This window comes from Streptomyces sp. NPDC006174, assembly GCF_040614075.1.
Taxonomy (GTDB): domain Bacteria; phylum Actinomycetota; class Actinomycetes; order Streptomycetales; family Streptomycetaceae; genus Streptomyces.
This window is the reverse complement of sequence record NZ_JBEXTJ010000003.1, coordinates 461,374-545,068: the sequence shown is the minus strand read 5'-3', so window position 1 is coordinate 545,068 and position 83,695 is coordinate 461,374. Positions and strand designations below refer to the sequence as shown.

General features: G+C 72.1%; 72 protein-coding genes and 4 pseudogenes (1 of these 76 cut by a window edge). 34 read left to right on the top strand and 42 right to left on the bottom strand.

Annotated elements, in window-relative coordinates:
* A partial coding sequence (locus ABZ267_RS09975; protein WP_356899713.1) for an electron transfer flavoprotein subunit alpha/FixB family protein occupies positions 1 to 519 on the top strand: 519 nt, incomplete at its 5' end.
* Between the two features lie 164 nt (positions 520 to 683).
* Positions 684 to 1,982, top strand: coding sequence for an aldolase/citrate lyase family protein (locus ABZ267_RS09970; protein ID WP_356756246.1), 1,299 nt, complete (start codon positions 684 to 686; stop codon positions 1,980 to 1,982).
* Here ABZ267_RS09970 and ABZ267_RS09965 read toward each other — a convergent pair.
* Both ABZ267_RS09965 and ABZ267_RS09960 read right to left on the bottom strand, forming a co-directional pair.
* Positions 1,969 to 2,256, bottom strand: a complete 288-nt coding sequence (locus tag ABZ267_RS09965) for a hypothetical protein (protein WP_356756244.1) — start codon at positions 2,254 to 2,256, stop codon at positions 1,969 to 1,971. The genes ABZ267_RS09970 and ABZ267_RS09965 overlap by 14 nt on opposite strands.
* A gap of 366 nt (positions 2,257 to 2,622) precedes the next feature.
* Positions 2,623 to 3,162, bottom strand: coding sequence for a CGNR zinc finger domain-containing protein (locus ABZ267_RS09960; RefSeq protein ID WP_356756242.1), 540 nt, complete (start codon positions 3,160 to 3,162; stop codon positions 2,623 to 2,625).
* A gap of 93 nt (positions 3,163 to 3,255) precedes the next feature.
* Here ABZ267_RS09960 and ABZ267_RS09955 point away from each other — a divergent pair, with 93 nt between their 5' ends.
* Entirely contained in the window at positions 3,256 to 4,080 is an 825-nt protein-coding gene (locus ABZ267_RS09955) for an alpha/beta hydrolase (RefSeq protein ID WP_356756240.1), read from the top strand.
* A gap of 6 nt (positions 4,081 to 4,086) precedes the next feature.
* On the opposite strand, the gene ABZ267_RS09950 is transcribed toward ABZ267_RS09955, so the two are convergent.
* On the bottom strand, positions 4,087 to 5,115 hold the full coding sequence (locus ABZ267_RS09950) for a LacI family DNA-binding transcriptional regulator (protein ID WP_356756238.1): 1,029 nt from the start codon (positions 5,113 to 5,115) through the stop codon (positions 4,087 to 4,089).
* A 263-nt stretch (positions 5,116 to 5,378) separates the two neighbouring features.
* Between ABZ267_RS09950 and ABZ267_RS09945 the strand changes: the two genes are divergently transcribed.
* The gene (locus tag ABZ267_RS09945) at positions 5,379 to 6,308 is read left to right on the top strand and encodes an ROK family protein (RefSeq protein ID WP_356756236.1); all 930 of its coding nucleotides are present in this window, start codon (positions 5,379 to 5,381) and stop codon (positions 6,306 to 6,308) included.
* A gap of 75 nt (positions 6,309 to 6,383) precedes the next feature.
* On the opposite strand, the gene ABZ267_RS09940 is transcribed toward ABZ267_RS09945, so the two are convergent.
* Positions 6,384 to 6,587: a hypothetical protein gene (locus tag ABZ267_RS09940; protein ID WP_356756256.1), complete on the bottom strand. Its 204-nt coding sequence runs from the start codon at positions 6,585 to 6,587 to the stop codon at positions 6,384 to 6,386.
* 666 nt (positions 6,588 to 7,253) lie between these two features.
* Here ABZ267_RS09940 and ABZ267_RS09935 point away from each other — a divergent pair.
* Positions 7,254 to 7,415, top strand: a pseudogene (locus ABZ267_RS09935) (IS5/IS1182 family transposase); the annotation flags it as partial.
* A gap of 100 nt (positions 7,416 to 7,515) precedes the next feature.
* Here the strand turns inward: ABZ267_RS09935 and ABZ267_RS09930 are convergent.
* The 10 genes from ABZ267_RS09930 to epsC form a co-directional block, all read right to left on the bottom strand.
* Positions 7,516 to 8,136, bottom strand: coding sequence for a flavin reductase family protein (locus tag ABZ267_RS09930; protein ID WP_356756234.1), 621 nt, complete (start codon positions 8,134 to 8,136; stop codon positions 7,516 to 7,518).
* Positions 8,133 to 9,587, bottom strand: coding sequence for a dihydroorotase family protein (locus ABZ267_RS09925; protein ID WP_356756232.1), 1,455 nt, complete (start codon positions 9,585 to 9,587; stop codon positions 8,133 to 8,135). Before ABZ267_RS09925 ends, ABZ267_RS09930 begins: the two co-directional genes overlap by 4 nt.
* Complete coding sequence (locus tag ABZ267_RS09920; protein ID WP_356756252.1) at positions 9,584 to 10,672, bottom strand: acyl-CoA dehydrogenase family protein; 1,089 nt, start codon at positions 10,670 to 10,672, stop codon at positions 9,584 to 9,586. The genes ABZ267_RS09925 and ABZ267_RS09920 overlap by 4 nt, the downstream gene beginning before the upstream one ends.
* Positions 10,673 to 10,806: 134 nt before the next feature.
* On the bottom strand, positions 10,807 to 11,877 hold the full coding sequence (locus tag ABZ267_RS09915; protein ID WP_356756230.1) for a PrpF domain-containing protein: 1,071 nt from the start codon (positions 11,875 to 11,877) through the stop codon (positions 10,807 to 10,809).
* Positions 11,874 to 13,733 carry an asparagine synthase (glutamine-hydrolyzing) gene (gene asnB, locus ABZ267_RS09910; RefSeq protein WP_356756228.1) on the bottom strand — a complete coding sequence of 620 codons (1,860 nt, stop codon included), beginning with the start codon at positions 13,731 to 13,733 and terminating at the stop codon, positions 11,874 to 11,876. The genes ABZ267_RS09915 and asnB overlap by 4 nt, the downstream gene beginning before the upstream one ends.
* Positions 13,734 to 13,741: 8 nt before the next feature.
* The gene (locus ABZ267_RS09905) at positions 13,742 to 14,569 is read right to left on the bottom strand and encodes a cupin domain-containing protein (RefSeq protein ID WP_356756226.1); all 828 of its coding nucleotides are present in this window, start codon (positions 14,567 to 14,569) and stop codon (positions 13,742 to 13,744) included.
* A gap of 358 nt (positions 14,570 to 14,927) precedes the next feature.
* Positions 14,928 to 15,878, bottom strand: coding sequence for a DMT family transporter (locus ABZ267_RS09900; RefSeq protein ID WP_356756224.1), 951 nt, complete (start codon positions 15,876 to 15,878; stop codon positions 14,928 to 14,930).
* 64 nt (positions 15,879 to 15,942) lie between these two features.
* Positions 15,943 to 16,509: a cupin domain-containing protein gene (locus ABZ267_RS09895; RefSeq protein ID WP_356756222.1), complete on the bottom strand. Its 567-nt coding sequence runs from the start codon at positions 16,507 to 16,509 to the stop codon at positions 15,943 to 15,945.
* Positions 16,506 to 17,486, bottom strand: a complete 981-nt coding sequence (locus tag ABZ267_RS09890) for a cysteine synthase family protein (protein ID WP_356756220.1) — start codon at positions 17,484 to 17,486, stop codon at positions 16,506 to 16,508. The genes ABZ267_RS09895 and ABZ267_RS09890 overlap by 4 nt, the downstream gene beginning before the upstream one ends.
* A gap of 73 nt (positions 17,487 to 17,559) precedes the next feature.
* Positions 17,560 to 18,276 (bottom strand): serine O-acetyltransferase EpsC, encoded by a 717-nt coding sequence (gene epsC, locus ABZ267_RS09885; protein WP_356756218.1) that lies wholly within the window; start codon positions 18,274 to 18,276, stop codon positions 17,560 to 17,562.
* A 273-nt stretch (positions 18,277 to 18,549) separates the two neighbouring features.
* Between epsC and ABZ267_RS09880 the strand changes: the two genes are divergently transcribed.
* The 3 genes from ABZ267_RS09880 to ABZ267_RS09870 all read left to right on the top strand — a co-directional run bounded on the left by ABZ267_RS09880 (position 18,550) and on the right by ABZ267_RS09870 (position 20,487).
* Positions 18,550 to 18,789: a 4-oxalocrotonate tautomerase family protein gene (locus ABZ267_RS09880; RefSeq protein WP_356756216.1), complete on the top strand. Its 240-nt coding sequence runs from the start codon at positions 18,550 to 18,552 to the stop codon at positions 18,787 to 18,789.
* Positions 18,786 to 19,835 carry a hypothetical protein gene (locus ABZ267_RS09875; RefSeq protein WP_356756214.1) on the top strand — a complete coding sequence of 350 codons (1,050 nt, stop codon included), beginning with the start codon at positions 18,786 to 18,788 and terminating at the stop codon, positions 19,833 to 19,835. Before ABZ267_RS09880 ends, ABZ267_RS09875 begins: the two co-directional genes overlap by 4 nt.
* 241 nt (positions 19,836 to 20,076) lie before the next feature.
* Positions 20,077 to 20,487 (top strand): hypothetical protein, encoded by a 411-nt coding sequence (locus tag ABZ267_RS09870; RefSeq protein ID WP_356756212.1) that lies wholly within the window; start codon positions 20,077 to 20,079, stop codon positions 20,485 to 20,487.
* A gap of 66 nt (positions 20,488 to 20,553) precedes the next feature.
* Here ABZ267_RS09870 and ABZ267_RS09865 read toward each other — a convergent pair whose 3' ends face one another.
* Positions 20,554 to 23,616 (bottom strand): BTAD domain-containing putative transcriptional regulator, encoded by a 3,063-nt coding sequence (locus ABZ267_RS09865; RefSeq protein ID WP_356756210.1) that lies wholly within the window; start codon positions 23,614 to 23,616, stop codon positions 20,554 to 20,556.
* A 303-nt stretch (positions 23,617 to 23,919) separates the two neighbouring features.
* Between ABZ267_RS09865 and ABZ267_RS09860 the strand changes: the two are divergent.
* Positions 23,920 to 24,024, top strand: a pseudogene (locus ABZ267_RS09860) (IS5/IS1182 family transposase); the annotation flags it as partial.
* An 806-nt stretch (positions 24,025 to 24,830) separates the two neighbouring features.
* Positions 24,831 to 25,871, top strand: a complete 1,041-nt coding sequence (locus ABZ267_RS09855) for an NUDIX hydrolase (RefSeq protein ID WP_356756208.1) — start codon at positions 24,831 to 24,833, stop codon at positions 25,869 to 25,871.
* Positions 25,872 to 25,881: 10 nt separating this feature from the next.
* Here the strand turns inward: ABZ267_RS09855 and ABZ267_RS09850 are convergent, their stop codons facing one another.
* Together ABZ267_RS09850 and ABZ267_RS09845 are read right to left on the bottom strand one after the other, a co-directional pair.
* Positions 25,882 to 26,574: an MBL fold metallo-hydrolase gene (locus tag ABZ267_RS09850; protein ID WP_356756206.1), complete on the bottom strand. Its 693-nt coding sequence runs from the start codon at positions 26,572 to 26,574 to the stop codon at positions 25,882 to 25,884.
* A 125-nt stretch (positions 26,575 to 26,699) separates the two neighbouring features.
* Positions 26,700 to 28,064, bottom strand: coding sequence for a dipeptidase (locus ABZ267_RS09845; protein ID WP_356756204.1), 1,365 nt, complete (start codon positions 28,062 to 28,064; stop codon positions 26,700 to 26,702).
* Between the two features lie 197 nt (positions 28,065 to 28,261).
* Here ABZ267_RS09845 and ABZ267_RS09840 point away from each other — a divergent pair, with 197 nt between their 5' ends.
* Entirely contained in the window at positions 28,262 to 29,479 is a 1,218-nt protein-coding gene (locus ABZ267_RS09840; RefSeq protein ID WP_356756202.1) for a geranylgeranyl reductase family protein, read from the top strand.
* 17 nt (positions 29,480 to 29,496) lie between these two features.
* Complete coding sequence (locus tag ABZ267_RS09835) at positions 29,497 to 30,111, top strand: alpha/beta hydrolase (RefSeq protein ID WP_356756200.1); 615 nt, start codon at positions 29,497 to 29,499, stop codon at positions 30,109 to 30,111.
* A gap of 16 nt (positions 30,112 to 30,127) precedes the next feature.
* On the opposite strand, the gene ABZ267_RS09830 is transcribed toward ABZ267_RS09835, so the two are convergent.
* The 3 genes from ABZ267_RS09830 to ABZ267_RS09820 all read right to left on the bottom strand — a co-directional run bounded on the left by ABZ267_RS09830 (position 30,128) and on the right by ABZ267_RS09820 (position 32,494).
* Positions 30,128 to 30,448, bottom strand: coding sequence for a DUF6332 family protein (locus tag ABZ267_RS09830; protein ID WP_356756198.1), 321 nt, complete (start codon positions 30,446 to 30,448; stop codon positions 30,128 to 30,130).
* A 90-nt stretch (positions 30,449 to 30,538) separates the two neighbouring features.
* A complete protein-coding gene (locus tag ABZ267_RS09825) occupies positions 30,539 to 31,300 on the bottom strand; it encodes a maleylpyruvate isomerase family mycothiol-dependent enzyme (RefSeq protein WP_356756196.1) in 762 nt (253 codons plus the stop codon).
* A gap of 69 nt (positions 31,301 to 31,369) precedes the next feature.
* Positions 31,370 to 32,494 carry an MFS transporter gene (locus tag ABZ267_RS09820; RefSeq protein WP_356756194.1) on the bottom strand — a complete coding sequence of 375 codons (1,125 nt, stop codon included), beginning with the start codon at positions 32,492 to 32,494 and terminating at the stop codon, positions 31,370 to 31,372.
* 239 nt (positions 32,495 to 32,733) lie between these two features.
* Between ABZ267_RS09820 and ABZ267_RS09815 the strand changes: the two genes are divergently transcribed.
* Positions 32,734 to 33,948, top strand: a complete 1,215-nt coding sequence (locus tag ABZ267_RS09815; protein WP_356756192.1) for an ROK family protein — start codon at positions 32,734 to 32,736, stop codon at positions 33,946 to 33,948.
* Between the two features lie 49 nt (positions 33,949 to 33,997).
* Here ABZ267_RS09815 and ABZ267_RS09810 read toward each other — a convergent pair whose 3' ends face one another.
* Positions 33,998 to 34,516 carry an ATP-binding protein gene (locus ABZ267_RS09810; protein WP_356364199.1) on the bottom strand — a complete coding sequence of 173 codons (519 nt, stop codon included), beginning with the start codon at positions 34,514 to 34,516 and terminating at the stop codon, positions 33,998 to 34,000.
* A 240-nt stretch (positions 34,517 to 34,756) separates the two neighbouring features.
* Entirely contained in the window at positions 34,757 to 35,074 is a 318-nt protein-coding gene (locus tag ABZ267_RS09805; protein ID WP_356756190.1) for a hypothetical protein, read from the bottom strand.
* A gap of 252 nt (positions 35,075 to 35,326) precedes the next feature.
* Here ABZ267_RS09805 and ABZ267_RS09800 point away from each other — a divergent pair, with 252 nt between their 5' ends.
* A complete protein-coding gene (locus tag ABZ267_RS09800) occupies positions 35,327 to 36,472 on the top strand; it encodes a PLP-dependent cysteine synthase family protein (RefSeq protein WP_356756188.1) in 1,146 nt (381 codons plus the stop codon).
* A 16-nt stretch (positions 36,473 to 36,488) separates the two neighbouring features.
* On the opposite strand, the gene ABZ267_RS09795 is transcribed toward ABZ267_RS09800, so the two are convergent.
* The 5 genes from ABZ267_RS09795 to ABZ267_RS09775 form a co-directional block, all read right to left on the bottom strand.
* Entirely contained in the window at positions 36,489 to 36,968 is a 480-nt protein-coding gene (locus tag ABZ267_RS09795) for an SRPBCC family protein (RefSeq protein WP_356756186.1), read from the bottom strand.
* A 58-nt stretch (positions 36,969 to 37,026) separates the two neighbouring features.
* Positions 37,027 to 38,631, bottom strand: coding sequence for an SDR family oxidoreductase (locus ABZ267_RS09790; protein WP_356756184.1), 1,605 nt, complete (start codon positions 38,629 to 38,631; stop codon positions 37,027 to 37,029).
* A 77-nt stretch (positions 38,632 to 38,708) separates the two neighbouring features.
* A complete protein-coding gene (locus ABZ267_RS09785) occupies positions 38,709 to 40,703 on the bottom strand; it encodes a hypothetical protein (protein ID WP_356756182.1) in 1,995 nt (664 codons plus the stop codon).
* A gap of 122 nt (positions 40,704 to 40,825) precedes the next feature.
* A complete protein-coding gene (locus tag ABZ267_RS09780) occupies positions 40,826 to 41,257 on the bottom strand; it encodes an SRPBCC family protein (protein ID WP_356756179.1) in 432 nt (143 codons plus the stop codon).
* Positions 41,258 to 41,325: 68 nt separating this feature from the next.
* Positions 41,326 to 42,180: a DeoR/GlpR family DNA-binding transcription regulator gene (locus tag ABZ267_RS09775; RefSeq protein WP_356756177.1), complete on the bottom strand. Its 855-nt coding sequence runs from the start codon at positions 42,178 to 42,180 to the stop codon at positions 41,326 to 41,328.
* A 245-nt stretch (positions 42,181 to 42,425) separates the two neighbouring features.
* Here ABZ267_RS09775 and ABZ267_RS09770 point away from each other — a divergent pair, with 245 nt between their 5' ends.
* Positions 42,426 to 44,849, top strand: coding sequence for a hypothetical protein (locus ABZ267_RS09770; protein ID WP_356756176.1), 2,424 nt, complete (start codon positions 42,426 to 42,428; stop codon positions 44,847 to 44,849).
* Here ABZ267_RS09770 and ABZ267_RS09765 read toward each other — a convergent pair.
* The 4 genes from ABZ267_RS09765 to ABZ267_RS09750 form a co-directional block, all read right to left on the bottom strand.
* The gene (locus tag ABZ267_RS09765) at positions 44,819 to 47,245 is read right to left on the bottom strand and encodes a right-handed parallel beta-helix repeat-containing protein (protein ID WP_356756174.1); all 2,427 of its coding nucleotides are present in this window, start codon (positions 47,243 to 47,245) and stop codon (positions 44,819 to 44,821) included. The genes ABZ267_RS09770 and ABZ267_RS09765 overlap by 31 nt on opposite strands.
* A 182-nt stretch (positions 47,246 to 47,427) precedes the next feature.
* A complete protein-coding gene (locus ABZ267_RS09760) occupies positions 47,428 to 48,027 on the bottom strand; it encodes a hypothetical protein (protein ID WP_356756172.1) in 600 nt (199 codons plus the stop codon).
* Between the two features lie 61 nt (positions 48,028 to 48,088).
* Complete coding sequence (locus ABZ267_RS09755; RefSeq protein WP_356756170.1) at positions 48,089 to 48,913, bottom strand: MOSC N-terminal beta barrel domain-containing protein; 825 nt, start codon at positions 48,911 to 48,913, stop codon at positions 48,089 to 48,091.
* A gap of 71 nt (positions 48,914 to 48,984) precedes the next feature.
* Positions 48,985 to 49,470, bottom strand: a complete 486-nt coding sequence (locus ABZ267_RS09750) for a DUF6643 family protein (protein WP_356756168.1) — start codon at positions 49,468 to 49,470, stop codon at positions 48,985 to 48,987.
* A 280-nt stretch (positions 49,471 to 49,750) separates the two neighbouring features.
* Here ABZ267_RS09750 and ABZ267_RS09745 point away from each other — a divergent pair, with 280 nt between their 5' ends.
* The 3 genes from ABZ267_RS09745 to ABZ267_RS09735 all read left to right on the top strand — a co-directional run bounded on the left by ABZ267_RS09745 (position 49,751) and on the right by ABZ267_RS09735 (position 52,604).
* Positions 49,751 to 50,371: a hypothetical protein gene (locus tag ABZ267_RS09745; RefSeq protein ID WP_356756250.1), complete on the top strand. Its 621-nt coding sequence runs from the start codon at positions 49,751 to 49,753 to the stop codon at positions 50,369 to 50,371.
* 165 nt (positions 50,372 to 50,536) lie between these two features.
* A complete protein-coding gene (locus ABZ267_RS09740; RefSeq protein ID WP_356756166.1) occupies positions 50,537 to 51,217 on the top strand; it encodes a 2-phosphosulfolactate phosphatase in 681 nt (226 codons plus the stop codon).
* Between the two features lie 76 nt (positions 51,218 to 51,293).
* Positions 51,294 to 52,604 carry a TerD family protein gene (locus ABZ267_RS09735; protein ID WP_356756164.1) on the top strand — a complete coding sequence of 437 codons (1,311 nt, stop codon included), beginning with the start codon at positions 51,294 to 51,296 and terminating at the stop codon, positions 52,602 to 52,604.
* 25 nt (positions 52,605 to 52,629) lie between these two features.
* On the opposite strand, the gene ABZ267_RS09730 is transcribed toward ABZ267_RS09735, so the two are convergent.
* Positions 52,630 to 53,829 carry a glycosyltransferase gene (locus tag ABZ267_RS09730; protein ID WP_356756163.1) on the bottom strand — a complete coding sequence of 400 codons (1,200 nt, stop codon included), beginning with the start codon at positions 53,827 to 53,829 and terminating at the stop codon, positions 52,630 to 52,632.
* Positions 53,830 to 53,887: 58 nt separating this feature from the next.
* Here ABZ267_RS09730 and ABZ267_RS09725 point away from each other — a divergent pair, with 58 nt between their 5' ends.
* The 4 genes from ABZ267_RS09725 to ABZ267_RS09710 all read left to right on the top strand — a co-directional run bounded on the left by ABZ267_RS09725 (position 53,888) and on the right by ABZ267_RS09710 (position 57,649).
* Positions 53,888 to 54,673, top strand: a complete 786-nt coding sequence (locus tag ABZ267_RS09725) for an aspartate/glutamate racemase family protein (protein ID WP_356756161.1) — start codon at positions 53,888 to 53,890, stop codon at positions 54,671 to 54,673.
* An 82-nt stretch (positions 54,674 to 54,755) separates the two neighbouring features.
* Positions 54,756 to 55,319, top strand: coding sequence for a hypothetical protein (locus ABZ267_RS09720; protein ID WP_356756159.1), 564 nt, complete (start codon positions 54,756 to 54,758; stop codon positions 55,317 to 55,319).
* 231 nt (positions 55,320 to 55,550) lie between these two features.
* Entirely contained in the window at positions 55,551 to 57,137 is a 1,587-nt protein-coding gene (gene lnt, locus ABZ267_RS09715) for an apolipoprotein N-acyltransferase (RefSeq protein ID WP_356756248.1), read from the top strand.
* 29 nt (positions 57,138 to 57,166) lie between these two features.
* Complete coding sequence (locus ABZ267_RS09710) at positions 57,167 to 57,649, top strand: NUDIX domain-containing protein (protein WP_356756157.1); 483 nt, start codon at positions 57,167 to 57,169, stop codon at positions 57,647 to 57,649.
* A gap of 3 nt (positions 57,650 to 57,652) precedes the next feature.
* Here ABZ267_RS09710 and ABZ267_RS09705 read toward each other — a convergent pair.
* Positions 57,653 to 58,758: pseudogene (locus ABZ267_RS09705) on the bottom strand (MFS transporter).
* A 181-nt stretch (positions 58,759 to 58,939) separates the two neighbouring features.
* Between ABZ267_RS09705 and ABZ267_RS09700 the strand changes: the two are divergent.
* The 3 genes from ABZ267_RS09700 (at position 58,940) to ABZ267_RS09690 (ending at position 61,490) form a co-directional block, all read left to right on the top strand.
* Positions 58,940 to 59,869 (top strand): oxidoreductase, encoded by a 930-nt coding sequence (locus ABZ267_RS09700; RefSeq protein ID WP_356756155.1) that lies wholly within the window; start codon positions 58,940 to 58,942, stop codon positions 59,867 to 59,869.
* 111 nt (positions 59,870 to 59,980) lie between these two features.
* The gene (locus ABZ267_RS09695; protein WP_356756153.1) at positions 59,981 to 60,766 is read left to right on the top strand and encodes an SAM-dependent methyltransferase; all 786 of its coding nucleotides are present in this window, start codon (positions 59,981 to 59,983) and stop codon (positions 60,764 to 60,766) included.
* Positions 60,767 to 61,055: 289 nt separating this feature from the next.
* Positions 61,056 to 61,490 (top strand): DUF2267 domain-containing protein, encoded by a 435-nt coding sequence (locus ABZ267_RS09690; protein ID WP_356756151.1) that lies wholly within the window; start codon positions 61,056 to 61,058, stop codon positions 61,488 to 61,490.
* A 62-nt stretch (positions 61,491 to 61,552) separates the two neighbouring features.
* Here the strand turns inward: ABZ267_RS09690 and ABZ267_RS09685 are convergent, their stop codons facing one another.
* The 3 genes from ABZ267_RS09685 to ABZ267_RS09675 all read right to left on the bottom strand — a co-directional run bounded on the left by ABZ267_RS09685 (position 61,553) and on the right by ABZ267_RS09675 (position 64,965).
* The gene (locus tag ABZ267_RS09685) at positions 61,553 to 62,041 is read right to left on the bottom strand and encodes a carbonic anhydrase (protein ID WP_356756149.1); all 489 of its coding nucleotides are present in this window, start codon (positions 62,039 to 62,041) and stop codon (positions 61,553 to 61,555) included.
* A 257-nt stretch (positions 62,042 to 62,298) separates the two neighbouring features.
* A complete protein-coding gene (locus ABZ267_RS09680; protein WP_356756147.1) occupies positions 62,299 to 63,768 on the bottom strand; it encodes a SulP family inorganic anion transporter in 1,470 nt (489 codons plus the stop codon).
* Positions 63,769 to 64,326: 558 nt separating this feature from the next.
* Positions 64,327 to 64,965 (bottom strand): class I SAM-dependent methyltransferase, encoded by a 639-nt coding sequence (locus ABZ267_RS09675; RefSeq protein ID WP_356752109.1) that lies wholly within the window; start codon positions 64,963 to 64,965, stop codon positions 64,327 to 64,329.
* Positions 64,966 to 65,172: 207 nt separating this feature from the next.
* Between ABZ267_RS09675 and ABZ267_RS09670 the strand changes: the two genes are divergently transcribed.
* Positions 65,173 to 65,433 (top strand): hypothetical protein, encoded by a 261-nt coding sequence (locus ABZ267_RS09670; protein ID WP_356752090.1) that lies wholly within the window; start codon positions 65,173 to 65,175, stop codon positions 65,431 to 65,433.
* Positions 65,434 to 65,450: 17 nt separating this feature from the next.
* On the opposite strand, the gene ABZ267_RS09665 is transcribed toward ABZ267_RS09670, so the two are convergent.
* Complete coding sequence (locus ABZ267_RS09665) at positions 65,451 to 67,340, bottom strand: ABC transporter ATP-binding protein (RefSeq protein WP_356752088.1); 1,890 nt, start codon at positions 67,338 to 67,340, stop codon at positions 65,451 to 65,453.
* A 214-nt stretch (positions 67,341 to 67,554) separates the two neighbouring features.
* Between ABZ267_RS09665 and ABZ267_RS09660 the strand changes: the two genes are divergently transcribed.
* The gene (locus tag ABZ267_RS09660; protein ID WP_356752086.1) at positions 67,555 to 68,349 is read left to right on the top strand and encodes an SDR family oxidoreductase; all 795 of its coding nucleotides are present in this window, start codon (positions 67,555 to 67,557) and stop codon (positions 68,347 to 68,349) included.
* A 74-nt stretch (positions 68,350 to 68,423) separates the two neighbouring features.
* Complete coding sequence (locus ABZ267_RS09655) at positions 68,424 to 69,131, top strand: ribonuclease H (protein WP_356752083.1); 708 nt, start codon at positions 68,424 to 68,426, stop codon at positions 69,129 to 69,131.
* 107 nt (positions 69,132 to 69,238) lie between these two features.
* On the opposite strand, the gene ABZ267_RS09650 is transcribed toward ABZ267_RS09655, so the two are convergent.
* Positions 69,239 to 69,649 (bottom strand): ATP-binding protein, encoded by a 411-nt coding sequence (locus ABZ267_RS09650; RefSeq protein WP_356752081.1) that lies wholly within the window; start codon positions 69,647 to 69,649, stop codon positions 69,239 to 69,241.
* 168 nt (positions 69,650 to 69,817) lie between these two features.
* Between ABZ267_RS09650 and ABZ267_RS09645 the strand changes: the two genes are divergently transcribed.
* The 4 genes from ABZ267_RS09645 (at position 69,818) to ABZ267_RS09630 (ending at position 72,564) form a co-directional block, all read left to right on the top strand.
* On the top strand, positions 69,818 to 70,651 hold the full coding sequence (locus ABZ267_RS09645; protein WP_356752079.1) for a Scr1 family TA system antitoxin-like transcriptional regulator: 834 nt from the start codon (positions 69,818 to 69,820) through the stop codon (positions 70,649 to 70,651).
* A 44-nt stretch (positions 70,652 to 70,695) separates the two neighbouring features.
* Positions 70,696 to 71,820, top strand: coding sequence for a PP2C family protein-serine/threonine phosphatase (locus tag ABZ267_RS09640; protein ID WP_356752077.1), 1,125 nt, complete (start codon positions 70,696 to 70,698; stop codon positions 71,818 to 71,820).
* 81 nt (positions 71,821 to 71,901) lie between these two features.
* Positions 71,902 to 72,159, top strand: a complete 258-nt coding sequence (locus ABZ267_RS09635) for a WhiB family transcriptional regulator (RefSeq protein WP_356752075.1) — start codon at positions 71,902 to 71,904, stop codon at positions 72,157 to 72,159.
* Between the two features lie 48 nt (positions 72,160 to 72,207).
* Entirely contained in the window at positions 72,208 to 72,564 is a 357-nt protein-coding gene (locus ABZ267_RS09630; RefSeq protein WP_356752073.1) for a YkvA family protein, read from the top strand.
* A gap of 276 nt (positions 72,565 to 72,840) precedes the next feature.
* Here ABZ267_RS09630 and ABZ267_RS09625 read toward each other — a convergent pair.
* Both ABZ267_RS09625 and ABZ267_RS09620 read right to left on the bottom strand, forming a co-directional pair.
* Positions 72,841 to 73,362 (bottom strand): annotated as a pseudogene (locus ABZ267_RS09625) (FHA domain-containing protein); the annotation flags it as partial.
* 160 nt (positions 73,363 to 73,522) lie between these two features.
* Positions 73,523 to 73,939 (bottom strand): ATP-binding protein, encoded by a 417-nt coding sequence (locus ABZ267_RS09620; RefSeq protein WP_356752071.1) that lies wholly within the window; start codon positions 73,937 to 73,939, stop codon positions 73,523 to 73,525.
* 494 nt (positions 73,940 to 74,433) lie between these two features.
* On the opposite strand from ABZ267_RS09620, the gene ABZ267_RS09615 reads away from it, so the two are divergent.
* Positions 74,434 to 77,787 carry a LamG-like jellyroll fold domain-containing protein gene (locus ABZ267_RS09615; RefSeq protein ID WP_356752069.1) on the top strand — a complete coding sequence of 1,118 codons (3,354 nt, stop codon included), beginning with the start codon at positions 74,434 to 74,436 and terminating at the stop codon, positions 77,785 to 77,787.
* A gap of 77 nt (positions 77,788 to 77,864) precedes the next feature.
* Here ABZ267_RS09615 and ABZ267_RS09610 read toward each other — a convergent pair whose 3' ends face one another.
* A complete protein-coding gene (locus ABZ267_RS09610; RefSeq protein WP_356752067.1) occupies positions 77,865 to 80,204 on the bottom strand; it encodes an AbfB domain-containing protein in 2,340 nt (779 codons plus the stop codon).
* Positions 80,205 to 80,253: 49 nt separating this feature from the next.
* Positions 80,254 to 82,698 (bottom strand): RICIN domain-containing protein, encoded by a 2,445-nt coding sequence (locus ABZ267_RS09605; protein ID WP_356752065.1) that lies wholly within the window; start codon positions 82,696 to 82,698, stop codon positions 80,254 to 80,256.
* Positions 82,699 to 83,291: 593 nt separating this feature from the next.
* On the opposite strand from ABZ267_RS09605, the gene ABZ267_RS09600 reads away from it, so the two are divergent.
* Positions 83,292 to 83,695: the 5' end (the start) of an ABC transporter substrate-binding protein gene (locus ABZ267_RS09600; protein WP_356752063.1), read on the top strand. 682 nt of this gene lie beyond the right edge of the window; 404 of the gene's 1,086 nt are visible here — the first part of the coding sequence; its start codon is at positions 83,292 to 83,294; the stop codon falls past the right edge of the window.

Here is an 83,695-nt window from a genome sequence, read left to right as displayed (position 1 = left end):
ATCACCGTCAAGCCCAACTCCGCCCCCGTCGAGCCCGCCGCCGCGGCCGGCACGGTCCAGGCGCTGAGCGTGTCGTTCAGCGAGGGTGCCAGGGGCACGAAGGTGACCGGCCGCACGCCGCGTGAGTCGACCGGGCGCCCGGAGCTGACCGAGGCCGCGATCGTGGTCTCCGGTGGCCGTGGGGTCAACGGTGCGGAGAACTTCCCGCTCATCGAGGCCCTCGCCGACAGTCTGGGTGCCGCAGTGGGTGCCTCGCGCGCGGCGGTGGACGCGGGCTGGTACCCGCACACCTCCCAGGTCGGCCAGACGGGTAAGTCGGTGTCGCCGCAGCTGTACATCGCCTCGGGTATCTCCGGCGCGATCCAGCACCGGGCCGGTATGCAGACCTCCAAGACGATCGTCGCGATCAACAAGGACGCCGAGGCACCGATCTTCGACCTCGTCGACTACGGCGTCGTCGGCGACCTCTTCACCGTCGTGCCCCAGCTCACCGACGAGATCATCACCCGCAAGGGCTGACACCCCGACGCAACACCCCCACTCCGGGCCGCACGGTGAACCCACCGCGCGGCCCGGTGCCGTTTCGGGCCACCATTGACGCAGGTCGAGCGCGCCTTATAACTTCACTATACGGATTGTTGATTCCGGGAAGCGGAAACGGCGAGAGCGTGGAGGGTACGGTCATGGGTCAGCAGGAGAAGGTGGCGACGAGCCTCGCGGGCACGGTCAGCGAGGAGATCAGCGCCTCCCTCACGGCGGTCGACGCGGAGCTCGCCCGCCGCTACCCCGGGGACCCCGGCACCCGCCAGCCCGTACACACCGTCTACGTACCCGGCGATGCCTTCGAGCCCGGCACCCTTCGCTCCTGGGGCGACCAGGCGCTCGCCGCGCTCGACGAGCACGCGCCCGACGCCGCCTCCTTCGCCGCCGTCCTCGGTATCCCCGAGGAGCTGGCCGGCCCGGTCCACGACCGCGTACGCGCCAAGCTGGAGCGCGAGCCGGTCGAGGACCTCCGCATCGACTTCGAGGACGGCTACGGCCCCCGCCCGGACGCCGAGGAGGACAAGGCCGCCGCCCGCGCCGCGCGCCTGGTCTCCGAGGCGTACGCGAACGGCACGGCGGCCCCGTACATGGGCATCCGGATGAAGTGCATGGAGGCCGGCGTACGAGACCGGGGGATCCGCACCACCGACGTCTTCCTCACCGGCCTGATGGAGGCGGGCGGGCTGCCCGACGGGCTCGTGCTGACGCTGCCGAAGGTGACGTACCCCGAGCAGGTCGCCGCCTTCGTCCGGCTCCTCGAAGCCTTCGAGAAGGCCCACGGTCTGGACGCCGGACGCATCGGCTTCGAGGTCCAGATCGAGACCAGTCAGTCCATCCTCGCCGCCGACGGCACCGCCGCCGTAGCCCGCATGATCGACGCCGCCGAGGGCCGGGCGACCGGGCTGCACTACGGCACCTTCGACTACAGCGCCTGCGTCGGCGTCAGCGCCGCCTACCAGGCCAGTGACCACCCGGCCGCCGACCATGCCAAGGCCGTCATGCAGGTCGCCGCGGCGGGCACCGGCGTACGCGTCTCCGACGGCTCCACCAACGTCCTGCCCGTCGGTCCGACCGCTCAGGTCCACGAGGCCTGGCGGCTCCACTACGGCCTCACGCGCCGCGCTCTGGCCCGCGCGTACTACCAGGGCTGGGACATGCACCCCGGCCACCTCCCGACGCGTTACGCGGCCGTCTACACCTTCTACCGCGAGGGCCTCGAGCCCGCCGCCGCCCGGCTCGCCGCGTACGTCGCCAAGGCCGGCGGTGACGTCATGGACGAGCCCGCCACCGCCAAGGCCCTCAGCGGCTACCTGCTGCGCGGCATCGACTGCGGCGCGCTCGACACCGCCGAGGTCGCCCGGCTGACCGGCCTGACCCGCGCCGACCTGGACGCGTTCGCCTCGCCGCGCCGTGGCGACCTGACGGTCACGGCTCCGTGAGGCGTCGGTAGCCGGTGCGCGTCGGCGGCGGTACGGCCACTCCGGCCGGGGTGTGCAGGCCCGCGACGGGCAGGGTCCGCTGTCCGCCGCGCATCGGCAGCTTCACCACCCGGTCGTTGTCGAAGTCCGCGATGTGGAGCGTCCCGGCCGCGTCCGGAGCGAGACCGATCGGACGGGACAGGTCGGTGGTGGGGACGACGGGGAGACGTACAGAGGCGCCGCGCCGCGCACCGGCGGATGTGCGTCTGTCGCTGAGGCGATCGGCGCCGCGCACAGCAGCATCACCGCCGCCATCGCCGCGGACCGCCGCAGCAGACGTCTCCGGCCCGGCTCGACGGGACCACGGGGCCGGGTCGCGGCTGTTGCCGTGCGCATCATGGGTACGCACCCGTTCTGGACGTCCTGCCCGCTGCCGTACCGGCTCGGGGAGGTGAGGGGACGGCGTGACCGCGGTCCGGGCGGAGCGAGGGCGCCACGGTGGTGGCGGGCCCTGGCGTCCGGACGGCATGTTCGGCGCGTGAGCCGGAGCGTGCCGTACGGGCCCGGGGCCGTCAGCGGCCGACGGTAGGGACCGTCTCCGCCCATCCGGCGGCACCACGCCCCGAGCGGTCCGGCGGCCAACCCGACGGCCCCGGGGCCCTCAGGGCCTGGATCCACTCGTACGGGCACGGTAGGCGCGCATCTTGTGCCGCGCGCCGCAGACGTCCATGTCGCACCACAGGCCGTTCGCGGACGGCGCCCGGTCGTAGAAGACCCAGCGGCACTCCGGCGCCGCGCAGGTCTTGAGCCGCGTCGCATGACGCCCGGTCAGCCCGTCCCGCAGCAGGGCTTCGAGCACCGTTCGTACGATCTCCGCCACCGGTTCGTCGGAGGCCGGGCGCAGGGCGAGAGTGCCGTCGGGGCGGACCACCGGGGCGCCGGCCACGGAGTGGATCAGGCGGTTGAGGGCGTCGAGCGCCTCCGGCGAGGACCGCTCGACGAGGTAGGCCCGCACGGTCTCCCGGGCCTCCGTGAGCGCCGCCAGCTCGGCCGGTGCGACCGCTTCCGGACAGCCGTGCGTACGCAGCCACGCGCTTGCCGTCTCCGGCCGCGCGAACTCGTCCTCGTCGTGGAGCAAGGTCGCCGTGTTGCAGAACGCCTCGACCGGTTCGAGCTCCACGGGTGCCGGGTTCCGTCGCATGGCCCTCACTCTATCAACGTTACCGGCAAGAGGCTCTCTCTGGTAACGTCGAAAGTCCGGCAGGGTTCTGCATCCGACATCAGGAGGCATGTCATGAACATCTATCCGGCCAAGACGTTCGAGACCGCGGACGGCACGGTCCGGTGGGACGTGATGGGTGAAGGCGACCCGGTGGTCCTGCTCCATGGCACGCCGTTCTCGTCGTTCATCTGGCGCGACATCGCGCCTGCGCTCGCCCAGGACCACCAGGTCTTCTTCTTCGACCTGCTCGGCTACGGGCGGTCGGAACAGCGCGAAGGGCAGGATCTCCGTCTGGAGGCCCAGACGAGGGTGTTCACCGGGCTCCTGGACCACTGGGGGCTGGAGAGCCCGCGGGTGATCGCCCACGACATCGGCGGTGCCGTGGCACTGCGCGCGCTGCTGCTGGAGGGCGCGCGGTACGCCGATCTCACGCTGGTCGACGCGGTGGCCTGCGGTGACTGGGGGACGGGCCTCTTCCGGCTCGTACGGGAGAACGCGCGCGTCTTCGAACAGCTCCCCGTCTACGCCCACGAGGCCCTGGTCGAGAGCCACTTGCGCTTCGCGAGCCACTCCGGCTACCGGCCCGACGTCCTGGCCGCCCACCTCGATCCGTGGCGCGGCGAGCAGGGCAGGGCGGCGTACTACCGGCAGTACGGGCAGCTGGAGCAGTCCGCCACCGACGAGTTCCAGCACCTGCTGGGGTCCGTGCCGGTGCCGGTCCGGATCATCTGGGGGAGTGAGGACGGCTTCCTGCCGCCGCCCTTCGCCGAGCAGCTCCATGAGCTGATCCCGCACTCGGAGCTGCACTGGGTGGAGGGAGCGGGACACGCCGTCCAGGAGGACGCGCCGGCGCGGGTGCTGGCTCTGCTGGCAAGGGAGTTCGGGGCGGAGGGCTGAGGAGGCTCAGGCCGGCGGCAGTTCGCCCGAGCCGCGTGGGATGAGCGTCGTCGGCAGCTCCACCCGGGCCGGAGCGTGGTCGGCGCCGTCGAGCCGGCGGAACAGGTGCTCGGCGGCGGTCCGGCCCACGGCCGCCGCGTCCTGCGAGATGACGGTGATGCCGAGCAGGTCCGCCAGCTCGATGTCGTCGAACCCGACCAGGGCCACCGGCCGTTTCCGCTCCGCGATGACCCGGACCGCCGTCACCGTCACCCGGTTGTTCCCGGCGAAGAGCGCGGTGACCGGCTCCGGCCCGCCGAGCATCGCCTCGGCGGCGGCCCGGACCCGGCCGGGACCGGTGGTGCCGAGCGAGACCCAGGAGTCCTCGACGGTGATCCCGGCATCCGTCATCGCCGCGTGGTAGCCGCGCAGGCGCTCGGTGGCGGTGTGGATCCGCGGCTGGTCGCCGATGAACCCGATCCGACGGTGGCCGTGCGCGATCAGGTGGGCCACGCCCTCCCGGGAGCCGCCGAAGCTGTCGGAGAGCACCATGTCCGCCTCGACCCGGCCCGCCGGCCGGTCCACGAAGACCGTGGCGATGCCCGCCTTGATCTCCGGCTCCAGATAGCGGTGGTCGTCGCCCGCCGGGATCACGATCAGACCGTCCACCCGGCGCGCGCACAGCGCGAGCACAAGCTCCTGCTCGCGCTCGGGGTCCTCGGCGCTGGAGCCGTTGATGAGCAGCGCCCCGTGCGCGCGGGCCACCTCCTCCACGGCGCGGCTGAGCGGGCCGTAGAAGGGGTCCGCCAGATCCTCCAGGACCAGGCCGATCGAGGCCGTACGTCCCTTGCGCAGGACGCGGGCGCTGTCGTTGCGGCGGAAGCCCAGCGCGTCGATCGCCTCCTGCACGCGGCGCTCGGTGTCGGGCGTGACGCCGGGCTCGCTGTTCACCACCCGGGAGACCGTCTTGAGGCCCACTCCGGCGCGGGCCGCCACGTCCTTCATGGTCGGCCGGTTGCCGTAACGGGTCTCGGAATGACGGGTGGTCCGGTCCACGGTGCGCTGTCCTGTCGTCGGATACGGGCGGAGGTGAGGGCGGTGCGGCGGGTGGTGCGGCGAGGTGCTGGTCGGCGGTTCGGGCGGTGTTCGGGCGTCATGCGGGCGCCTTCGGACGGCCCGCGGGGCCTGCTGCGGAGCCGAACGGAGGCCGTGGCGTCGAGCATAGGCCCTGGACAACGTTGTCAACGCAGTGAAGACTGTGCAGACTATTGACTGAACCCGCAGGTCCCGCCCTTCACTCATCCGGAGAAGCCACACCGATGCATACCGACCTCGTCGCCGCGCTCGACATCGGCGGCACCAAGATCGCCGGCGCGCTGGTCGACGGCGACGGACACCTCCTCGTCCGGGCGCAGCGGCCGACGCCCGCCCGGGAGGGTGCCGAGGCGGTGATGGGTGCCGTGGACGAGGTGCTCGGCGAGCTGACGGCCTCTCCGTCTTGGGAGCGCGCGGGCTCGGCCGGGATCGGCAGCGCGGGTCCGGTGGACGCGGCGGCAGGCACGGTCAGCCCGGTCAACGTCCCCGGCTGGCGCGACTTCCCGTTGGTGGAGCGGGTGCAGAAGACCATCGGAGGGCTGCCGGTAGCGCTGGTCGGCGACGGGGTCGCGATGACGGCGGCCGAGCACTGGCTCGGCGCGGCGCGCGGCTACGACAACGCGCTCTGCCTCGTCGTGTCGACCGGCGTCGGCGGCGGCCTCGTCCTCGGCGGCTCCCTCCACCCGGGTCCCTCCGGCAACGCCGGCCACATCGGCCACATCAGCGTCGACCTGGACGGCGACCTCTGTCCCTGCGGCGCGCGCGGCTGCGTCGAGCGCATCGCCAGCGGCCCGAACATCGCCCGCCGCGCCCTGGAAGGCGGCTGGCTTCCTGGCCCGGACGGCGACACCACGGCCGCCGCGGTGGCCGCCGCCGCGCGCGCCGGTGACCGGGTCGCCATCGCCTCGTACGAGCGGGCGGCCCAGGCGCTCGCGGCCGGGATCGCCGCCACCGCCACCCTGGTCGAGATCGACATCGCGGTGATCGGCGGGGGAGTGGCGGGCGCGGGCGACGTGCTCTTCGCGCCGCTGCGCCGCAGCCTCGGCGACTACGCCACGCTCTCGTTCGTCCGAGGGCTCACGGTCGCTCCGGCCGTGATGGGCACCGACGCGGGTCTGGTCGGCGCGGCGGCCGCGGCGATCGCACTCGGCTAGCGCGGGCCGTCCAACGGCCCTCGGAGGGCGCCCGGTTCGTCAGGCCGGGCGCCCTCCGAGGGCCGTGACGACCCCTCAGCGCACCGCGTCCGCCGTCTGCTGCGGGACGATCACGAGGAAGACGTCCTGCTCCAAGCTCATCACGACCTCCGCCGCCAGGCCCTCGCCGCGGCGCGCGGCAGCGAACTCCTCGGCCGCCCAACTGCCGCGAGGATCTCCTGCCGGAAACTGTTCGAGAATTGTCCGCCGCACGGCGCACCCCCAGTTGTCCTGTGCCACCGGCCCATGCCGTAGGCCTGGCTATTACCTGCTCAACGAGCGTCGCCCGTCATGGATACGGTTGCCCCGAACCCGGCTTCTTACCGCCGGCTCTCCCGAAACGTCCCGGATCTCCGCACCCCGGCAACGCCGTCACCACGGCGGGGTTTCCCCGGCAGGGTGTTGCGGGCAAGCCACAGGAGGCCAGATCGGCGCCCTGCTTGTGGCTATTCGCTCCGAAACCTGGCCTTACTTAGCTTCAGCCAGCCGTGGCTGGCCTTTATTGGGAAGACCCCCTCTCCCATCCTTCTCCCATGGGAGAAGGATGGGAGAGGGGTCCTGGACCCGAGACCGTTCGGTCAACCAAGGTGAACTCCCATGCGTGGCCGGGACCGGGCCCGGGCCGGTTGGGTGTTGTGCGCCGGGGGAACTGGTCTGTGCTCACCCGGGCCGCCGCCCTGTGTGTTCGATGACGGGCTTCCCCAAGGCAATGCGTCGCAGGGCCTCCGCTCGCCCCGAGTCGTACGTTGACGATCTGAAGACGGTCGAGGAGACGATCATCCCGCATGCCGGGTCTCGGTCGAAGCTGTACGGGCTCAGCGTCGGCAGGGCCTGGCGGGTGGGATTGGAAGCGGCACCCCTTTACGTGGACCGCACTTCCGTAGGCGCTGTCGCCTCGGGCGGTGGCAGCGCAAGCACAACAGCACCCACGCCAAGATCCGCTGCCTCGGTGAGCGGGTCATGGCCATCCTCGAGGGCCGGCCGCTCCTGCGGAAGCTCCGCTGCGGCACCAACCGCATCACCGGCCTGGTGAAGGCCGTCCTCGCCCTTCACCACGCATCAGCGTGAGGTCGGAAAAGGCTCGGTACTCTCACCGGGCAATACGTCGAAGGCCCCCGCAGCTCGCTGCGGGGGCCTTCGCGGTTGACGCGTACGGAAGTTGCCACGATCAGGCGGTGGCCTCCGCCGGCTTCGCGTGGGCGAAGCCTCGGTGGTGCCAGACCAGGCCTCCGGCCGGGCGGCCCAGGCAGTCGGACGCGGTGACCCGGCCCACCAGGATCGAGTGGTCGCCCGCCTCGGTGACCTCGTATCGGGTGCAGGTCAACCGCAGTGCGCAGTCGGCCAGTTGCGGCGCCTGGTGTGATGTCGGGCCGGAGGCGAGGGGAACATCCTCGAAGCGCTGGTCGGTCGGGCCCGCGAACCGCTTCGCCAGCGCCTCGTTCTCCGGGCCGAGCAGATGGAGGGCGAAGGCGTCCGCCGAGACGAGCACGTCGTGGGTGCGGGAGTTCCGGTCCAGGCAGACCAGCAGCAGCGGTGGGTCCAGGGAGAGTGAGGACACCGCGCTGGCCGTGAGGCCCCGGGGGGTGCCCGTCGCGTCGTAGCAGGTCACCACCGTGACAGGGGCCGCGAGGGAGGCCATGGCGGAACGGAACTCGTCGGCCGCTATGTCGCCGGACGCCATCGGGCCCGGGACCGCGGGCGCCTCCGCCGGCGAACCGCTCCGTGTCGTGGGGCCGAGCCGGGCGGACCGGGGCCTGGCGGACGCGGTCAGCAGGGAGGTGGCGTTCATCGGGTCGCTCCTTCCAGTTCCCGGACCGGGTCGGGGGCCGGGGCCTCCTCCGCGGGGAGGCCGGGCGCGGACGGGCCGGTCAGCCAGCGGCCCGAGGGCTCGCCCAGCGTGCCCCGCTCCAGGTCCCAGGCGACGTGCCCGCCGCGTACCACGGTGGTGAACCGGCCGGTGAACATCCAGCCCTCGTACGCCGACCAGCCGCACAGCGACTCGACGTGGGACGCCGAGAGCTGCCAGCGGGCGGCCGGGTCCAGGAGGGCCAGGTCCGCGTCGGAGCCGACCGTCAGCCGGCCCTTCCCGGCCAGGCCGAACAGGTCCGCGGGACCCGTTCCCATCAGCCGGGCCAGGTGGACGGCGGCGGCGTCGGGGGCGATGCCTCGCGCGAGCATGCCCGTCCAGACCGACACGGCCAGTTCCTGGACGCCGGGGAGGCCGGGAGGCGCCTCGGCCGGAGGCCGGTTCTTCTCCTCGACGGTGTGCGGGGCGTGATCACTGCCGATCGTGGAGGCCTCGCCGCCGAGCACGGCCTGCCAGAGCCGGTCCCGGTCCCGGGGAGCGCGGATCGCCGGAGAGAGCCGGGTTCGGGGACCGCGCAGGGCGGTGTCGTGGTCGGTGAACGCGAGGTGGTGTCCGGTGACCTCGAAGCTGATCGGCAGCCCCTCGGCCGCGGCGGCGACGAGCAGGTCGGTCTCCTCGGCGGACGACACGTGCAGGATGTGCGTCTTCGTGCCGTACGTGCGGACCAGTTGGACGACCTTGGCGACCGCGACGATCGCTCCGGAGCGCGGCCGGTGGGGCTCATAGGCGTCATACGACTCGGGATCACCGGCGCGGGAGTCGAGCAGGTCGAAGACGTGCTGGTCCTCGGCGTGCAGCACGAGGCGCACCCCGCCCCGTGCGGCGGCGGCGAAGGCCGCCTCCAGCTGGTGCGCCTCACGGAACACCACGGGTGCGGTGTGGTGGCCCGCCATGAACGCCTTGGCGGAGGTCGCCACCTCCGGGGCGAGGTCGGCGAGCACCTCCGGATGGTCGGGGTCGGCTCCCATGTGGAAGCGGTGGTCCACGTAGGAGCGGCCCGCGATCTGCGCCGCCTTCGCCCGCAGGGTCGCCGCGTCGAGCGACGGCGGGCGCGTGTTGGGCATGTCCATCACCGTCGTCACGCCGCCGGCGAGCGCGGCCCGGCTGCCGTTCTCCCAGGTCTCCTTGTGCTCCAGACCAGGCGTGCGGAAGTGCACATGGGAGTCGATGAGGCCCGGCAGGACGTACTTGCCCGCAGCGCTCAGACGGGGACCGGCCGGCAGCGGAGCGCCCGGTGCGACGATCGCCGCGACCCGGCCGTCGCGGACGACGACGCTGCCTTCGATCACTCCCTCGGGAGTGACCAGGCGGCCTCCCTCCACCACCAGGTCGGCGGGGGAGGAGTCGGGAGATATGAGGGAGGGGGAGTTCATCGGTTCCACGGCAGGCTCACCAGTTCCTTGCAGAGGTCGTTGGTCGGTCCCATCAGGGCGACGGCCCGGGCGTCGCGCCCGAACCGGTTGATCGGATGCGTCTCCACGTAGCCGGCCGATCCCAGGAAGCGGGCCACGTCCGCCACCACCCGCTCCGCCGCTTCGGAAGCGGCCAGCTTGGAGTGGAGCGTGGTCATGCCGGGGTCGGCGGAGCTGCGCCGGCCGGCCCGCTCCACCACCGCGCGGGCGGCCTCGACCTCGGTGGCCAGGTCCACCAATCGGTGGCGTACCGCCTGGTGGGCGTAGAGTCCCCGGCGGCCGGCGTGCGCGTGGGCGGCGTCGAGCGCGGCCTGGGCGATGCCCACGGCGACGGCCCCGAGGGAGGCGCCGCTGTCGCGGACCCGGGCGATGATCGACGCCGCGACGCCCGTCGCGCCGAGGCGTGCGGAGTCCGGCACGACGCACTCCCGTACCGAGACGAACCCGGTGGCGGAGCCACGCATCCCGGTCAGCCGCATCGAGGTGTCGGGCACAAGCCCCGGGTGTTCGCCGGAGACCAGGAAGAACGTCTGCCCGGCCGACCCGTACCCGGTGTCCCGGGAGGAGGCCGCTGCCGGGGCCTCGTCCGGCGTCTGGGCCAGAACGAGGTAGACGTCCGCCAGGCCCGCGCTGGTGGTGAAGGACTTGGCGCCGTCCAGGAGCCAGTCCCCCTCGGGGGTGCGGTGTGCCCGGGTCGCGAGGTTCTTCTTGTCGGCGCCGGCCCCGCTCTCCGACCAGGCGGATGCGGCCAGCCACCGGCCGTCGGCCAGCCTGGGCAGCACCTCCCGGTGCTGGGCGGGCGAGCCGTTCTCGACGATGCGGCTGGTCACGGCGCAGTGCTGGAACAACATGATCGCCGCTGACGCGTTCACCGACGCGACCTGCTCCACACAGGTGTTGAGCGCCACCGCGTCGGCGCCCGCACCGCCGTAGCACTTCGGTACGACCAGGGCCAGCAGCCCGCTCTCGCGGAGCACCGCGACGGCTTCGCGGTCCGGCTCCCCGGTGAGGTCGGCCGCCTCGGCGCAGGCCGCCAGTCGTTCCAGGGTCGGCGGCGTGGGAAGTACGGGGGCGGGGCGCGCGGTGACGTCGCGGGCGGATCGGCGGTGGTCGCCGTGGAACACATCGATGGCGAAGGGGTCGGGCGACGCCCCGCGGCCGATGTCGTCGCGTACGGCGGTCAGGCTGTCAGCGGAACCCACGGGTTCTCCTCGGATAGCGGGGCGGCGGGGGGATGCGGGGCGTTCGTGGACCGGGGACGCGGCAGCAGTCCCCGGTACTCGACCTGCTTCTCGGCGACCGACACCCAGGCGAGCTCGCGCCGTCCGTCGGGGCCGGACGTCGAGTGGGCGGCCACCCGGACGCAGCCGCCCGGGGTGCGGATCTGCAGCAGGGCGTCGGGGTCGCGGGCCGCGCTTCCGGTCAGCGACCACGGCACGGTGCCGGTGATGCCGGCGGCGGCGCCCAGGCAGATGGCGCCGGTCAGCGCGACCGTGGGATGCCAGGAGGGGACCGAGACGGCGCGGACGTACAGGCCGCCGCCTTCCTGCGGGAGCACGGCCGCGATCTTGGGGAAGGCCCCGAAGGTGTCCCAGCCCTGCGAGGTGCAGACCGCGATCCGCAGCCGGGTCATGGTGTCGAACAGGCCGGGCGTGTCGCCGAAGAGGGCGTCCGGCCCGTCGACACCGAGGTGCGAGGCGTCGACGAAGGCGTACGGATTGCCCATCGACACCAGGGAGACGGGCACGGACCGGCCCTCGAAGGGGACGTACGTCACCGGCTCCCCCGTCATCAGGAGCTCGGGCAGCTCCAGCGGCGGTGAGCAGAGGAAGTGCGCCGTGAACCGGGTGCCGCCGCCGGAGGTCTCCTCGGCCTCGCACACCACGTTGTCGCCGTTGTTGAGGACGTTGACCCGGACCCGGCACCCCGGCACCAGCGGCTGGATCATGCCGGTGCGGGCTGCCGCCTCGACGGCGGCCAGGATCGAGTGGCCGCAGGAGCCGCGGAGGTCGAAGCTGTCGTGGCTCTGCGGCAGGGACTGGACGAACCGGTAGTCCAGGTCGAAGAGCGGGTGCCGGGAGGGGCGCACGATGGCGTTCTTGAGCACGTCGGCCGAGCCCTGCCGGGTCAGGTCGGCCCGCAGGTCGGCCAGTGCGCTCAGCAGTTGGGGATCGGACTCCGGGAGGTCGCGGCCGTCCAGCACCACGGTGGGGCAGGGTGCTCCGGCCGCCTTGACCAGGGAGGCAATCATCCGGCCACCACCGCCAGTTCACGGGCCGGCCGGAGCGGACCGGCGGACGTGCCGAAGAACTCGCTGCGCCACATCTGATGCGACATCAGGGCCCACAGGGCCAGCGAAGTACCGTCCGACGGCCGGGCCTCCTGCTCGGCGAACAAGGCGTCGACCACCTCGTACCGCAGCCGCCCGTCAGCGCGCAGGGCCTGCGGGGACAGGACGTCGCGGGCCATCGCCCACAGTCGCTGCCCCGGGGCCAGCATCGCCGTGATCGGCAGGGTGAAGGGCTGCTTGGGCCGGTTCAGGACGCTGTCCGGCAGGAGTCCCTCGGCCGCCCGGTACAGCGCGCGCTTGACGCCGACGCCGGGAACGGTGCGGTGCTGGTCGGGCAGGGACGCCGCGAAGCGCACCACGCTGGGCTGGCAGAACGGGAGCCGGGCCTCCACCGAGCTGGCCATCGAGAGGTGGTCGACGCGACGGAGGTGGTAGGCCGGCAGCCGGTACCGCTGTTCGATGCTGGTGATGCGCTGGAGCCGGCTGCCCTCGCCGTGGGCGAGGACGTCGGTGAGACCGGGCGGCAGCGGGGACGCGCCGGGGGCGTGGACCCGGGCGGCGTACTCGGAGGTGTACAGCTGCCGGCGCAGGGAGTCCGGCACCGCGGCCAGGTGGTCGAGGTAGGGGCCCGCCCAGTCGGCTCCCTCGGGTGCGGCGAGCGCCTGGGTCATGCGGCTGTAGCCGCCGAAGAGTTCGTCGGCCGCGTCCCCGGTGAGGGCCACCTTGAACCCGGCGTCCCGGACCGCCCGGAACAGCGAGAAGGTGGAGAGCGTGATCGGGTCGGCGTTGGGCTGGCCGAGGTGGCGTACGACGTCACCCATCAGGTCGGGGAAGGTGGCCGGATCGATCTCCACCTGGTGGTGCACCGTGCCGGTGTGCCGGGACACCTCCGAGGCGAAGGCCCTCTCGTCGCCCGGCCAGTTGCCCGTGTAGGCGATGTTGAACGTGTGCAGTGCCTCGCTGGAGCCCCGGTCGAACAGGATGCGGGCCGCGAGCGCGGTGACCAGACTGGAGTCGAGGCCGCCGGAGGTGATGGCCGCGACCGGCGCGTCGGCGATGAGCAGCCGGGAGACCTCGCGGGACAGCAGCTCCCGCAGCGACTCGCCCGCCCGGGACAGGCTTCGCTCCTCGTCGACCGGTGGAGCCGACTCGTACCCCATGCGCCGGGAGGTGAGGCGCAGACCGTCCTCGCGGCTGACGACCGCGGTGGTGGCGGGCGGCAGGACGTCGATGCCCTCGAACATGGTCCGCTGGCCGAAGGGGGTCTTGGCCGACAGGTAGGTGTGCAGGCCCAGTTCGTCCTCGTAGGGACGCACGGCGTCGAAGCCGAGGAGGGCGGGCAGCTCCGAGGCGAAGTGGAACCGGCCGCTGCGCTCCTCCCAGTGGTAGTAGAGCGGCTTCATGCCGGAGGCGTCGGTGGCGATCACCAGACGCGGTTCCCGGCGCAGGTCCATCACGGCGACGGAGAACATGCCGTCGAGGTGCTCGGCGAAGCGGTCGCCGTACGTGAGGTAGAGCGCGGGGAGAATCGATCCGTCGCAGCGGTCCTCGAAGTGGAAGCCCTGGCGGGTGAGTTCGGTGCGCAGCCGGTCGTGGTTGTAGATCTCGCCGTTGAAGACGACGGTGATGTCGCCCAGGCGGTAGGGCTGGTCCCCGCCTTCGGGGTCGATGATCGAGAGTCGGTTGTTGCCGAGGGCCCAGCCGGACTGCCGGGCGAAGGACTGGGCGTCGGGGCCGCCGTGGTGCTGGAGGGTGGCGACCCGGCGCATCTCGTCGTCGGTGGTGCGGGCGTGGAAGGATCCGTGGATGCGGCACATGGCTCAGATCACCTGACGTCGGAGGAGAGGCCGGCGGCCGAGTAGAGCGCCGGGTCGAACGGGCTGGGGCCCCCGCAGGTGACGAAGCGCCGGGCGTCGGGCCCGGTGTGCGGGTTTCGAGCGCCGTGCAGAACACCCGGCGCGGCGTACAGGACGTCTCCGGCGGCGACGTCGATCCAGCGGTCGCGCAGGTACATCTGGCCGATGCCCTCGAAGGCGATGAACGCCTCGTCGCTGTCGGGGTGCAGGTGGACGTTGAAGGTCTGGCCCGGCTGCTGGATGCCGCAGTGCAGGCAGAGCTGGCTGCTGCCGTTGCCGGGCCAGAAGACGAAGTTCATGGTGGCGCGGTCGGTGTCGGGGGCTATCTGGCCGGTGCCGCCGAACCCGCGCAGCTGGGTGGTCTCGTCCCACAGCGTGGAGAACGGCTCGGGGTCGGTGCCGGGCCGACGCCCTGCCGTGAGGGGGGTGCGCCAGATGTAGACCGTGAGTCCGTCCTGGTCGGCCGTGAGACTCAGGGCCTGGCCCGTGGGGGCGTACGCGGCGTGGGACCGTTCGACGCGGCGGTCGCGGGAGCCGACCGTGGCCGTCCCCCGGCCGTCGAAGACGACCGCGGTGTTCTCCTCCTCGATGCTCGACTCGGGGCTGAAGGACTCGCCCGGGGCGATCCGGACGACGTGCAGCGTGACGTGGGTGGAGCCGACAGCGGGGCTCACCGGGGTGGCGACTTCGGTGAGCCGGCCGGCCAGCGGGGCGAAGACGAAGTCTCCGGTGGAGATGATCCGTGCGTCCCCGAGGGAGGGAGCGGTGGGAGACGGCGAGGCGGTGGTGCGCGTCATACGAGGTGCTCCTTGAGGAGGGAGGGAGACGCCTGGGGCGGGTGAGGTGGCAGGGCCTGATGGCGCCCGGTGATGAAAGGCTCGCGTCCACCGGTCCCGTCGCCCTCCCGCCTCGCTACCGGGCCCCGGGAGGTGGCCGGGAACCGATCCGTAATCCGGCCACCTCCCGGAACGGCCAGCAGGCTCCACGGCGGCTCGTCGCGTCATGACGCAACGAGCCGGGGCCGGCGCGGCCCCTGGAAAGGGTGTCCGCGCCGGCCCCGGCTCGTTGAGACCTGGCTGCGCTGTGGCGGTGCTGTTCTGTGGCTGTGGCTGTGCTGTTCCGGCCCTGGCGGTGCCGTTCCGTTGTACGGCGGTACTACGGGCGGCTCTTCTCCGGGACACGGTCGGGTGCGACCGGTGACGTCGGCTTGGGCTTCCCGGACCGGGACAGGGCCGAGATCCGGCCTTCCGCCAAGGCGAGCGCGGCGATGACGAAGACCCCGCCCACCGGTACGTTCCAGGTCAGCGGTTCGCCCAGGGCGAGCACTCCGACGACCACGGAGAACACAGGTACGAGGTAGTTCACGCCGGAAGCGGTGGTCGGACCGGCGTCCGCGATCAGGCGGTTGAGCAGCGCGAAGGCGATACCGGTGGAGGCCGCACCGAGGACCAGGAGGGAGAGCAGCGGCTTGGCGGTGAGATCCCCGTGCAGGCTCCAGCCGGTCACGAACGTGGTGAGCACCACCGTGATGACGGAGGCCGCGCCCAGCTGAGCCGCGGTCACGGAGAGCGCGGGCAGCTTGTGGGGACCGATGAAGCGGCGGATGTACACGAAGCTGACGGCGTAACTCGCGGCGGCCCCGACGCAGGCGAGCTGGCCGCCGATCGAGCCGAAGCCGTCGGTGTTCCACGGCCCCACCACGATGATCAGCCCGACGAACCCGCCGACCAGGCCGGCCACCTTACGGCGCGTCGGCTTCTCCTCGGAGAGCGCGAGCGCGGCGACGCCCATGGTGATGAGCGGGGTGGCTCCCTGGATCACGCCGGCGATGGTCGCGGTGGTGTGCTGCTCGCCGATGGCGAAGAGCGTGAAGGGGATGACGTTGCCGAAGACGGAGGCCACGGCGATGTGTCCCCAGAGCGGGCGCCCCGGCAGGCGAAGGCGCTTCAGGGCGAGGATGGCGAGGACGACGAGTGCGCCGACGACCAGGCGGCCGGAGGCGAGCTGGAGGGGTGCGAACGCCTCCAGTGACATCTTGATGAAGGCGAAGCTGCAGCCCCACAGGGCGGCCAGCAGACCGAAGCGGCCCCAGTTGGCGACGTTCATGCGGTTGATCTCCTCGAAAGAGATGGAGCGGTGGAGGGTCGGGCAGGCAGGTGCGCCCCGCCGTTCAGTGGTGGTGGTGCGGGGCGGAGTGTGCGCCGTCGGGACGGTGGTGGTGATGGTGGTCGGGGCCGTCGCCCTGGGTATGCCGGTGCGGCTGGTCGTGATCGGTGTCGGGGGCGTCGACCTCGAACTGGTCGTACTTCTCCATCAGCGCGACCATCTCCTCGCGGGAGGGGCGGTTGCCGTCGGCGAGCAGGGCGGCCAGGCCCTCGAAGTAGCCCTCGCGGTGTTCGGCCGGCGTGAAGATGATCAGCATCTCCGCGAGCGAGTCGCTCTCGTTGCGGAAGCCGTGCACCGCGTTCTCCGGCACGTGCAGGAAGTCGCCGGCCCGTGCGGTACGCCAGCCGGTGCCGTCGTGCAGCCGGACTTCACCCGTGAGGACGTAGAAGGACTCGGAGATCTTGGAGTGGTAGTGCGGGTCCGCCCCGCCGGCCCCCGGCAGCATCGAGTGGTGGAAGAGCCCGAAGCGCCCGTTGGTGCTTTCCGCGAGGGCTATGAAGCGGGTGGTCGTGGCGGTCCCGATCTCGGCCTTCACCGCGTCGGCGTAGGCCCGGAACATCGCGTGGCTCATGCCTGGTCCTCCCACATGCTCAGGTAGCGCTCGCCGGTGTCCGGCAGGAGGGTCACCACGATGCCGTCGGAGAGCTCCGGCCTGCGTGCGACGCGCTCACTGGCGTACGCGGCGGCGCCGGACGAGACGCCGGTGAAGAGGCCCTGACCGGTCGCCAGCCGGCGCGCGGTGAGAAGTGCGTCCTCGTCGGAGACCGTCACGACCTCGTCGATGAGGGAGACGTCGGTCGTCTCGGCGACGAAGCCGCCGTTGAGCCCGGGGATGCGGTGCTGGCCCGCGTACCCCTGGGAGAGGATGGGCGATTTCTCCGGCTCGACGGCTATCACGCGTACGTCGGGGTCGTGCTCCTTGAGAACGCGGGCGACGCCGGTGAGGGTGCCGCCGGTGCCCACCCCGCACACGAACGCCGCGATGCGGCGGCCGAGGGAGGACACGGCTGCCTGGATCTCCGGCCCGGTGGTCTCGTAGTGGGCCCGTACGTTGTCGAGGTTCTCGTGCTGGCAGGGGAACCAGGAGCCCGGAGTGGCCGCGTGCAACCGCTCGGCCTCGGCGATCGCGCCCGGGTAGCCGAGCGAGCTCGGCGTCTGGACGATCTCGGCCCCGAACGCGCGCAGCAGCCTGACCCGCTCGGCCGTGGCGTTGTCCGGCAGCACGATCACGCAGCGGTAGCCGCGGGAGGCGGCGAACGCGGCCAGGGAGATTCCGGTGTTCCCGGAGGTCGCCTCGATGACGGTGCCGCCGGGCCGGAGCGCACCGCGTCCCTCAGCGGCACGCAGCATGTACAGGGCGGCGCGGTCCTTGCTGGAGGACATCGGGTTGGCGGACTCCAGCTTCGCCAGGACCCGGGCGCCCGGCGCCAGGTCGCGCAGCCGCAGTTCCAGCAGCGGCGTGGAACCGACGAGGTCCTCGATGCGTGAGGCGACGGCGGGGCGGGCGGGGGCGATCGAGGTGAGCGGGACGTGAGCGGTGGTGGTCATGGCTGCATCTCTCGCAATCGGGGGAGTCGGGGGCGGGCGGTCCTGGGTGTCGCCGGGGACCGGCGGAGGGGTGTCACCAGGAACCGGCGGAGGCGATGACGGTGAAGACGTCCTCCATGAGCTCCGGCCGCCGGCCGGGTTCCTTGATGACGGCGGTGGGTGCGAGCACCCGGGCACCGCCCGGGACGTTCTTGTTGACCAGGGCCTGGGCGCCGATGACCGCCCGGTCACCCACCGTCACCGGCCCGAGGACGGTGGCGTTGGCGCCGAGGATGACGCCGCTGCCGACGACGGGGTGGCGGCGGTCGCCCTCGGGGCGCTTGTTGTCGCTCCACCAGCCGACCGCGCCCAGGGTGACCTGGTGATACATGGTCACGTCGTCACCGACGACGGCGGTCTCCCCGATCACGACCCCGGCGCCGTGGTCGATGAAGACCCTGCGGCCGAGCACGGCCCCGGGGTGGATCTCGACGGCTGTCACCCGGCGGGCCCACCGGGCCAGCAGCCTGGCCGGGATGCGCCTGCCGCGACCGTGCATACGGTGAGCGATGCGGTGCGCCCACAGTGCGGTGAGCGCGGGGTGGAGGATCGCTTCCTTCCTGCCCCGTACGGAGGGGTCGCGGGTCACGACGACGGCGAGGTCCTCGCGCAGCACCGCGAACAGGCGGGGAGTGGGGGATGCCGGGGTGGCCGCCGGCTCCTCGGACTCACCGGTGCGCGCGGAGGCGGCGCCGGGTGCGGGGCCGAGGGCCGGATTCGATTCCGGTTTCGTCGGACTGAGCAGGCTCATCGTGGCTCCAGGGGCGGGGTGGGCCTCATGACTGGAGCAGAGCGTGCCCGGTGGGCTTCCCGCCGGAGTCCCGCCGCGTTCCCACCCGGCGGGAGCGTCTCGGGCTGTCGCGGAACGAGAGGGGAACGGCGCGGGAAACATTCAGGAACGTCCCGGCGCACACTCGCCGGAGTGCCGCGCGACCGTCCGTCGGACAGCCGGCCCGTTTCCGCGCCGACGGACGCCGCGGTCCCGCGTCGCTCCCCACACCGCCCCGAACAGAAGGAGTTTCCCGTGCCTGTGATTTCCGTTGACTGGTGGAAAGGGAACGATCGTGCACAGCGCCAGGAGCTGGTCGAGGAACTGACCGCATGCGTGTCCCGGATAGCCGGATGCCCGGAGGAGGCCGTCACCGTCATCGTGCGGGATGTGGAGACCGACCACTGGGGAAAGGGCGGCGTGCTCGCCGACGCTCTCCTCGTGGGCTCGTCCTCCCGGCCCGGCCCGCAGGACACCGGAGGACAGCAGCCATGACGGCATCAGCCGGATCCGGCACCGCCGATCCCCGGTGTCTTCTCCTCGTCGCTCCGTCGCCCCGGCTGGCGGCTGCGGCGACAGAGGCCGGCTTCCGTGTCGTCACGGTCGCCGACACGGCCGGATTCACGGACGAGGATCTCCGCGCCCACCTCAGGAACACCGTGCTCACCCACCAGGTGGACAGGCTGGTCGCCTGCGGGGACGCGAGCACCCATCCCGCCGTTCTGGAGACGGCCGAGGAACTGGGGGTGTCGCCGAATCCCGCCTCCGCCTCCCGGCTGCTCGCGGATGCCGCCGAGGTCAGAAACCTGCTGAACCGCAGTGGCCCCCCGTGGCAGGCACTGGCGCTGCCGGACGAGACGGAGAAGAGGCCGCCGCTGCGCGATGTCGGGTACGGGGTGGAGACCCTCACGGTCGAGGGGATGCACCGGGTCACCGGCATCGTGGAATTCCGCTTCGGAGACGGAAGCTCCGCAGACCGGAACTTCAGCGACGGTGACTTCAGCGACGGGAACTCCAGCGATCGGAGGGAGCCCGACGCCGGAAGCGGGCCCGGCTCGGACCGGGCAGCCGGAGGCGGTGCGACGACGCGGGGCGCCGGCCCGGCCGTCCACACCTTCCCCGCCCCGATCACCACCGCGGAGGAAGCGGAGATCAGAGCCTTGGCCACAGGCCTCCTCGACCTGGTCGGTTACGAGTTCGGGTACGCGTTCATCCGCGTCGCCCGCACCGAACAAGGACCACGCCTCGTGGACGCGGTGCCGCGGCAGGCGAGTTGGCCCGTCTCCCGGCTGATCGAACTGACCACGGGACTGGTCGCGGAGCGGGAACTGATCCGTGCCCTGTCGGGCAAACCCCTGAAGGCAGCGATGCCGGTGGGATGTGCGGCCGCTCTACCCCTGCCCGATCCGCCCGGAGCACCCGGGCGGATCACGGCACCCACGGATGTGCGGGAGGCGCGGGACGGGTACGTCCTCCTGACCGCGCTCACCCCCGCCGAACTCGCCGCCCGCACGGCGGCCGTGCGCGGCTGTCCCGCCTGACCCGTACCCCGCTCGATGGAAGGGCCCACCGCTGTCATCGGTGGGCCCTTTCGCGTACGTGTCTCCCGCCGCGACGCCCCGGCACTCGCCTCCTTCGCCCGCGTGCAGGGATTCCCGTCACGTTCCCGGCCGGTGTGTGACGGTTGGTAGCGGAAGTGGAACGCTCTGGGAGCGGTGCCCGCGAAAGTCATTCCCATCAGCAGGAACGCCCCGGCAAGACCACTCCAGAAGGCGGTAGATCATGCGGAACTCGGTGTCGACGATGGTGGGAATTCTTACGGCCGCCGTTCTCATGACCGGAGGCGCCGCCGCTTCGGCGGTGGCGGCGGACGACGGCCTTTCCGCCCTGTCGGCCACCACACGCTCCGCGGTGCACAGTGGATCGGACATCGGCGAAGGCCCGAACACCGCACCCCTGCAGCCTGGCACCGGTGAAGGCCCGAACACCGCACCCCCGCAGCCCGGCACCGGTGAAGGCCCCAACCTCACCCCCGCCTCGGACGGCACCGGCGAAGGTCCGAACACCGCACCCCCGCAGCCCGGCACCGGTGAAGGCCCCAACCTCACCCCCGCCTCGGACGGCACCGGCGAAGGCCCGAACGCGACATCCGCTGTCCCGCTCCGTGACGCTTTCCCGCTCATCACGGTCTGATCCACCTGCCCAACGCTCCCGTCGCCCATCGCGCGGGAGCGTTCTGCTGCCGGCGGGACGGCCTCGTCACGCGGCCTGGGACGTCGGGACTCCCATGGCGTCGAAGGCCTTGCGGGCCGACTCCCGGTGGGCCGAGGCCGCTCCCTGCTCCCCCAGGTGCTCCAGAGCGTCGGCCATACCGGCCAGCGCGCGGGCCTCCTCGGCGCGGTAGCCGATGCGCGAGGCGGCGTCATGGGCCCGCGCGTGGAGTTCCCGGGCCGCTGAATACCGGCCGTTACGCGTGTGGAACCGGCCGATGATGTTGCCGACAGCGGCCTCGCGCATGGGGACACCACTGACATCACCGAGGCTCAGGGCCGCCTCCACCCACGCTGCGGCCTGGGCACTCTCGCCGAGTCGATCGGCGACTTCGGCGGACAGGGCGAGGACCAGCGACAGGTCGGCGGGCGATATGACATCCCCGGCCAGTTTGCGGGCCCGGGCCAGGAGCTCCGCGGCTTCGGCGATCTCGCCCAGACCGATCCTCGCCACGGCCAGGTCGGTCAGCCCTTCGACCTCCTTGTCGACCGAACCGATGGAGCGGGAAAGGGCGACGGAACGGGTGGCTGCCTCCACCGCCTCCGGATACCGCCCCCATTCGGCGTACAGGCTGCTGAGGTTGGTCAGGGATTCGGCCTCGGCGCGTTCCGCACCCAGCTGCCGCTTGATCTCGATGGACTGCCGTAGTCGCGGCAGCGCCTCGTCATACCGTCCCAAGGTGCTGAGCAGGAGCCCGAGGACGCCGGTGTCCTTCGCTTCGCCGCGCCGGTCGTCGAGACGGATGGCCAGGGCCAACGCCTCCTCCGACATCTCGATGCCCTCGGTGAGGCGCCCGAGCTTCCAGCAGGCCACCGCGAGATTGGAAAGGCTGAGCCGCAGCAGAGCGTCGTCGCCCAGCCGACGGGAGGCGGCGACCGCGACACGGGCCAACTCCCTGAACTCCTCCAGGCGACCGCGCAGATCGAGAGGGAAGACGACGTTGGCAGCCAACAGCCCTACGTGCCGGTCCATCCCCCAGCGGTCGGCCAGGGATACGGCGGCCAGCAGCGAGTCCTGTTCGCGCTCCAGCCAGTCGCGGGCCTGCTCGACGGTGCCCAGCGCCGGGAGTTCGGCGGCTGACGTCGGGTGTTCGGAACGGTCTATCCCCGCCCGCCCGGGGAACAGCAGGTCGCAGGCCAGGTCGGTCGCGGCAAGCGCGAAGTCGAGCAGTCGGCCCACGGCGCGCCTGATCTGGTCGTCTCCGTCAGCCGCGGGGCGCTGCTCCCCATCGGCCTGCGGTGGCCGAAGGGCGCCGCCGCGCGAGAGGTTCTGCGCGAAGCTACGGACGAGGTCGTGAAAGGCGTAGCGACCGCTCTCGTGCTGCTGGAGCAAGTGCATGTCGAGGAGGTACTCCAGGACCTCTTCCGCCTCCCGGGCGCTGATCCCCAGCAGGGCTCCGGCGGCGTAGGTGTTGATCTCGTCTCCCGGGTACTGGCCCAGGAACCGGAACGCCTCACGGGTCTCGGAGGCCAGGCCCTCGTAGGAGAGCCGTAGCGTCACTTCGACGCTGCGCTCCCCCGAGTTGAGTTCGGCCAGCCGGTGGGCGTCGTCCCGGAGCCGGTCGACCAGGTAACGGACGGTCCAGCGGGGCCGCTTGCGCAACCGGGCGGCCGCGATACGCAGGGCGAGCGGAAGGTGACCGCAGAGTTCCGCGAGCTGGGCAACGGCCTCCGGCTCGTTCTCCGCGCGCGTCCGGCCGAGTACGCCCTCGACGAGGGCGACGCTGTCGCTCGGCGGCATGACCCCCAGGGAGACGGTATGGGCTGCGTCGAGGTCCACGAGCAACGCGCGGCTCGTGACGAGGACGAGGGTTTCGGTGGGGGAGATGAGAAGCGGTCTGACCTGCGAATCGTCAACGACGTTGTCGAGCAGCAAAAGCATCCGATGCGTGCTCATCGTGCGCCGCCAGAGGGCGATGCGGCCGTCCGCGTCGTCGGGGATCCGGTCTCCGGGCACACCGAGCATGCGCAGAAGAGCCTCAGCCGCCGCACCGGCGGTCAGCGGCCGGCCGTCAGGAGTGAAGCCGCGGAGATCGATGTAGAGCTGGGCGTCGGGGTAGCTCTCCGCCAGCTGATGTGCCGCGCGCACGGCCAGGGAGGTCTTGCCGCTTCCGCCCATGCCGTCGATCGCGACGATCAACGGCCCCGAGCCCGGGGCCTCCTCCACAAATCCGAGCAGATCGCTGACTTCCTCCTCCCGTCCCGTGAAGTCGCGCAGATCGTAAGGAAGGGTGGACGGCTTGCCCTCCGGAGTGAAAGGAACAGCCACGGACTGTTGCGGAGCGGCGAGTTCCGGACTGTTGCGGAGTACGGCGTTGTGCAGCTCCGACAGTGCGTCGCCGGGACCGATGCCGAGTTCGTCGATCAGGAAGTCCCGGACCTTGGCGTACTCCTCCAGCGCGTCCGCCTGTCGTCCGGAACGGAAGAGGGCGAGCATGAGCTGGCCGCGCAGAGTTTCACGCAACGGATGCGCATCGATGAATTCCCGCAATTCACCGATGAGTTCGCTGTCTTCGCCGGTGGCGAGCCGTAGGTCGAAAAGCTGTTCCACGGCTGTCAGACGACGTTCCTCCAAGGCGGCGGAGGCCGCGGACAGAACCGATCCACCGGTGCCGGCGAGCAATGGACCCCGCCACAGAGCCAGGGCCTCGCGAAGGGTCGTCATGGCATAGGCGCTCTGTCCGGCGACAGTGGCTGTTCTGGCCTGCTTCAATCCTTCGGTGAATCTGCCGAGGTCCACCTGTGCGGGCGTGGTGAGGGCTCGGTAGCCCGGCCCCTCCGTGACGATCAGATCCCGTCCGCCCGGGATGCGTTGTCGTAGCTCCGCGACGGCCTTGCGCACCTGATGAGCGGCAGTGGCGGGCGCGTTCTCGTCCCAGGCGGCTTCCACCAGCCGGAAGACGGGGAGTACACGCTGAGGCTCCAGTAGAAGCGTGACAAGAACCTTTTCGTGCACAGGTCCGCCGACCCGGATTCGGTCGGTCCCGTCCCAGCATTCGAACGAGCCCAGAATTCGGAACTGCACTCTGTGTGTCTCCGCGACCTCGTCCATGCTGCTTCCTCCTCCAGCGGCCATGGAGCGGCTTCCGCCACCACCCACGCATAGCCGATGCTCCGCGTTCCTGCCGTCCAGATGAGTCTCTGACAACCATCTCATCAGGGCTTCGCGTCAGGCGGCAAGACGGCCCTGGAACGTATCGCCCCGTGGACTCGGCCGTGCGGCACGGTTCATTGAACCTTTTCCGACCTGCTGGCGGGTCTGGCGAGTTGGGGCGCCCTGGGTGAGGTGGATGACGAAGCTCCTGGCCGACACGGGTTCACGACCAAGATCACCCGTGTCGGCCAGGAGTTTCGTGTGCTTGTTTACCCATCGGTGATCGATCTGTCCAGCGCGTACCTTCGTCACCGTGCCCGGTGTCTGGCCGCTCACCGCCGCGAGATCGGCACCCGATGGTGTCGCACCTACAGGCCCGCCCCCGTTTCCAGGCCGATTACGAGAGGTGGACCGACGAGCTGGAACGAGCGCGCACCGAGTTCGTACCGGCCGCCCGTACCGCCGCAAGGGCTGAGACGGGAAGTGGAAGAACGATGACGTCGCGGCCTGCCGGGAGTACGTCGGCCACAAGGTCTCCTGCACCTACCCCTACTGCGGGCGGCCGGCATTGGTCACCCCGGAGGTCCCGGCGAAAAAGCGGGGGCGCTGCTGGAAGTGCCGGCAGGAGTGGTGGCAGGCCAACGAGAAGCGGCTGAAGAAACAGCTCTACCACTGCCGCGTGGAGTGCGCCCAGCCATCCCCAAGCCTTCTGGCGACCAGAGCGTCGCCGATTTCGTGCTGCCCTGCCATGTGCAACGCCGGCACAACGCGTAGTTGAGTCCCACCTGCGCGCTGCTGTCGCCGATGAAGCGGCACCGACGCTGATCGTGGTGCACGGGGAATCCTGCACCGGCAAGACCCGCACTGCCTTCGAAGGGCCGCGATCAGCTCTCGATGCGTGAAGCGCCGCCGCACCGACCGCAAGACCTGCGAGGCCACCGTCGTCACCGTCCATGCGGTCACCAGCCGGCATGAGCTGCCCGGTGTGGAGGTACGAACAGCGAGGTGACGATCGCAATGGAGGAGCGGATCGTTGGGTATCTCCAGGAGGTGTGGGAGAAGGAAGTGGTGGGAGCCGGGCTGTGGACACTGTCTATTCCCATCCGTCTCCCGGACGAACCGACGCAACCTGCTCCGCCGCTGTCCAGCGGCCTTCCCACCTTGGAGTACTAGTGACTGTTGTTTGGATCAACGGTGCGTTCGGCGCGGGCAAGACCAGCGTCGCGGGCGAACTGATCGATCTGATCCCGAACAGCACCTTGTACGACCCGGAGCTCACCGGAGCGGGGCTGCGCGGACTGCTGCCCCAGAAGAAGCTGGCCGAGGTGGGCGACTTCCAGGACCTGAGGATCTGGCGGCGGCTCGTGGTGGACACGGCGGCCGCGCTGCTCGCCGAGGTGCCCGGGGTGCTGGTGGTGCCGATGACCCTGCTGAGACAGGAGTACCGGGACGAGATGTTCGGTGGCCTCGCCTCCCGGCGCATCCCGGTCCGCCATGTACTGCTCTCACCTGAGGAAACGATCCTCCGCAACCAGATGGCGGACCGGGCGGAGTACCCCGGCGACCCTGAGCAGAGCGAGCGGGTCAACCGGTGGGCGTACGACCACATCGGCCCCTACCGGGACGCGCTCGACTGGATCACCGCCGACGCCCATGTGATCGACAACAGCGCCCTCACGCCGCGCGAGACCGCCGAACGGATCGCGGCGGCCGTCCGCAGCGGTGCCGCCGGAGCGTGCGAGATCGTGCAGAGCCCCGAGCCGACCGCCGCGACCGTGGCGGCCGGGGTTCTGCTCTTCGACGAGGAGGACCGCGTGCTCCTCGTCGATCCGACGTACAAGCCCGGCTGGGAGTTCCCCGGCGGGGTCGTGGAGGAGGGCGAGGCCCCGGCGCAGGCCGGCGTACGGGAAGTGGCCGAGGAGATAGGCCTCCGCCTCGACCGGCTCCCCACGCTGCTCCTCGTCGACTGGGAACCGCCTTCCCCGCCCGGCTACGGCGGACTGCGCTTCCTCTTCGACGGCGGGCTGCTCCGGTCGAAGGAAGCCGGCCGGCTCCTGCTCCCGGGCTCCGAGCTGCGCGGCTGGCGCTTCGCCACGGAGCAGGAGGCCGCCGGGATGCTGCCGCCGACCCGCTACGAGCGGCTGCGCTGGGCGCTGCGGGCCCGCGAGCGGTCCACGGTGCTCAACCTGGAGGCGGGCGTTCCGGTGGGCTGAACGTGTCCTTTCAGGCGGCCGCTACCGCCGCCGCCCGCATGACCTCCGCCGCGTTCTCCGCGAGCGGGTCGCCGTGGCCGAAGCAGACCGTACGGGCATCCAGCGCGGCCAGCCGCCGGAATGTGTCCAGCGCCCGCGCCCGGTCCACGTTGAACACGCCGAGCATCACCTCCTCGACCGCCGCCACGCAGTCCCCGGTGAACAGCACTCCATGGCGCGGCAGATGGACGGCGATGGAACCCGGCGTATGGCCAGGGGCGTGGACCACCCGGGCGCCGCCGCCGAACGGGAGCACCTCGCCGTCGGCCACCTCGCGGTCGACCCGGGTGGGCGGAGCCTCCGGGACCGTCAACCCGTGCTCGTACAGCGGACGTTCCCAGTCGAGCAGGTCCGGTTCCGGTACGGGGGCCTCGCCGCGGATCACCGGCGCGTCCAGCGGGTGGGCGAGGATCTCGGCGCCGTGGCGGTCCGCCAGCTCCTGGGCGGCGCCGTAGTGGTCGCGGTGGCCGTGGGTGAGGACGATGCGGCCGATGCGGGCGGGGTCGCGGCCCAGCCCTCGTACCGCGTCCTCGATCGGTCGCGCCGCCGCGATGTCGCCCGCGTCGATCAGGGTCAACTCGGCTCCGTCGCACCAGAGATAGGCCTGGCCGATCCGGAAGCGGAACATATGCAGACGCCCGGGGAGTACCTCGATGAGATCCATGCCGCGAACGTACGCAGCCGACGGCACCCGGCGTACGGAACTACGCTTCCGGCGACTTCGCCAAGGGCGTAGCGGTGCCCCTGTCCACGGCCGGAAGAGGCCGTGGACAGGGGCACCGGCGAAGGTCAGGCCTTCTTCGACTCCGCGTAGTTGCGCAGGAACAGCGCCTCGGCGACCGACAGCCGCTCCAGCTCCTCCGGCGACACGCTCTCGTTCACCGCGTGGATCTGTGCCTCCGGCTCGCTCAGGCCGATCAGCAGGATCTCCGCCTGCGGGTAGAGCGAGGCGAGGGTGTTGCAGAGCGGGATCGAGCCGCCCATGCCGGCGGTCTGCATCTCCTGGCCCGGGTAGGCGTCCCGCATCGCGTCCGCCATCGCCGCGTAGGCCGGGCTGGTCGTGTCGGCCTGGAACGGCTGGCCCTGGCCCACCTGCTCCACCGTGACCCGCGCGCCCCACGGCGTGTGCGCCTCCAGGTGGGCGGTGAGCAGCTTCGTCGCCTCGGCCGCGTCGCGGCCGGGCGGCACCCGCAGGCTGATCTGAGCCCGGGCGCTCGCCTGCACGGACGGGGTCGCGCCGACCACCGGCGGGCAGTCGATCCCGATGACGGTGACGGCGGGCCGCGCCCAGATCCGGTCCGCGACCGTGCCCGCACCGATCAGGCCGACGCCGTCCAGGACCCTGGCGTCCTGCCGGAAGTCCTCCTCCGGGTACTGCAGCCCGTCCCAGTCGGCGTCACCGGTCAGCCCGTCGACCGTCGTCGTCCCGTTCTCGTCGCGCAGCGAGGCGAGCAGCTGGATCATCGCGGCCAGCGCGTCGGGCGCGGCACCGCCGAACTGCCCCGAGTGCAGGTTCCCTTCGAGCGTGTCGAGCTTCACCCGCAGCATCGTCATCCCGCGCAGCGTCGCCGTGACCGTCGGCAGCCCGAGCCGGAAGTTCCCGGCGTCGCCGATGACGACCGTGTCGGCCACCAGCAGCTCCGGGTGCGCCTCCGCGTACTGCTCCAGACCGCCGGTGCCCTGCTCCTCGGACCCTTCGGCGATCACCTTCACCGAGACCGGTATGCCGCCGTTCGCCTTGAGCGCGCGCAGCGCGAGCAGGTGCATGATGAACCCGCCCTTGCAGTCCGCCGCGCCGCGCCCGTACCAGCGGCCGTCGCGCTCGGTCAGCTCGAACGGCGGGGAGAGCCACGCCGACTCGTCCAGCGGCGGCTGCACGTCGTAGTGCGCGTAGAGCAGTACGGTCGGGGCTCCGGCCGGGCCGGGCAGGAAACCGTAGACCGACTGGGTGCCATCGGGGGTGTCGAGCAGGGCGATGTCGGTGAAGTCCTCGGCGCGCAGGGCGTCCGCGACCCAGTTCGCCGCGGCCTCGCACTCGCTCTTCGGGAACACCGCCGGGTCGGCGACCGACTGGAACGCGACCAGCTCGGCGAGCTCCTCCCGCGCACGGGGCATCAGCGAGGCGACGGTGTCGGAAATCGGGCGGGCGGTCATGGGCACGCTCCTCATGGCTGCGACGTTATCGGGTAGGGCACGGTGTGTACGCGCCCCGCCACGGCACCGTGGGTGTGGTGCCGTGCGGCAGGACAGAATCATGGCCGATCCTCCCACAGAGGGGCTCGGCCGGGACGCGCCGTAGGATGCCGTGAGCAGCTTGGGGCCACTGGTCGGATCGGGAGCAGAAGCACATCGTGAGCAGCGAGAACGCAGACGCCGGGCGGGAAATCGAAGAGTCGTCGTCGGTCTGGGACGTCGTCGTCGTCGGCGCCGGACCGGCCGGCGCATCGGCGGCGTACGCGGCAGCCGTGGCGGGCCGGCGGGTCCTGCTGCTGGAGAAGGCGGAACTGCCGCGCTACAAGACCTGCGGCGGCGGCATCATCGGGTTCTCCCGGGACGCCCTGCCACCGGGGTTCGAACTGCCCCTCAAGGACCGCATCCACGCGGTCACCTTCTCTCTCAACGGGAAGCTCGCCCGCACCCGCCGTTCCCGGCGCATGCTCTTCGGCCTCATCAACCGGCCGGAGTTCGACGCCGGGCTGGTCGAGGAGGCGCAGAAGGCCGGTGCCGAACTGCGCACCGGTGCCTCGGTGGTGCGGGTCGAGCAGCACGGACCCGCCGTGCCCGACCGGCGTACGGTCGCGGTGGTGCTGGCCGGCGGTGAGACGGTGCTGGCGCGGGCGGTCGTCGGCGCGGACGGCAGCGCGGGCCGGATAGGAGCACATGTCGGGGTCAAGCTCGACCAGGTGGACCTCGGCCTGGAGGTGGAGATCCCGGTTCCGGCGACGGTGGCGGAGGACTGGGCGGGCCGGGTCCTCATCGACTGGGGCCCGATGCCCGGGAGTTACGGCTGGGTCTTCCCCAAGGGCGACACGCTGACCGTCGGAGTGATCTCGGCCCGCGGCGACGGCGCCGGCACCAAGCGGTATCTGGAGGACTTCATCGCCCGCCTCGGCCTCGCCGGGTTCGAGCCGTCCATCTCCTCGGGCCATCTGACCCGCTGCCGCAGCGACGACTCGCCGCTCTCGCGCGGCCGGGTCGTGGTCTGCGGCGACGCGGCGGGCCTGCTGGAGCCGTGGACCCGCGAGGGCATCTCCTTCGCGCTGCGCTCCGGCCGGCTCGCGGGCGAATGGGCCGTCAGGATCGCCGAGGCGCACGACGCGGTGGACGCCCGCCGCCAGGCCCTCAACTACGCCTTCGCCATCAAGGCCGGTCTCGGCGTGGAGATGGGCGTGGGCCGCCGCATGCTCAAGCTGTTCGAGCGCCGCCCGGGCGTGCTGCACGCGGTGCTGACCGGCTTCCGCCCGGCCTGGAAGGCGTTCGCCGGGATCACCCGGGGCACGACGTCGCTGGCCGAGTTGGTCCGTACGCATCCGCTGGCCCAGCGGGCGTTGAGCGCGATGGACCGCTGAGCGCCGCGCCGAGGGCCGTGGGCGGAGAGCCGGTGGCGGTGTTCGTCCACGGCCTCTACCACCGTCCTGAGCACTTCGGCCCGGTCGCGGACGGCCTGCGGGCCGAGGGCGTCGACGTGGTCGTGCCCGAGCTGCACCGGGGCTCCTTGGCCGCCGATACGGCAGCGGTCCAGGCGGTTGTCGACGCGTCGGAGGAGCCGCCGCTGCTGCTCGGCCACTCCTACGGCGGGTCCGTGATCACCGGGGTGCGCGGTGCGCGCCACCTCGTCTACCTGGCGGCCTTCGTGCCGGACGTGGGCGAGAGCGCGGCCGGCCTCGGCGGGGCGTCACCGCAGCTGCGTGACGCAGTCGTGCCGGGGGAGGGGCGCGGTGGTACGACACGCCTGGACCCCGACCGGGCTGCGGACGTCCTCTACGACGACTGCCCCGGACCTCTCGCCGCCCGGGCGGTCGGCCTGCTCCGGGCGCAGGCCCCTGGCTGCGGGCGAGGAGTTCCCGAGCACCACAGCTGGAAGCGGACCCCTTCGACGTACGTCGTCTGCGCCGGGGACCGGGCGATCGATCCGGCTCTGCAACGGACGATGGCCGCCCGCTGCACCGCCGTACGCGGCGGGAGGCCGGCCGGCCGCTGACGGGGCGCGTGCTCTTCTACGTAGAAGAATCGGAGCGGCCGGAGCGGCCGGGCCGGGGCAGGCCGGCCGGGTCCGGGGCGCCGTCCAGTCGATGGGCCTCGTGCTTCGGCGGGAAGTGCCGCAGGACATGGACGACCCGGGTGACGAAGGCCAGTACGGCGGTGGTGGTGGCGACGGTGAGCACCACCGTCCGCGCGGTGCGGCCGAGGTCGAGGAGGAGCAGCGCGGGTGCGGCGAGCGCGGCGAAGGTGAGTCCGGCCAGCACGGCGGCGCTGACCAGGGCGTAGCCGATCTCGATCGTGATGGCGTCCCGCTCCGCCTGTGTCCGCCGCCCCATGGCCGCAGTCTCACAGGCGCGGCGCGCTCCCGGCAAGCGCGCCCCGCCGCGTACGGCCGGGCCGTCCGACCGTCCCCGTACCGCTCAGCCTCACCAGGTGATCGCGGAGTTGTCCGTCCAGAGCCGGGCCACCGTGCGGTCGCCGCGCAGGGTGACGGCGGCGAGCGGCAGGCGGTTCCAGAGGGTGAGGTAGAGGCCCTCCGCCGTTCCGCTCAGCTCGCAGTCCGCGTGGCCCGTCGCGTCGTCCGGCCCGGTGGCGGGCGAACGTACGGTCTGCGGCGGCTCCTCCGAGATCCGTACGGTCCACACCGCGTCCATGTCCACGGCCCGCACCCGCAGCGTGCGCGGGACGGCGGAGCGCACCCGGCTCTTCGGGCGGGCGTGGAAGCCGGTGAGGAGTTCGTCGATGCCGTCGGCCGCCCGGTCGGCACCCACCGTGGTCAGCGGCCCGCCGAGCGCCGACTCCGCGTCGACCCGGTGCACGGTCGTCTCGTTCAGCTGGCGGCGGGACCAGAACGCCAGCGGAGAAGGGGCCGGCATGAAGGTCCAGCAGTTCAGGTCGGCGGGAGCGGCCTCCAGTGAGCGGACCAGGTGGCGGTGGCCCTCCCGGAACCAGGCGAGGAGTTCCTCGCCGTCGAGATCCGGCTCTCCGCCGTCGGGATACGGCGCGGTGTGGCCCTCGGTGATGAACCCGGCCGCCCAGCGGTGCACCATGCCGGTGTGGCGCAGCAGATGGCGTATCTGCCAGCCGGGACAGGTCGGGACCGAGGCCCCGGGACCCGCCTGTTCGGCCGCCGCCGCGAGGAGCCGGCCTTCCTCGGACAACGATGCGATGTGCTCGGTGATCTCCATGGCCGGATTCTGCCAGGGGCTGGAGGCTGCCTCCGGACAGGGGACGGGACTGGTGGATCCGGCCTCCACTCAGGCGTGCGTCGCGTTGCGGGCCCCGTACCCGAGCGCGGCGGCCGCCGCGGCCAGCAGGGCCACGGTCGTCAGCGCCACCGGCAGCGAGAACCAGTCGGCCAGGAAGCCGATCGCCGGCGGGCCCAGCAGCATGCCGCCGTAGCCCAGCGTCGAGGCGGCGGCCACTCCGCTCGGTCCGGCCAGTTCACCGGCCCGGCCGACGGCGACCGGGAAGATGTTGGCCAGCCCCAGGCCGGTGACCGCGAATCCGGCCAGCGCGAGCCAGACGGTCGGCGCCAGCGAGCCCAGCAGCATGCCGGTCGCGGCGACGGCGCCGCCGAGGACGAGCGTGCGGGTCTGGCCGAGGCGTTCCAGGAGCATCGTGCCGGTGAGCCTGCCGATGGTCATGGTCAGCGCGAACAGCGCGTATCCGGCAGCGGCGAGGCCCGGGTGGGCGTCCAGGTCCTGCTCCAGGTGGAGCGCGCCCCAGTCGGCCAGTGCGCCTTCTCCGTACGCCGTGCACAGCGCGATCACGCCGAAGAGCAGCACGATCCGGCGAGCGCGCGGATCGAGTTTCCGCTGGGGCCGCTGCTGGGGTTCGTGCGGCTCGGGAGCGTTGCGGGCCGGCCGGTGGCGCAGCAGCGCGGGTCCCGCGAACGCGGTGACGAGGAGGCCGATTCCGGCCAGCAGGAACAGGTGCGTCGAGGCGGAGAGGCCGCCCGCCACCAGCCCGCCGAGTCCGGCACCGACCATGCCGCCGAGGCTGAACGCCGCGTGGAAGCTCGGCATCACCGGCCGGCGCAGCTCGGCCACCAGGTCGACGGCCGCGCTGTTCATCGCCACGTTCATCCCGCCGTACGCCGCTCCGAAGACCAGCAGGACGAGGCCGAGTGAGAGCGCCGAATGGGTCTGCGCGGGCAGAGCGATGCTCAGCGGGAGCAGGATCCCGCAGGCCACGGTCACGGCATGGCTGCCGTGGCGGCGGCAGAGCCGGCCGGTGAGCATCATCGTGATGACGGCACCGGCCGAGACGCCGAGCAGGGCGAGGCCGAGGGTGGAGGCGGAGGCGCCGGTCTGCTGCTTGATGGCCGGGATACGGACCACCCAGCCGGCGAAGAGGAAACCATCGAGGGCGAAGAACACGGTCAGCGCGGTACGGAGGCGGGCCGACGAGGGTGGGGCGGTGTCTCCGCCAGGTCCCCCGGGTAGGGCCGTCCGCAGTTTGTTTAGTTGCGGCACAAACTCAGCATAGGGGCGTGCGGAGCGCGGGCGCAACATGGTTGACGGAGACGCGCGCCACCCGCCCGCGACCTGCGGGGCACCCTTCCCGGCGGGCTCCCTCCGCGTCCGGAGGGTCTCCGGATCATGGGAGACTCGCCCTCATGAACGGCAAGGCGACCACCACCCGGACGAAGCTGGAGAGGGGCCGCAGTGCGCTCGGGCCCGCACTGGAACTGGTCCACACCGGACGCGCCCCCACGCGCGCCGTCCTCACCTCCGAGCTCGGCGTCACCCGGGCCACCGCCGGGGCGGTCGCCGCGGAGCTGGAGGCGCTCGGGCTGATCCGGGTCGACTCCAGCCCCGGTTCCGCCGCCGGTTCGCAGGGCCGCCCGTCGCACCGGCTCTCCGTCCGGGAAGCCGGTCCCGTCGTCCTCGCCGCCCAGGTCCACGCCGACGGCTTCCGGGCCGCACTGGTCGGGCTCGGTGGCCGGATCGTCGCCACATCGCCGGGCTGTGTCACGGTGATGGCCGACCCCGCGCAGGTGCTCGGCGAGGTGGTGGCCGCCGGAGCGGAGCTGCTGCGCGCGAGCGGACTGCGCTGCGTCGGCGCCGGGCTCGCCGTGCCGTCGGCGGTCGCCGAGCCCGAAGGCACCGCGCTCAACCCGCTCCACCTCGCCTGGCCCGCGGGCTCGCCGGTCCGCGACATCTTCGCCGCCTGCGTCCGGGACGCGGGCATCACCGGCCCGGCCTTCACCGGCAACGACGTCAACCTCACCGCGCTGGCCGAGCACCGCCACGGCGCCGGACGCGGCGCGCACCACCTGCTCTGTGTCGCCACCGGCCACCGGGGCGTCGGCGGGGCCCTGGTGCTCGACGGCCGCCTGCACAGCGGGAGTTCGGGGCTCGCGCTGGAGGTGGGCCACCTCACCGTGAACCCCGAGGGCCGGCCCTGCCACTGCGGCGGCCGCGGCTGCCTCGACGTGGAGACCGACCCGCTCGCCTTCCTCACCACCGCGCGCCGCGACCCGGGCCCGGAGGAGTCACTCCTCAAGCAGGCCGGTGACCTGCTGCGTACGGAGTACGACGACGCGGACGTACGGAACGCCGCCGAGGCGCTGATCGACCGTCTGGGCCTCGGCCTCGCCGGGCTCGTCAACATTCTCAACCCGGACCGGATCATCCTCGGCGGGCTCCACCGCGACCTGCTGGAGGCGGACCCGGAGCGGCTGCGGGCCGTGGTCGCCGACCGCAGCCTCTGGGGCCGCAGCGGCAGCGTGCCGATCCTGCCCTGCACGCTGGCCCACAACAGCCTCGTCGGCGCGGCCGAGCTGGCCTGGCAGCCCGTGCTCGACGACCCGCTCGCCGTCCTGACCTGAGTTTAGGCCCGGTGGGCCGGACGGCGGGTGGGTCCGCCGGCTTGTCCCGTCAGCCGACGACGGCCGAGCGGGTGGGGGCCGCCGCGACGGCCTCCGGGCTGATCGGGACGGACCCGAACGGTCCGTCGGTCGTCGACCCGTAGACCGCGAGCGGTGGCAGGGTCGAGGTGGCGCAGACCGCCGGCAAGGTGAACCAGACGGCCTTTCCGGCCGCGCCGCTCGGCCGTACGCCCCAGCTCTCGCTGACGGCGGCGATCAGGGCCAGACCCCGGCCCGAGGTGGCGAAGGAATCCGCCTCGTTCACCGTGGGGACACGGGGGTCGTGGTCGTGGACGGAGACCGTCAACCGGTCGAGCAGCAGCTCGATGTCGACGGTGCATGACTTGTCCGGCTGTGCGTGCCGGTGAACGTTGGTCAGGAGTTCGGTGACGCCGAGAGCTGCCTGGTCGATCAGAGGATCGAGATGCCAGTAGCGCAGTTGCGCCGAGATGATTCTGCGGACCTGACCGATCCGCGACGGCAGGGCTTGGAGCTCCACCGTGCAGTGCCTGCTTGGCTCGCTGATCACGGCTGCGACTCCCCGAAATAGGTCCGGAAGAAGAAGACGGACGAACGGAGCCGGCGGACGACTGACTGCCGAATCCGCTCTGCTCTTGTCGTGTCTGCTCGTGTCGCACGATCCGATTCCGCGGTCTCCCGTGGGAGCGAATCGCTCTGTCACCGATGGTGCACCTTCAGTGACGTGGATCCAGCGTGGCCCAGCCCCGCCGCCTCCGCAACTCGCGGAGCCGCGTGAGGCCCTCACCCCTCAACCCCGACGCCCGCCCGCGTTCCGCAGCGCCTCCAGGAAGCGGCGCAGCGGAGCGGCCCCGTCACGTCTGCGGTTGCGCTGCCCCATCGTCAACCGGTAGCGCACGCCGTTCACCCGGGCGATGGCCGAATCCGCCGCGAAGAACCACCGCTTGCCCGCGCTCACCGTCCCCACCGGAGCGCTGTCGATCTCACGCCCGTTGCTCATCAGCAAGGACAGCCGGCCGTCCTTGACGACCACCTGCCCGGCCCTGGTCAGCGACCGGGTGAACCGCTCGATCCTGACCCCCGACGCACTGAACTCGACGTCCGCCATCGCGGCTTCGCCCCCCCCTTCGTCACCACTGCTCCTGTTGCAGTGTGCCCGGCCGCGCCCCGGACCGCCAGAGGGCACGGAAGCCCGCTCCGCGCTGCTCGTACCGCCTGTCCCAACTGCCTCCGCAGGCAGGGTCAAAGGCAGGGCTATGGACCATCAAAGTCAACGTTTGTGCAGGTCGGGGGCATATCGTGGAGGCAGGAGCACCGGGCGGACGAACAGCGAAGAACAGCGGCGAACAGGAGCACGGCGATGGACACCCATGAGCTGGGACAGGACCGCGGGGCCACGGGGACGGTCATGGAGACGGTGGACGTCGACCGCAGCGACGCGGAGTACCGGGCCTGGCTGAAGGAGGCCGTCCGCAAGGTCCAGGCCGACGCCAACCGCTCGGCCGACACCCATCTGCTGCGCTTCCCGCTGCCCGAGGAGTGGGGCATCGACCTCTATCTCAAGGACGAGTCGACGCACCCGACCGGCAGCCTCAAGCACCGGCTCGCCCGCTCGCTCTTCCTCTACGGGCTCTGCAACGGCTGGATCCGGCCCGGCAAGCCGGTCATCGAGGCGTCCAGCGGCTCGACCGCCGTCTCGGAGGCGTACTTCGCCAAGCTGATCGGCGTGCCGTTCATCGCCGTGATGCCGCGCACCACCAGCCCCGAGAAGTGCCGGCTCATCGAATTCCACGGCGGCCAGTGCCACTTCGTCGACGACTCCCGCAAGATGTACGAGGAGTCCGCGTCCCTCGCCGCCGAGACCGGCGGCCACTACATGGACCAGTTCACCTACGCCGAGCGCGCCACCGACTGGCGCGGCAACAACAACATCGCCGAGTCGATCTACCAGCAGCTCCGGCTGGAGCGCTATCCGGAGCCCGCCTGGATCGTCGCCACCGCCGGGACCGGCGGCACCTCGGCCACCATCGCCCGCTACGTCCACTACCTCCAGCACGACACCCGGGTCTGTGTGCCCGATCCGGAGAACTCCTGCTTCTTCGACGGCTGGACCCGCAACGACCCGCATGCGAGCAGCGACTGCGGCTCCCGGATCGAAGGCATCGGCCGCCCGCGGATGGAGCCCAGCTTCGTGCCCGGTGCCATCGACCGGATGATGAAGGTGCCCGACGCGGCGAGCGTCGCCGCCGTACGCGCGCTGGAGCGGGCCATCGGCCGGAAGGCGGGCGGCTCGACGGGCACCGGGCTGTGGAGCGCCTTCAAGCTGATCGCCGAGATGGTGGAGCAAGGCGAGCGGGGGAGCGTCGTCACGCTGCTGTGCGACCCGGGCGACCGCTACCTGGACAAGTACTACTCCGACTCCTGGCTGGAGGAGCAGGGCCTGGACATCGCGCCGTACAGCGCGGCGATCGGCACCTTCCTCGCCACCGGCACTCTGACCGGCTGACCGTCCGGAGCAGCGCTCAGGCCGCCGACGCCGTCAGCCGTCCGTCCAGCCGCCGCACCGCGTCCCGGAAGGACCGGCCCATCCCCAGCCGCCCGACCCCCAGCACCGAGCGGAACGGGCCCGTCCCGTCGGCGGCGAAGGTCCACTGCACCCGGGTCCCGGCGCCGTCCGCGGTGAGCCGCCACTCCTCCACCAAGGCCCGCAGGCCCGGCGCGTTCGTCTCGTCGACCCGGTAGGCGTACCGCTCGCCCGGCTCGGCGGCCACGATCGTCTCGCGGAACCGGACCCCGCCGCGCAGCCGCACCTCCCGGCCCGCGCCTCCGTCGGTGGGCGTGGCCCGGGTGACGGCGGTGAACCAGGAGGGCCAGGAGGCGACGTCCTCCGCGAGCGCCCGGTAGACCGCGTCCGGCGGTGCGGACACCTCGGCGGCGAACACCAGGCGTATCGGCGCGGAGTCGATGAACTCCAGTCCTACGGTACGGAGTCGGCGTGCCATCGCCTGCACCTCCCGGCGGTCTGCGCGTATGGGGAGGCACACCCTAGCGGCCGGGACGTCAGTTGTCTGTACCACTGCCGGCCACCGGCCGCCGGTCCTCACCACCGCCGGCCAACGGCTCCTGGCCTTCCTTCCGGGCCCGGGCCGCGGTCCTCGCCGCCTCCGCGATGTTGCGGGCCATCCCGCCGAACACCACCGCGTGGAACGGCGACACACCCCACCAGTACGCATGGCCGAGCAGCCCCTGCGGGTGGTACAGCGCGCGCTGGCGGTAGAGCGTGCGCCCCTGGCCGTCGGAGGCCACCGACAGCTCCAGCCAGGCCAGGCCCGGCAGCCGCATCTCCGCGCGCAGCCGCAGCAGTTCGCCCGGCTTGATCTCCTCCACCCGCCAGAAGTCCAGCGAGTCCCCGACCCGCAGCCGGTGCGCGTCCCGCCGGCCGCGCCGCAGCCCGACCCCGCCGACGATCCGGTCGATCCAGCCGCGTACCGCCCAGGCGAGCGGGAAGGAGTACCAGCCGTTCTCGCCGCCGATGCCCTCGATCACCCGCCACAGGTCCGCCCGGTCCACCGGCACGACCAGCTCCCGCTCGTCCCGGTAGAGGCTGCCGCCCGCCCAGTCCGGGTCGGTCGGCAGCGGGTCGCTCGGCGCTCCCGGCAGCGAGGCGGAGGACCAGCGGGTGTCCACCCGGGCCTCCTTGATCCGCTGGAGTGCCAGCCCCAGCGCCCGGTCGAAGCCGATCGGCCCCTCCGGCGGATCGGGGACGTAACCGACGATGTCGTGCTCCCGGCAGACCACCTCGTGGCGCAGCGACTCCGCGAGCGGCCGGGCGATCGAGCGCGGGACCGGCGTGACCAGTCCGATCCAGTGGCTGGAGAGCGTCGGCGTGAGGACCGGGACCGGCACGATCACCCGCCGCGGCAGCCCCGCCGCCCGCGCGTAGCCCTGCATCATGTCCCGGTACGTCATGATGTCCGGGCCGCCGATGTCGAAGGACCGGTTCACCTCGGACGGCAGAGTGGCGCTTCCGACCAGGTACCGGATCACATCCCGTACGGCGATGGGCTGGATCCGGGTGGAGACCCAGCTCGGCGTCACCATCACCGGCAGCCGCTCGGTCAGATAGCGCAGCATCTCGAACGAGGCCGACCCCGAACCGATCACGATCGCCGCCCGCAGCACCGCCGTCGGCACCTGGGAGTCCAGCAGGATCCGGCCCACCTCGGCGCGCGAGCGCAGATGCGGCGACAGCTCCTTCTCCGGCACGCCTTCCGGCGTCAGCCCGCCCAGATAGACGATCCGCCGCACTCCGGCCGCGCGCGCCTGCTCGCCGAAGTTCCGGGCGGCCCGGCGGTCGGTCTCCTCGAAGTCGGAGCCGGAGCCGAGCGCGTGCACCAGGTAGTACGCCACGTCGACGTCCCGCATCGCCTCGGTCAGCGAGTCGGCGTCGGTGACATCGCCGCGCACCACCTCGACGCGGTCCGCCCACGGATAGTCGCGCAGCTTCCTCGGCGTCCGGGCCAGCGCGCGGACCTGGTGGCCGGCGTCGAGCAGCGCGGGCACCAGTCTGCCGCCGATGTAACCGGTGGCGCCGGTGACCAGGCAGCGCAGCCGGGCCTCGTCGGGGACATCACGTACGTCGGGTTCTTCCGGAAGATCCGTCACCTGTCCGAGTCTCGCACCTGATCCCGTACGAGGTCGGATGCGAGCCTCCGTACGGCGGAGCGCGCGTCGGCGGCGGCTCAGCGCACGGCGGCCAGTGTCCCGCCCTCGCGCAGCCTGGCCGTCAGCTGTACGGAGGCGTCGCGCGGCGCCCGTACCGCAAGCGTCGGCCCGCCCGCCGCGCCCCGCACCTGGCCGGTGGCCTCGATCCGGTCCACCGCGCGGCTGCCCGCCGCCAGGACGTACCACCGGCCGGAGGCGGCCTTCCAGTGCGTGCCCGCCAGGATGTGCTGGCCGAACCGGCTGCACAGCGCGGTGTCGTTCCGGTCGGCGACCACCGCGGCCGGGTCGGTGGGGGAGGCGGCGGGCTGGAGGAATTGGACCAGGACCCGGCCCGGTCCGCGCCAGGTGTCGGCGCGGGTGCAGAGCCAGTCGGCCGACGCCCCGCCCTCGGGCAGCCGCTGCTCGGCGAACGCCCAGTTGTTCACCGCCCGCACCCCCGAGCCCGACAGCGACCGCAGCGAACACGCCGTACGCGCCCAGGCGAGCAGCGCCTCCGGTCCTGTCGCCTCGCGCGGCTGACGGGCGGGTGCGCCACCGCCGGGCTTCGGCGTGTACGTCAGGTGTGCCGGCGCCAGATCGCCCAGGTCGGTCACCAGGAAGGCGTGGTTCTCCACGATGCTGCGTTCGGAGGAGCGCAGCTGGAGCACCGGCCACGCGTCGCAGCCGCCGCCCGCCGCCGGGCGCTCCACCGCCGCGGTGACCCCGTCCGGCCCCACCTCCAGCGGCCGGCCGGGTGTGTCCGGCGTGAGCAGATCCCGGGTGGCGGTCTCGGAGATCCAGGGCGCGAGCAGGAACCGTGCCTTCTCGCCCGTACGGCTCACCACCACGGCCGCACCCGTCGTCACGTCCGCGTCATCGGTGCGGGCGAAGTCGAGCGCCGCCGGGCCGCCGCCCGACAGCGGCTCCGCGTACCGCACCACCCGTACGCCACCGTCGTGGAACAGCACCACGGCCGCGCCGTCCACCTCGCCCGCGAACAGCAGCCGAGGCGGCTGCGCGGGCGGCACGTCGACCGTGCCCGGAGTGGCCGACACCTGTAGGTCCTCCGACGGCTCGGACCAGGCCCGCAGCGCCCGCCCGAGCAGCTCGTCGTCGCCGCGCCGGTCGCCGCGTACCGGCCAGGCGGTGAAGTCGATGCGCGAGGTGTCCGCCCACTTCTCCGCCGCCGTACGCAGCAGGGCCGCCGGGTCGAGCGCCGGGACCGTCACACCGGCTCCCGGGCTCTCGTCCCGTACGCCCTTCTCGGCGGCCACCGCGAGCGTGCCGGCCACCACGCAGAGCGCCGCCGCGAGGCACACCGCCCGCGTCCGGTGCCTGCGCCGCAGCAGATCGCTCGGCCGGGTCTGCACGGTGCACGGGTCGAACTCACCGGACCGCAGCAGCACTTGGGCCCCTGCCCGGTCCGGCTTCCCGATCCGTGCCGCGCCGCGCACCGCTCCCGCCGGATCGGCCACCCCCGCCTCGGCGAGCAGCGCCCGTACGCCGGACTCCGCCAGCCCGTCCAGCAACTGGAGTGCGAACGCGGCCCGTACGGCACCCGGCACCGCCGACAGCGCCCGGTCCAGAGCCAGTTCGTCGACACCGCCCGCCCGGGGGAAGAGCCGCAGCCCCCACACCACCGGCAGCGTCGGCCGCAGCGCGGCGGGCGCCGGGAGCCGCCCGGGCCACCAGCGGGGCCTGCGCTCGTACGCCAGAGCCGTCCGCAGCACCCGCAGCCGCATCCAGGCGTACGGGGCGTTCGCCGGAGCCTGCGCCGCTTCCGGTGAGTGCCGGGACTGAGCGGGCACCCGGGCCGTGCGGGCCGGGACGGTCCTGGCCCCGGGCAGCGCCCGCTGCACGGCACCGTGCGCGGCCAGGACGCGGCGGTGCCGGCCCAGCGCGGGCGGCAGCACGACATAGGCGAGCCGGACCAGGCGCGGGTAGTGCTCCACGAGGGCGGCCTCGGCCTGTTCCACGCCCAGGGGCTCGCTCGGTGCGGCGGCGGAGCGTTGCTGCGGTTGATGGATCGGCATGAGTTCGGTGCCTTCCGGGGCCGTGGCGGGAGGTGTCATACCGACAAACGAGTCAATCGTGTGACGGTCACATCACCCGCACCGGTCACCGGCGCCGGACGGGTCCTCGCGCCGGAGACGCCCTAGGCCAGCAGCTCGTCCAGCACCCCGCCGAACAGCCGCCGCCCGGCCGAGGCCAGCAGCGGATCACCCCATCCAGGCACCAGCCGCACCCGCAGCTCCTCCACCCACACCACATGGGAACCGGAATGCGTCGGCAGCACGTCGATCGAGGCCCGGCCCAGCACCACCGACCCGCGCTTCTCCAACAGGCAGATCCCGGCCCGGCCACCGGCCGGCGGCGTCCAGCGGACCACTTCCATCGGATCGTCGAAGGCCAGCGGACCGACCCCTGTACGGGCCGTGAACACCGTGCCGACCCTGGTCGGCGGCCCGCCGGCCACCGTGATGGCGGTCAACGGGACACGCTCGGCGTGCCGTTCCCAGTCGGTCACCCGCCGCCAGGCCTCGGCTGCGGGGAGAGGGGAGAAGCGCTCGATCCGGAAGACGGCCATTCCTCGATCCTAGGACGTCACGGCCGGACGGCGACCCGAGCGGAATCCGGCGGACCGTGCCTCAGGGATCAGCCGGGAGAGACGGTCTCCTCGGGCGACTCGTGCGACCCGCCCGCCACCACCAGGCCCGGCAGATGCTCGCCGATCTCCTCGCGCAGCCCCGGCGCCAGCCCGGCGTCCGTCACGAAGGTGTCCACCTCGTCCAGCGTGGCGAAGGAACTCAGCCCCACCGTCCCCCACTTGGTGTGGTCGGCCACCACCACGACCCGGCGCGCCGACCGGACGAAACGGCGATTGGTCTCCGCCTCGGCCAGGTTCGGCGTGGACAGACCGGCCTCGGCGGAGATGCCGTGCACGCCGAGGAAGAGCAGGTCGAAGTGGAGCGAGTCGATGGCCCGGTCCGCGACCGGCCCCACCAGCGAGTCCGAAGGCGTCCGCACTCCGCCCGTCAGCACCACCGTCGCCGTACCCGGCCGCGCGGCCCGGCCGGAAACGGGCCGCTGCGCGTCGTGGAACACATCGGCCACCCGCACCGAGTTGGTCACCACCGTCAGATCCGGTACGTCCAGCAGATGACGGGCCAGCGCATACGTCGTCGTACCGCCGGAGAGAGCGATCGCGCTGCCGGGCTGGGCCATCGCCGCCGCCGTCCGCGCGATGTCCTCCTTGGCGCTCAGCTCCAGCGCCGACTTCGCCTCGAAGCCGGGCTCGTGGGTGCTCGCCTCGACCACCGGGACGGCGCCGCCGTGGACCTTCTCGACGACCCCCTGCCGGGCCAGCGCGTCCAGATCCCGACGGATCGTCATATCGGAAACGTTCAGCCTGCGGGTCAGCTCGTTGACCCTGACCCCGCCGCGCCTGCGCACCTCGTCGAGGATCAGGGCACGTCGCTGCTCCGCGAGCAGGTTCTGATTCTCGCTCAACGCGGTCGCCCGGTCCTTCCCTCTGCCGTACGGTCCGCAGCGGTCTGCGAGACACGCTCATCCTGCCACGCAGGCATGTCCGGCGTACCACCTGGGGAGATTCCGTGAGACCGCTCACGCACCCGCCCCGCCTCCGGAATTCTGGGGCCGGGCCGGAGCCCTCGGCTCCCCGCACCCCTTCCGCCCGACCCCTGTCATGTCTTCGCCGGCCCGTGCGGCCGGCGCGCCCGAGAGAGAGTTCCGCCTTGGCTCCTGCCGTCCCGCCCCCGCCGCGACCCCCGCAGAACACCGGAGCCGCACTGGAACTGCTGGTCCACGGCGTCGGAGGCGCCACCCCGCAGGAGATGCTCGGCGATCCCCGTACCGTCCGGGTCACCGGCGACGCGACCGCCGCCGTCTACCGGCGCACCGAGGACGCCAACGGCGAGCAGCACCCGGAGCGCTACCGGGACGAGCCCGTCGCCGAGGCCTACTGCTGGTCCGGCCTCACCTCCGGCAACGGCTCCCGCGCCCTGTGGCTGCTGCTCCTGCCGTTCATGGTCGTCAACCTCGCCCACTGGATGCGGCCCACCGCCACCGGCCGCCGCCGCGCGGTCCGGCTGTACGGCGTGGTGGTGCGGCTCGTCGCGCTCAGCCTCACCGTGCTGCTCACCGCGGCCGCCTGCGAGGTGGCGCTGGACCTGGTGGCCTGGCAGTGCGCGGGCACCCCCTCCTGCTCCGAACGCCGTTCCTGGCTCGGTTTCCTGTCGAGCCATCAAGGCGGCTGGTGGTCCCAGCCCGGACGGCGCCTCGCGCTGGCGGCCGTCGTGCCCGCCGCTCTGGTCGGGCTCCTGTGGTACCTCTCCAACCGGACCTGGAGCGCCTACGAGTCCCAGAGCCCGCTGGACGCCACGGGCGCCGACGCGTGCGACCCGGACGGGACGGAGGAGGCCCACGGGCCCGGCGGGCCGGACATCGCCGACGACCCGGAGTCCGCTCGGCCGGTTCCGCCGGCGCTCAGCAGGCCCGGTTTCTGGTACGGCCGCCGGCTCGTGTCCCGGCTCCGCGCCGCGCACACCGCCGTCGGCTTCCTCACCGTCGCCGCCTTCGTCATGGGGGCCGCGGCCCGCCACGACCGGACCGTCGGCAGCTCGGTGCCGCCGGTGTTCGGCCTGGTCATCGAAGCGGCGCTCGTCCTGTGCGCCGTGGTCGCCGTATGGGTCGTCTGCCGCCGGGGCCGCAGCGAGAGCGTCCGGGACAACCGTGTCGACGGCGCCCTCATCACGTACCTGCCAGGCTCCGCGCTCGCTCTGCTCGGCCTCGCCGTCGTGCACGCCGGCTGGTCACGTCCGGAGTGGGTCTCCTCCGGCAGCCTGTCCGGCGAGACCGCCTTCCGGCTCCTCGCGCTCGGCCAGGGCCTCCTCGTGGTGATCATGGCCCTGGTAGCCCGCAGCCTCTACCGCCGCGCCCCCGAACCCCGCACCACGCTGTACGGGCTCGGCGGCCCGTCCGTCGCCATGCTCGCCTGCGCGCTCGGCGGCGTGATGACCGGCGGCGTGGCCCAGCGCGTCGCCGACTGGCTGGACGGCCCCGGCACCCCGGGCACGGGACGCGGCTCCATCATCGAGGGCCCGCCCGTCCTGCTCAGCTGGCAGGCCTCCGTCATCCCGGTGCTGTTGCTCCTGCTGCTCGTCCCGGTCGTCCTCCTCGTCGTCCGCACCGCGCGCCGGGCCCGCCGCATGGGCCCGGACATCGAAGCGGAGTACGCTCCCGAGCCGCCCGACCCCGCCCGCACCCGGCGCATCTCCCGCATCCGCGCCACCGCCGCCCTCACCGACTCGGCCCCCTGGATCGTCGGTGTGGTCTCCGCCGCCACGCTGCTCCTCGGCGCGGCGGCCGTCGTGGGCTCCTGGACCAGCGGCGAGGTGCCGGGCCTGGCGACGGACGGGGCCTCGGCGCCCGTCGAATCGCTCGCCGAGGCCGCCCAGTCGACCGGCTCCTGGCTGATCGGCTTCGGCTTCATCCTGTTCGTCGCGGGCGGCCGCCGCGCCTACCGGGACGCCTCCGCCCGGCGCACCATCGGCATCCTCTGGGACGTCGGCACCTTCTGGCCGCGCGCCGCCCATCCCTTCGCGCCTCCGTGCTACGCCGAACGCGCCGTTCCCGACCTGGCGTCGCGGATGTGCGCCTGGACGGCGACCACCAAGGGCCGGCTCATCATCTCGGGCCACTCGCAGGGCAGCGTCCTCGCAGCGGCTGCGGTCTGGCAGCTCCCGGACGCCGCCCGCCGCCGGGTCGGGCTGCTCACCTACGGCTCGCCGATCGAGCGGCTGTACGGTCGCTGGTTCCCGTCCTACTTCGGGCCCGTGCCTCTGCTCGGCCTGAACCGCTCGGTGCACTGCTGGCGCAACCTCTGGCGGGCCACCGACCCGATCGGCGGGCCCGTCCGCCTGGGCGCCGACCCCGACCCGGGCGTCGACCGGGGTCCGCTGAAGGACCCGCTGGCGTACGGACGTACGACCGCGCTCCCGTTGCCCGAACCGATCCTCGGCCACTCCGACTACCAGGCCGACCCGGTCTTCGCCAAGGAACGCGGCGCGCTCCTCGAAGAGCTCGGCCCGCGACTGCCACGGCAGAGCGGGGACACGCTGGAGAAGGGTCAGAAGAGCTCGGGGAGGTCCTCCGGGTAGAGCAGGGTCAGGTCGTCCGTGCTCGTCTCGGCCAGCTGGGCGACCCGGCCCGCGTGCCGCTCCACCATCGACTCGAAGGTCTGCCGGGCCGTGCGGCCGTTGCCGAAGGCGGGACCCTTGGGGAGCGCGGTGAAGTACTTCAGCAGCGCCTCGCCGGTCCCGTCCGCCAGGCTGTACTCGTGCTCCTCGGCCTGCTGCTCGACGATCCGCAGCAGTTCCTCGGGCAGGTAGTCGTGGAAGGTGATGGTCCGCGAGAAGCGGGAGGCCACACCGGGGTTGACGGTGAGGAACCGCTCCATCTCGTGGGTGTAGCCGGCGACGATCACCACCACCGCGTCCCGGTGGTCCTCCATCAGCTTCACCAGCGTGTCGATGGCCTCCCGGCCGAAGTCGCGCCCGGAGTCCTCGGGAGAGAGCGCGTACGCCTCGTCCACGAAGAGCACTCCGCCGCGCGCCCGGTCGAACGCCTCCTGGGTGCGGATCGCCGTCGAGCCGATGTGCTCACCGACCAGGTCGACCCGGGACACCTCCACCAGGTGGCCCCGCTCCAGCACACCGAGCGAGGCCAGGATCTCGCCGTACAGCCGGGCCACCGTGGTCTTGCCGGTGCCGGGAGAGCCGGTGAAGACGAGGTGGCGGCGGACGGAGGCGGCCTTGAGCCCGGCCTCCGCGCGGCGGCGGCCCACCTCGATCATGTCGGTCAGCGCCCGCACCTCGCGCTTGACACTCTCCAGGCCCACCAGCGCGTCCAGTTCACCGAGGACCGCCGCCGAGTCGCGGGCGGGTTCGGTGGCCGGGACCACCGGATCGGGCTCCACGGTCCGCTGGCCGGGCATCGTGTTCAGCAGGCCGGGCGTCGACCGGGTGGCCGTCAGCACGGCGGAGGCCGGAGCCGGTGCCGTACGCAGACCGCTCTCGTCGCTCGTGCAGTCGGTGACCACCGGGCCCGACGTACCGGATCCGTCGCCGCCTTCGGGGAACTCGTAACCGCCTCGCGCGCACCGCTCGGTGCGGCAGCGGGTCAGTGTGGTGCGGCAGCCGTCCATGACATGGAAGCCGTACCCCTCGCTGCCCGTCACCCGGCAGCTGTCGAAGGTGCCCCGGCCCTCGGCGGAGACGTAGAACCCGGCCTCGGCGGGGTTGGTGACGGTGCACCGCTCGATGACCGGGTCGGCGCCCTTGGTGACGATGACCCCGGTCTGGGCCGCGTCGATGGTGCAGTTGTTCAGCGTGCCGCCGCTGCCGTGGTCGCGGAACCAGGCGCCGGTGGAGGTCTCCCGGATCCGGCAGTCGTCCAGCTGGGCGGTGGCGCCGTCGCTCACCGAGACGGCGGTGTTGCGGATCTGCGAGAGGTCGCTGTCCACCACGTCGGCGCGCGAGCCCCGGTCGAGGACGAAGAGGGCGTCCGGCACGTCGTGGACCCGGCAGGCGTCCAGTATCACCGTGGCGCCGTCGCTGACCCAGACCGCCGGGTAGTCGCCCGTACTGTCGTGGATCTCGCACTGATTGGCGTCCACGCGCGTGCCCGGGTCCCAGACCGAGAGGCCGTTGCGGCCGAAGCGGCGGACCGTGGAACGCGTCAGCGTGAGCACCGAACGCGACCGCAGATCGATCGCGTTCTCCGGAATGTCGTGGATGTCGCAGTCGGCGAGCGTCAGCACCGCGTCGGTGTCCAGCGTGACGCCGTCGCCCGAGGTGCGGTGGACCGTGCAGTCGGTGAGGTGCGCGGTGGCGCGGGCGGTCACCTGGACGCCGCTGCCCTTGACCTCGTACACCTCGCAGCCGATCGCCTCCAGACCGCTGCCCTCACCGGTCACGCCGATGCCCGCACCGGAGGAGTGGTGGATACGGCAGCGGTCCAGGCGCGGATGGCCGCCGTCGCGGACCGAGACGCCGGACTGCCCGGCCGAGACGACCTCGCACTCCTCGAAGACCCCGCCGGCGCCGTCCAGGACGGCGATGCCGACCCCGGCCGGATTGTCGACGGTGCAGCGCCGCACGGTGGGCCGGGCCGCTCCGCGCACCTCGATGCCGGCGGCGGACCGGGTCACGATCCGCAGATCCGTGAACTCGGCGGTGCCGTCCTCCACCAGGAGGGCCGGAGCGGCGGAGTCCTGACCCTCGATGTGCAGATCCTGGATGATCGCGGAGGCACGGACCGTCAGCGGTACGCCGTCGACCGGCGCGATCCGCACCGAGCCGACCGACCCTTCGGGACCGCGCAGGGTCACCGCGCGGTGGACGACGAGGTTCTCCCGGTACGTTCCGGGCGCGACGGTGAGGACGTCGCCGTCGGCCGCCGCTTCCAGGGCCGCGGAGAGGGAGGCGTACTCGCCCGTGCGGCGGCGCCATCGCGATGTTCCGGTGTGCGTCACCTGGACCGTGCCCTGTGCCATGGAGTTGCTCTGCCCCCACCTCGTGCTGTGATGCCTCGGGTCGTGCTGTGGTGCCTGGGTCCGACCGTCCTCGTGTCGAAGGACGCGGACGCGGTCGGACCACCGTAGCGCGCGGGAGGGGCGGGAGTTGACGAGTCGGGGTGCTGGTGCCGCTTGCCGTACGTGGAGCGGCGCGCCCGCCGTCAGCTGCCCGTTCCGGCCCGGCCCCAGTCCGGGCCCGCCTCGGCCCACTCCCGGTCCCATTCCGCGTACCGCCGTCGCACCAGCCGTCCTACGGCCATCCGCCTGCCCGCCTCGACGCACCCGGCGGCGAGCAGGAACGCACCGGCTCCGCCGAACATCGCGTGCGTGCGGGCCGCTTCGGCGTCCATCGGCGGTCGTACGGGAAGACCCGCGCCGTCGGTCCAGATGTGCACCGCCGCGCCCGGCTCCCGCGCCTGCGACGCGGTGGTGACCTCGCCGGTGCGCGCGGTGCCGTCCGGCGCACGCCAGGCCGCCACCACGGTGGAGCGCCCGGACCCGTCGTCCGGGTCACCGGCGAACCGCCGTGCTTCCGGCGCCGGGCCCACCACCACCGCGGTCACGGCCCGCCGCTCCTCGTGCTGGACCCGTACCTCCCGCTGGAGCGAGGCCTCGGCGAGCGCACCGCCCGCCCAGCCGGCCGCCGGTGCGCCGAGCGCCAGAAGCGCCAGCGTGCCGAGCGTCACCCACGCCTCGTAGCGGTCGGTGGCACGCACCAGCGGATTGCCCCGTCCCCGCAGAACCGCTCGTACCGCCCCCACCCCTGCTGTCCCTTCCCCTCCGAACTTCGCCGTGTCCTCGTGTCCCCGTTTCCTCGCGTCCTCAGTCGAGGATCGTGACGGGATCCCCGACCCGGATCACGCCGGTCCCGTCCGGAATCAGATTCTGGCCGAAGAGCAGCTGGTTGCCGACCCGTCGGTGGCGGGCCAGCGTGAGCAGCGGCTCCCGGCCGCGCTCGGCGGTCCGCTGGTCGGTGGTGGTGATCACGCAGCGGCCGCACGGCTTCACCACGGAGAAGCGCACCTCACCGATGGCGATCCGCCGCCAGCCGTCCTCGGCCCACGCCTCGGTGGAGCCGATCACGACGTTCGGCCGGAAGCGGTCCATCGGCAACGGCCCCTCGTGCGGCCGGTCGCCCGCCGCGATCAGGTCGTTGAGGGCGTCGAGCGAGGCCGTGGTGGTCAGCAGCAGCGGATAGCCGTCGGCGAAGGAGACCATGTCGCCGGGGCGCGCGTACTGAGGGTCGACGGCTCTGCGGCGCGCCGGATCGTCGAGATGGACGAGCCGGGCCTCCGAGCCGAGGACCTCGCCGAACCAGTCGTGCGCCTCGGCCACCGCCTCGGTGACCGTGACGGTGTCCCGGTGCAGCTCCACCTCGACCAGCCGCTCCGGCCCCGGCACCGCCACCCGCAGCGGCGGACGGCCCGGAGCGGAGAGGACGATCCCGCCGTCGGTCAGCAGCACCGCGGAGATCCGCGCCATGAACGGCTGCTGACGTTGCGTGATCACCCGGGCCGCCTTGTCGACCAGCATCCAGCGGCGGTCGCCGTCGAGTCCCCATGGCTCGACGGCAACCTCGTCGGATGTCTGGACGCCCAGCGATTTCACCGGGTACCGATGGACGGACCGGAGTACAGGATTGGCCATGCGCCCATCCTGCCAGCCGCTCCTCCACGCGTACGCCCGGTTTTCCCGCCGCGCCCGCCGTGGTCGGAGACTCAGTACCCCCGGCCCTGGTACGGCCGGTTGTACGGGTCCTCGTACGGCGACGGGGCCGGGGCGGGCCGCGGCGAGGCCGGGCGCATCGACTCGTAGCCGGTGCCGGGCGCGGGGCGCTGCGGCTGAGGCTGCTGCTGGTAGCCGCGCACCGCGGAGGGCTGCTGCGGGATGTACGGCGCCGGCGCGCTCTGCAGGCCGCCGCCGTACATCGGCGCGCTCTGCGCGGGGGCCTGCTGGTACTGCGGCGCCGACTGCTGCTGCGGATAGCCGTAGGAGCCGGTGTGCTGCGAAGGAGCCGCGGGGAGGGCCGGCAGCGCCGACGGCAGGGCCGGCAGGTAGCTGCTGGAGGTGTCGTACGCGGCAGGGACGCGAATCGGTGCGATCTGCGGGGTGCCCCGCTCCGCGACCAGGGAGTCGTAGATCGGAGTGTCGGGGAACGACGCGGCGTAGTAGCCGCCGCCGAAGGCGGAGCGAGGGGAGGTCATGGCACCTAAGTTAAGCCCACGATGTGCCGGTTGGGGAGTCCCAATCTTAGGCTCATCCGATTTACGCGGGTTCTGTGGGCCAGGACTGTCAAAACATCGCTAATCGTTCGCCTATCAGGCGGCTTTCGTCGTAGGTGCCGTTGTTAACGAGAAGTGGCAGCCGGGCTACAAAGGGCGACGCACGGCCTCTTCGCGGAACGATGATCCCGGCTCGCCGGAAGGCGATACGGGCGGGGGATTACCGGTGCGGGGATGCGGAACACTTCACCGCGTGATCACCATGCGGCCCGTCCTGGAGATACGTACACCTGACGGCTTCGGCCTGTGGCCCGTCGCCGGGACCACGGCGTCCGGCTTTCTGGCGCTCGGCGGTGACCTCTCACCCGCCGAGGTCGGGACGGCGGTGATGTGTGTCGCCGACTGCAACGACATCGACCCCGACGGCGACCGCCCGCCGCGGCCGGCCGACCCGCTCGCCACCTTCCTCCACGGACTGCTGACCTTCGACGACCTGTTCGCGGCCGGCGGACTGCGGGTCACCGACGGAGACGTCACCTTCGCGCCCGGCTGCTGCGACGGCCTGGAGGACTGGCGCGACTGGTACCGGCTGGCCGGCCACGACGGCCTGCTCGGATTCGGCCACGATCCCGTGTCACCGGTCGCCGAGCGCGTCGGCGACCGCGTCCGGCTCACCGTCGACGCCGAGCGGAGCGACAGCCCGGTGATCGAACTGCCCGCGTCCGAACTCCGCAGTCTGCTCACCGGAGTCGAGCGGGACCTGACCGCCTTCCTCGCCCTGGCGGCCGATTGGTCCGCCACCTACCTACCCGGCCACCACGCTCCCGTCGCCGCCGCCCTCGCCCGCGCGCTCGGCCTCGGGCCGCGTAATCCGGCCGCCTAACCCACGACTTGGGCCACCGTCGAGTTGTGCGGCGGCGACCGGATTTCCGAACGGTCAATGCCTGGCCGGTGAACTGACCGCAGATGGACGACTGTTGTGGCCCGAACCACCTAGGTTCCGATGGGAAGTCCGGGAAGCGCGCCGGATCTACGCGATCATGGCCGGATGAAAGCACGTTTCCTCGGCATACCCGAGCTGACCGAAGTCCCGTCCGTAGCCGTCGTGATCGACGTCATGCGCGCCTTCACCGTGGCGGCCTGGGCCTTCGGCCGGGGAGCGGAGAGGATCGTTCTCGGCGAGTCGCTCGACGAGGTCCTGTCGCTCAAGGCCCGCCACCCGGAGTGGACGGCGCTCAAGGACGGCCCGCCGGCGCCCGGGTTCGACGCCGTCAACTCGCCGGGCCTGCTGCGCTCTCTCGACCTCGGCGGCCGGACCGTCGTGCAGAAGACCACGGCCGGGACGGTCGGCGCGCTCGCGGTGAAGGACGCGTCGCTGGTGCTCTGCGCCGGGTTCGTGGTGGCGGAGGCCACGGCCCAGGTCCTGCGGGCGCGTGCGGGCGACAGCGTCACGTTCGTGGTCACCGGCGAGGACGGCCGGGCCGACGAGGACCTGGCGTGCGCCCAGTACATCGCGCGGCGGGTCACCGACCCCGGGACGGACGCGGCGGCGTACCTCCACCGCGCCGGCGACTCACGCGCCGCCGTCGAGCTGGCGGAGGGAGTGCGCCAGGGCGTCCACCCGGACGACATCGCCCTCTGCCTCGAACTCGACCGGTTCTCCTTCGCCATGGTGGCGGCACCGGAGGACTCCCTCATGGTCCTGCGTCCCTACCCGGGCCACCGGTAGCCGTCGAACCGTCCCGGTGGCCGCCCGGTGGAGGGATTAGGTTGTGGGGCAAGGCCTGCGGGCAGCCGGAACCGTGATGGGGGCGAGCATGACCATGCAAAAGGGAACCAACGTTCCGGTGCCGGCGGGCACCGTGCGCGTCGAGCTGGGGTGGCGGGCCGCCGTCGGCACCCCGGATGTCGACGGTTCCGCACTCCTGCTGGTGTCCGGCAAGGTCCGCACCGACGCCGACTTCGTCTTCTACAACCAGCCGGCCCACGCTTCCGGCGCCGTCCGTCACGAGGGCAAGCGGACCGGCGGCGACGGGGTCACCGACACGCTCCTCGTCGACTTCGGCCGGGTCGAGCCGGCCATCGACCGCATCGTCGTCGCGGCCTCGGCGGACGGCGGCACCTTCGGCCGGGTCAGCGGACTGTACGTACGGGTCGTCGACGCGGTGGGCGGCGCCGAGCTGGCCCGCTTCGACGCAACGGACGCCACCGTCGAGACCGCGTTCATCCTCGGCGAGCTGTACCGGCGCCAGGGCGCCTGGAAGTTCCGCGCGGTCGGGCAGGGTTACAGCAGCGGGCTCGAAGGCCTCGCGACCGACTTCGGCATCTCCGTCGACGAACCGCAGCAGGCCGCCGCACCGCCCGCACCCACCAGGCCCGCCGCCCCCGTACCGCCCACACCTCCGGCCCCCACCCCGGCGCTCCACACCGCCCCGCCCACACCGCAGGCCCCGCCCGCCCCGGCGCCTCCACAGCCGGTGCGGCTCTCCAAGGTCACGCTCACCAAGGAGGCCCCGTCCGTCTCGCTCGCCAAGCAGGGCGGCACCTCCGGCACGCTCCGCGTCAACCTCAACTGGGAGGTGCGCAAGCAGTTCAAGGGCTGGGGCGCCAAGCTCGGCCGGGCCGTCGCGATGCACGCGGATCTCGACCTCGACCTCTGCGCGCTGTACGAACTCACCGACGGCCGCAAGGGAGTGGTGCAGGCCCTCGGCAACGCCTTCGGCTCGCTGGCCCAGCCGCCGTTCATCCACCTCGACGGTGACGACCGCACCGGTGCGCTCACCACCGGTGAGAACATGACCGTCAACCTCGACCGCAAGAACCTGCTCCGCCGCGTCCTGATCTTCGTCACCATCTACGAAGGCGCCCGCAGCTTCGCCGACCTCCATGCCACGGTCACTCTCCAGCCGCAGAACGGCGCGGCGATCGACTTCTCCCTCGACGAGTGCACCGTGCCCTCCACGGTCTGCGCGCTCGCGCTGATCACCAACGACGGCGGCGACCTCACCGTGCAGCGCGAGGCCCGCTACCTCGTGCCCGACCGCGGCGTCAGCCCGCAGCGCACCATCGACGCCGCCTACGGCTGGGGCATGAACTGGACGCCCGGCCGCAAGTGACCGCCGCGCCCGCCCGGCCGGACCTTCACCGGCCGGGCGCGGCGCCGGGCATCCCGTCGGGATCGGGCCGCGCGTAGGTACGGCCCTTCCACGCGGCCCCGCGACCCCGGTAGTGCTGGACCGCCGAGTCCACCGTCATCAGCAGGTACAGCACCGCCGTCAACGGCAGCAGCGGCCCGAGCCACGGCGACTGCCGGTAGTACGCCAGCATCGGCAGGTACGTCGCCGTCATCACCGCCCACGCCGCACCACCCGCCCAGGCCGCCACCTCGTCACCCGTCGCCAGACCCGCCACCAGGGCCGCGGGCGGTGCCACGTACACGAGGAGCAGGCCCGGCACCGTCCCGGCCAGCAGCAGCGGACTGTGCCGCAGCTGCGCGTACGCACTCCGCGCCACCATCCGCCACAGGTCCCGCAGCCCCGGATACGGCCGCACGCTGTCCACCCGGTCCGCAAGCCCCAGCCAGATCCGGCCGCCGCCGCGCCGCACCTCCCGCGCCAGCGACACATCGTCGATCACCGCATGCCGGATCGACTCCGGGATCCGCGCCCGCTCGGCCGTCTCCGCCCGCAGCAGCACACAGCCGCCCGCCGCCGCAGCCGTACGCGACCCGGCCCGGTTCACCCGGCGGAACGGATAGAGCTGCCCGAAGAAGTAGACGAACGCGGGCACCACCAGCCGCTCCCAGAAGCTCTCCACCCGCAGCCGCGCCATCTGCGACACCAGGTCGTAGCCGTCCGGCCCCTCGGTCCCGGCCGCCGCCACCAGGTTCCGCAGGCTGTCCGGCTCGTGCGCGATGTCCGCGTCGGTCAGCAGCAGGAAGTCCGGCTTGTGGGGCTCGGCCAGCGCGATGCCGTGCCGCACCGCCCAGAGCTTGCCGGTCCACCCGGGCTCCGGCTCGCCGGGCTCCACCACGGTCAGCGGCAGTCCGCCGAAACGTCCCCCCAGCTCGCGGGCGAGCGCTCCGGTGCCGTCGCGGGAGCAGTCGTCGACCAGGATGATCCGCGCCTCGCCCGGATAGTCCTGGACCAGCAGCGAAGGCAGGCTCACCGGCAGCATCTCCGCCTCGTCGCGGGCCGGTACGACCACCGCCACCGACGGCCAGCGAGCCGGCTCGGTGCGCCGTGGCAGCCGCTGGTCGGTCCGCCAGTAGAAGCCCTGCCCGAGCAGCAGCCACACCCACGCGATCAGGGAACCCACGGCGATCCAGGCAACGGCGCTCATTGGCCGCAGTCTGCCCCACGGAGACCGGTCCGCAAGGGCTGTCGGCTAGGGTGACCGGGTGAAGATCGCGCTCATGGACTCCGGAATCGGCCTGCTGGCGGCAGCGGCCGCCGTTCGCCGACTGCGGCCCGACGCCGAGCTCGTCATCTCCTCGGACCCCGGCTCCATGCCCTGGGGCCCGCGCACGCCCGAGGACGTCACCGTCCGCGCGCTGGCCGTGGCCCGCGCCGCCGCGGCCCACCGGCCGGACGCGCTGATCGTCGCCTGCAACACCGCATCCGTCCACGCCCTGCCCGCGCTCCGCGCCGCGCTGGAGCCCGCGCTGCCGGTCATCGGCACGGTCCCGGCCATCAAGCCCGCGGCCGCCGGCGGCGGCCCGGTCGCCATCTGGGCCACTCCGGCCACCACCGGCAGTCCTTACCAGCGCGGGCTGATCGCCGAGTTCGCCGGCTCCGTCGATGTCACCGAGGTCCCGTGTCCGGGCCTGGCCGACGCCGTGGAACACGGCGACGAAACCGGTATCGACCGCGCCGTCGCCGCGGCCGCCGCCCTCACTCCGCCGGGCGTACGGGCCGTGGTCCTCGGCTGCACCCACTACGAGCTGGTCGCCGACCGCATCCGCGCGGCCGTCCAGCAGCCCGGCCACCCGCCGCTCGTCCTGCACGGCTCCGCCGGCGCCGTGGCCGCGCAGGCGCTGCGCCGGATCGGCGCCGAGCCCGCTCCGTCGGCCGCACCTTCCGGCACGCTCACCGTCCTGCTCGCCGGCCGCCCCGGCACCCTGCCGCCGCCCGCTCTGGCCTACGCGGAGGGCCGCACCCTGCAGTCGGTCGCACCAGCTCGCTGACCTGCGGCTTTCCGGCGATCTCCGCCGCACGTCCGGTGGCCGCTCCCGGGCCGGTCGGCCGGATCGTGGGTACGCTGCGGATATGACGGACCACTCCGGGAGCGCGCACCACGGCTCGACGCAGGCACCGTCCACCGTCTGGACCGGCCGCGCGACCAACCACGTCCAGTGGCTCCTGGCCCTGGCGGGCGCGGGCTGCATGGCTCTGGGCATCGAGCTCGCCGTGGTCTCGCCCTGGTCCTCCGGGATCGCCCCGCTGCTGATGTCCGTCATCGGCTGCCTCGCCGTCGGCCTGCTCATCCTCTTCGGGACGCTCGCCTTCGTCCATGTGGCCGTGAAGGTCGACGGCGACGCCCTGGAGGTCCGCTGCGGCCACGCCGGGCTGCCGCGCCGCCGGATCCTGCTCGACCATGTGATCGGCGCGGAGTACGTCCCCAAGGTCAACCCGCGCCAGTGGGGCGGCTGGGGCTACCGCTGGCGCCCCGAACAGGGCACCGCCGTCGTCGTGCGCAAGGGCGAGGGCGTGGCGCTGCGGCTCGGCGACGGCCGCACCTTCACCGTCACGGTGGACGACGCGGAGACCGCCGTACGGTTCATCCGCGCACGCCTCCACCTGGCCGCGAGCGCGGAGCGCGACCGCGACTGAGCGCACGGGGCCACCGCAGGCCTTGGCCGACGGCGGGTGCGCCGCAGGCTCTTGGGGCGGCCGCGGGTCTTGGGCGACCGTGCCGCCGCCGCAAGCCCTGACCGGCCAGGATGGGCTCCTCACACCGATGCCCACCCGGCAGACCATCCCCGGCCAGGCCGTCCCGCGCACACAGCCCGACATCCCGCACACACAGCCGCCCACCGTAGACTCCGCCAGGTGAGCGCCACTATGACCCCCGTCGACGACCCGCCGCCCGCGCCGACACCCCGTACCGCCGGAATCCTCCAGCGACTCCTGCGCCCGGCCGCCGCCGCCCTCTCCGGCGTACTGCTCTACGCGAGCTTCCCGCCCCGGCCGCTGTGGTGGCTCGTCCTGCCCGGCTTCGCGGTGCTCGGCTGGGTCCTGCACGGGCGCCGGCTGCGCGCCGCCTTCGGCCTCGGGCTGCTCTCCGGGCTCGGCTTCATGCTCCCGCTGCTGCACTGGACCGGCGAGGACGTCGGCCCGGTGCCGTGGCTGGCCCTCGCCACCGCCGAGGCACTCTTCATCGCGGTCGGCTGCCTCGGGATCGCCGCCGTGAGCCGGCTCGCGTACTGGCCGGTCTGGGCCGCCGCCGTCTGGACGCTGGACGAGGCGGTCCGCGCCCGGATCCCGTTCGGCGGCTTCCCGTGGGGCAAGATCGCCTTCGGCCAGGCGGAGAGCGCGTTCCTGCCGCTCGCCGCGCTCGGCGGCACGCCGCTGCTCACCTTCGCCGTCGTGCTGTGCGGCTTCGGCCTGTACGAGGCCGTGCGCCACCTCCGTACCTACCGCTCCTCCGGCACGGTGCACCGCGCTGCCGCCGCCGGAGCCGCCGCCTGCGTCCTCGTACCCGTCGTGGCCGCGCTCGCCGCGCTCCCGCTGGTCGACGACTCAGCCGAGGACGGCACCGCCACCGTCGCCGCGATCCAGGGCAACGTGCCCCGCCTCGGTCTCGACTTCAACGCCCAGCGCCGCGCGGTCCTGGACAACCACGCCAAGCGCACCACGCAGCTCGCCGACGAGGTGAAGGCCGGCAAGGCGAAGCAGCCGGACTTCGTCCTCTGGCCGGAGAACTCCTCCGACCTCGACCCGTACCTCAACGCCGACGCGTACCAGGTCATCGACAGCGCGGTGAAGGCGATCGGCGTCCCGACCGTCATCGGCTCGGTGGTCGAGAAGGGCTCGGACAGCCTGCGCAACACGCTGATCGAGTGGGACCCGGAGAAGGGCCCCGTCGACACCTACGACAAGCGGTTCATCCAGCCGTTCGGCGAGTACATGCCGATGCGGACGGTCGCCCGCTTCTTCAGCGAGGACGTCGACCGCGTACAGCGCGAGTTCGTCCCCGGCACGAAGGTCGGCGTCTTCGACCTCGCCGGTACGAAGGTGGGGCTGGTGACCTGTTACGAGGCCGCCTTCGACGACGCCGCCCGCGACACCGTCCTCCACGGCGGCCGGATGATCGCCGTGCCGAGCAACAACGCGACCTTCGGCCGCAGCGAGATGACCTACCAGCAGCTCGCCATGTCCCAGGTCCGGGCCGTGGAGCACGGCCGGTCCGTCGTCGTCCCCGTCACCAGCGGCGTCAGCGCGGTGATCCGGCCGGACGGCACGATCGCCGACCGCAGCGGCATGTTCACTCCCGACGCGCTCGTCGCCGAGGTCCCGCTGCGCTCCTCGCTCACCCCGGCCACCCGGATGGGCGCGCTGCCGGAGGGTGTCATCGCGCTGCTGGCCGTGGCGGGCCTGGGCTGGGCCGGCGTGTCGGCGGTACGGGCACGGCGGGGGACCGCGAAGTAGTCCGCAAGCGGCCACGTAGGCTCGGATCCATGGCGACTCCCGACTTCATCCGCACCATCCGCGCCACCGCCGGACACCAGCTCCTGCTGCTGCCCGGGGTGACCGCCATCGTCTTCGACGACGAGGGCCGGGTCCTGCTCGGGCGGCGCGCGGACACCGGCGAGTGGTCGGTGGTCGGCGGCATCTCGGAGCCCGGCGAGGAGCCCGCGCTGACGGCGGAGCGCGAGGTGCTGGAGGAGACCGGCGTGCACTGCGTGGCCGAGCGCCTGGTCCTCACCCAGGCGCTCCAGCCCGTGCAGTATGCCAACGGCGACCGCTGCCAGTACCTGGACATCACCTTCCGCTGCCGGGCGACCGGCGGCGAGGCCCGGGTCAACGACGACGAGTCGCTGGAGGTCGGCTGGTTCCCGCTGGACGCGCTGCCGCCGCTCGCCGAGTTCGCGCTCTTCCGGATCAAGCAGGCGCTGACGGAGGGGCCGGCCTGGTTCCAGCCGACCTCGGTGGACGCCTGACCTCTACCTGTCCGGCCCCCGCCACAGATGGCGCACCCGCAGCCAGACGTCCCGCGCCTGCCGGCCCGCCGTCGTACGGCTCCGGGCCACCAGCTGGCGGGCCTGTTCCGGCGTCTCCACCATCGGGCCCGAGCCGCGCAGCGGCCGACCGGCCGTCTCGTGGAGGAAGAACGTGGCCACCAGGCCGATCACCCCGGCCACCATCAGGTAGTACGCGGGCACCATCTCGTCGCCCGTCGCCTCCACCAGAGCCGAGGCGAACAGCGGCGTGGTGCCGCCGAAGAGCGAGACGGAGACGTTGAAGGCGATCGACAGCGCTCCGTACCGCAACCGGGTCGGGAACAGCGCGGGCAGCGTCGAGGCCGCCGTCCCCGCGAAGCAGACCAGGAGCAGCCCGAGCACCGCGCAGCCGAGGGCCGGCAGCAGGATCCCGCCCTGCCGGATCAGCAGGAACGCCGGCGTGGCCAGCACGATCAGCGCCACGCTGCCCGCCATGAACACCGGTCTGCGGCCCCAGCGGTCCGAGGTGCGGCCGACCGTCGTGATCATCAGCACCACCAGCAGCATCGTCCCCAGGACCAGCAGCTGGGACGTGGTCTCCGGTTCGCCGAGCGTCTGGGACATGTAGGTCGGCAGATAGGACGTGACCATGTAGTTGGTGACGTTGTAGAGCAGCACCAGCCCCATGCAGATGAGGACCGCCTGCCAGTGCCGGGTGAAGATCTCCTTGAGCCGGCCCTTGCCGGACTGCCGCGCCTCCTCCACCGGATCGTTCTCGGTACGCGCCTTCGCCTGCGCCTCCTCCTCGCGCTGGAACGCCGGGGTCTCCTCCAGCTTGAGCCGAAGACCAGGCCGCCGAGCGGGCGCACCAGGAAGGCCGCGGCGAAGGTCGCGAAGGTGGAGACCACCTGTGCGCCCGGTGAGCTGGAGGGGAAGAACACCTTGCCGAGCGTTCCGGCCAGATAGGCGTAGACGCCGAAGTCGAACCACTCCATGGTGTTGCCGAGTGCGGCGGCCGTGACGGCCCGGCGCACCTTCGGCGGATCGGTGACGGTCACGTCCTGCTCGCGCAGGGACCTCTTCCGTCGGCGGATGACCGTACGGACCATGCGTTCCACTGCGGCGTTGTCGTTCCCTCGGCGCGGCACCGTCCGATTCTTGGCCCGCCGCCCGCGACCGGCCTCCCGGGCGGCCCGCACGGGTGACCCGGCACCGGGCCGGCACCATGGAGGCGATGGGCCGGTTCGCCGGCAGGTGTGTGACCCGGCGCCTGCCGGGGAGGTGTGCGGCATGCACTCCTGGAACCTCCACGACATGCCCGACCTCTCCGGCAGGACCGCCGTGGTCACCGGCGCCAACAGCGGCATCGGGGCCGTCACCGCGCTCGCCCTCGCCCGCTCCGGCGCCCGCACTCTTCTCGCCTGCCGCGACCCCGAGCGCGGCCGGCGTGCGCTGGAGGCCGTCCGCCGCGCCGCCCCGCGCTCCGACACCCGGCTCGTCCGCCTGGACCTGGCCGATCTGGCCTCCGTCGCCGAGGCGGCCGACACCATCGCCGAGGAGGCCGACGGCCGCCTCGACCTCCTGGTGAACAACGCCGGAGTGATGGCCCTGCCGCCGCTGCGCACGGCGGACGGCTTCGAGATGCAGTTCGGCACCAACCACCTCGGCCACTTCGCTCTGACCCTCCGGCTGCTGCCGGTGCTCGGCGCGGCGGGACCGGCCCGCGTGGTGACGCTCTCCTCGCTGGGCCACCGCATCGGCCGCATCGACCTCGGCAACCTCAACGCCGAGCGCGGGTACAGCAAATGGGGCGCCTACGCGCAGTCCAAGCTCGCCAACCTGCTCTTCACCGCCGAACTCGACCGGCGCGCCCGCGCCTCGGGCCGCGACCTGCTCGCCCTGGCCGCCCACCCGGGCCTCTCCGCGACGGAGCTGGGACAGGCAGGGCCCAAGCTGGCCGGCCGCAACTGGGCGGCGAGGCTGGAGCGGGCCTCACGCCTCTACACCCAGCCCGCCTCCGCCGGTGCGCTGCCCGCGCTGTACGCCGCGACGCTTCCGGACGCGCCCGGAGGCTCGTACTACGGCCCCGGGCGCCTCGGCGAGACCCGGGGAGCGCCGGCCGAGGCCTGTAAGTCCGCGCGAGCACGGGACATGGACATGGCGCGGGCGCTGTGGGACGAGTCGGCGCGGCTGACCGGACTGGACCCGGACCTCGTCTGAGGCGGGAGGCGGTCCAGCGGGAACGGAGATGGCGATGTACGGTCAGCTCAAGGCTCTCACCGGCGGTTATACGGTCAACGGCCTTGCACGGACAGTGAGTAGAGGAGAGACATGAGCGTCGACGACGTTGAGTTCCGCCGCAGGATCCGCTCCGACGTCCCGCACTCGGCGAGGGTGTGGAACGCCTGGCTGGGTGGCAAGGACAACTACCCCGTGGACCGCGAACTGGCCGACGCGGTGAGCGCCGCCTACCCGCAGATGGTCGACATCGCGCGCGCCTCCCGCGCGTTCCAGGCCCGCGCGATCCGGCACCTCGCCTCGCTCGGCGTCCGCCAGTTCCTGGACGTCGGCACCGGCCTGCCGGTGGCGAACAGCACCCACGAGGTGGCGCAGAGCGTCACGCCCGACGCGCGCATCGTCTACGTCGACAACGACCCCATCGTCCTCGCCCACGCCCACGCGCTGCTGACCAGCGCTCCGGAGGGCCGTACGGAGTACGTGGAGGCCGACCTGTCCGACACGGACACGGTGGTGGACGAGGCCGCGAAGACGCTCGACCTCTCCGAGCCCGTGGCCGTCCTCCTGCTCTCGACGCTGGGTCATCTGACCCCGGCCGACGGCATCGAGGTCGTCCAGCGGTACATGGCCCGGATGCCGTCCGGCAGCTACCTGGTGCTGTGCGACACGGTGAAGACGCCGCAGACGCTGGCCGCGCAGGAGGCGTACGACTCCGGCGAGAACCCGCCGTACCTCGTACGTGAGCCGGAGGAGATCACCGGCTGCGCCGAGGGCCTGGAGATCATCGAGCCGGGCTTCCTGTCGATCGCGCTGTGGCGCCCCGAGGAGGACGACCCGGTCCTGGTCGACCAGTGGGGGCTGGTGGCCCGCAAGCCGTAGGCGGTGAGCGGGACGGTGTGCTGAGCGGCGAAAGGCTCCAGAGCCTTTCGCCGCTCAGCCGTTCCGGCGCCGGGCCGTGGTGTCCTCGCGCGGTTCGCCGGTACGGCGGGTGAGCCGACGGCCGTGGTCCTGGTCCTGCCGCGACTGCCGACGGGATACGGCCCGCTCTTCGGCCATCCGCGGTGCTCTGATCGATCAAATACCCCCCAGGGGGTGTAGGTCGGCGCTTTTGGAGAAGAAGCCAGAGAGGACCGACACCGCAGGACGACGTAGAAGGGCTGCCGCCACCATGATTCCTGAGCCTCGGACCATCGCCGCGCCGAAGGCCATGACGTTCGCCCGGCTGCTGGAGAAGATCAGATACGAGGGCGCCTACCCCACGCGGGAGCGCGCCGAGGAGGCCCTCCGTGCCGTCCTGGGCGGCCTCGGGGCGCAGATCACCGGCGAGGAGCGGGTCGCGTTCGCCGCCGCGCTCCCCAGAGAGGCCGCCCAGGTGTTCACCGCCGAGGCTCCCGGCATCGACCCCGCGCCCGCCGTCCACTTCGTCGACGACCTGGCCGCGCGGACCGGCGGCACGGCGGCGACGGCCCGCTGGGACGCCGGCACCGTGCTCGCCGCGGTCGGCACGCTGATGGACCCGGCCCTCGTCACCCGCATCATCGACGGCCTGCCGACCGGCTACGCGCTGCTCTTCGGCCGCGCCCAGCTCACCACGGCGGCCTGATCACAACGGCCCGGCCCGCGGCCTTGTCCTCGGTGTAAGAGGGCGGCAGCCTTTTCCGGCCGTCAGACGACCTCGTCGAGACGGCCGGAGGCGACATCGAAGACGAAGCCGCGGACCTGGTCGGTGTGCGGGATGAACGGACTGCCCGTCACCCGCCGCAGCGACTGCCGTACGTCACCCGCCGCGTCCGGGAACGCCTCGGCGGACCACGGCGGCCGGATACCGGTCTCCTCCTCGATCCCTCGGCGGAAGGTATCGTCGGTGAACGTCACCATGCCGCAGTCCGTGTGGTGGATCAGGACGATCTCCCGTGTCCCCAGCAGCCGCTGACTGATCGCCAGGGACCGCACCACGTCATCGGTGACCACGCCTCCGGCGTTCCTGATGACATGCGCGTCGCCCTCGGCCAGGCCGAGGATCCCGTACGGATTCAGCCGCGCGTCCATGCACGCGACGACGGCCGTGCCACGGGCGGGCGGAAGCGGGAGAGGGCCGTCGAACGTCGACGCGTACACCTCGTTGTGGGCGAGGAACTCTTCGGTCACGCTCATGGCTGCTCCAGTGCTCGGTCGCGGGGGAGCACCGAACCTACGCAGCCGGGCCGGCGCGGCGGAAGCCCGACGCCGGGTCCGCCACGAGACCGCAATACGCCCGCATCACTCCATTTCGTACAGCTGTTCCAGTCCGGCCCGGTCTCAGCTCTCCGCCGGGCGCTCCAGCGCCCGGAGCGGGCGGGCAGTGCGGCGGCCGCCTCGGTGAGCGTCAGGACGGTGTCCTCGGCGTCCCGCGCGGCCGCCTGATCCACCGCCTACCGGCGGATCGTCACCGGATCGGTCTCCGCGTCGTTGTGCCGGCGCGCCCAGTTCTCCAGCGCCACCCGGCAGGCGTGGTCGAGGTGGCGCAGGCCGCTCAGGTCCAGCTCCATGGGCTGGTCCTGCGGCAGCTTCTCCAACTGCTCCAGGATGCGCGGCAGTCGGAGGAAGGTCGCGTTGCCGGTGAGCGTCACCACGACGCGGCCGCCGGTGAGTTCGCGGGTGGAGAGCTGTACGTGGGAGGTCTCCCAGGCCGACTTGACCACGGCCAGCAGCAGACCCAGCACCACACCCTCGAAGAGGTTGGTCACCACGATGGCCAGCGCGGTGACCGCCAGCAGCACGGCCTCGCCGCGGTGTTCGCGCCAGAGCGGGCCGAACTCCTTCCAGGGCACCAGCTTGCACCCGGCGTGCACCAGGATCCCGGCGAGCGAGGCGAGCGGGATGATGCCGATGGCGGCGGGCAGCAGCGCCGCGAAGAGCAGCAGCCACAGCCCGTGCGCGACCCGGGAGAGCGCGGTCGTGGCTCCGGCCTGGACGTTGGCCGCGCTGCGGACGATGACCGCCGTCATCGGCAGTGCGCCGAGCGCTCCGCAGATCGTGTTGCCGACGCCCTGTGCGACCAGCTCCTTGTCGTAGTTCGTACGGGGCCCGTCGTGCATCCGGTCGATGGCCGCCGCGCTGAAGAGGCTCTCGGCCGAGGCGATGAGCGCGAAGGCGAGCACGGTTCCGATGACCGCCACGTTCGTGAGGTTGCCGAACTCCGCCGCGCCCGGCAGTTCGATGGCGTGGAGCAGTCCGTTCACATCGGCCACCAGCGGCCGCAGCCCGGCGAGCGCTGCGACGGCGGTGGCCAGGCCGACCGCGGCGAGCGGCGCGGGCACGAGGCGCACGCGCGCGGGGAGCTTCGGCCAGATGAGGAGGACGGCCACGGTACCGGCGCCGAGCCCGAAGGCGGTCAGCGCCTCGTGGTCCGTGGCGATCTCGGCGGCGAGGCCGGGCAGCCCGGCGAGCTTGGCGAGCGCGGTGCCCGGCTGTTCGGTGTCGGCCATGGCGTACAGCTGGCCCAGCACGATGACCAGGCCGATGCCGGCGAGCATGCCCTGCACCACGGAGACGGAGATGGCCCGGAACCAGCGGCCGAAGCGGGCCACGCCCAGCACCACCTGGAGCAGGCCGGCGGCCAGGACGATCGGCCCGAGCGTGCCGAGGCCGAACTCCGTGACCGCCTCGTAGACGAGCACGGTGAGGCCGGCGGCGGGCCCGCTGACCTGGAGCTTGCTGCCCGGCAGCATGCCGACGACGAGGCCGCCGACGATGCCGGTGACCAGGCCGAGTTCGGCCGGTACACCGGAGGCGACGGCGACGCCGAGGCAGAGCGGAAGGGCGACGAGGAAGACGACGAGTGACGCCAGCAGGTCACGTCGTACGACGTGGGGGTTCTTGAGTTCCTTCACGGAGATCACGGGTGACGATTCCCTTGAGGGTCAGATCCGCGCCCGGCCGGGGGCCGGGCGCGGATGGGTGGGGGCGGGAAGCCGTCAGAGGCGGCCGTACGACGGGCCGCTCTCCGGCCGGTGAACGCTGTACGAGCCGTGGTGCACTACGCCACCGCTCGTACGGACAGGTCTCGGGGGCCGGGCGTACGTGGGGAGCCCGGACTCCTTTGCGTTCGCGGCGCCGTGTCCGGTGAAAGTCCGGATGGGTACGGCAAGGGACTTCATGGGTGGCCTGCCTCCTGCATCCGGCGGTGCCGGGGAGCGGTGTGGTCGGGTCATATTGACGAATGCACTGATTAAATCCGTATGAATGTTCGGAGGGGGAGATGTGTTCCACCTCGTGCTTTGTCGAACATCCTGCTCGTCCGGACGCGCGGCCGGCGCCCGGACGTATACGAGTACAGCTCAGCATATAGACCGGAACTTTGCTATCGCATTACCTTCTCGTGAAGGAACGCGAATGCGCCATTCTTGTCATTCATTCGGCTTGTTTTTTGTGATTGCGAAAGGATTGAGGCGAGGGCGTCAGATGCGACGGCCGTGCAGGAAGAGATGCGGCTCCGGTACGCCTGCCGGGTGATCCGGAGTGAACAGCACGCTGTGCCGCTCCTCCACCGCGAACCCCGCCCCGGCCACCACGGAGGCGAATTTCTCCTCGCCGAAGCTCGACACCACCACCGGCTGTCCCATGAAGACGGCGCTCACGTCCGCCACGTCCACCGGAACGGTGGCCACGGCCAGCCGGCCACCGGGCTTCACCGCGCGTGCCAGCCGGCCCAGCAGCTCCGTCTGCTCACGGCGGGACATCTGCAGCAGCGAGAAGTAGACACAGGCGGCGTCGAACTCCTCGTCCGCCCACGGCAGCTCCCGGATGTCGCCGCACCGGAATTCGGCCTCCGGCACCTGCCGGGCCGCCAGCGCGGTCATCACCGGAGAGACGTCGACGCCCACCACCCGGTGTCCGGCCGCCGCCAGCCGCCGCGCGGTCGGCACTCCCGTACCGCTGCCCACGTCCAGGACCCGGCTGCCCGGCGCCAGGTGCTCCAGCAGCCTGTCCAGCGAGGCGTGGTGGGCGGCCGAACCGGCGAACGCCCGCTCGTACGCGGCCCCCAGCGCGTCGAACACCGTCGCGGCGGAAAGGCCGGAGCCGCTCTGCGCGTCCATGGCTCCGTCCGGGCGCTCCGCCGGCTCTCCCTGGCGCTCACTCATCGGCGTGGTCCTTCCCGTGGTCCGGCGGCCGCCCGGGTCCGCGTCCCCGCCGTCCGGGTCCGCGTCCCCAGCGTCCCCGTACGCGCGCCTGAGTATGCGCGGCCCGCACCGCTGAGTACCTGCCCCGATGTTCCGCCGTCCGCCCGCTGTTCGAATGAGGCCATGAACTCCGCAGCGCAGCGCCGACCCCACATCCAGCACGTCACCACCGCGGGTACCGCCCTCGCGGTCACGCTGCTGCCGCTGGTGGTCGGCGTGCTGCTCGCCAAGTCCATGGCGGCGGACCCGATGACCTCGGTGAACGCGCTCGTCACCAACGGCGCCCACCGGCCCCGGGTCTCGCCGAAGCAGTGGCGCAGCTGCGGCGGGGACGCCCTGCGGCGCCTGCGCACCACGGGACGTCCCCGACTCGTCCGCCGCTGACGGCGGGCCGCACCGGCTCAGCCGACCGGCTGTGCCTCGTCCGCCGACGGCCGGTCGAACTGGGTGCGGTACAGCTCCTCGTACCGGCCGCGTGCCGCGAGCAGTTCGGTGTGCGTGCCGCGCTCGACGACCCGGCCCGCCTCGACGACGAGGATCTGGTCGGCCGCCCGGACGGTGGAGAGCCGGTGGGCGATGACCACGGCGGTCCGGCCTTCCAGCGCCTCGCCGAGCGCCTCTTGGACGGCTGCCTCGGAGGTGGAGTCGAGGTGCGCGGTCGCCTCGTCCAGGATGACGACGCGCTGACGGGCCAGCAGCAGCCGCGCGATGGTGAGCCGCTGACGCTCACCGCCGGAGAGCCGGTAACCGCGTTCGCCGACCACCGTGTCCAGCCCCTGCGGCAGCGAGGCGATCAGCCCCTCCAGCCGGGAGCGGCGCAGCGCGTCCCAGATGTCGTCCTCGGAGGCGTCGGGCCGGGCGAGCAGCAGATTGGCGCGTACGGACTCGTGGAAGAGGTGTCCGTCCTGGGTCACCATGCCCAGCGTGTCGCGAAGCGAGTCGGCGCTCAGATCCCGTACGTCGATCCCGTTCAACCGTACGGAACCGGCGTCCACGTCGTACAGCCGCGGCAGCAGCTGCGCGATGGTCGACTTGCCCGCGCCCGACGAGCCCACCAGGGCGATCATCTGGCCCGGTTCGGCGCGGAAGGACACCTCGTGCAGGACCGTGGTGCCGCCCCGGCTGTCCAGCGTCGCGACCTCCTCCAGCGAGGCGAGCGAGACCTTGTCCGCCGACGGATAGCCGAAGGAGACCTTGTCGAACTCCACCGACACCTGGCCCTCCGGCACCGCGCGGGCGTCCGGCTTCTGGGCGATCAGCGGTTTCAGGTCCAGCACCTCGAAGACCCGCTCGAAGCTGACGAGTGCGCTCATGACCTCGACCCGGGCTCCGGCCAGCGAGGTCAGCGGAGCGTAGAGGCGGGTCAGCAGCAGGGCCAGCGACACGACGGCACCTGCCTCCAGGGTGCCGCGCAGCGCGTAGTAGCCGCCGAGCCCGTAGACCAGTGCGAGCGCGAGGGCCGAGACCAGGGTGAGGGCGGTGATGAACGCGGACTGGATCATGGCGGAGCGGACCCCGATGTCACGGACCCGGCGGGCCCGCTCGGCGAACTCGGCCGACTCGTGCGACGGACGGCCGAAGAGCTTGACGAGGGTGGCGCCGGGAGCGGAGAACCGCTCGGTCATCTGCGTGCCCATCGAGGCGTTGTGGTTGGCCGCCTCGCGCTCCATTCCGGCCATCCTGGCTCCCATCCGGCGGGCCGGGATGACGAAGACGGGCAGCAGGACCAGCGAGAGCACGGTGATCTGCCAGGAGATCGTGAGCATCACCGCGAGCGTCAGCAGCAGGGTCACGAGGTTGGAGACGACACCGGAGAGCGTGTTGCTGAACGCGCGCTGGGCGCCGATCACGTCGTTGTTGAGCCGGCTGACCAGAGCGCCGGTCCGGGTGCGGGTGAAGAAGGCGACCGGCATCCGCTGCACGTGGTCGAAGACCGCCGTCCGCAGATCGAGGATCAGCCCCTCACCGAGGTTGGCCGACAGCCACCGGGTCAGCAGGCCGAGACCGGCCTCGGCGACCGCGATCAGCGCGATCAGCAGAGCGAGCCGGGTGACCGTACCCGACTCCGCTCCGCGCACGATGGCGTCGACGACCCGGCCGGCGAGGACCGGAGTGGCCACCGCGAGCAGCGCGGTGACGACGCTGAGCAGGAGGAACCGGTAGATGCGGCTCCGGTGGGGCCGGGCGAAGACCAGGATGCGCCGTAACGTCGCTCTGGAGAAGGGCCGCCGGTCGTGCTCGGCGTTCATCGCGCTGTGCAGCGATGTCCACGCGGTGACTTCCATGTCCATGGGAGAGCTCCGAACTCTGCTGATGTGGCTGTGCGGACTGCCTTGAACGCTAAGCTCTCAAGTTTGGTTGAGGTCAACGGTGCGGTCCGTGCTCCGCCAGGCGTCGGTCATCGGCCGGTGCGAACCTGGGAGCGGACCCTGGGGTGAGTACGGCGGCCTCCGGGGCAGTCGGCTGACAGACGGAGAAGAACGAGCGAGCAAGGGGAGAAGTGGCGTGCGCATCGATCTGACAGGCAGGAAAGCGGTGGTGACCGGTTCATCGCAAGGCATCGGCCTCGCCATCGCCACCGGGCTGGCCGCGGCGGGAGCCGAGGTCGTCCTGACCGGACGCGGCCGGGAGCGGCTGGAGACGGCGGCGCGGTCGCTGCGCGCCGAGGTGGCGGAGGCGGCCGTCACGACGGTGGCCTGCGACCTGACGACGGACGAAGGCGCCGCCGAGCTGTACGCGGCCGTCCCGGAGGCCGACGTGCTCGTCAACAACCTCGGCATCTTCGGCTCCCGCCCGGCCCTGGAGATCACCGACGAGGAGTGGCGTACGTACTTCGACACCAACGTGCTCTCCGCGGTCCGGCTCATCCGCCACTACCTGCCCGCGATGACCGGGCAGGGCTGGGGCCGGGTGCTGAACATCGCCAGCGACTCCGCGATCGTCATCCCCGCCGAGATGATCCACTACGGCATGTCCAAGACCGCGCTCCTCGCCGTCTCCCGGGGCTTCGCCAAGGAGGCGGCCGGTACGGGCGTGACGGTGAACTCCGTGATCGCCGGCCCGACGCACACCGGAGGCGTGGAGGACTTCGTGTACGAGCTGGTCGACGAGGACCTCCCGTGGGAGGAGGCGCAGCGTGAGTTCATGCGGCTGCACCGGCCGCAGTCGCTGCTCCAGCGGCTCATCGAGCCCGAGGAGATCGCCAACCTGGTGGTCTACCTCAGCTCCGCGCAGGCCTCCGCGACGACCGGGGCGGCGGTGCGGGTGGACGGCGGATACGTCGACTCGATCGTGCCCTGAGCGATGCGTACGGGAGTACGGCGGAGAGGCGGCGGGCGGTCGGGACGGTCATGCGGGGCTGGCATGATCGGAGGATGAACGAGAGCATCATCGCCGCGTGTGACGGCGCGTCCAAGGGAAATCCCGGACCGGCCGGCTGGGCCTGGGTCGTCGCCGACGCGCAGGGCACCCCTCAGCGCTGGGAGGCGGGTCCGCTGGGCACCGCGACGAACAACGTCGCCGAGCTCACCGCGCTGGCCGAGCTGCTGGAGTCCACCGACCCGGCGGCGCGCGTCGAGGTGCGGATGGACTCGCAGTACGCGATGAACGCCGTGACCAAGTGGCTGCCGGGCTGGAAGCGCAACGGCTGGAAGACCTCGTCGGGCAAGCCGGTCGCCAACCGCGAGCTGGTCACCCGCATCGACGCCATGCTCACCGCGCGTACGGTCACCTTCCGCTATGTGCCCGCCCACCAGGTGGACGGCGACCCGCTCAACGCGCTCGCCGACCAGGCCGCCGGCGAGGCGGCGGTGGCGCAGCGGCCGGCCGGTACGGCGCACGGCGCCACGGCCCTGCCCGTACCCGCCCAGGCGCGCTCCACGAAAGGGCGTACGGAGGCGGGCGGCGGCGCGGGAGAGGCGAAGGCGAAAGGCGCGTCCCGGAGCGGGCGGTCCTCCGGCGCGACGATCAAGGCGCGGTTCGCTGGCCGGTGCCACTGTGGAAGGCCGTACGCGGCCAAGGAGCCGATCGCGAAGAACCCGAACGGCTGGGGCCACCCGGAGTGCCGTACCGCCCCTGCCTGATCGCACGGGAGCCGACCGCACGTGAGACCCCCGCCTGATGATCACCTGGGAGAGTCCCGGCCACGCGTCATGATGGGGAGTCCCGGCCCTTGTTCACGCGGCGGGCATCAGACGTCGGCCCAGACGAGCCGGCCGGCCAGCGCGGCGCGTGTGCCCCAGCGGGCCGCCAAGGCGTCCACCAGCAGGAGGCCCCGGCCGTCCTCGGCCAGGCAGTCGAGCGAATCGTCACCGTCGGGGCCGTCCGCCGCCGGAGCCGCCGCGACGGGCAGTCCCGACGCGTCGGGCGAGGACGCCGGCGCCGGGATCCGGCCCCGGCCGCGGTTCCACACGCAGATCCGCACGCCCTCCGCCGAGCGGAGAAGCCGACAGCGGATCCGGCGGGTGCTGGTGTGCTGCACGGCGTTGGTGACCAGCTCGGTCACTATCAGCGCCGCCGCCTCGATGCGTTCCACGGGTTCTCCCCACGCGCGCATCGCCTCCTGCACCCGGTGACGGGCCTCGGGAACGCCCCCTGGCAACCGGGGGACCCACCAACTGTGCGCACCTCTGACTCCCCCGCCTTCCGGAGTGCGTTCCGCACTCATGGCTATTTCCGACATGTATGCACTCTCGGTGCAAAACACGTACTTTGCAAGCGACAGAATGTTTGAGGCCCCGCTCCGGGGCTCGACGAACGAGGTACGAGCATGCGACCCCGCTCCGGCCCCACGGTGCAGCACCGCGTCCTGGCCGCCCGGCTGCGGATCCTGCGGGAGCAGGCGGGCGTCACCCTCCGGGCCGCCGCCGACGCGCTGGACGCGCACCCCGCGACCGTACGGCGGATCGAGCGGGCCGAGACCGGGCTCGACGCCCGGCAGGTCGCCGAACTGCTGCGCTGCTACGGGGCGCCGCCGCGCGTCGCCGAGCCGATCCTGGCCGGGCTCGGGGCCGCGAACCTGCCCGGCTGGTGGCACCGGTGGCGGGACGCGATGGAGAGCTGGCAGCAGGACGTCATCGGCGTCGAGTCCTCCGCGAGCCTGGTGCGCACCTGGCACCCGGCCCTCGTGCCCGAACTGCTGCGCACCTCCGCCTACGCCGCCGGCCTCTACCGCATCCGTCACCCCGACGACAGCCCCGCCCTGCGCGAGCGCCGCCTGGAGCTGCTGCGGCAGCGGCAGCGCCGGCTGACCGGGCGCGGTACGGCCCTGTGGGCCCTGCTCCCGGCCGTCGCCCTGCACACCCGGGTCGGCGACCCGGCGACGATGGCCGGGCAGCGGCAGGCGCTGGCCGAGGCGATGGAGCGCCAGCACATCACCGTTCAGGTGGTGCCGCTCGACCACCCGCCGCACCCCATGACCGCCATGCCGCCGCTGCACCTGCTCCGGGTGCCCGCTCCGGAGATCGGCGACCAGGCCGTCCTGGAGATGCCCGGCGTGCGGGTCGACCTCATCGACGACCCGGACGCCGTGATGGCCCACCGCATCCGCCTCGACGCCGCGTGCGCCGCCGCCCCGCCTCCGGAGACCCCGCTGCCGCTCTGAGCGCCCGGGATGCGGTCCGGACCCGGGCCGTCCAGTGTGGGGGAGTGGTGCGGCAGCGGTGGGCCCAGTGGATTCCGGTCGGGGTCGTCGTCCTGGCGGTCGTGATCGACCTGGTGACCCCGACCGACATCACCTCCGCGCCTCTGCTGGCGACCGCGCCCGTCGCCGCCGCCGCACTCCTGCACCCGCCCGGCATCATCGCGATCGGCGCCCTCTCGATGGCCGTCCAGGTGATACTCGCCCGGGTCGACCACACCTTCGGCTGGCACGGAGGCGTCACCAACCAGCTCACCCTGCTGGCCGTGACCGTGCTCGCCGTCCTCATCAACCGCACCCTCGCGGGCCAGAGCGCCCGGACCCGGCGCGCCCGCCAGGTCGCCGCCGTCGCCCAGGCCGCCGTACTGCCCCGGCCTCCGTCCCGCCTCGGTGACCTCAGGATCGCCGCCCGGTACGTCCCCGCCGAGGACGAGGCCATGATCGGCGGCGACCTCTACGTCGTGCAGGAGACCCCGCACGGGGTGCGCGTCATGGTCGGGGACGTGCGGGGCAAGGGGCTGGGCGCCGTCAGCGCGGTCTGCGCCGACCTCGGGGCCTTCCGGTTCGCCGCCGACGAGGCGGAGGACCTGCCGCGTCTGGTGGCCGCGCTGGAGGGGGCCCTGCTGCGCGAGGGCGGGCGGCGCGGCGGCCAGGAGCAGGAGGAGGGTTTCACCACCGCGCTGCTCGCGGAGTTCGCCGCCGGACTCGACACCGTACGCATCGTCAACCGCGGCCATCCGCCGCCGCTGCTGCTGGACGCCCGCGGCACGGCCACCGTCCTCGAACCGTCCCAGGAGGCGCCCCCGCTCGGCATGGCGGACCTCGGTACCTGGTCGGCACAGGTCGACACGTTCGCCTTCCCGCCAGGCTCCACGCTGCTCTGCTACACGGACGGCGTCACCGAGGCCCGCGACGAGGCCGGGGTCTTCTACGACGCAGCCGTACGGCTGCCCCGCCTTCTGCGCCACCGCTCGCTCGTCGGCGATCCACCGGCGCCCGCGCAGATCCTCCAGCTGCTGATCGAGGACGTCGGACGCCACACCGGCGGCCGCATCCAGGACGACCAGGCCCTCCTCGCCCTATACCGCCCCGGCCCCGAAGCCGTCCGGTTTCCCCGGCGGCCACGTGTTTGAGGCGCGGATCATCGGTCACCCGGACGTTACGGCCGTACGGCAGGTGCCTACGGCACGCATCCGACACCGGGAGTGAGCAGCATGGAGAACTGGCGCACGCACGCGGCCTGCCGCGAGGAGGACCCGGACCTGTTCTTCCCCATCGGGACGTCCGGCCCCGCCGTCGTCCAGGCCGCGGAGGCCAAGGCGGTCTGCCGGACCTGCCCGGTCCAGGCCCAGTGCCTGGAATGGGCCCTGGAGAACGGCCAGGACTCCGGCGTCTGGGGAGGCCTCGCGGAGGACGAACGACGCGCGCTCAAGCGCCGGAACCGCCGGCGTACCGGGAACACCGCCGGCTGACTCGGCCGCAACGCCGTCAGCGGCGGTCGATTGGGTAGACGATGAGCCATGGACACCACCGTTTGGCTCGTTGTCGCCGCCGTCGCCGCGCTGGCCATGCTGGCCTTGGCCGCCGTTCTGCTGGTGCGGGTCTTCAAGGCCAGGAAGCTCCTGGTCGACGCCGGGATCCCGCTGCGCAGCAAGGCGCTCGTCTGGGCGGCCGTCGTCTACACCGTCTCCCCGGTCGACCTGCTGCCGGACCCCGTCTACCTCGATGACATCGGCTTCCTGCTGCTCGCGCTGCGCTCCCTGCACCAGGCCGCCGCGTCGGCCGGACTGGGCCGCGCCAAGGGCGCGGGCGCCCCGGTGGAGATCCCGAAGCTTCAGAAGACGAGCGAGCCCCGCCGACCCGACGCTGTGCGTTAGGCGCTAGGCGTTACGCGCCGGCGCTGCAGGATGATCCGCCGCTCGGCTCCGGCTCGCCGTCCTGAGGCTGCGGCGCCGACTGGTTGTCAGGCTGCTGTTCCTGCGGAGGCGGCGCCGGCTGGCTGTCGGGCTGCGGCTCGGGCGGGGTGTCCGGAGGTGCGGGCTCGGTGTCCGCATCGGGCTCGGGCGCGGTCGTCGGCGTGGTGGGTCCACCGTCGTTCGGCGGCGTGGTCCCGCCGTCCTGTGGCGGCGGATCGTCGCGCGGCGGCGTTGCTTCGCCCGGTCGACGGGCTGGTCGTTGAGGAACGTGCCGTTGTGGCTGCCGAGGTCGACGATCTCGTGCCGGCCGTCGGGCAGCGCCCGTAGCTCGGCGTGGTGGCGGGAGACGACGAGGTCGTCGATGACGAGGTCGTTGCCGGCGTCGCGGCCGATGCGCACGGTCTTGGCGGGCAGCGGCCGTACGGTGGTCGGCTGCCGGAAGGTTCCGGGGGCGGCGGGCATCGAGACGGCGGAGGGCCGGTCCGGGGTGGCGGGGCGAGCGGGAGGTTCGCGGCCTAGCAGGACGGCGCGGGGGCCGTCGCCCGGGTTGCCGAAGTGGATGATGCTGCCGGCGCCGACGCCCGACTCGTGGACGCGGTGACCACCGGTGTACGTGCCGTTGGTGCTGGCCTCGTCCTGGAGCGTCCAGTGACCGGCATCGGGATGGAGGACCGCGTGGTGCCAGGAGACCCGGGCGTCGTCGATGACGATGTCGCTCTCGGGGTCGCGGCCGACATGGTAGTCCCGGCTCGGACTCATCACGGTGGAGCCGATATCGGTCTCCAGGACGAGCTCGGGCGCTGTCGGCGCTGCGGGCCTACTTTGCCATGTCCGAATTCTATTGAGACGTCACGATCGCCGCCCGTCGCGACCGGGGTTGAGCGTGGAGCGGAGTGCCGGAGTGCGGGATGCCGCGCTGTCAGCGCAGCACGGTGGCGAGGATGACCTTTCCGCCGTCCGCCGACTCGCGGACCGTGACCTCCTGGGCGAGCCGCTGGACCATCGGCCAGCCGAAGCCACCGGTGCGGCCCGTCAGGTCGGGCGTCCGGTCCTGCGGGTGTGCCGGGCTGGGGTCGGTGACGCGGACGTGGACGCCGGTGCGGTCCGCGGTCAGCCAGAGCGCGGTGACGGATCCGGCGTGCCGGACGGCGTTGGTGACCAGCTCGGTCACGAGGAGCAATAGGTTCTGCACCACGTGCGAGGCCGGTGCGGGATGCAGCCGGGAGAGGAAGCTGGTGACCGCGTCCCGGGCGTCGGCGGCCTTCTCCGGTCGGCAGACGTAATCAGTGCGGGTCTCCCCGTCCGGTGAGAGTGTCATCAGCATGCGGTCGTTCATAGCGGTCACCCCGTCGCGTGAGCTTTCTGGCTGAAGTCCAGGTACCCCGGTATCGGCGTTTCATGGAAATCGCCGCAAGAACGGGTGAACCCGGCCCTCTCACGCCTCAGCTCTCGCCTCTCAGCCGGCCCCGCCGGCTGCGGTCCTCTCAACCGGCCCCGCCGGCTGCGGTGGGCCAGGGCGCGGCGTACGGAGGCGGAGCCGGTGGTGGTCACGTTCGCCGGGACGTCGAGACCACGGCTGATGGTGTCGTACGCCGTCCGGTAGCCGCCCGAAAACTCCGCCCGGTGCAGTCGCAGGTCCTCCTCGACGAGGCGTCGCAGGGCTTCCACGTTCGATGACCTCGTTCATGCCGGCGAGCATCCTCCCGGCCTGCTCCTCGCTCAGGGGTGCGGAGGGGTGGCGGCGGTCGTCCTCGTCTGTCGTACCGCAGGTTTCTATCGTTGAAAATTCTCGGTGCACGACCGTTGTGCCGTGTTTGGTGTTGTGGCTCAATGTTCGACTATGTGCAGTACCTCGCCGGTTCGAGGTACTCCCGGCTCTTCGATGAGGATGACGCCTTGACACGACAACACCCGCGCCCCCGTGCCCTGTTCAGGGCCCTCACCTGCGCCGCAGCGCTCCTGATACCGGTCGGCGCCACCTTGGTGCCGACGGCCGCCGCCGCACCCGCCACCTTCGCTCCGGCCTCCGCCGCCGCCTTCACCGCCGACGACCCGGTCACCGATGTGCGCGGGCTGAAGGGCGAGTACTTCAGCATGTCCGCGCCCGGCGCCCGGGACTTCGCCGAACTCGGCGCCATCTCCCTGGACCCCGAGATCAACTTCCCTGGTCTCACCGGGACGTTCGAGTCGGCGACCGGCAGAACTGAGCACACCACCGCCCGGTGGACCGGACAGCTCGAAGCGCCCGAGACCGGCTCGTACACCTTCTCCGCCATCGGCGACAACGGCTTCCGGCTCTTCCTCGACGGCAACGTTGTCATCGACCACTGGCAGCCGGACTGGGACAACGAACAGCGCAGCGCGCCGATCACCCTGAAGGCGGGCGAGAAGCACGACTTCAAGCTGGAGATGTTCCAGGACGTCGGCGGCGCCAGCATGTTCCTGCGCTGGCAGAGCGACACGCTGAAGAAGCAGATCGTGCCCGAGTCCGCCTTCACCCCGCCCGCCGACTTCGAGGTCTACCCGGTCGCTCTGACCGTCGCCGAGAACGGCAAGCGCCTCCAGGCCACCTTCAAGGACCGCGTCGCGAACTACGAGAAGGTGAAGGACCACCTCAAGATCGAGGTCGACACCTCGCCGATGCCGGTGAGGAAGGTGAGCCGCGCCGCGAACAACCCCCGCGCGCTGATCATCGACCTCGCCGCTCCGGTCCTGAAGGACCAGCGGGTCAAGGTCGTCTACGACGGCAAGAGCGGGCTGACGTCCGGGACCGAGACCGTCCCGGAGATCGGTCGGACGGCCAAGAACCTCTCCACACACCGCCTCACCACCACCTGGGGCGACAAGCTGGACAAGAACAACCCGCTGCCCGAGTACCCGCGTCCGCAGCAGGTCCGCGACAAGTGGAAGAACCTCAACGGCCCCTGGGAGTTCGCCGGGGCCACCGAGGGAGAGAAGCCGGTCTTCGGCAAGAAGCTCGGTGAGCGGATCATCGTGCCGTTCCCGGTCGAGTCCCAGCTCTCCGGCCTGGAGCGCGACGAGGACCACATGTTCTACCGCAAGCTCGTGACCGTGCCGAAGAACTGGTCGGTCGGCAAGAACGGCAACGGCAAGAACCAGCGGCTGAAGCTCAACTTCGACGCCGTCGACTACCGGTCCACGGTGTGGGTCAACGGCGCCAAGGTCGCCGAACACACCGGCGGCTACACCGGGTTCAGCGCCGACATCACCGACGCTCTCAAGGGCAGCGGCCCGCAGGAGATCGTCGTCGCCGTCACCGACAGGACCGGCCCGAACCAGCCCAAGGGCAAGCAGTCCACCCGTCCCGGCGGCATCGTCTACACCCCGACCTCCGGCATCTGGCAGACCGTGTGGATGGAGCCGGTCGCGCCCGCCGCCATCGACTCCCTGACCACGACCCCGGACATCGACACCGGCAGCCTCGCGGTCACCGTCAACTCCGCGAAGGCGTCAGCCGGTTCGCGTATCACCGCCGTCGCCCGCGACCACAAGGGCAAGGCCGTCGGTACGGTCACCGGTCCCGCCAACCGCAAGCTGAGCCTCCAGCTCAAGAACCCGCGCCTCTGGTCGCCGGACGACCCCTACCTGTACGACCTCGACGTGACGCTCACCGACGGCCGGTCCAGGGACGGCGTCGAAAGCTACTTCGGCATGCGCCAGTTGAAGGTCACAGAAGTCGGCGGCTACCAGAAGCTCGTCCTCAACGGGAAGCCGTTCTTCTCGCTCGCCATGCTCGACCAGGGCTTCTGGCCCGACGGCCTCTACACCCAGCCCAGCGACGCGGCTCTCATCTTCGACCTGAAGGCGCAGAAGGACCTCGGCTTCAATGCCGTACGCAAGCACATCAAGGTGGAGTCGCCGCGCTGGTACTACCACGCCGACCGGCTCGGCCTGCTGGTGTGGCAGGACTTCGTCAACGCCGACATCGACAACGACGCCGGGAAGAACGCCTTCCTCACCCAGGGCAAGGAGTTGATGAAGCAGTTCCACAACTACCCTTCGATCAGCGGCTGGATCGTCTTCAACGAGGGCTGGGGCGAGTGGGACCGGACGGCGACCGGTGAGATCGCCGAGCAGGTCAAGGCGCTTGATCCGTCACGTGTCGTCAACGCGCACAGCGGCGTCAACTGCTGTGCCTCAAAGGGCGATTCCGGCAAGGGCGAGATCATCGACCACCACGACTACGTGAACGACGACCCGGCCTTCCCGGACGACCGCCGCGCGGCGATGGACGGCGAGCACGGCGGCTTCACGCTCCGGACGCCGGGTCACATGTGGCCCGGTGCACCTGCCAACATCTATTCCGGCGTGGCGGACAAGGCCGCTCTCACCGCCAAGTACGTCGACAACACTCGTACGTACTATCTCGCGGCCGCCGGCGCCGAGCTGTCCGGCTCCGTCTACACGCAGGTCAGCGACCTGGAGAACGAGCTGAACGGGCTCTGGACGTACGATCGTCGAGAGATCAAGGTCGACCCGAAGAAGGTCCGGGAGATCAACCGCCAGGTCATCGCCGCCGGAGCCGACGCCGGCCGGCGCGATGAGCTGAAGGGCGGCGGCTCCTGGTCGCTCGACGAGAACAAGGGCGCCACGGCCCGCGACAGCGGTCCCAACAAGGCCGATCTCACGCTGGAAGGCGGCACGTCCTGGGCTCCGGGCGTCACGGGCTCGGCGCTGAAGTTCAACGGCCAGGGCCAGTACGCGCAGAGCGCCGGTCCCGTCGTGGACACCACGAAGGACTACACCGTCTCCGCGTGGGCCTCGCTGGACGCGCTGCCCGGCAACTACGCCACCGTCGTCAGCCAGGACGGCCGGCGCACCGAGAACCCGTTCTATCTCCAGTACGGGCAGGGCGCGTTCGCCTTCTCCACTCCGGGCGGCAAGCGCGCCCGCCTGGAGATCACACCGGAGACCGGTAAGTGGTACCACCTGGTCGGCGTCCGGCAGGGCAGCGAGGTGAAGCTGTACGTCGACGGAAAGCTCGCCGCCACCACCGAGGCCGGACCCGCCGATGTGAGCACCGGCCCGCTCTCCGTCGGCCGGGCCCAGTACGGCGGCGCCAAGACCGACTACTGGCACGGGTCGGTCGACCAGGTCGGGGTCCATGACAAGGCTCTGACCGCCGATGAGGTGACCGCTCTGTACGGCAGCGGCAAGCCGTAGCAGGCAGCCGGCCCGGCAGCGGACGGCAAGTTCTCCGTCGCTGCCGGGCCGGCCGGTCGGTCACCGCTCCTGAGGAATCACGGAGCCCAAGGAGCATCCACCGCCCACGTCGTGTCCTGCGCGAACAGGGCCGGGCTGTCGAAGGCGCGTCCGCCGCCCGGCGTGGCCAGCCACACCTCCGAGCCGATGTGACGCAGATAGCTGCCCGGCAGGTTGGCGCTGGTGAACCGCACTCCGCCGTTGCCCGCCACCGCGCACCAGGTCGCATCCGCCTTGAACAGCGCGGAGTTGTCGTTGGCGTCGCGGTGGACCCGGAAGTCCCGGTGGCGGAGGAACTGGCCCGGATAGTTGCGGGATTCGAAGGAGTAGCAGTTGCTGTTGGCGAGGCCGGTGACGACCTTCCAGGTGGCGTCGGCCTTCAGCACCGCCGGACTCCCGCTGTTCACCACCTCGGTGAAGGCCTGCGCGTTGTAGTGCCGCAGGTGCTTGGCGGTGTGTCCCGGCGTCGTGACCCGCAGAGACCGGTACTGACCGGTGGGCAGGGTCACCGGAGGAGCCGGGGTGCGGGAGGCCTGGATGAGTGCCTGGTTGGCGGCCTTCACCCGAGCCGTGTCGACCTTGACGACCTGGCGGTCGTAGGTCAGCAGTCCGTTCACCTCGTTCTCGACGTCCGTGATCTCCGTGTAGACCGACGCGGAGAGTCCGGCCGGGAGCTGGCCGATCCGGATGGCGTCGAGCAGGCCGACGAACCGGTTGTTGAGGGCCGCGACGCTCGGCTGGTCCTCGTAGCTGAACCCGCCGCCCGGGTACCACTCGTGGCCCGGAACCTTGTAGCCGAGTCCGCCGAACTCGCCGAGCACGGCGGCCCTGGTGGCGGTCGGAGCCGTATTGCCCGGGCCGACGTAGATGTGGTTGTCGACCACGTCACCGTTGCCGCCGTCGACCGAGCCGCAGCAGTTGACCCCGCTCATGTTGTTGACGAGGCGTGAAGGATCCTGCGCCTTGACCTCGTCGGCGATCCGGGCCTGGTCGTACTGGCCCCAGCCCTCGTTCTGGTTCACCCACATGACCACCGACGGCGAACTGCGGTGCTGGTCGATGATGTTCCGGTACTCCGCCTCCCATTGCGTGCGCGCCGGCCCGTCCGGGACCTTTCCGGTGTCCATCGACGGCATGTCCTGCCAGACCAGCAGCCCCAGCCGGTCCGCCCAGTAGAACCACCGCTGCGGCTCCACCTTGATGTGCTTGCGGACCATGTTGAAGCCGAGATCCTTGTGCGCCTGGAGGTCGTACCTCAGCGCTTCGTCGGTCGGCGCCGTGTAGATGCCGTCCGGCCAGTAGCCCTGGTCCAGCGTGCCGGTCTGGAACACGAACTTCCCGTTGAGCACCGGTCGCAGGATGTTGTCGACCCTCGCCAGCCCCACCGACCGCATACCGGTGTAGCTGCCCACGGTGTCCGTGACGGCCGAGCCGTCGAGGAGGTCGGCCCGTACGTCGTACAGGAACGGGTCCTCCGGGCTCCACAGCCGCGGGTTCGGCACGGATACGGCGATCTCGCCGCTCACCGATCCGGTCGCCGAGCCCACCACCGTACCGCCGCTGGAGACGGTGATCCGGGCGCTCCGGCCCGCCGCGCCCGCCGTCTGGACCCGGACCCGGAGCGTGCTGTCGCCGAGATTCGGTGTCATGTCGAGGCGGGTGATGTGGGCGGCGGCTACCGGTTCCAGCCAGACCGTCTGCCAGATGCCGGAGGCCGCGGTGTAGAAGATGCCGCCGCCCGGACGCGGCTTCACCTCGTTGATGCGCTGCTTGCCGACGGCCTGGCCGCCGGTCTGGCTCGGGTCGTAGACGGAGACCACGACCGTGTTCGTACCGCCGCTGAGCTGCGGAGTGATGTCGTACGCGAACGAGTCGAAGCCGCCCTTGTGCGCGCCGACCTGCGTGCCGTTGACCCAGACGGTGGTCTGCCAGTCGGAGGCGCCGAAGTGCAGCGTGACCCGGCGGTCGTTCCAGTTGGCCGGGACGGTGAAGGCGCGCTTGTACCAGAGCTTGTCGTTCTCGGTGATCCGGCGCTGGATGCCGGAGAGGGCGGACTCGGCGACGAACGGGACGCGGATCTGCTCCGGGAATGTGGCGGGCTGACCGGCGTCGCGGCCGGTGACCGCGAAGTCCCAGATGCCGTTGAGGTTCGTCCAGTCCGGGCGGGTGAGCTGCGGGCGCGGATACTCCGGCAGCGGCTTGTCGACCGGGACCTGGTTCGTCCACGGCGTCGTCATGGGCGGCGGCTTCGGCGTCCAGGCGGCGGGCACGGCGGCGGCCGGTGCGGTGCCGCTGCCGACGAGAGCGGTGGCCACCAAGGCGAGGAGGCCGGTGGTGGCCGTTGATCTCCGCCACCAGGTGCGGGGTGCTGGGTGCATGGTTCGTCCGTCCTTTTCTCGGTTGTACGGGGAGGAGCGAGCGGCGACGTCAGAGCAGCCGCCACAGATGGTCGGCCGTTCCGTTGTCGTCGTACTGGACGACATGGGCGCTGTCGGCCGTGGCCATCCCGTCCACGCCGAGCACCTTGTCCGAGTTCCGGTTACGGATGCGGTACCAGCCGCCTCCGTCCGGGACGAGCTGCCAGAGGTGGTCGGCGGTGTCGTTGTCGTCGAACTGCACGACGTGCGCGCTGTTCGCGGTGGACATCAGGTCGACGCCCAGCACCTTGCCGGAGTGCCGGTTGCGGATCCGGTACCAGCCGTCGCCGTTGGCCACCAGCCGCCAGAGGTGGTCCGCCGTTCCCGTGTCGCCGAACTGCACGACGTGGGCGCTGTTGGCGGTGGACATGCCGTCCACGCCGAGCACCTTGCCGGAGTGCCGGTTGGCGAACCGGTACCAGCGGTCCGCGAGCCACGGTTCCGCTTCCGGTGCGGCCGTCGGGAACGAGGTGATCCGCAGACGGGCCGCGCCCATCGGGACGAGCGTGACCTCCTCGACCGGTTCGGTGGAGCGCGCAGGGCTCGGCCGGAGCGGCGCGACCACGCGCTCGTCGTCCGCCGTCCACTCCGGGATACGGCGGGCGCGGGCGGTCATGGTGAGCGGGGTTCCGGTGTGGGTGAACGGGTTGTCGCCGGGGGCTCGGCCCGTGGAGTGGTGGCGGAGGTCGGCGGTGGGGCGCGCGGGATCGAGGACGAGGCCGTAGTTCCACGGGCTCGTGGCGTGGACCGCGTACTCCGGGAACGTGGTGCTGCCGCCGATCCGCTCGTACCGCTCACCGATCCGGAGCGAGTACGTGAGCGGCCCGTGGTCCACGCTGACCGAGCCGTGGTTCGCCGGCCAGGTGCGTACGGTGGTGCGCTGCGGCAGCCGCAGAGTGACCCGGTCGCCGCTCGACCAGGTGCGGTCGATCCGGGTGAAGGCGGGCCCGGCGGGAGCGGAGATCCGCAGGCCGTTGACCCGTATGTCCGGGTCCTCGCACCACGCCGGGACGCGGAGGACGAGCGGGAAGCGCAGGGGTTTCGGTGCGGTGAGAAAGAGCGTGACCGTGTCCGTGAACGGGTAGCCGGTCTCCTCGGTGAACGTCACCTCCGTGCCGTCGGCGACCTTCGCCGTCACCTGGCTCGGCGCGTACATCGCCGCCGCGAGCCCGCCGTCCGGCGTGGCGAGCCACAGCTCCTCGGTGAAGTACGGCCAGCCCATACCGTAGTTGTGCGGGCAGCAGCGGTACTGGTCCACGCCCGGCAGATACGCCAGCATCGCGAACGGGTTCTGGAACTGGCGGTCGCGCTTGGGCTCGTTGTCCAGGTCCACGCTGTTGGCGCAGGTGATGTAGTGGACCGCCTTGCCCGACGGATCGAGCGACGCCGGCAGCGAGTTGAACGCCAGCTCCTCGCAGCGGTCCGCCCACAGCGGGTCTCCGGTGATCCGGGTGAGCAGCTGGTGGCTGGCCATGAATTCGACGATTCCGCAGGTCTCGAAGCCCTGGCGCGGATCGCCGTGGCCGGGCCGCGCGTTCTCGTCGCCGGCGAAACCGCCGCCGGGGAACTGGCCGTAGGCGTCCATGGCCTTGGCGTACGTGCCGTAGGTGTTACGGGTGTCGGTCGCCGAGCCGCTGCGCAGCGCGAACTGGGCCGGTTCGCGGAAGCCTTGAGCGATGTTGACGTTGTGCGGATTGACCAGATTGTTGCCCCAATCGGCCCCGTACCGATGGATCTTGTCGACGAGGTCCATGAGGAACGCGTCACCGGTGCGGTTGTAGAGCCACATGACGCTGTCCAGGCCGTCGCCCCAACGCAGAGCGATCCAGCTGGTGTTGAAGGCTCCGGGGTCCTGGGCGTTCATGTAGCGGAAGAAGCGGCTGAGGAACGGGACGATCCTGGTGTCGCCGCTGTACTCCTGCCAGGAGCGCAGCGCCTGGATCAGCGGCAGGAACGGCCAGAAGTCCGGGCCGCCGTTGAGCGAGGTCCGCAGCGCCTTCGGGCCGAAGAAGCCGTCGCTCCGGCCGGTGGCGAGGATCGCGTCCAGCCAGCGGCGGGTGGTGGCGAGCGCGGTGGCGTCGCCGGTGACGATCGCGAGGTCGGCGTATCCGCGTAGCCAGTACGGGACTTCCTCCCAGCCGCCGCGGTCGGGACGGACCCAGCCGGTGGCCGTGAAGTCGAGAAAGTGCGAGAACTCCTCGTACCGGCCGCACAGGCCCTCCAGTTGGAGCCCGAGCTGACCGGCCAGCCAGCCGCGTGCCTTCACCTTGCCCGGTGGCAGTTTGAGGAAGGCGGTGGGGTGGAGGGGTGCGGCGTTGGGGGAGTAGTGGCCGCCGGGCGCGGCCGGCACCTGGTGGCGGACGGGCGTCGCGGCGGTGGCCCACCGGCTGGACGCGCCGGTGGCGACGGCGGTGGCCACGGCGGTGGTGATGAGCTGCCTGCGGTTCAGCGGCATGGGTACGGCTCCTGCTCTGAGCCGGGTCCGCCTGAGCTGCGACCGGCTCGGTGGGGGTGGTGGCCGCGCGCGATACGGATGCGCGGGCCCGGTGCAGGGCGTGGTGCGGGACGCCGTGGTGCGCGAACCTGGTGCGGAGGCCGCCCGGCCGGGGGAGCGGCGGGGCGGCCGTTCGTGGGCATGCCGACGGCCGCCGTCGCGCGGGCGGCCCGGCGTACGGCATCCGTTCTTGCAACGTTGGAAATACGGCATCCGGCGGTATGACAGCACGACGCCGGGCGGCTGTCCAGAGGGTGCGCAGGAGCCGTTGCCGTACGGTGCGTCGCTTCCCGTACGGGTGCTCCGCCGGGTGGCCGACACATTTTGGAAACGCATCGACTCCGCTCTTGCCGCCCGTGCCGCACCGCATATATAACGTTGTAAACCGAGCCACCGACAGCCCAGCAGGTTCTCGCGACCGGTGTTCCCGCACGTCGGAGCAGGGCCGTGAGGAGTGCAGTGGCACCCGCCGCCGCGCGGCCGATGCCTCGTCCCGCCCTGCCCGACCGCACGCCGCCGCGCGTGCCGTCAACCCGCCAAGGAGCGTTCCGCGCATGATGATCCAGCGTCGACCCCGTACCCTCGCCGTGGCCTGCCTCCTCGCCGCCACCGCCACGCTGGCCGCCGCCGGCTGCGCCAAGTCGGAGACCTCGAACACCGCGGGCGGCGACAGCAGCCAGGGCGCCCAGGAAGCCAAGTCCCCCGACTCCACCTCCGGTTCGGGCTGCTCGCTGGAGACCTACGGCGCGCCGAAGCTGGACCTGAAGGACGCCGTCGTCGGCTTCTCCCAGTCGGAGAAGGAGGCCAACCCGTTCCGGATCGCCGAGACCCAGTCCATCAAGGACGAGGCGAAGAAGATCGGCGTCAAGAAGCTCCTCACCACCAACGCCCAGTCCCAGCTCTCCAAGCAGATCAGCGACATCCAGGACATGCTGTCGCAGGGCGCGCAGTTCCTCAT

Coding starts and splice junctions, on each gene's coding strand:
- ABZ267_RS09970 (WP_356756246.1), top strand. CDS start 684: ATGGGTCAGCAGGAGAAGGTGGCGACGAGCCTCGCGGGCACGGTCAGC.
- ABZ267_RS09960 (WP_356756242.1), bottom strand. CDS start 3,162: ATGCGACGGAACCCGGCACCCGTGGAGCTCGAACCGGTCGAGGCGTTC.
- ABZ267_RS09955 (WP_356756240.1), top strand. CDS start 3,256: ATGAACATCTATCCGGCCAAGACGTTCGAGACCGCGGACGGCACGGTC.
- ABZ267_RS09945 (WP_356756236.1), top strand. CDS start 5,379: ATGCATACCGACCTCGTCGCCGCGCTCGACATCGGCGGCACCAAGATC.
- ABZ267_RS09930 (WP_356756234.1), bottom strand. CDS start 8,136: ATGAACGCCACCTCCCTGCTGACCGCGTCCGCCAGGCCCCGGTCCGCC.
- ABZ267_RS09925 (WP_356756232.1), bottom strand. CDS start 9,587: ATGAACTCCCCCTCCCTCATATCTCCCGACTCCTCCCCCGCCGACCTG.
- ABZ267_RS09915 (WP_356756230.1), bottom strand. CDS start 11,877: ATGATTGCCTCCCTGGTCAAGGCGGCCGGAGCACCCTGCCCCACCGTG.
- asnB (WP_356756228.1), bottom strand. CDS start 13,733: ATGTGCCGCATCCACGGATCCTTCCACGCCCGCACCACCGACGACGAG.
- ABZ267_RS09905 (WP_356756226.1), bottom strand. CDS start 14,569: ATGACGCGCACCACCGCCTCGCCGTCTCCCACCGCTCCCTCCCTCGGG.
- ABZ267_RS09900 (WP_356756224.1), bottom strand. CDS start 15,878: ATGAACGTCGCCAACTGGGGCCGCTTCGGTCTGCTGGCCGCCCTGTGG.
- ABZ267_RS09895 (WP_356756222.1), bottom strand. CDS start 16,509: ATGAGCCACGCGATGTTCCGGGCCTACGCCGACGCGGTGAAGGCCGAG.
- ABZ267_RS09890 (WP_356756220.1), bottom strand. CDS start 17,486: ATGACCACCACCGCTCACGTCCCGCTCACCTCGATCGCCCCCGCCCGC.
- epsC (WP_356756218.1), bottom strand. CDS start 18,276: ATGAGCCTGCTCAGTCCGACGAAACCGGAATCGAATCCGGCCCTCGGC.
- ABZ267_RS09875 (WP_356756214.1), top strand. CDS start 18,786: ATGACGGCATCAGCCGGATCCGGCACCGCCGATCCCCGGTGTCTTCTC.
- ABZ267_RS09870 (WP_356756212.1), top strand. CDS start 20,077: ATGCGGAACTCGGTGTCGACGATGGTGGGAATTCTTACGGCCGCCGTT.
- ABZ267_RS09865 (WP_356756210.1), bottom strand. CDS start 23,616: ATGGACGAGGTCGCGGAGACACACAGAGTGCAGTTCCGAATTCTGGGC.
- ABZ267_RS09850 (WP_356756206.1), bottom strand. CDS start 26,574: ATGGATCTCATCGAGGTACTCCCCGGGCGTCTGCATATGTTCCGCTTC.
- ABZ267_RS09845 (WP_356756204.1), bottom strand. CDS start 28,064: ATGACCGCCCGCCCGATTTCCGACACCGTCGCCTCGCTGATGCCCCGT.
- ABZ267_RS09830 (WP_356756198.1), bottom strand. CDS start 30,448: ATGGGGCGGCGGACACAGGCGGAGCGGGACGCCATCACGATCGAGATC.
- ABZ267_RS09825 (WP_356756196.1), bottom strand. CDS start 31,300: ATGGAGATCACCGAGCACATCGCATCGTTGTCCGAGGAAGGCCGGCTC.
- ABZ267_RS09815 (WP_356756192.1), top strand. CDS start 32,734: ATGAACGGCAAGGCGACCACCACCCGGACGAAGCTGGAGAGGGGCCGC.
- ABZ267_RS09805 (WP_356756190.1), bottom strand. CDS start 35,074: ATGGCGGACGTCGAGTTCAGTGCGTCGGGGGTCAGGATCGAGCGGTTC.
- ABZ267_RS09800 (WP_356756188.1), top strand. CDS start 35,327: ATGGACACCCATGAGCTGGGACAGGACCGCGGGGCCACGGGGACGGTC.
- ABZ267_RS09795 (WP_356756186.1), bottom strand. CDS start 36,968: ATGGCACGCCGACTCCGTACCGTAGGACTGGAGTTCATCGACTCCGCG.
- ABZ267_RS09785 (WP_356756182.1), bottom strand. CDS start 40,703: ATGCCGATCCATCAACCGCAGCAACGCTCCGCCGCCGCACCGAGCGAG.
- ABZ267_RS09780 (WP_356756179.1), bottom strand. CDS start 41,257: ATGGCCGTCTTCCGGATCGAGCGCTTCTCCCCTCTCCCCGCAGCCGAG.
- ABZ267_RS09765 (WP_356756174.1), bottom strand. CDS start 47,245: ATGGCACAGGGCACGGTCCAGGTGACGCACACCGGAACATCGCGATGG.
- ABZ267_RS09755 (WP_356756170.1), bottom strand. CDS start 48,913: ATGGCCAATCCTGTACTCCGGTCCGTCCATCGGTACCCGGTGAAATCG.
- ABZ267_RS09750 (WP_356756168.1), bottom strand. CDS start 49,470: ATGACCTCCCCTCGCTCCGCCTTCGGCGGCGGCTACTACGCCGCGTCG.
- ABZ267_RS09745 (WP_356756250.1), top strand. CDS start 49,751: ATGCGGCCCGTCCTGGAGATACGTACACCTGACGGCTTCGGCCTGTGG.
- ABZ267_RS09740 (WP_356756166.1), top strand. CDS start 50,537: ATGAAAGCACGTTTCCTCGGCATACCCGAGCTGACCGAAGTCCCGTCC.
- ABZ267_RS09735 (WP_356756164.1), top strand. CDS start 51,294: ATGGGGGCGAGCATGACCATGCAAAAGGGAACCAACGTTCCGGTGCCG.
- ABZ267_RS09730 (WP_356756163.1), bottom strand. CDS start 53,829: ATGAGCGCCGTTGCCTGGATCGCCGTGGGTTCCCTGATCGCGTGGGTG.
- ABZ267_RS09720 (WP_356756159.1), top strand. CDS start 54,756: ATGACGGACCACTCCGGGAGCGCGCACCACGGCTCGACGCAGGCACCG.
- lnt (WP_356756248.1), top strand. CDS start 55,551: ATGACCCCCGTCGACGACCCGCCGCCCGCGCCGACACCCCGTACCGCC.
- ABZ267_RS09710 (WP_356756157.1), top strand. CDS start 57,167: ATGGCGACTCCCGACTTCATCCGCACCATCCGCGCCACCGCCGGACAC.
- ABZ267_RS09700 (WP_356756155.1), top strand. CDS start 58,940: ATGCACTCCTGGAACCTCCACGACATGCCCGACCTCTCCGGCAGGACC.
- ABZ267_RS09695 (WP_356756153.1), top strand. CDS start 59,981: ATGAGCGTCGACGACGTTGAGTTCCGCCGCAGGATCCGCTCCGACGTC.
- ABZ267_RS09690 (WP_356756151.1), top strand. CDS start 61,056: ATGATTCCTGAGCCTCGGACCATCGCCGCGCCGAAGGCCATGACGTTC.
- ABZ267_RS09685 (WP_356756149.1), bottom strand. CDS start 62,041: ATGAGCGTGACCGAAGAGTTCCTCGCCCACAACGAGGTGTACGCGTCG.
- ABZ267_RS09675 (WP_356752109.1), bottom strand. CDS start 64,965: ATGGACGCGCAGAGCGGCTCCGGCCTTTCCGCCGCGACGGTGTTCGAC.
- ABZ267_RS09670 (WP_356752090.1), top strand. CDS start 65,173: ATGAACTCCGCAGCGCAGCGCCGACCCCACATCCAGCACGTCACCACC.
- ABZ267_RS09665 (WP_356752088.1), bottom strand. CDS start 67,340: ATGGACATGGAAGTCACCGCGTGGACATCGCTGCACAGCGCGATGAAC.
- ABZ267_RS09655 (WP_356752083.1), top strand. CDS start 68,424: ATGAACGAGAGCATCATCGCCGCGTGTGACGGCGCGTCCAAGGGAAAT.
- ABZ267_RS09645 (WP_356752079.1), top strand. CDS start 69,818: ATGCGACCCCGCTCCGGCCCCACGGTGCAGCACCGCGTCCTGGCCGCC.
- ABZ267_RS09635 (WP_356752075.1), top strand. CDS start 71,902: ATGGAGAACTGGCGCACGCACGCGGCCTGCCGCGAGGAGGACCCGGAC.
- ABZ267_RS09630 (WP_356752073.1), top strand. CDS start 72,208: ATGGACACCACCGTTTGGCTCGTTGTCGCCGCCGTCGCCGCGCTGGCC.
- ABZ267_RS09620 (WP_356752071.1), bottom strand. CDS start 73,939: ATGAACGACCGCATGCTGATGACACTCTCACCGGACGGGGAGACCCGC.
- ABZ267_RS09615 (WP_356752069.1), top strand. CDS start 74,434: ATGTTCGACTATGTGCAGTACCTCGCCGGTTCGAGGTACTCCCGGCTC.
- ABZ267_RS09610 (WP_356752067.1), bottom strand. CDS start 80,204: ATGCACCCAGCACCCCGCACCTGGTGGCGGAGATCAACGGCCACCACC.
- ABZ267_RS09605 (WP_356752065.1), bottom strand. CDS start 82,698: ATGCCGCTGAACCGCAGGCAGCTCATCACCACCGCCGTGGCCACCGCC.